Source organism: Streptomyces sp. NPDC053665 (genome assembly GCF_055585285.1).
Map to the genome: position 1 here is coordinate 563130 of NZ_JBVJKK010000005.1, position 111532 is coordinate 674661.

Below are 111532 nucleotides of genomic sequence, written 5' to 3' on the forward strand. Positions count from 1 at the left end.
TCGCCGAGGGCTCGTTCGGCGGCGGGTATCGAGGTGTGGCGTTCGCAGTGGCGATCGTCTTCGGGGTGCGCATCCTCGCGACGTTGCTGTTCGGAGCCGTGCTGCTCGGGCCGCTCACCGCGCTCACCTCGCAGGACGGCCCGCTCGACCGCCGCTGGACCATGGTCGGCGCGGACGGACTGCGCGCGGCGCTGCTCATCGTCGCGCCCCTGTGGATCGACTGGACGCCCGGCAACGCGCCCGCCCTGCTGCTCGTCACCGTGTTCGTCGCGGGTGTCGCCGAGCGGTTCTGGACGGTGTGCCGGGAGAGCGCGGCCCCCGCCCTGCTGCCCGCCCCGCCCCCCGAGGGCGCCACGGTCCGGCCGCTGCCCGACCACATGGACGCCCTGCGCCGCCTGTCGCTGCGCACCGGCTTCGTGGCGATCCCCCTCGGCGCCCTCGTCCTCGTCGTCGCGTCCCTGTTCAACAACGCGCTGGGCGCCGGCATCGACTGGTTCGGCCGGCACCAGGCGGCCCTCGCCTCCTACGTGGCGGCCGGGCTCTTCGCCGCGTCGCTGTCCGTGCTGACCTTCCTGGAGCTGCCCGGCACGCGCACCCCGCGCGCGCGGTCGCCGCTGGAGGGCCTGCGCCGCCCGAGGACCGGCACCGGCGCCGACAAGGGCCGCACCGGCGCGACGCCGCTGCTCGTCGTGGCCTGCGCGGCCGTCGCCGCCGCCGTCTCGGCCGCCGTCGCCGTGGCCGTGCTGCACGCCAGGGACCTGGGTGGCGGCCCGGTGCTGTACGGACTGTTCGTGGGTGTGCTCACCGGCGGTGTCGTCGTCGGCATCCGCACCGCCCCGGCCCTGCTGCCCGCGCTGTCGCGGCGCCGGCTGCTGGCGCTGACCGTCGCCTTCACCGGCGTGGCGCTGCTGGCCGCCGGGCTCGTCCCGGACGTCACCACCGTGCTGCTCATCCTGGCGCTGGCCGGGACGGGGGCGGGCATGTCCGCCAACATCGGGCACACGCTGCTCGACCAGGAGACCGAGGAGTACCGCCGTCCCCGGACGACGGAGCACCTGCACGCGGTCGTCCGGGTGAGCGTGGCGCTCGGCGCCCTCGTCGCCCCGCTCGTGGCGGCGGGGATCGGGCCGCACCGCCTGGAGAGCGGCAAGTTCGTCTTCGCCCACGGAGGCGCGGCCTTCACCCTGATGCTGGCCGGCGCCCTGCTGCTGCCCGTCGCCGCGCTGGTGCTGGCCAAGGTCGACGACCGTTCCGGTGTGCCGCTGCGGCAGGACCTGAAGGACGCCCTGCTCCGCGGTGACGACCCGGACCAGGCGCCCGCCGCCGGGGGCTTCTTCATCGCCCTGGAGGGCGGTGACGGCGCCGGCAAGTCCACGCAGGCCGAGGCCCTCGCCGAGTGGATCCGCGGCAAGGGCCACGAGGTCGTGCTCACCCGCGAGCCGGGGGCGACGCCCGTGGGCAAGCGGCTGCGGTCGATCCTGCTGGACGTGTCGAGCGCGGGCCTGTCCCACCGCGCGGAGGCCCTGCTGTACGCCGCCGACCGGGCCGAACACATCGACACCGTCGTACGGCCCGCCCTGGAGCGCGGTGCGGTCGTCATCTCCGACCGGTACATCGACTCCTCGGTGGCCTACCAGGGCGCGGGCCGTGACCTGTCGCCGACCGAGATCGCCCGCATCAACCGCTGGGCGACGAACGGACTCGTGCCGCATCTGACCGTGCTGCTGGACGTCGCGCCGGAGACCGCCCGCGAGCGGTTCACCGAGGCGCCCGACCGCCTTGAGTCGGAGCCCGCCGAGTTCCACGCGCGCGTGCGCGCCGGTTTCCTCACCCTGGCCGCCGCGGACGCCGGGCGGTACCTGGTCGTCGACGCCGGGCAGGAGCCCGAGGCCGTCACGACCGTCATCCGCCACCGGCTCGACCAGGTGCTGCCGCTGTCCGAGGCCGAGATCAAGGCCCAGGAGGAGGCGCGCAGGAAGGCCGAGGAGGAGGCCCGCCGCAAGGCCGAGGAAGAGGCCGCCCGCAAGGCCGAGGAGGAGCGCCTGGAGCGCGAGCGCCAGGAGCAGCTGGCCAAGCTGCGCGCCGAGGAGGAGGAGCGCAAGCGCCGCGAGCTGGAGGAGGCGCAGCGCCGCGAGGCCGAACGGCAGGCCGAGGAGGCCCGGCGCCGGGCCGAGGAAGCGCGCAGAAAGGCCGAGGAGGAGCGGGCACGCCTGCTCGCGGAGGAGAAGGCCCGCGCCGAGGAGGAGGCCCGCCGCAAGGCCGAGGAGGAGCGCCGCCGCAAGCAGGCCGAGGAAGAGGCACGGCTGCGTGCCGAGGCCGAGGCGCTCCGCCTGGAGAAGCAGCGCAAGGCCGAGCAGGCACTGCTGCGGGCCGAGGAGGCCCGGCGCCTCGCGGAGGCGGCGGCAGCCGCCGCCGAGGCAGGTCCCAGGACCACCGAGCGCGGGCCCGCCGCCGCGGCGGCGGGTCAGGACGCGGCGACCGTGCCGACGCCCGTGGTGACGCCGGGCGGCGGGACGGACGACACGACGGTGCTGCGCCCCGTGCGGGACGAGAGCGCCGCCGACCGCGCTGCGCGCCGGACGCCCGGGGCGTCCGCGTCGGGGACGCCGGCGTCCGGTGCCTCCGGCGCGTCCGAGTCCGAGGTGACGGCCGAGCTGCCGCTGCCGCCCGCTCCGCAGGATGCCGAGGAGACGGCGGTGCTGCCTCCGGTCCGCCCGGGGGACGCGGAGGACACGGCGGTACTGCCGCCGGTCCGGCCGGACGCCGAGGAGACGGCGGTGCTGCCGCCCGTGTCCGGTGACGGACCGGACGACCGGGTGCCGCCCGGGTACTTCCGCGACGAGGCCGCCCGGCCCGACGACCGCGAGGACCGCACGCGCGAGCTGCCGCAGGTCGACGCGGAGGGCGCGCCGCGCCGCCGCCGGTCCGACTGGGCCGAGGAGACACCGCTGGACGACCTGCCGTCGCTGGCGGACGAACTGCTCGGACCGCACGAGGAAGAGCCGGACGAGGGCCGGGGCCGCCGGGGCCGGGGCGGCCGCGGCCGTTGAGGCCTCCGCGGCGGCTGAGGCCTCCGGCGGGTCGGGGTGGCTCGCTGCCGCCGGCGGGCCGGGGGTGGTGCTCGGGCGCGCCGGAGGTGGCGGTCGGTGTGCCGTCGTCGGCCTGGATGTGCAGAGGCTTGGGCCGTGACCGCGCTCGACGTCTCGGGCGTGGCCCTGCCGCTAGGCCGGCTCGCTGCGCTCCCCGCGCGTCCGTTCGGCCGTCCGGCCCGGTGAGGGCCGGGCTCGTGCCGGTGGCGCGGCCGGGCCGGGGCGGCTGATGGATGTGCGACGCGACCCGTAAGCGGTCTCCGACGCGACACCGCCTGGCCCGTGTGCCGGGGCGGGTCCCCGCCCGGCCCTTCCCGCACCGGCGGCGGCACCAGCGGTGCCCCGTCCGCCGCTGTCAGTGGCCGCCCCCACAATGGACCTGGCAACGCGCAACGTGACGGAAGGGCGGCGTGACCCATGACCGTGTGGGACGACCTCGTCGGGCAGGAGAGGGTGAGCGAGCAGCTGGCCGCCGCCGCCCGGGACGCCGACGCCCTGGTCACGGCGGCCGCCACCGACGCCCCGCCGCCGGAGGCGTCGAAGATGACGCACGCCTGGCTGTTCACCGGCCCGCCCGGAGCCGGGCGCAACCAGGCGGCGCGGGCCTTCGCGGCGGCTCTGCAGTGCGTCAGCCCCGACCGTGCGCTCGGCGGCTCCCCGGGCTGCGGATTCTGCGACGGCTGTCACACCGCTCTGATCGGCACGCACGCCGACGTCACCACCGTCGCGGCGGTCGGCACCCAGATCCTCGCCGACGACATGCGCGACACCGTCCGCAAGTCGTTCACCTCGCCGGCCAACGGACGCTGGCAGATCATCCTCGTCGAGGACGCCGAGCGGCTGAACGAGAAGTCGGCCAACGCCGTCCTCAAGGCCGTGGAGGAGCCCGCCCCCCGCACGGTCTGGCTGCTGTGCGCCCCCTCCGTCGAGGACGTCCTGCCGACCATCCGCTCGCGCTGCCGCCACCTGAACCTGAGCACGCCGTCGGTGGACGCCGTCGCCGACATGCTGGTCCGCCGGGAGGGCATCGAACCGCCCGTGGCCGCCGCGGTGGCCCGCGCCACCCAGGGGCACGTCGACCGGGCCCGCCGCCTGGCCACCGACCCGGCCGCCCGGGAGCGGCGCGCCACCGTGCTGCGCCTGCCGCTGCGCGTCGAGGACGTCGGCGGAGCGCTGAAGGCCGCGCAGGAGCTGGTCGACGCGGCCGCCGAGGACGCCAAGCAGCTCGCGGAGGAGACCGACGCCAAGGAGACCGAGGAGCTGAAGGCCGCTCTCGGTGCGGCGCAGGGCGGCCGCATGCCGCGTGGCACGGCGGGGGTGATGAAGGACCTGGAGGACAAGCAGAAGCGCCGCAGGACGCGTACCCAGCGCGACAGCCTCGACCTCGCGCTGACCGACCTCACCTCCTTCTACCGTGACGTGCTGGCGCTCCAGCTCGGCTCGCGCGTGGCCATCGCCAACGCCGACGCCGAGGAGGCCCTGGAGCGGCTCGCCCGCGGCAGCACCGCCGAGTCCACGCTCCGGCGGATCGAGGCCATCGGAGCATGCCGGGACGCCCTCGACCGGAATGTGGCGCCCCTGCTCGCGGTCGAGGCGATGACCATGGCACTCAGAGCGGGCTGACGGCGGTAGGAAGGCTGTAGGGCGGAGGACTCCGGAGGCCACCGGAGGGCCCGGCGGGTTGACGACGTCACTCGTCCGAGGCGACGCCCCGCACGCAGGGCATCTGGAGCGTCGCGCAGAGTTACGCTCGCGGAATGTACACATGGCGCCCCCCACGCACCGCCACCGCCGCCCGCTCCCGTGGCGGCCACCGCAGGATCCGGAGCCGGGCCAGGACGGCGGCGGGCCTGCTCGCCACGGCCGCGCTGCTGGTCTCCGCCTGCTCCTCCGGCAGCTCGACGTCCACCGCGTCGGCAGCGGGGGGCACCGCCGCCCTGGCCGCCCTGCCGCAGGCCATCCCGGCGGCGCTCGCGTCGTACTACCGGCAGAAGCCCGCCTGGCGCGGCTGCGGCGTCCCCGGCTTCGAGTGCGCCACGGTCAAGGCGCCTCTCGACTACGCCGAGCCGTCCGGGGGCGACGTGAAGCTCGCCGTCGCCCGCAAGAAGGCCACGGGGCCGGGCACACGGCTGGGCTCCCTGCTCGTCAACCCCGGCGGGCCGGGCGGCTCGGCGATCGGCTACGTGCAGCAGTACGCCGGCATCGGCTACCCGGCCGAGGTGCGGGCCCGCTACGACCTGGTCGCGGTCGACCCGCGCGGCGTGGCCCGCAGCGAACCCGTCACCTGCCTGGACGGGCCGGCCATGGACAGGTACACGCAGACGGACTCCACGCCGGACGACGTCAAGGAGACGGACGGGCTGGTCGCGGCCTACCGGACGTTCGCCGAGGGGTGCGGGGCGGACGCGCCGCGGCTGCTGCGCCATGTGTCCACCGTCGAGGCGGCCCGGGACATGGACATCGTCCGGGCGGCACTCGGCGACCGGAAGCTGAACTTCGTCGGGGCCTCCTACGGCACCTTCCTCGGAGCGACGTACGCCGGGCTCTTCCCGAAGCGGGCGGGGCGGCTGGTGCTGGACGGCGCGATGGACCCGTCGCTGCCGGCGCGGCGGCTGAACCTGGAGCAGACGGCGGGCTTCGACACGGCGTTCCGCTCCTTCGCCCGGGACTGCGTCCGGCGGTCGGACTGCCCGCTGGGCGGCGCGGGCACCAAGCCCGAGGAGGTCGGCAGGAACCTGAAGGCCTTCTTCACCAAGCTGGACCGGCGGCCTGCCCCCACCGGTGACGCCGACGGACGCCGGCTCACCGAGTCGCTCGCCACCACCGGCGTCATCGCGGCGATGTACGACGAGGGGGCCTGGGAGCAACTGCGCGAGGTGCTGACCTCGGCGATGAAGGAGAACGACGGCTCGGGGCTCCTCGCCCTCTCCGACAGCTACTACGAGCGGGACGCCGACGGCGCCTACAGCAACCTGATGTTCGCCAACGCCGCGGTGAACTGCCTGGACCTGCCGGCCGCCTTCGACACCCCCGACCAGGTGCGCAGGGCGCTGCCCGGGTTCGAGAAGGCGTCGCCCGTGTTCGGCGAGGGCCTGGCGTGGGCCTCCCTGAACTGCGCGTACTGGCCGGTCGGCGCCACGGGTGAGCCGCACCGCATCGAGGCCAAGGGCGCGGCCCCCATCCTGGTGGTCGGCACCACCCGCGACCCCGCGACGCCCTACCGCTGGGCGCGGTCCCTGGCCGGCCAGCTCTCCTCGGCCCGCCTGCTCACCTACGAGGGCGACGGCCACACGGCCTACGGGCGCGGCAGCTCCTGCATCGACCGGACGATCAACGCCTACCTGCTGCGCGGCACCCCGCCGCCGGACGGAAAGCGCTGCTCATAGCCCTGCTCCCGGCCCCGGAAGCCCGGCCTCCGGGGCTGGTGCGGAGCACCCTCGGAAACTGTGTAGACTTACCGTCGTTGCTGATCGCACCATAGTGCGGACAGCGCGCCGCCTTAGCTCAGATGGCCAGAGCAACGCACTCGTAATGCGTAGGTCTCGGGTTCGAATCCCGAAGGCGGCTCCATCAAACCCCAGGCCGGAAATGCTCCGACCTGGGGTTTTGTCATGGGCTGGGGCGGTCTCGTGATCGCGTCGGAAAAAGTTCCGCGGGCGATGTCGAGAACCCCGCGGCGGCTCCGTCCCCGGGGTGAGCGCGACCACAATGGGTCGCATCCGCATTGAGGAGAGCACCATGGCCAAGTACCTGCTGCTGAAGCACTACCGCGGCGCCCCGGCGGCGGTGAACGACGTGCCGATGGACCAGTGGACGCCGGAGGAGATCTCCGCGCACATGCAGTACATGCAGGACTTCGCGGACCGGCTGGAGAAGACCGGGGAGTTCGTCGACGGTCAGGCGCTCGCCCCCGAGGGGGCGTGGGTCCGCTACGACGGGGAGGGGCGTCCGCCGGTCACCGACGGCCCGTTCGCGGAGACCAAGGACCTCATCGCGGGCTGGATGGTGATCGACGTCGACACCTACGAGCGGGCCGTCGAACTGGCCGGGGAACTGTCGGCCGCCCCCGGCAAGGACGGGAAGCCGATCCACGAGTGGCTGGAGGTGCGTCCGTTCTACGGCGTCCAACCCACCATCACGGAGTGACCGCACCGATGGACGAGGTCCTGCTGCGCAGCCTCACACCGGGCGTGCTCGCCGTCCTCGTCCGCCGCGGAGCCGACTTCGCGGCGGCCGAGGACGCCGTCCAGGAGGCGCTGATCGAGGCGGTCCGCGTCTGGCCGGACGACCCTCCGCGGGACGCGAAGGGCTGGCTGGTCACGGTGGCCTGGCGCAAGTTCCTCGACGCGACCCGGGCGGACGCCGCCCGGCGCCGGCGGGAGGACCTCGTCGACGACGAACCGCCGGCCGGGCCCGCGCCCGCGGTGGACGACACGCTCCAGCTGTACTTCCTGTGCGCCCACCCGTCGCTGACCCCCTCGTCCGCGGTCGCCCTCACGCTGCGCGCCGTCGGCGGCCTGACCACCCGCCAGATCGCCCGCGCCTACCTCGTGCCCGAGGCCACCATGGCGCAGCGCATCAGCCGGGCCAAGCGCACGGTCTCGGGGGTGCGGTTCGACCGGCCCGGCGACGTCGCCACCGTGCTGCGCGTGCTGTACCTCGTCTTCAACGAGGGCTACTCCGGGGACGTCGACCTCGCGGCCGAGGCCATTCGGCTCACCCGGCAGCTCTCGGCCGGGTACGACCACCCGGAGGTGCGGGGGCTGCTCGCCCTCATGCTGCTGCACCACGCCCGGCGCGCCGCCCGGACCGCACCCGACGGCGGCCTCGTGCCGCTCGCCGAGCAGGACCGCGGACGCTGGGACACCCGGCTCATCGCCGAGGGCGTCGGGATCCTGCAGGCGGCACTCGCCCGCGACCGGCTGGGGGAGTACCAGGCGCAGGCCGCGATCGCCGCCCTCCACGCGGACGCGCGGACGGCCGAGGAGACCGACTGGGTGCAGATCGTCGAGTGGTACGACGAGCTCGTACGACTGAACGACAACCCGGTCGTCCGGCTCAACCGGGCGGTCGCCGTGGGGGAGGCCGACGGGCCGCGGGCCGGTCTGGCGGCGCTCGACGGCCTCGACAGCGGGCTGCCCCGGTACAGCGCGGTGGCCGCCTACCTGCACGAGCGGGACGGCGACCGGGCGACGGCGGCCCGGCTGTACGTGGAGGCGGCGCGGAAAGCTCCGAACCTCGCCGAGCGGGACCACCTCACCCGCCGGGCGGCCCGGCTCAACACCGACCGGAGCCCGTGACGGTCCCCGGCGACCCGCGTCGGAAAGAGAGTGGGCCCCGGCCGATCACCTCCGCCGGCCAGGGCCCGGATCCGGCCGCGGCGGCGGCACTCCCCCGAGTTGCGCGTCCATACGCGCGCGCCCCCGGGCCGGATCCGATGAGGTGATCACATCAAACCTTGCCAACCGATCGCTAACATGTGGCCAACGGTTCGCCGTAGCGTCGTTCGTCGATTGGCCGGAAGTCGCCGAACCAAGATCGAGAACGGCCCGGACAAGGGGCCGTGCCGGGGTGACCGCACCGACGGACGTGGCGGAAAGCCGCGGTCCGGGAACAGGATCGCGTCAGGGGTACGGGCACGGGGGAGGCAAAGCGGTGATGCGGTTCGGGCTGCTCGGGCCACCGGCGCTGTTCGACGGCACTCGTGGCGGTGAGCCGGGAGCGGCCCGTGACGGTGTGCCGGAGGGTGCCCGTGGTGCCCGTGGCGGTGTGCCGGGGGGTGCCCGTGGTGGTGAGCCGGGGAGTGCCCGGGAAGGTGGCCCGGGAGAAGCCCGGGTCGTCCGGAGCCCCAAGTCGCGTGCCCTGCTGGCCGCGTTGCTCCTGGACGCCGGCCGGGTCGTCTCCGTCGACGCGCTCAAGGACGCGCTCTGGGGCGGCGCCCCGCCCGTCTCCGCCCACGCCTCGCTGCACAACCACGTGGCCCGGCTGCGGCGGCTGCTCGACGATCCGGCGCGGCTGCGGACGGTGCCGTCCGGTTACGTCCTGCGGGTCGGCGAGGGCGAGCTGGACGTCGACGTGTTCGACACCCATGTGGCGGCCGCCCGGGCCGCGCACCTGTGCCACGAGCGGGTGCGCGTGGTGCGGGAGGTCGAGGCCGCGCTCGCCCTGTGGCGTGGCGCGCCGCTCGCCGGGCTGCCGCCCGAGGTCGGCGGATACGCCCTGACGCACCGGCTGCGTGAGGCCCGGCTGCTGCTCCTGGAGTGGCGCTACGACGCCGAACTGGCGCTGGGCGGCCCACGCCTCGACGAACTGGTCCCGGAACTCGCGGTGCTGGCGGACGAGTATCCGCTGCGCGAGGCGTACCACCGGCAGTTGATGCTCGCCCTGCACCGCACCGGCCGCCGCGCCGAGGCCCTGGCCGTCCACTCCGAGCTGCGCACCCGCCTGGTCGACCGGCTCGGCATCGAGCCCGGGCCGGGGGTGCGGGCGGCGCACGTGGAGGTGCTGCGGGGCGCCGCCGACCCGAGCGGCCATGCCCCCGTGCCGCCGCACGCGCCCGCTCCTGTCACCGGCGGTGCTGCCTTGCCGTCGCACGTGCCCGCCCCCGTCACCGGCCATGGTCCCCTGCCGCCGCACGCGCCCGCTCCCGTCACCGGCGGTGCTGCCTTGCCGTCGGACCCGCCCGCCCCTGCCACCGGCGGTGCTGCTCTGCCGTCGCACCCGCCCGCCCCTGCCACCGGCGGTGCTGTCCTGCCGCCCCACTCGCCCACCCCCGTCACCGGTCGTACCCCCGTGCCGTCGCACCCGCCCGCCCCTGCCACCGGCGATGCTGCCCTACCGCCCCACTCGCCCGCCCCCGTCACCGGCCGTGCTGCCACCCCGCCGTCCGCGTCCACCGGCCCCGGCGACCGCCCTGCCGTGTCCCCCTCCGCGTCTCCATCCGCCCCCCTCCCGGACCCGGCGGCCGACAGGCCCTCGCCACCGCCGTCCGCCGGCCCCGGCACCAGCCCCGGCCCCGGCGACCGCCCCGCCGCGCCCGCACCACCTGCTGCCGTCCCGCCCCGCCCCTCACCCCGGCCCGCGCAACTGCCTCCCGCCCCACTCCATTTCACCGGCCGCCTCTCCGTGCGCGACGCCCTCCGCCGCACTCTCGCCGACGCCGGGCCCTGCCCCACCGTGGTGGTCAGCGGGATGGCCGGGGTCGGCAAGAGCGCACTCGCGCTGGTGGTGGCGCATGCTCTGGCGAAACGTTTCCCCGACGGCCAGCTTCATCTCGACCTGCACGGCGCCACCCCGGGCAGAACGCCGCTCAGCACCGGCCAGGCCCTTACCGTGCTGCTGCGTGACCTCGGTGTCGAGCCCTGCCGCGTCCCCGCGTGCCCCGATGCCGCGTCCGCCCTGCTGCGCTCCCTGCTCGCCTCCACCCGCACGCTCCTGGTGCTGGACGGCGCCGCGAGTGCCGCGCAGGTACGGCCCCTGCTGCCGGGCGGCGCCGGATGCGCCGTGCTCGTCACGAGCCGGTCGCCGCTGACCGCCCTCGACGGAGCGGCCCGTTTCCCGCTGGCGCCCCTGTCGGAGGAGGAGAGCGCCGAACTGCTGCGTGTCGCCTCGGGGCGCGAGGACCTGGGCACCTCGCGAGCGGCCCGGCTCCTCGTCGCACGCACCGGCCGCCTCCCCCTGGCTCTGCGCATCGTCGCCGCCCGGCTCGCCGCACGCCCGGCCCTCACGCCGGAGCGCCTGGCCGGCCAACTGGCCGACGGGAGGGAGCGTCTGCGGCACCTGGAGTACGACGACCTGAGCGTGCGGCGCTCCCTGGCGGTGACGTACGACGCGCTCACCGCCTCCGAGCGCACGGCCGACCGGGACGCGGCCCTCGTCCTGCGCCGCATCGGCGCGCTCGGCCTGCCCGCCTGCAGCGCCGGGCAGCTCGCCCCTCTCACCGGTCTCGACGCGCGTCGCACCGAGGCCGCGCTGGACCGCCTGTGCGACGTGGCGCTCCTGGAGGAGACGGCGTACGGCCGCTACACGCCGCACGACCTGGTGCGGGACTTCGCCCGGGAGCCGGGCGGGTGAGGCGGGACGGAGCGGAACATCGCGACGAGTCGCCGGTCTGGCCCGCTCCGGCGTCCCGCCGTCGCTGCGGCGCGACGCCCGCCCCTCACTTGGCGTCCGCGTAGCACTGGACCACGGCCGTCGTGAACGGGAACCGCACCGGGGTCTCGCCGAAGGTCAGCCGTCCGGCGAGGGCCGACGCCTCGCGGATCGCCTCGACGACCGCGCCGGTCTCCTCCTCGGGGCAGTGCACGATCACCTCGTCGTGCTGGAAGAAGACCAGCTCGGCGGCCAGGCCCGCGCACGTCCTGCGCAGCGCGGCGAGCAGCAGCAGCGCCCAGTCGGCCGCGCTGCCCTGGACGACGAAGTTCCGGGCGAAGCGGCCGCGGGCGCGGGCGTCGGTGGAGGCGTACCCGGGCAGCCACTGCGTGGACCCGGGCTGTTCCTCGTCGGCCGCCGGGATGCCCGCCTCCTCGGTGCCGTCCTCCGTGCCCCGGGCCGCGGGCGGGCAGGTCCGGCCGAGCCAGGTCCGCACGAGGCGACCCTCCTCCCCGGCCCGGGCGGCGTCGTCGACGAAGGCCACGGCGCGGGGGAAGCGGCGGCGCAGGGCCGCGAGGTTCTTCAGGCCGTCCCCGGAGGTCTGCCCGTACACCGCGCCGAGCACGGCGATCTTGGCCTGGTCGCGGTCGCCGGAGAAGGCCCGGTCGGAGACGGACTGGTACAGGTCGCTCTCCCGCCCGGCCACCTCCATCAGGCCGGGGTCGCGGGAGATGGCGGCGAGGACGCGCGGTTCCATCTGGTCGGCGTCGGCGACGACGAGCCGCCAGCCGGGGTCGGCGACCACGGCCCGCCGGATGACCTTGGGGATCTGCAGGCCGCCCCCGCCGTTGGTGACCCAGCGCCCGGTCACCGTGCCGCCCGCGAGGAACTCGGGCCGGAACCGGCCGTCGCGCACCCAGTCCTGGAGCCAGGACCAGCCGTGGGCGACCCAGATGCGGTACAGCTTCTTGTACTCGATGAGGGGTTTCACGGCCGGGTGGTCGACCGACTGGAGCTCCCAGCGGCGGGTCGAGCCGACCTTGATGCCGGCCTGAGCGAAGGCCTTGACCACGTCGGCCGGCAGGTCGGGGCGGACGCGGCGGCCGAACGCCGTGGACACCTCGTCGGCCAGTTCGGCCAGACGGCGCGGTTCGCCGCCGCCCGCGTACCGCTCGCCGAGCAGGTCGTGCAGCACGGCCCGGTGCACCTCGGCGCTCCAGGGCAGCCCTGCCCGGTTCATCTCGGCGGCCACCAGCATGCCCGCCGACTCGGCCGCCGTCAGCAGTCGCATCCGGTCCGGGTGCTCGGCGCGTCCGTGCCGGCGCTGCTGCTCGGCGTAGACCGCGAGGAGGTCCGCCAGGGGGAGGGGCACGCCCTGGGGTTCGAACAGGGAGGACTGGGCGCCCGGGGCGGCGGACCGCTGCGGCGGATCGGGCGGCACGGGCAGGCCGCGCAGCCGGGCCAGGGCGGCCGCGGCCGAACGGGGCTCCCCGTACCGCCCCTCGTGGCCGAGGAGGAGGGTCTCGGCGGCCTCGAGGTCGTAGCACCGCTCGACCCGCACCCCCGCGGCGAGCAGGCGCGGGTAGACCTCGGCGGTGGACCGCCACACCCACCGCGTGACCCCGGGACGGCTCCGCACGGCCGCGGCGGGATCCGCCTCCCGCAGCACCGGCCCGGCGGGCAGCCCGTCCGGACCGAGGGGGGCGACCTCGACGCCGCCGTCCTCGGCCGGGGCGAGCGCCCACCGGTCGGTCATGCGGCGAGTCTGCCAGGGGGGTCTGACAATCCCCCCGCCGCCGCCCGGCAGGTCAGGACTCGTCCAGCACGTTCTCCTGCGCTCGCGCGATCTTCTCCAGCACCCTGGCGACGTACTGCTCCGTCCGCTCCTTGCCGATGCCCAGGCCGCTGAGGACGCCCTGGCCGTTCTCGTGCTCCAGGAGGGCGAGCAGGATGTGCTCGGTGCCGATGTAGTTGTGGCCGAGGCGCAGGGCCTCGCGGAAGGTGAGTTCCAGGACCTTCTTGGCGGCCGGGCCGTACGGCACGAGCTCCGGGACGTCGTCGGCGGCCGGCGGGAGCGCCGCCGTGGCCGCCGCGCGGACCTCGTCGAGGGAGACGCCCTGTTCGACGACGGCCTTCGCGGCGAGGGCCTCGGGCTCGGCCAGCAGGCCGAGGACGAGGTGCTCCGGCAGGCCCTCGGTGTTGCGGGCGGCCTTGGACGCGTGGTGCGCCGCCATCACCGCGCTGCGGGCGCGGGGCGTGTAGCGGTTGAAGCCCTGGCCGGGGTCGAGGTCGGCCGACTCCTTGGGCACGAAGCGCTTCTGCGCGGCCTGCCGGGTGACGCCCATGCTCTTGCCGATGTCGGTCCAGGAGGCACCGGAGCGCCGGGCCTGGTCGACGAAGTGGCCGATCAGATGGTCGGCCACGTCGCCCAGGTGGTCCGCGGCGATGACGGCGTCCTGCAACTGGTCCAGCGGTTCGTGGTGGACCTTCTTGATGGCGGCGATGAGGTCGTCGAGACGGACGGACGACGTGGGATCGGGGTTCGTCATGTGTCAACCGTAGGTTGCGCCCCCGCGGGTGTCAACCGAAGGTTGACAGCAGGTCGCGTGGCACCATCGGCCGGGTGAGCACGCCCAGCACCGTCGACCGCGCCTTCGCCGCCGCCCTGTACGAGACCGGCGAGACGGCCCTCGACACCGGCGCGTCCCTGCTGGCCGCCGACAGCGCGGCCGACCCCGAACTCGCCCGGCGAGGGCAGGAGTTCGTGGCGGCCGCCTGGCGCCGGGGCTGGCAGCCCGCCGACGTCGTGCGCGTCGTCCGGCGCGAGCTGGACGAGGTGCACGTACGCCTCGCGGCGGAGCTGATCCGGGCCCAGCGGGGTGCGGACCGGCCGCGCGGGCGGCGCTGGAGCGCCCAGCTCGCCGCACTGCCGGCCGACCCGCCGCCCCGGACGGACCGCTTCTCCCACGCCACGGCCGTCCTGGAGCTGTACCGGCTGCTGCTGCGCCTGCCCCCGCTGGAGGTGCTGGACGAGCAGCCCGGGGGCGCGCGCACCGAGTCCCGGATGCTCACCCGCATCCGTGCCCTGCTCGCCAAGGCGGAGGCCACCGGCTTCCCCGAGGAGGCGGAGGCGCTCAGCGCCAAGGCGCAGGAGCTGACGGCCCGGTACAGCGTCGACGAGGCGCTGCTCGCCGCGCGGGCACCGTCACCCGAGACGCCCGGCGCGTGCCGGATCGGGGTGGAGCCGCCCTACGAGGAGGCCAAGGCGGTGCTGCTGGACGCCGTCGCCACGGCCAATCACTGCCGGGCGGTGTGGAACGAGGCGCTGGGCTTCTCGACGGTCGTCGGGTTCGAGACCGACCTGGAGGTGGTCGAGCTCCTGTACACCTCCCTGCTGGTGCAGGCCACGACCGCGATGACCACGGCGGAGGCGGCCCAGAGGGCGGGTGGCCGCAAGCGCACCAAGACCTTCCGCCAGTCCTTCCTCGCGGCCTACGCCCACCGCGTCGGCGTCCGCCTGGCCGCGGCGGCCGAGACGCAGGTGACCGACGACCTGCTGCCGGTCCTGGCCTCCCGCGAGGTCGCCGTCACCGGGCGGCTGGACCGGATGTTCCCGGAGACGACCACGACCCGGCTGCGCTCGGTACGTGACGCGGCGGGCTGGACGGAGGGCGCCCTGGCGGCGGACCGGGCCCAGGTCCGCCACCGGCCACGACTGGACTGACACGCGGACGGCGTCCGCGGCGGCCGGGGCGTCGACATCCGCCACCTCCTGCGGCCCCTGCCCGCCTCGGCCACCGGCGGTCCCGCCGTCCGCTCGGTGCGACCGCCCTCAGTCCCCGGAGGTCTCGAACCCGCTCACCGTGGCGTCCGCGAGGCCGCCGTCCTCCGCGTGGGCCACCGGGCCGTAGGACCACTTCAGTTCGTGCGCGTCCTTCGGCACGCCGGGCAGCGTGAAGGACGCCGCGTGCACGATGAGGCTCTTCGCCGGGTCGGCCTCGCCCCGGACGTAGGTGATCGTGAAGGACGTCGTGGCGCCCTTGCCGAGCGTGAGCGGCCGGGCCTGGGCGCCCTCCTCGGGGAGCACGTTCGTCGTGCTGCTCTCGGCCAGCAGGTCCACGGCGGGGAAGCCCTTCAGGGTGCACGGGGCGCCCTGGTTGGTGAGGGTGACCGTGACGTTGCCGGTGTCGCCGGCCGCCGGGGCGGCGCCGGCCCCGACCTCGACGTCCATGGCGCTCAGCGCGCAGGCCGCCGGGCCGTTCGACGGGTCCGTGTTCTTCGTGTCGTCGGCGCCGTCGTCGCCGCCGCCGCAGGCGGTCAGCAGGAGGGTCGCGGAGAGGGCGGCGGCCAGGGTGACGGGCAAGGTGCGCATGAGGTCCTCTGGGCGTGATGAGCAGGAGGGGCTTCGGTTCCCCCGATCCGGGAGGAGCGTGGGCTCCCCCGGATCGAGGGCGTCGACTCCCCGGTTCAGGAGGGGCGTCGGCTCCCCGGATCGGGAGGGGCGTCGGCTCCCCGGATCGGGAGGGGCGTCGGCTCCCCGGATCGGGAGGGGCGTCGGCTCCCCGGATCGGGAGGGGCGTCTGCTCCCCGGATCGGGAGGGGCGTCGGCTCCCCGGATCAGGAAGGGCTTCGGCTCCCTGGATCATCACGCACCGGGCTGCCGCACGGGCACGCGCCCCCGCCGAATCCCCCGAACGCCGGACGGGCCGCGGCGCCCTGAGGCGTACCGCGGCCCGTCGTCGCGCTGCCGGATCGCTACTGCGCGTCGAGGCTCGCCGTCGGGAGACCCGTGGGCAGCTTGCCGCCCTCGGCCTTGGTGTAGGTCTCGGTGCCCACGCCGTTCTCCCAGGTGACCTTCATGCTGGTCCCGGTGACCGAGTCGACCGTGCCGCTGGCCCGGCCCTTGGAACCGTCCGCGCACTTCAGGCGGATCGTCCTCGTCCCGGACTCCTCGCCCGCGGTGCCGCTGCACACGCCGCCGCCGGTGGCGAACAGCGCGGCCTGCTTGCCGGTGATCACCAGGGCCACGGCCTTGCCGTCGGTCGTCGCGAGCCAGCTGCCGGCCAGTTCGCCGCCGGCCTCGTCGCCCGAGCCGGAGTCCGACCCGGACGACCCGGAGTCGCCGCCCGTGCCCGCCGACGCCGAGGCGGACGCGGCCGGGCTCGACGCCGGGTCGTCCCCGGAGTCGCCGTCGCCGCTGCACGCGGTCAGCGCGAGCGCCCCCACCAGCCCCGCGGCGGCCGCCGCGACGCGCACGGCGCCGGAGCGACGCGAGAAGATCACCGAAGTCACTGCAAGCCCCCAAGCTGTAGCCGGTCGGCGGGCCGGTCCGGGAGGACCGGTCGGCCGGCCCCGTGGCCGGAACGATCGCAGCAAGCTACCAGGGCCCGTCAAGGGGTCCGCGGAACGCCCGTCACCAGGACGACTTGCGCACACCGGGCAGGTACCCGGCGTGCGCCTGCTCCCGCAGTCCGACCCGGGACAGCCCGAACGCCCGGAAGTAGCCGCGCGGCCGCCCGTCCACCTGGTCCCGGTTGCGTACGCGCGTGGCGCTCGCGTCCCGCGGCTGCCTGCGCAACTCCGCCTGCGCCGCGGCCCGTTCGGCCGCCGTGGACGACGGCCGCCGGATGATCTCCGTCAGCTCGGCGCGCCGGGCGGCGTAGCGCGCGACGGTCTCCTTGCGCCGCTCGTTCTTCGCGATCTTGCTTTTCTTCGCCATCAGACCCTCACTCCCCGGGCCCGGATCCGGGCGACGGCCGCCTCGACGCCGATCGCGTCGACGGTCCTGATCCCCCTGGCGCTCAGCCGGAGCCGCACGTGGCGGCCCTCGCTCGGCAGCCAGTAGCGCATGGACTGGATGTTCGGGTCGAACCGGCGGGACGTGCGCCGATGGGAGTGCGAGATGCGGTTGCCGAACCCGGGGCGGGCCCCGGTCAGCATGCAGTGCGCGGACATGGTGGGTGACGTACCTCTCGTCTCAGCTGATGTAAATGGAATTCATTTTCAGTAGCATAGCGGCATGGCTCGCAACGAACTCCGGCCGGTCATCAAGCTCCGGTCCACCGCCGGGACCGGCTACACCTACGTGACCCGCAAGAACCGCCGCAACGACCCGGACCGACTGACCCTGCGCAAGTTCGACCCGGTCGCCGGCCGCCACGTCGACTTCCGAGAGGAGCGCTGACCATGCGCGAGGGCATCCACCCGGAGTACGGCCCGGTCGTCTTCCGCGACCGCGCCGCGGACTACGTCTTCCTCACCCGCTCCACCATGACCAGCGAGAAGACGATCGAGTGGGAGGACGGCAACACCTACCCCGTCGTCGACGTCGAGATCTCCGACGTCAGCCACCCCTTCTACACGGGCACCGCCCGCGTCCTGGACACCGCGGGCCGCGTCGAGCGCTTCGAGCGCCGGTACGGGAAGAAGGGCTGACGCCGTGTCCGAGCTCTCCGAGCCCGAGCTTGCCGTCGTGATCGTCGGCGGGCTGCACGCCGACGCCCGCAGGGCGGCCGTCGCACGGCTGCTCGCCGACGTGCCCGGCAGCGTCGTCCTCCACCACGACCTGTCGGCGGCCGCCGCGGGCACGGTCGTACGGACCGTCCGGGACGCCGCCGGGCTCCTCGACACGGGCGAGACCCCGCTCGTGAACGACTGCGCCTGCTGTGCCCTGCGCGAGGACCTGGTCCCCGAACTCGAGCGGCTCCGGGACGCCGGCGGCACCCGGCTGGCCGTCGTCGAGTTGTGGGACTCCGTCGAGCCCAAGGCCATGGCCGAGGTCGTCGCGGCCGGCGGGCTGACCGTCACCGGTGTGATCACCGCCGTCGACCCGGCCCTGGTCCTGCCGTACCTGGGCAATGGCGACGACCTGGCCGAAGGGGGCCTGGCCGCGGCCGCCACCGATCAGCGCACGGTCGCCGACACGTTCGCGCGTCAGCTGGAGTACGCCCCCGTCCTCGCGGTCGCCGACTCCCCGGAGGCCGACGACGAGGACCGCGCACTGCTCGGCCAACTGCACCCCACCGCCCGGCAGGTGCCCCTCGCGCCGCAGGACTTGGACCCGGGACCGGACCCGCACCCGCTGTCACCGCTGGCCCGGGCCGCCCTGGCCGGTTTCGACATCGAGGCGGCCGCCGCCGCCCAGCACCCCGCCAGCGCGCTGCTGCCCGCCGAAGCCGACGCGCACGGCGTCTCGACCCTGGTGTGGAGCAGCCGCCGCCCCTTCCACCCGGAGCGGCTCTACGCCGCGCTGGAGGACCTGACCTGCGCGGCCGCCCGCAGCCGGGGACGGTTCTGGCTCGCCGACAAGCCCGACACCCTGTTCCACTGGGACGCCGCGGGCGGGGCCCTGTGCGTGGAGAGCGCCGGGCCGTGGCTGGCCGCGCTGCCGGACGCGGCCTGGGAGCTGGTGCCGCCGGTACGCCGGGCCGCCGCCGCGCTGGACTGGCACCCCGAGCACGGGGACCGCTGCCAGCGCCTGGCCTTCACCTCGCCCGGCCTCGACCGGGACGGCCTGACGCGCCTGCTCCGGTCCTGCCTGCTCACCGACGCCGAGTACGCGGCCGGCCGCGAGGCCTGGCAGCGCCTGCCGCACTCCTTCGACACCCTCCTGGAGGTCTGAACCGACATGCCCCGCAAGCCCGAACGCACGCCCGCCCGGAACCGGCCCAACCCCCTGGACCAGGCAGGCGTCACGTACGTCGACTACAAGGACACCGATCTGCTGCGGAAGTTCCTCTCCGACCGCGGCAAGATCCGCAGCCGCCGGGTCACCCGCGTCTCGGCGCAGCAGCAGCGGCAGATCGCCGCGGCGGTCAAGAACGCGCGGGAGATGGCGCTGCTGCCCTACGCCGCTCGCTGAGCACGTCCCGGATCGGGGTGAGGTTCCCCACGCTTGACGCGTGGGGGACCTCTTGTCCGTTCCGGGGCGGGTGCGGCGGCCTGCGCGGCGGTGCCGCCGGGAAGGGCCGGGCGGCTGGTCGACCGGCCTGGGCGGGCCGTCCGGCGGACGGCGGGGAAAGCGCTTCGAGCGGCCGGCCCGGTACCGTGCGCCCGGTGGGAAGCGGACGCCGGTGCGAGCCGGGCCGGGCACGGGCGGATGACGGCCGGGTCGTCCGTGCGGCGCATTCGTGCCTGGTCAAGCGGGTGCCCGGCGCTTCCGGATACGGCCTCGGCGCTCTGTTCGGCCGCCGCACAGCCGCCCGCCGGCACGGCGAGCGGATGCTCCGGATCCCCCGATGCCGTCCGGCCCGCCGGTTTTCGCCCCGGGCCGGGGGAACGCGGCAGGCGTCAGCGGCGTCAGACAAGCAAGAGCTTTCGGTAAAGCGGTCGCCAAAGCTGTAACCGCCGGACCACCCCGCGTGCACGTGCATCTGCCTCTGCATCTGCACATGAACAGAGCTATGATCCGGGTCAGTTGACCGCTGCATCAATGGCCACACCAGCCAGTGCACCACCGGGGAGCGACCTGTGGACCACGACGCGTACAACGGGATGGCGGCCACCAGGCTGAGCGGTGTGGCCTGGCAGAAGAGCAGGCACAGCAACTCGCAAGGGTCCTGTGTGGAGTTCGCCCGGCTGCCGGGCGGTGACGTGGCGGTGCGCAACTCCCGCTTCCCCGACGGTCCCGCGCTGGTCTACACCCGAGCGGAGATCGAGGCGATGCTGCTCGGCGTGAAGGACGGGGAGTTCGACCATCTGGTCGGATGACAGCGATGTCGGCCCCTGCGGGCCGCCCGGCGCACCGACGGCTGTGACGCGCGTAGAACCGCGACGCGAGAAGGCGCCGCGGTTCCTCATCCGCAGGCCGGACCGGATCCGGTGTGCGGGAGGCGGAACAGCGCCCACACCACCTTGCCGTCGAGGGCGCCCGCGAGCGGGTGCCAGCCCCAGCTGTCGCTGAAGGAGTCGACGAGGAACAGTCCGCGCCCCGACTCGGCCGAGAAGTCGTCGGTCTCCCGGGCGACGGGGCTGTCGTGGCTGGGGTCGCGCACCGCGCACACCAGCCGCTCGGTCCACCGCATCAGGTGCAGCCGCACCGGGGGTTCCCGGCGGGTGGCGCACAGGGTGCTCGCCGGCAGCCCGTGCCGCAGGGCGTTGGTGACGAGTTCCGAGACCACCAGGCAGACGTCGTCGAAGCGGTCGCCGAGGTCCCATTGGTCGAGGGTTCTGCGGGTGAACCGGCGTGCCTCGCCCACCGCTTCGAAGCGGGCCGGCAGTGAGCAGGAGGCGGCGTGGGACACGGCCGCGGGGTCCAGCGGCGGAAGGCCCTGCCGTAACGGCTCGAGCATGGTCGATCCATTCGTCCCCATGCGAGGCACTCCCGGGTGTTCGCGGTCGGTGCGATGCAGCGGTGGTGCGGGACCATGGTTTCGGATGCGTACAGCAGATGCAAGGGCAGATGCACGTGCAGGTGACCGGAATGCGTTGTCCCGTACCGCTTGTTGGTCAATTTTTCCGTCATCTTGACGTCGCACTTCGGCCGTTCACATGCCTCTTTCTTCCGGCCGCGCGCGTGCGCCGACTGTCTCGATTCCGTTTCCGTAACCGGACGAGTACTGCTCGAAGTGTTTTAGTGGCAGACTTCGGCCCCTGAAACCGTTGGGGAGGCTGGCGAACGTGAGCGCGGGAGAGCCGGGATCGGTGGTGCGGCGCATGCTGCTCGGATCACAACTCAGGCGACTGCGTGAGGCGCGGGGCATCACGCGCGAGGCGGCGGGCTACTCGATCCGCGCCTCCGAGTCGAAGATCAGCCGGATGGAGCTGGGCCGGGTGAGCTTCAAGACCAGGGACGTCGAGGACCTGCTGACGCTGTACGGCATCACCGACGAGCAGGAGCGCTCCTCGCTGCTGTCGCTCGCCAAGGAGGCCAACGTCGCAGGCTGGTGGCACAGTTACTCCGACGTGCTGCCGAGCTGGTTCCCGACCTACGTCGGCCTGGAGGGCGCCGCCTCGCTGATCCGGGCGTACGAGGTGCAGTTCGTGCACGGCCTGCTCCAGACGGAGGCGTACGCGCACGCGGTGGTCCGCCGGGGCATGCAGGGTGCGAGCGCGGCCGACGTCGAGCGGCGCGTGGCGCTGCGCCTGGAGCGGCAGAAGCATCTCGTCGCCGAGTCGGCCCCCGACTTCCACATCATCCTGGACGAGGCCGCGCTGCGCCGCCCCTACGGCGACCGCGAGGTGATGCGCGGCCAGCTCCAGCACCTCATCGACATCTCGGAGCGGCCCAACGTGCGCCTCCAGGTGGTGCCGTTCAGCCTCGGCGGGCACTCCGGGGAGAGCGGCGCGTTCACGATCCTCAGCTTCCCCGAGTCGGACCTGTCGGACGTGGTGTACCTGGAGCAGCTCACCAGCGCGCTGTACCTGGACAAGGCCGAGGACGTCGCCCAGTACGAGCGGGCGCTCAAGGAGCTCCAGCGCGACAGCCCCGGCCCCGCCGAGAGCCGGGACCTTCTGCGGGGTCTCCTCCAACTCTCCTGAAACATCAGTACGATGACGCGTGATCAGATCGCGGGGAAGCGATCGAAGGTCTCAGGGATCGAGGGATCACATGTCGTCGTCCTGCTTCACCGAGCTCGCACAGCAGTACATCGACGGTGAGTGGCGCCCGGGCAGCGGCTCCTGGGACATCATCGACTTCAACCCCTACGACGACGAGAAGCTGGCGTCGATCACGATCGCCACGGCCGACGAGGTCGACGAGGCGTACCGGGCCGCCGCCCGCGCCCAGCGGCAGTGGGCGGCGACCAACCCCTACGCCCGCCGCGCGGTCTTCGAGAAGGCCCTGCGGCTCGTCGAGGAGCGCGAGGCCGAGATATCCGAGGCCATCGTCGCCGAGCTCGGCGGCACGCGTCTGAAGGCCGCCTTCGAGCTGCACCTGGCCAAGGAGTTCCTGCGCGAGGCGGTCCACCTGGCGCTCGCCCCCGCGGGGCGCATCGTCCCTTCCCCCGTGGACGGCAAGGAGAACCGCGTCTACCGGGTGCCGGTCGGCGTGGTGGGCGTGATCAGCCCGTTCAACTTCCCCTTCCTGCTGTCGATCAAGTCCGTCGCCCCGGCCCTGGCCCTCGGCAACGCCGTGGTCCTCAAGCCGCACCAGAACACGCCGATCGTCGGCGGCTCCCTGGTCGCGAAGCTCTTCGAGGACGCGGGACTGCCCGGCGGCCTGCTCAACGTCGTCATCACCGACATCGCCGAGATCGGGGACGCCTTCATCGAGCACCCGGTCCCGAAGGTCATCTCCTTCACCGGCTCCGACCAGGTCGGCCGGCACGTCGCCACCGTGTGCGCCCGGCAGTTCAAGCGGTCCGTGCTCGAACTGGGCGGCAACAGCGCGCTGGTGGTCCTGGACGACGCCGACCTGGACTACGCCGTGGACGCCGCGGTCTTCAGCCGGTACGTCCACCAGGGCCAGGTCTGCATGGCCGCCAACCGCGTCCTGGTCGACCGCTCGGTGGCCGAGGAGTTCACCGAGAAGTTCGTCGCCAAGGTGAAGGGCCTCAAGACGGGCGACCCGCGCGACCCGGAGACCGTCATCGGCCCGGTCATCAACTCCTCGCAGGCCGAGGCGCTCGCGGGCGTGGTCGAGCAGGCGCTGGCCGAGGGCGCCACCGCCCTGGTGCGCGGCGGGCGGACGAACAACCTCGTCGAGCCGTCCGTGCTGACCGACGTGCCCGCCGGCTCCGCCCTGCTGCGGCAGGAGGTCTTCGGGCCGGTCGTCTTCCTGGTGCCGTTCGACGGCGAGGAGGAGGCCGTGCGTCTGGTCAACGACAGTCCGTACGGCCTGAGCGGCGCCGTGCACACCGGGAACGTCGAGCGCGGCGTGCGGTTCGCCCAGCGGATCGACACCGGCATGTTCCACGTGAACGACGGCACGGTGCACGACGAGCCGATCGTCCCCTTCGGCGGCGAGAAGGCCTCGGGCGTCGGGCGCCTCAACGGCGAGACGATGCTGGACGCCTTCACGACCACCAAGTGGATCTCGGTGCAGCACGGGCGCAGCGGCTTCCCGTTCTGATCCGCCGCGGCCCTGCGGCCGTTGCGGACAGCACCTGACCGCAAGGGTGCGTAGCGTCGTCGGTGTGAGGGGGAGAGGCCCCCGGTCACGACGGAAGGCGGCGGTCATGGTCACTCACGTTCCCGCGGAGGCACCCGGCGACGAGCGCGGAGCGCTGCTGTCGTTCATCGCCGAGCAGCGCGGCGGCATCCGCCGGGCGCTGCTGGGTCTGACGCCGGAGCAGGCGGCGTCCCGCCCCAGTGCGAGCGAGCTGTCCCTGGCCGGTCTGCTCAAGCACGTGGCGGAGGTCGAGCAGGGCTGGATCGCCCGGGCCAAGGGGGAGCCGCCCGCCGTCCACCGGGACGAGTCGAACTGGGACGAGTGCTTCCGGCTGGTCGGCGACGAGACCGTGGAGCAGCAGCTCGCGTACTACGAGAAGGTGGCCGCCGACACCGAGGCGTTCATCCGCGAGGTGCCCTCCCTCGACGACACGTTCCTGCTGCCGGCGACGTCTTGGAACCCCAAGGACGAACGGCTCTCCATGCGCTGGCTCTGCCTGCACCTGATCCGCGAGACGGCCCGGCACGCCGGTCACGCGGACATCGTCCGGGAGTCGCTGGACGGCGCGACGGCCTTCGAGCTGGTGGCGAGGGAGCAGGGCAGCGCCCGGGGCTGACCCCGCCCGTCCTACGCTGGCCCCATGTCAGCGATCCGTCTCCTCGTGCTCGGCGCGGTCCGCATGCACGGGCGGGCCCACGGCTACCAGGTGCGCAACGACCTGGAGTACTGGGGCGCCCACGAGTGGTCCAGCGCCAAGCCCGGCTCGATCTACCACGCGCTGAAGCAGATGGCCAAGCAGGGCCTGCTGCACGCGCATGAGGTAGCCCCGTCCACGGCCGGCGGCCCGCCGCGCACGGAGTACGAGCTCACCGGGCAGGGCACCGAGGAGTACTTCCGGCTGCTGCGTGAGTCGCTGGTCACCTACGACCAGCGCGGGGACGTGAAGACGGCGGCCGTCGGCTTCGTGGTGGACCTGCCCCGGGCCGAGGCGGTGGCCCTGCTGAAGGAGCGGACGATGCGCATCGAGCAGTGGCGGGCCGCCGTCCTGGAGCACTACGCGCCCGAGGAGGGGCCCCAGCAGCTCGGCCACATCGGGGAGATCATGAACATGTGGGTCCACACGGCCGACTCCGAGGCCGAGTGGACCCGCGGGCTGATCGAGCGCATCGAGAGCGGCGCCTATACCTTCGCCGACGAGGGCGACCCGTTCGTGGGCGTGCTGGCCGAGGACGAGGAGAACCCGTACGCGACGGGGGAGCGCCATCCCGGGGATTCCCACTAATCAAGTTTGACGAATGGCGGGCGCGGGGATACCTTCGAGCACGTAGTCAAGTTTGACTAGCGAGGGAGGCTCAGTGGCCGACGCGGCGATCACCGTGGAAGGCGTGCACAAGAGGTACGGCGACAAGAAGGCGCTGGACGGGCTCGGCCTCACGGTCGCGCGCGGCACGGTGCACGGGGTGCTCGGGCCGAACGGCGCGGGCAAAACCACGCTGGTCCGGGTCCTGTCCACGCTGCTGCGGCCGGACGCGGGCCGGGTCGTGGTGGCCGGCCACGACGCGGTCCGCGAGGCGTACGCCGTCCGGCTGCGCATCGGCCTGCTCGGGCAGAACGCCGCGCTCGACGAGGAGCTCGGCGGCCGGCAGAACCTGGAGCTGTTCGGCCGGCTGCACCACCTGGGCGCCCGGGGGGCCCGCGCGCGGGCCGGTGAACTGCTGGAGCGCTTCGGCCTGGCCGGCACCGGCCGCAAGCCGGTGCGCCAGTACAGCGGGGGCATGCGGCGCCGGCTCGACCTGGCCGCGTCCCTGATCACCGAACCGGAGGTGCTGTTCCTGGACGAGCCGACCACCGGGCTCGACCCGCGCGGGCGGGCCGAGGTGTGGGAGTCCGTCCGCGCCCTGGTCGGCGGCGGGACGACGGTGCTGCTCACCACCCAGTACCTGGAGGAGGCCGATCAGCTCGCCGACCGGATCAGCGTGGTCGCCGGCGGACGGGTCATCGCCGAGGGCACGGCCGACGAGCTGAAGGCCGAGACCGGCGGCGACCGCATCGACGTGGTGCTCCGGGACGCGGGCCAACTGGGCGCTGCCGTCACCCTGCTGCCCCTCGCCGACGTGTCCGTCGACCCCGACCGCCGTCTGCTGAGCGCCCCGGTCGCCGACCGCATGGAGGCCCTGGCCGGCGTCGTCCGGGCCCTGCGGGAGGCCGGGATCGAGGCGGAGGACGTCGCCCTGCGCCGCCCGACGCTGGACGAGGTGTTCCTGCACTTGACCGGGGACGACCACCGAGTGAAGGAGGCCGCGTGACCGCGCACGCCCTGACCGACTCCTGGACCATGACCCGCCGGGAGCTCGCCCGCTGGCAGCGGCAGCCCGTCCAGCTGGCCGTCAACCTGGTCTTCCCGGTGATGCTCCTGCTCATGTTCGGCTACCTGGTCGGTGGCGGGCGGGGCGTGAGCGGCGAGTACCGCGACTACCTGATCCCCGGCATGCTCGCGCTCACCATGGCCTTCGGCCTGGAGGGCACGATGCTCGCCGTCACGCAGGACCTGAACAAGGGCGTGATCGACCGGTTCCGGTCGATGCCGATGGCCGACGGCGCGGTGCTGGTGGGCCGGTCGGCCGCCGACATGCTCCAGTCGGCGCTGGCCCTGCTGGTGCTGATCGGCGTGGGCGTGGCCCTCGGCTGGCGGTCCGGCGGCGGTCCGACGGCCCTCCTCGCCGCCCTGGGCCTGCTGCTGCTGTTCCGCTTCGCCATGCTGTGGATCGGCATCCACCTCGCCCTGGTGGCCGGCCGGCCGGAGATGGTGCAGGCCGTGCAGATCCTGGTCTGGCCGGTCGGCTTCCTGTCCAACGCCCTGGCCGCGCCCGGCTCCATGCCCGGCTGGCTGGGCACGGTCGTCGAGTGGAACCCGATGTCCCACACGGCCACGGCCGTACGGGACCTCTTCGGCGTCCCCGGCACGGAGTCCGGGCACGTCTGGGCGGCGGTCGCCTGGCCCCTGGCCCTGCTGGCGGTGTTCTTCCCGCTGGCGGTGCGCAGGTTCGCACGGCTGAGCCGGTGAGCACCGGCGTCCGGGACGCTCCGGACGCCGGGCCCTAGTGGTGGAAGCTGGTCGCCGCGCCCCTGTCCCGGGTCAGGGGGTGCGGCTGCCGGCGCAGGTCCGGCAGCAGCCGCTCCAGGTCCTGCGCGAGCAGGTCGGCGAGGTCGGCGGAGAACCCGTTGCGGCACACCACCCGCAGCACGGACAGGTCCTGACGGTTCTCCGGGAAGGTGTAGGCGGGCACCAGCCAGCCGTGCTCGCGCAACCGCCGCGACACGTCGAACACGTCGTACGCCGTCACGTCCGGCGCGGTCGTGAAGGCGAACACGGGCAACTGGTCGCCCCGGGTCAGCAGCCGGAAGTCGCCGAGTGCCTCGATCCGGGCGGCCAGCGCGGTGGCCACGTCCCGCGCGGCCTGCTGCACGGCCCGGTAGCCGTCCCGGCCCAGCCGCAGGAACGTGTAGTACTGCGCCACGACCTGGGCGCCCGGCCGCGAGAAGTTCAGCGCGAACGTCGGCATGTCACCGCCCAGGTAGTTCACCCGGAACACCAGCTCCTCCGGCAGCGCCTCGGCGTCCCGCCACAGCGCCCAGCCGACGCCCGGGTAGACCAGGCCGTACTTGTGCCCCGAGGTGTTGATCGACGCCACCCGCGGCAGCCGGAAGTCCCACACCAGGTCCTCGTCGAGGAAGGGCGCGACCATCGCGCCGGACGCCCCGTCGACGTGCACGGGGACGTCGAGCCCGGTGCGCTCCTGAAGGGCGTCCAGCGCGGCGCACAGGTCGGCGACCGGCTCGTAGGACCCGTCGAAGGTGGAGCCGAGGATGCCCACGACCCCGATGGTGTTCTCGTCGCACAGCTCGGCCGCCGCCTGCGGATCCAGGTGGTAGCGCTCGCCCTCCATGGGGACCAGCCGCGCCTCCACCTCCCAGAAGTTGCAGAACTTCTCCCAGCAGACCTGCACGTTCACGCCCATCACCAGATTGGGCCGGGCCCCCGGGTAGCGGTCGGCGTTGCGCTGGGCCCAGCGCCGCTTCAGGGCCATGCCGGCGAGCATGCAGGCCTCGCTCGACCCGGTCGTGGAGCAGCCCACCGCGGCGGCCGGGTCGGGCGCGTTCCACAGGTCGGCGAGCATCGCCACGCAGCGCCGCTCCAGCTCGGCCGTGCGCGGGTACTCGTCCTTGTCGATCATGTTCTTGTCCCGGCACTCCGCCATCAGCAGCCCGGCCTCCGGCTCCATCCAGGTGGTGACGAAGGTGGCGAGGTTCAGCCGCGCGTTGCCGTCGAGCATCAGCTCGTCGCGCACCAGCTGGTGGGCGGTCGCCGGGGCCATCGGCTGGTCCGGGAGCCGGTGCGTGGGCGGCGCCTCGGCCATGTCGCCGACCGGGTTGGCGGGGCCGTAGAACGGGTTCACGGACATGCGGTGCTCGCCGGAGCGGCGGGGACCTTCGTGGAGCGGCACGGGTGCCTCCAAGGGCTGGGTGGCGACGGGGATGGGGGTGTCGGGAGCTTCAGCGGACCGGGGAGCCGTCCTCGCGCAGCTGCATCTGCGGCCGGCCCGTGACCAGCAGCCAGGCCGGCAGGGAGGCGATGCACAGCAGGGGGAGGATCGACGGGGAGGCGACCAGCACCGCGGCGACGAAGAGGCTGACCCAGCCCTGCCGGGTGATCGCCAGCAGCACGCCGAGCACCGCGGCGGACACCCCGACCGAGGGGTGCACCCCGTCGACGAGGGCGTGGGCGCCCAGGCCGAGGGCGGTGCCGACGAACACGGCCGGGAAGATGCGCCCGCCGCGGAAGCCGCAGGAGGCGGCGACGAGCAGCGCGGCCAGCTTCACGACCGTCAGGACGGCGTACTCCCCGGCACCGCGGGCTCCGGGGTCCCGCGCCAGCACGGCGATCTCGTCGAGCCCCTTGAACAGCGTCAGATGGCCGCCGAGCGCCGCCAGGGCGCCGAGCACGGCCCCGCCCGCCGGGAGCATGAGCATCGGGTGCCGCAGCCGGCGGAAGGCCACGTGGACGTGGGGGAACGCGTAAACGGCGCAGAGGGTGAGCAGCGCGCCGGCCGAGGCGACCACGACAGCCGCCGCCAGATCGGCCCAGCCGGGGCGCCCGAGGGGCGGCAGGCCGAGATCGAAGCTCGGGCGGTCGATGAGGGAGACGGTCAGGGAGCCGGCCGCGGCGGCGGTCAGCGGCGCGAACAGGTTGTCCCAGAGCAGGCCGCGCGTCTTCTGCCCGGCCAGCACCTCGGAGATCACCAGGGCGGCGGCCACGGGCGTGCCGAACAGCGCGCCGATGGTCGCCGCCTCGGCCAGCGCCGGCCAGATCCGGCCCGGCGCCCGCGGCACGGCCCGGCCGCCCAGCCACACCGCCAGGCCCACGTTGACGGCGATGATCGGGTTCTCCGGGCCGAGGCTCGGCCCGCCGGCCAGCATCAGCGCGGTCGCCAGCACCAGTCCCGGCAGCACCACGGGCGGCAGGACCGGGGCGTCCAGCCCCACGGTGGCCGGGTCGGGGCCCGCGTGCCCGGGCATCCGCCACACCACGAGCCCGACCGCGACCCCCGTCGCGACGAGCATCACGAACATCCACGCGACCGAGTACCGGCCGATGCCGAGCGCGTCCGGCAAGGGCCCCCAGAGCACGTCCTCGAGGTGCTCGGCGGCGACCTCCACCCCCACGAGCACCAGGCTGGACAGGACACCGACGGCCACGGCGGGCACGATCGACGGCAGCAGGGCGCGAGCGGGGGTCGCCGGGGTGACGGAGGGCGCCTGCGGCTCGGTGTCCTGGACCACGGGCACACGATAAACGGATCAACCCGGACAAACATGAAACACGCTTGCACCTCACGTCGCGTGAGGCCCGACCGTGGAGCACGGAAGAAGAAGGGAGCGGAAGTGAGCTACTCCGTGGGACAGGTCGCGGGCTTCGCCGGCGTCACGGTGCGCACGCTGCACCACTACGACGACATCGGCCTGCTCGTCCCGAGCGAACGCAGCCACGCGGGTCACCGGCGCTACGGCGACGCCGACCTCGACCGGCTGCAGCAGATCCTGTTCTACCGGGAGCTCGGCTTCCCGCTCGACGAGGTCGCCGCCCTGCTCGACGATCAGGCCACCGGAAAAGCAGACCCGCGCGCACACCTGCGCCGGCAGCACGACCTGCTGACCGCCCGGATCGAGAAGCTGCGCAAGATGGCGGCGGCCGTGGAGCACGCCATGGAGGCACGCACGATGGGAATCGACCTCACGCCCGAGGAGAAGTTCGAGGTCTTCGGGGACCACGACCCCGAGCAGTACGACGAGGAGGTGCGCCGGCGCTGGGGCGGCACGACGGAGTACGCCGAGTCGCAGCGCCGCGTCGCCCGCTACACCAAGGACGACTGGACGCGCATCCAGGCCGACGCCGCCGACTGGGGCGAACGCTACGCCGCCCTGGTCGCGGCCGGCGGGGCCCCCACCGGTGAGGCGGCCATGGACCTCGCCGAGGAGCACCGGCAGCACATCTGCACGTGGTTCTACGCGTGCTCCCACGAGCTGCACCGCTGCCTGGGCGAGATGTACGTCGCCGACGAGCGCTTCACCGCGTTCTACGACGCGATCCGCCCCGGCCTCGCCGCGCACCTCAAGGAGGCCATCGCCGCGAACGCGGACCGGCACACCGGCTGATCCCCGGCCCGGGGGTGGCTCACTCCCGGGCCAGGACCACCGCCGTGCCGTAGGCGCAGACCTCCGTGCCGACGTCCGCCGCCTCGGTCACGTCGAAGCGGAACGCGAGCACGCCGTTGGCCCCACGCGCGCGTGCCTGCTCCACGAGCCGTTCCATGGCCTGGTTGCGGGTCTGCACGAGCGTCTTGGTCAGGCCGCGCAGCTCGCCGCCGACCATCGACTTCAGCCCGGCGCCGATCTGGCTGCCGATGTGCCGGGAGCGCACGGTGAGGCCGAAGACCTCCCCGAGCACCTCCTGCACGCGGTAGCCGGGTACGTCGTTCGTGGTGACGACGAGGACGTCGGGCTGGGGGCCCTGTCCACCGCCGTATTCGTCGATGCCCATGTCCACAGCTTTGCCCGGGACGGGCCACAGTGCATCCTGATAACCCCCATGGAACCTGGGTCGTGACGGCTGCGTTGATACGTTGAGGCAGTCAGCCCCAGCCCGTACCCCACAGCAGCAGGAGCCACATCCCCGTGACCACGCTTGCGCTCGGCCCCGAGTGGCTCAGCCCGGAGCACCTGATCTCCACGTTCAGCCTGCCCGGCATCCTGCTCATCGTCTTCGCGGAGTCCGGCCTCTTCGCGTTCCTGCCGGGCGACTCCCTGCTGTTCACGGCGGGTCTCTTCGTCGCCGAGGGCACGTACATCAGCCAGCCGCTGTGGCTGGTCTGCACCCTGATCGTGCTCGCCGCCGTCCTCGGCGACCAAGTGGGCTACATGATCGGCAAGTTCCTCGGGCCGAAGCTGTTCAGCCGGCCCAACTCCAAGCTCTTCAAGCAGGAGAACCTGGACAAGGCCCACGAGTTCATGGAGAAGTTCGGGCCCAAGGCGATCGTCCTGGCCCGCTTCGTGCCCATCGTGCGCACGTTCGCGCCCATCGTCGCCGGCGCCGGCCGCATGAAGTACCGCACGTTCCTGACGTACAACGTCGTCGGCGGCATCGCCTGGGGCACCGGCGTGACCCTCGCGGGGTTCTGGCTGGGCCAGATCGGCTTCATCAAGAAGAACGTCGAGTCGATCCTCGTCCTGATCGTGCTGCTCTCCCTCGTCCCGATCATCATCGAGTACCTGCGCGAGCGCTCGAAGAAGAAGCGCGCCGCGGCGCAGGCCCCCCAGGAGCGGCACCAGCAGCCCCCGGCCATGGACGACGCGACGACCCAGCTGCGCCGCATCACGCCCGACGACCGGCCGCCCCACCGCCACCCGCAGCAGCAGCCCCCCCACGGCGACCGGAACGGCCATCAGGACCAGCAGTACCAGGGCCAGTACCCGCAGGCCCCGAACCCGGGCTACGGCGCCCAGCAGCCGTACGGGACCCAGCAGCCCTACGGCACGCAGCAGCCCTACGGAACCCAGCAGCCGTACGGCACCCAGCAGCCGTACGGCAGCCGGCAGGGCGGCGGGCAGCAGGACCCGTACGGCAACGGCTACTGAGCGGCCGCGGGACTCCGGCGGCCGCCGGAGTCCCGGCCGGGAGCCGGTGGGCGCCCGGAGCTAGAACCCCCTGGTGCGCTTGGCCGCGCGCCGCTTCTCCGCCGACCCGATCCGCAGGAACATCCGCGAGATCTCGGACCCCAGATTGACGCCGATGGCGATGGCCATGGCCAGGGCCACCGCCTTCGACAGCGACACCAGCCCCGCGTCCACCTCGCTCTGCGCGATCGCCAGCAGCCCGAAGTACGTGGCGGAACCGGGCAGCAGCGGCCCGATCGCGGCAGTCGTGTACGGCAGGGCCGACGCGAACCGGTAGCGGGACAGCAACTGCCCGAACAGCCCCACCAGCCCCGCGGCCGCGGCCGTGGACGCCACCGGTGAGATGTCCCCGACGTAGTGCATCGCGCCGTACACGACCCAGGCGACACCCCCGTTCAGCGTCACCCAGACCACGGTGGAGCGCTCCTGCTGGAGCAGCACCGCGAACGCCAGCGACAGCAGCATCGACGCGGCGATCATCATGACCGGGTCGTCGGAGGCGCCGAGCGCCTGGTCCGGGTTGAGCCGCGCCCCGAGCTGCACGCCGAAGTACAGCACCAGCAGCACCCCGGCGACGATGCCCACGAAGAAGTACAGGACCTCCAGCAGACGGGCGGAGGCCGTGATGTAGAAACCGGTCAGGCCGTCCTGCACACCCGCCACCAGGGCCCGCCCGGGCAGCAGCGCGAACAGCCCACCGGTGATCACCGCCGAGGCCTTCACGTCGACATGACCGAGCGTCAGCGCGACCCCGATCGCGGCCGGCGGCATCGCCGCGACCGTGAACTGGTAGAACTCCGGCAGCCCGCGCCCCGCGCACAGCCACGCCAGCCGGTCGCCCAGCATCGCGCCCAGCGCCGCCGCGACGAACACGATCACGTCACCGCCCACCAGGACGGAGGCCGCGCCCGCCAGCAGACCGCTCGCCCCGGTCAGGGCCCAGCCGGGATACGGGTGCCGGTTGCGGCGGATCTCCGCGAGCCGCCGGTAGGCCTCCTCCAGCGAGACCGCCGTCTCGTCGTCGCTGAGGTCGTCCACCAGCTGGTACACGGCCGCCAGCCGGGTGTAGTCGGTGCCCCGGCGGCGCACGGTCCGCGACGCCGTGACCGGGTCGTCGACCAGGGACGGCTGGTAGGAGATCGCCAGCAGCGTGAACGTCACGTTGGGCTCGCAGCGGTCCAGCCCGTAGGACCGGCAGACGGCGAACATCGCCGCCTCCACGTCCTCGGCGCCCTCACCGCCCGCCAGCAGCAACTCGCCGATACGCAGCGTCAGGTCGAGCACGCGCGGCACCGCCGGCCCGCTCTCGTCGCCGCCGCGGTGCGCGGTCTCCGGCGCGGGCCGCTCCGCCACCGGCATGCGCAGCATCGTGCGCATCCGGTCCTGCCACGGCACGTCCTTGGTCAGGCTGACCTGGGGGATGCCGTTGGGCGGGGTGAAGGCCGTGGGCGCGTGCTTGCTGCTGTAGGTGCTCGGCGGGGTGAACGCCGAGCCCTCGTGCTCCGCGGGGTGCGCCGGCTGCACGTCCAGCCCGTCCGGCACGGAGAACTCGGAGGTGGTCTCGGACTCCGAGACCGTCGCTCTGGGAACGGCCAGCCCGTCGGGGATCGCGAACTCCGACGTCGTCGACATGTCCCCGTCGACGACCGTCTGGGCAGGAGGCTGGAAGGCACTCCTCGCCTCGTCCGACGTCGGCTTGCGGTCCTCCGCGTCCGTCACTGCCTGGCGCTCCCTGTACGACACGTCAGCCTCAGTACCCCCTGGCCTCAGTATGCGCACATACAGGCCGACGGGCCGCACGCGCAGGCGTGCGGCCCGTGGGCATCAGCGGGAGGTTCAGTGACCGCCCGACTCCTTGAAGCGCTTGTAGGACCGCTCGATCTCCGCCTCGGCGTCCGTACGGCCCACCCAGTTGGCGCCCTCGACCGACTTGCCCGGCTCCAGGTCCTTGTAGACCTCGAAGAAGTGCTGGATCTCCAGGCGGTCGAACTCCGACACGTGGTGGATGTCCCGCAGGTGCTCCACACGCGGGTCGTGCGCCGGGACGCACAGCAGCTTGTCGTCGCCGCCGGCCTCGTCGGTCATGCGGAACATGCCGATCGCGCGGCACTGGATGAGGCAGCCGGGGAACGTCGGCTCGTCCAGGATGACCAGCGCGTCCAGCGGGTCGCCGTCCTCGCCGAGCGTGTTCTCGACGAAGCCGTAGTCGGCCGGGTAGCTGGTCGAGGTGAAGAGGCGGCGGTCCAGGCGGATACGACCGGTCTCGTGGTCCACCTCGTACTTGTTCCGCGAACCCTTCGGAATCTCGATCGTGACGTCGAACTCCACCGGTGGCTCCTCCATGATCAACACATAGTTCTGGTGATTAAGTGTCCCTCACGCAGGTGTGTGATCGCGAAAGGGGCTGGTGGTCGTGCCAGAGCTGAGGCCTTGGCGGGCCGCGGGACCGCACGTGGTGCGGATCGCGGCCGCCGTACGACCACGCCTGGCCCGGGCCGCTGCGACCGTGCGACCACGGCTCGCCCGGCTCCGCGGAGCCGGAGAACCGCAGGTCGTGCGGCCGAAGACCTGGGGCTACACCGCGGGGGCCGCGACCGCCGGGCTCGCCCTGGCAGCCGGGGTGGTGACCGCCGCAGGTCCCTGGGACTCCTCGGGTCAGCGTACGGCGGAGCGGCACCGGGCCGTGGCCCTGCACCGCCCGGGTGGCGCAGATCACGGCAGCGCCGCCGGCGCGCCCGGCCGCCCCCGCCCCGCTCCCAGCGCCGGTCCGGTGCTGACCGGTCTCGGCGGCGTGAGCACCGTACGGTCCGGCCCGGACGGCAAGGCCCTCGCCGACGCCCTCACACCCCTCCTCGCGGACCCGGCGCTCGGCCCCCGGCCCGCCGCGGCCGTCGTCGACGTCACCACCGGCAGGCGCCTGTTCGGCAAGAACCCCGACGCCGCGTCCACCCCCGCCTCCACGACGAAGATCGCCACGGCCGTCGCCGCGCTGTCCGCCATGGGCCCCGACCACCGGCTCACCACCCGCGCCGCGCTGGAACCCGACACGAAAGAAGTAGTCCTCGTCGGCGGCGGCGACCCCACCCTCACCGCCCGCGAGAAGGCCCAGGGCCAGGCCAGCCTGCGCGACCTCGCCCAGAACGCCGCCGCGGCCCTCGCCGACCGCGGCATCCGCGAGGTCACCCTCTCCTACGACACCACCCTCTACACCGGCACCGACCGGCACCCGATCGGCAAGAACGACAACCTCGCCCGGGTCACCCCGCTGATGGCCGACGAGGGCCGCCCCGACGACTCGACGAGCGGCCCGATCGAGCGGGTGCCGGACCCGGCCGCCGACGCGGCCCGCCGGTTCGGCGACTTCCTGAAGTCCTACGGCGTCAAGACCACCGCCCCCGGCCTCTCCAAGGCCACCACCCGCGCCAAGACGCTCGCCAAGGTCTCCTCGCCGCCGCTGTCGGCCCTCGTCGAGCGCATGCTCACCCACAGCGACAACGACCTCGCCGAGGCCCTGGCCCGCCAGACCGCGATCGCCACCGGCCACCCGGCCGACTTCGCCGGCGCCGACAAGGCGATCAGCGCCCGGCTGCGCGCACTCGGCCTGCCCGTGAAGGGCGCGGCCTTCAAGGACGGCAGCGGCCTCGACCGCGCCGACCGCCTCACGCCCGGCCTGCTCACCGCGCTGCTCGCCAAGGCGGCCGACCCGTCCCACCCCGAACTCCGCCCCGCCCTCACCGGCCTGCCCGTCGCCGGCTTCACCGGCACCCTGACCTCCCGCTACAGGGACGGGGCGTCCGGCGTGGTCCGCGCCAAGACGGGCACCCTGAGCGGCGTCAACGCCCTCGCGGGCACCCTGGTCGACGAGGAGGGCCGCCTGCTGGCCTTCGCCTTCATGACCACGGGCACGGAGGGCATCGAGCCGGCGGTGACCCAGAAGGCCCTCGACCGGGTGGCCAGCGCCCTCGCGGACTGCGGCTGCGGGTGACGGGACGGGCCCCGGGCGGGCGGGTGACGCCGCCTCCCGGGAGCGGCCGCCCCTCGCCGCCCTGCCCCACCGGGCGGCGCTCACGTACGGTTGACGCATGACGAGCATCGGTGGTGCTTCAACCGGCATGGTCGACTGGAATCTCGCGGTGGCGACCGCGACCCGGCTCGTACGGCCGGGCCCCGAGGTGAGCCGCGACGAGGCGAGGGCCGTCGTCGCGGAGCTGCGCCGGCACGCCAAGGCCTCGGAGGAACACGTCCGCGGCTTCACCCGGCTCGGCACCGAGGAGGGGCACGACACCCCCGTCCTCGTCGTCGACCGGCCGGGCTGGGTGCGCGCGAACGTCGCCGGCTTCCGGGAGATCCTCAGGCCCCTGCTGGACAAGATGCAGGAGCGGCGCGGCAGCAGCACGGGCAGCGCGGTCATGGGCGCCGTCGGCGGCAAGGTCACCGGCGTCGAACTCGGCATGCTGCTGTCCTTCCTGGCCTCCCGCGTCCTCGGCCAGTACGAGACCTTCGCCCCCGCGTCCCGCGAACTCCCCGGCGGCAGCGGCGGCGGCCGGCTCCTGCTCGTCGCCCCGAACATCGTCCACGTCGAGCGCGAACTCGACGTCGACCCGCACGACTTCCGGCTCTGGGTGTGCCTGCACGAGGAGACCCACCGCACGCAGTTCACCGCCGTGCCCTGGCTGCGCGACCACCTCGAGGGCGAGGTCCAGGCGTTCCTCGCGGAGACCGACGTCGACCCCATGACCGTCCTGGAACGGGTCCGCGAGGCCGCGCAGAGCCTCGCCGGGGGCCGCCCCGAGGCCGAGGAGGACGACGGCGGCCGCTCCCTGGTGGAGATCGTGCAGACCCCCGCCCAGCGCGAGATCCTCGGCCGCCTCACGGCCGTGATGTCCCTGCTGGAGGGGCACGCGGACTTCGTGATGGACGGCGTCGGCCCGTCCGTGGTCCCCTCCGTCGGCGAGATCCGGGAGAAGTTCCAGCAGCGCCGCGCCAAGGGCGCCTCCCGCCTCGACCTCGCCCTGCGCAAGCTGCTCGGCCTGGACGCCAAGCTCCGCCAGTACCGCGACGGCGAGCGGTTCGTGCGGGCCGTCGTCGACGAGGTCGGCATGGACGGCTTCAACCGCGTGTGGACCTCGCCCAACACCCTCCCCACCAAGGCGGAGATCGCCAAACCGGCGGACTGGGTCACGCGGGTGCACCGCAAGGCCGAGTAGTGAACGGGACGTCCAGGTCGTGAAGGAGAGCCCGCCGACGGCAGGCGAACGCCCCACCAATCACCCGTCCGAGGGACCGTGAGCCAGGGGTAGGCGTGCAATGCTCGGGGAACGGCCCGCTTCTGTCACCATCTACACACTCTGCGTGACCGACACGCGGGCTCACCCCCCGAAAACTTCATGAAGGGAACCGGACATGGGTCCCCATCCTGCGGTCGCGGCGATACGCCTGGCGGTCCGCCGCGTCCTCCACGACCTCCTCACCGAAGTGCACCGCGCCCCTGCCGCGGTCCCGCACGCCTCCCCGCACGACCGGCCGCCCCGGCCGCTCGTGCTCGTGGCGTGCTCCGGCGGCGCCGACTCCATGGCCCTCGCCTCCGCCCTCGCCTTCGAGTCCCCCAAGCTCGGCATCAGGGCCGGCGGCATCACCGTCGACCACGGCCTCCAGACCGGCTCCGACGTGCGCGCCGCGGAGGTCGTCCAGCGCCTGCGCGAACTCGGCCTCGACCCCGTCGACTCCGTCGCCGTCAGCGTCGGCCGCGCCGGCGGGCCCGAGGCCGCCGCCCGCGACGCCCGCTACGCCGCCCTCGACACCGCGGCCGAACGCCACGGCGCCGCCGCCGTCCTGCTCGGGCACACCCGCGACGACCAGGCCGAGACCGTCCTGCTCGGCCTCGCCCGCGGCTCCGGCACCCGCTCCCTGTCCGGAATGGCCGCGGTCTCGGGGGCCGGCGGCCGTTACCGGCGCCCCTTCCTGGAGCTCGACCGGCAGACCGCCCGCAAGGCGTGCATGGTCCAGTCCCTGCCCGTCTGGGACGACCCCCACAACGCCGACCCGGCCTACACCCGCTCCCGGCTGCGCCACGAAGGCCTGCCGGCCCTGGAGAAGGCCCTCGGCAAGGGCGTCGTCGAGGCACTCGCCCGGACGGCCCAGCTCTCCCGTGACGACGCCGACGCCCTGGACTCCTGGGCCTCCCAGGTCGAGTCCACCGTGCGCGACGCCACGGGGCAGCTGGAGTGCGCCAAGCTCTACGCCCTGCCGCCCGCCGTGCGCCGCCGCGTCCTGCGCCGGGCCGCCGTCGCGGCCGGGGCACCGGCCGGATCGCTGTTCGCCCGCCACATCGAGGAAGTCGACCGGCTGATCACCGGCTGGCGGGGTCAGGGAGCCATCAACCTCCCCGGCAAGGTCGTGGCCCGGCGGCAGGGTGGCAGACTGGTGATTCGGCAAGGCTGAAGCACCGCTCCTCCGCACTCGCGGAGGAGAGGACCGCTCAGCCGGTGGGACGACCGAAAGTGATGCGGGTGGACGCGAAAGACATGGGTGCCGACCTCGAGAAGGTGCTCATCACCAAGGAACAGATCGACGCCAAGCTGGCCGAGCTGGCCGAGAAGATCGACGCGGAGTACGAGGGCAAGGACCTGCTGATCGTCGGCGTCCTCAAGGGCGCGGTGATGGTCATGGCCGACCTCGCGCGGGCGCTGTCCACCCCCGTCACCATGGACTGGATGGCCGTATCCTCGTACGGGGCGGGCACCCAGTCCTCCGGTGTGGTGCGGATCCTCAAGGACCTCGACACCGACATCAAGGGCAAGCACGTCCTGATCGTCGAGGACATCATCGACTCCGGTCTGACCCTGTCGTGGCTGCTCTCCAACCTCGGCTCGCGCGAGCCCGCCTCCCTCAAGGTGTGCACGCTGCTGCGCAAGCCCGAGGCGGCGAAGGTGGCCATCGACGTGGAATGGGTCGGCTTCGACATCCCCAACGAGTTCGTCGTGGGCTACGGCCTCGACTACGCCGAGAAGTACCGCAACCTCCCGTTCGTCGGTACGCTCGCGCCCCACGTGTACGGCGGCTGAACACCCGGCCGGGGTGCCGTGACGGTGATCGGGAACCCCGGCGGGCTTCCCGCCGTTGGAGCAGGCGTGGACGGATCGCCAGCCGCACCGCGCAGCTTCAGGTGACAATGCTGGGGTACCGTCCGAAGAACAGTCTTTTATCAAACTCACTATGGCAGGAGGGACGGGGCGGCACCGCTCCGTATGGATGGACGTGAAGCGATACTTCCGTGGGCCGGTCATGTGGATCGTGCTGGCCGTCCTCGCCGTGGTCGTGTTGATGCAGGTCGTCGGCTCGTCCGGCGGCTACAAGACGGTGGACACCGGCGAGGTCGTCCAGGCGATCAATCAGAACAAGGTGGAGTCGGCCAAGCTGACCACCGGTGACGAGCAGATCATCAAGGTCTCGCTCAAGGACGGCGTGAAGGTCGACGGCAGCTCGAAGATCCAGGCGAGCTACATCGGCGACCAGGGCGTGGGCATCGCCAACACGCTGCAGAACAAGTACCAGGACAAGCAGATCCCCGACGGCTACACGGTCTCGCCGTCCAAGCAGAACCCGATCGTCGGGATCCTGCTCTCGCTCCTGCCCTTCGTCCTCATCGTCGTCGTCTTCCTGTTCCTGATGAACCAGATGCAGGGCGGCGGCTCCCGGGTCATGAACTTCGGGAAGTCCAAGGCGAAGCTCATCACCAAGGACACGCCGAAGACGACCTTCTCCGACGTCGCCGGGTCCGACGAGGCCGTCGAGGAGCTCCACGAGATCAAGGAGTTCCTCCAGGAGCCGGCCAAGTTCCAGGCCGTCGGCGCCAAGATCCCCAAGGGCGTCCTGCTCTACGGGCCTCCCGGCACCGGCAAGACCCTGCTCGCGCGTGCCGTCGCGGGCGAGGCCGGCGTTCCGTTCTACTCGATCTCCGGTTCCGACTTCGTCGAGATGTTCGTCGGTGTCGGTGCCTCCCGGGTGCGCGACCTGTTCGAGCAGGCCAAGGCGAACGCCCCGGCGATCGTCTTCGTCGACGAGATCGACGCGGTCGGCCGCCACCGCGGCGCCGGCCTCGGCGGCGGTCACGACGAGCGCGAGCAGACCCTGAACCAGCTCCTCGTCGAGATGGACGGCTTCGACGTCAAGGGCGGCGTGATCCTCATCGCCGCGACGAACCGGCCCGACATCCTCGACCCGGCGCTGCTGCGCCCCGGCCGCTTCGACCGGCAGATCGCCGTCGACCGCCCGGACATGCAGGGCCGTCTGGAGATCCTCAAGGTCCACCAGAAGGGCAAGCCGGTCGCGCCGGACGTCGACCTGTCGGCCGTCGCCCGCCGCACGCCCGGCATGACGGGTGCCGATCTGGCCAACGTGCTGAACGAGGCCGCCCTGCTGACGGCCCGCAGCGACCAGAAGCTGATCGACAACCACATGCTCGACGAGGCGATCGACCGCGTGGTCGCGGGCCCGCAGAAGCGGACCCGGATCATGTCGGACAAGGAGAAGAAGATCACCGCGTACCACGAGGGCGGACACGCCCTGGTCGCGGCGGCCTCCCCGAACTCCGACCCGGTCCACAAGATCACGATCCTGTCCCGCGGCCGGGCCCTCGGCTACACGATGGTGCTGCCGGACGAGGACAAGTACTCGACCACGCGCAACGAGATGCTCGACCAGCTCGCCTACATGCTGGGCGGCCGCGCGGCCGAGGAGCTCGTCTTCCACGACCCGACCACGGGTGCCGCCAACGACATCGAGAAGGCCACCGGTCTGGCCCGCGCGATGGTCACGCAGTACGGCATGACCGAGCGCCTCGGTGCGATCAAGTTCGGCGGTGACAACACCGAGCCGTTCCTCGGCCGTGAGATGTCCCACCAGCGCGACTACTCGGAAGAGGTCGCCGCGCTCGTGGACGAAGAGGTCAAGAAGCTCATCGAGACGGCGCACAACGAGGCCTGGGAGATCCTGGTCGAGAACCGCGACGTCCTCGACAACCTCGTCCTGCAGCTGCTGGAGAAGGAGACGCTGGGCAAGGAGGAGATCGCCGAGATCTTCGCCCCCATCGTCAAGCGCCCGCCCCGGCCCGCCTGGACCGGCTCCTCCCGCCGCACGCCGTCGACCCGTCCGCCGGTCCTCTCCCCCAAGGAGCTGGCCCTGACGAACGGCGCGAACGGCGCGACGCCGGCGATCAGCACCGCCAAGAGCACCACGGCGGAGCCCGCCCCGGCGCCCGAGCGGACCCCGGAGGTCCGCCCCGAGAGCTGACCGCAGCCCTCCCGGCGCCCACCGGCCCCGGAATGAAAGCCGCGCCCCCCAGGTTTTAGCCTGGGGGGCGCGGCTTTCCGCCATTGGGACACAGGAACGAGGCACCAGATGACCGACCCCGTGACGCTGGACGGCGACGGCCGGATCGGCGAGTTCGACGAGAAGCGCGCCGAGAACGCCGTACGGGAACTGCTGATCGCGGTCGGCGAGGACCCGGACCGCGAGGGCCTGAGGGAGACGCCGGCGCGGGTGGCGCGGGCGTACCGTGAGCTGCTGGCCGGCCTTCGGCAGGAGCCCGAGGATGTGCTGACGACGACGTTCGACCTCGGCCACGACGAGATGGTGCTGGTCAAGGACATCGAGATCGTGAGCCTCTGTGAGCACCATCTGCTGCCGTTCCACGGCGTGGCCCACGTCGGGTACATCCCGGCGGAGACCGGCAAGATCACCGGTCTGTCGAAGCTGGCGCGTCTGGTCGAGGTGTTCGCCCGGCGCCCGCAGGTGCAGGAACGACTCACCACGCAGATCGCCGACTCACTGATGAAGATCCTCGAGGCACGGGGCGCCATCGTCGTGATCGAGGCCGAGCACATGTGCATGTCCGTGCGCGGTATCCGCAAGCCGGGCGCCAAGACCACGACGTCGGCGGTCCGCGGGCAGCTGCGGGACTCCACCACCCGCGCCGAGGCGATGAGCCTGATACTGGCGCGCTGACCCGCTTGTCAGAGGGTTCCGATACGGTCCTGGTCAGCGTGGTGGACCGCTGACCAGGGGGGATCGCGGTGCCGTCTGGACTGCCGAGCAAGCAGGTGGTGAACGCTGTCGGCGGTCGGGTGCAGGCGAGGAGTGTCCGGGCGGGTGGCCGGCTGTGGTCTCTGGACGGGGACCGCACCGTCCCGACGACAGTCCGGCAGGTGACGAGCGTCCGCACCCGCGAGGTCGTGGAGGTGGTGACCGATCACCTGACGTTCACGGTGGCTCCGGATCAGTTGCTGGGCACGCCGGACGGGTGGGTCCACGCCCGGGACGCCGGGGGAACGGTTCTGGCCTGGACGCCTGCGCGAAAGCTGTGCAGGGTGCGGCTTGCCATCGAGCCGGGGCGGGATCTCGGCTACTTCGTGGGGGCCACCTGCTCCGACGGGACGGTCGGCCGTAACTATGTGTCCCTGGTCGTGAACGACGAGGACTTTGCCGCGCGGTACGCAGCCTCTCTGACGGCGGCCACCGGGTTGCCGGCGCGACTCGAAGCCGTGACACGGCCCTCCGGCTACCTCCGGCGGGACGTTCCCGGCTTCCGGGTGCGGGTCGTCTCCTCGTATCTGGCGGACCTTCTCCGGCAGTACGTCGGCGGCGACGCCCATCACCTGCGCCAGAACTTCCCTCGGGTCGTGCTCCGGGACATGGAGACCTTCGAAGGCTTCCTCGACGGCTACACCGACGGCGACGGCTACCGGTCGGCGTCCTTGTCCGGTCGCCTGCTGGTCAGCGCTAACGTGCCGTTCCTCACCGAGCTGGCCCAGGTGGTCGGTGCGAGGTTCACGCCCCGCCCCGGCAGGCCTTCCGCACAGCTGGTCGTGGCCGACAGCTGGGCCTCCCGAGGGACGTTCAAGCCCGAGCACCACCCGCTGCAACTCCGCGAGACCACATGGACCCAGGTGCACGAGGTACGGCGGCGGGTGACGACGAACAAGCCGTACACCCTCTACGACTACCGCCTGCACCCGTACCCGGGGTTCCTGGTCAACGGGCATCTCGTCCGTCAGGCGTGGTGAGCCTCGGGCCGCGTCAGATCGTCGGGGCCGGGCCTGTGTTCTCGGTGTCCTCGTCGTCCGGGAGTTTGCAGACGCGCTCCAGGAAGATCGCGGCCGCTATGACGCCGATGCCTGCGAGGACCGAGAGGCCCGCGTAGATGGCCTGGTCGCGGCGGGCCGGGATGTCCAGGGACTCCAGGAGGAAGACGCCCGTGCCGCCGTACATGCCGGCGACCAGGGCGGCGACCAGGGCGCTGGCGTGGCCGAAGACGACCGCGCGGGCGGCCATCATGGGGTCGACGCCCTTGGCGTCGGGCCGCCGCTCGCGCTGGGCCTTCAGCCGGGCGCGCAGCGAGAGCGCCGTGGCCAGCAGGACCACGGCGATCAGGGCCAGGACGATGGGGGCGGCCAGGGGGACGCTGGGGAGCGTGCCGATCGAGTTCCACAGGCGGGCGCCCGCCCAGGACAGGACTCCGGCCACGACGAACACGCCGGCCAGCAACCTGATGCGCAGCTCTTTCACGGTGTCCCTTCGCATTCCCCCGGTTCGGCCCGGTTCCCGGCCGTCTTGACCTTAACGGCTACTCGGGCAGCCGGAGTTCCAGGTCCTCGCGCGGTGTCACGCCCTCCCGGGTGACGGCGTCCAGCAGTCCGGCGACGGGCCCGTGGCCGGGGAGCTGCGCGTCGGGGTCGAGGTCGTGCCAGGGGGCCAGCACGAAGGCGCGTTCGTGGGCCCGGGGGTGGGGGAGGGTGAGCCGCGGGTCGTCGGAGACGACGTCGGCGTAGGAGACGATGTCGACGTCGAGGGTGCGCGGGCCCCAGCGCTCGTCGCGGACGCGGTGGAAGGCCTCCTCGACGGCCTGCGCGCGCTCCAGCAGGGAGGAGGGCGGCAGGGTCGTCTTGAGGACCACGACGGCGTTGAAGTAAGCGGGCTGGCTGCCGGGGTCCACGCCCCAGGGCTCGGTCTCGTAGACGGGGGAGACGCCCTTGACGCGGATGCCGGGGGTGTCCTCCAGGGCGTCGACGGCCCCCTGGAGGGTCTCCAGGCGGTTGCCGAGGTTGGAGCCGAGGGCGACCACAGCCCGTTTGGGGTTGGACAGGGTCGTGTCGGCGGCGTCGACCCGGTCGACGACGGAGGCGGGTACCGGCTGGACGGTCGGGTCGCTGGGACCCTTGATGAAGGGCGCGGTCATGCTCGGCTCCGGGTGATGGTGACGGTCACGTCGTCGAAGGGGACCGTGATCGGGGCGTCCGGCTTGTGGACGCAGACCTCGACCTGCTGGACCGCCTCGTGCCGCAGGCAGACCTGGGCGATGCGCTCGGCGAGCGTCTCGACGAGGTCGACGGGCTCGCCCTGGACGACGGCCACGACCTCCTCGGCCACGATGCCGTAGTGCACGGTCTTGGTCAGGTCGTCGTCGGCCGCGGCCGGCCGGGTGTCCAGGCCGAGGACGAGGTCCACGACGAAGGTCTGGCCCTCCCTGCGTTCCTCGGGGAACACACCGTGGTGCCCGCGGGCCCTCAAGCCGCGCAGCGCGACACGATCCACGCGAATCACTCCTGCAGTCGTCGGTGCCGGCCGGTCGGTGCCGTGTGCGGGCGGCACACCGGCCTCGGTCGAATCTACCTGCGCGCCCGGGCGGGCCCGGGCCGCGGGGGCGCGGGCCGGGGCGCGTCCCGGGGGGAGCCACCCGGTGTCCTGCCTGGGCAGCCCGGTGGCTCGCGGGCCGGCGGGGGTCCGCGTCCGCCGGGCGGTGATTCCCACCACGTCCGGGCAGGTACCCGCTCAGGCGGGGGTGTCGTCCTCTTCCTCGTCGTCGTTCTCGGCGAGGACGGGGGAAGCGTGGTGCGCCCAGAGCTTCCACCCCTGGGGCGTGCGCCGGTACACGTTGGTGGCGACCACGAGCTGTCCGACGAGCGGGCCCAGCTCCTCGTCGCCCTCGGGGGCGGGGCCGCCGCTGAGGATGTTCTCGGTGCAGGTGACCAGGGCGGTGTCGCCGGTGACCGAGACGTGCACGTCGGTGAGGAAGAACTGGATGTAGTCGGTGTTCGCCATGATCAGGGCGTAGGAGCGCAGGACCTCGCCGCGGCCGGTGAGCACGGGCCAGCCGGGGTGCACGCAGGAGACCACGCCGGCGTCGGCGGGGTCGTGGTAGGTCTCGTCGACGCCCAGGTCGGCAGGGGTGAGCCAGAGCGAGGCGAGCTCCTCGAAGTCGCCGCGCTCCAGTGCCTCGTAGAAGGCCGTGTTGGCGGCCTCGACCTGCTCGACATCGGTGTGCGGGGCGCTCACCGGTCGCCTGCCGCGCCGGTGCGGGCTCCCTCGATGGCGCGGGCGACCCGTACGGCGTCCGCGGTGGCGCGCACCTCGTGCACGCGGACGGCCCAGGCGCCGGCCTGCGCGGCGAGGGCGGAGACGGCGGCGGTGGCGGCGTCGCGTTCGCGGGCGGGCGGGGGCGCCGCGTCGGGGCCGGCCAGGACGCGGCCGAGGAAGCGTTTGCGGCTGGCGGCGACGAGGACGGGGTGGCCGAGGCCGAGGACCCGGTCGAGGCGGGCGAGGAGGGCGAGGTCGTGCTCGGCGTCCTTGGAGAAGCCGAGGCCCGGGTCGACGATGACGCGGTCGGCTCCGATGCCGCCGGCCAGGACGGCCTCCACGCGCGCGTGCAGCTCGTCGACGACCTCGGTGACGACGTCGGCGTAGGTGCCGCGGACGTTGCCGCCCTCCAGGAAGCCGCGCCAGTGCATGACGACGAAGGGGGCGCCGGCGTCGGCGACGGCGGGGATCATGCGCGGGTCGGCCAGGCCGCCGCTGACGTCGTTGACGAGGGCGGCGCCGGCGGCGAGGGCGCGGGCGGCGACGGAGGCGCGCATGGTGTCGACGGATACGGTGACGCCTTCGGAGGCCAGCCCGCGGACCACGGGGACCACCCGGCGCAGTTCCTCGTCCTCGTCCACGCGGGTCGCGCCGGGGCGGGTGGACTCGCCGCCGACGTCGACCAGGTCGGCGCCCTCGGCGACCAGTTCCAGGCCGTGTTTGACGGCGGCCGTGGTGTCGAAGAAGCGGCCGCCGTCGGAGAAGGAGTCGGGCGTGACGTTCACGACTCCCATGACCGCGCAGCGGTCCCGATCCGGTAGGCCCGCCACGCGCCCGCGTCCGCTCTGGTTGCTCATATGTTCAGCGTAGGCCCAGGCGGGGGCGGCCCGGTGCCGCGGCCCGGGCGGGGCGGGCGCCCGGCCGGGCCGCGGTGCGCCGGGAGCAGGCCGGGGTGTGCCGGGACCGGGCCGGCCGGGGTGTGCCGGGGGCGGGTCGCGGTGTCAGGCCGCCCGGACGTGGTGGTCCGTCCTCGTGCCGTGGGCGCAGGGGCGGCGGACGACCGGGCGCCGGCGGCGCAGGAAGCGCGGCAGGGGCAGGGCGAGGCTGACGAAGCCCTCGGCCTGCAGGGCGGCGAGGCCGATGCGGGGCAGGTCGGCGGAGGCCCGGTAGACGACGAAGCGGGGTTCCCAGCGCGGCTGGAACTTGGCGTTGAACTTGTACAGGGACTCGATCTGGAACCAGCGGGAGAGGAAGACGAGCAGGCCGCGCCAGACGCGCAGGACCGGCCCGGCGCCGATCTTCTCGCCGCGGGCGAGCGCGGAGCGGAACATGGCGAAGTTGAGGGAGACCCGCGCGATGCCCAGGCGGGGCGCGGCCTGGAGGGCGGCCACGATGAGCAGTTCGTTCATGCCGGGGTCGGCGGAGCGGTCGCGGCGCATGAGGTCCAGGGAGGCGCCGTCGGCGCCCCAGGGCACGAAGTGCAGGACCGCCTTCAGGTCGCCGTGGGGGCCGGGCCGGTCGTCGGCCTTGTGGGCGGTGGCGATCAGGCAGTCGCCGTCGGCGGGGTCACCGACACGGCCGAGGGCCATGGAGAAGCCCCGCTCGGTGTCGGTGCCGCGCCAGTCGTCGGCGGCGCGGCGGATGCGGTCCAGCTCGGCTTCGCCGAGGTCACGGACACGTCGTACCCGGGTCTCGTAACCGGCGCGCTCGATGCGTTTGACCATCTGCCGCACGTTGCGCATCGCGCGGCCGGCCAGGGAGAAATCCATGACGTCCACCACCGCCTCGTCGCCGAGTTCGAGGGCGTCGAGCCCGGTCTCGCGGGTCCACACCTCACCGCCCGTCTCGGAACAGCCCATGACGGCCGGTGTCCAGGAGTGGGCCCTGGCCTCGTCCATGAAGCGTTCGATGGCGCCCGGCCAGGCCTCGACGTCCCCGATGGGGTCGCCACTGGCGAGCATCACGCCGGAGACCACGCGGTAGGTGACGGCCGCCTTGCCGCTGGGGGAGAACACCACGGCCTTGTCGCGGCGGAGCGCGAAGTGGCCGAGGGAGTCGCGGCGGCCGTGGCGTTCCAGCAGGGCGCGCAGGCGTGCCTCGTCCTGCTCGGTGAGCTGCGCGGCCGGGTGCTCGGGGCGGAAGGCCAGGTAGATGGTGGTGACGGCGGTGATCAGGCCGAGCGCGCCGAGGGAGAAGGCGACGGTCCAGGAGGTGTCGCCCCGGTAGTCGACGGGTCCCTCGAAGCCGACGAGGCCGTAGAGGACGTGGGTGATGCGGTCGGCCAGGCTCGGGTCGCCGAGCATGCGCCCGGGGTGGACGCTGACGACGAGCAGGCCCAGCAGCAGCGAACCGGCGCCCATCAGGACGAAGTTGGCCAGGGCGCGCCAGCGGCTGCGGGGGTCGGGCAGGGCGTCGAACTGGTCGCGGTGGCGCAGCAGCGGCGCCAGCAGGGCGAGGGAGAGGAGGACGCCGAGGACGGAGTGCCGGTAGGCGAACTGGGCGACCGCGCCGGCCGGGAGGAGCACCACGGCCGCTCGCCAGGCCCGGCGCTTGCCGCGCTTGAGCCCGTGGGCGAGCAGGAGCAGCAGGACGCCGGTGCTGAGGGACAGGGCGGCCGCGAACGGGCCGAGTGCGCCGGGCAGGACCTCGGCGAGGGCGTGCATCCGGCTGTGCCGGAAGCGGGGGAAGACGCCCGCGGCGATGTCCAGCAGGCCCACGAGGGCGCAGGCTCTGCCGACGAGGACGGGGACGGCCTCGGGGCGTGGGCCGCGCAGCGCCCGGCCGATCCGGCCGGTGCGTGCGGGGGCGGCCCGGCCACCCGGAACCCCACCCGACATTTCGTCATCTGTCCTGACAGACATCGCATCCCGTAGTTCTGCGAGAGACCTTGGATCCGGGCCCGATTCGGGCATCCGGCGACATTGCGCCCTCTAGGACGGTGTCTCGGAGGGAGAGGTTCACTCCCCACGTCAAAGCCGTTCCCAAGGCCGAGGAAAGCCCGGGACAACCTCTCGCGAAGGTCTGTTCGCGGGCGGTGCCGGGCGGAGAGCGCGAGCAGGTGACCGACTCATGGGTCTGACGAGTGACGCGGTGCTGGCGGCGGCGGTGCTGGCGGCGGTGCTGCTGTTCGCCGGGACGCTCGTGCTGTGGCCGCGGCTGGCCCGGCGCGGCTGGGGCGCGATGACCGGGCGGGCCGGACTGCTGCTGGCCACGCAGCTGGTGCTGTTCACGGCGGTGGGGCTGGCCGCCAACCGGGCGTTCGGCTTCTACGCGAGCTGGGCGGACCTGTTCGGGCAGGAGAAGGAGCAGGGCGTGGTCGTCGACCACACGCCGGGGCGGGACCCGTTGCGGGTGGTGGGCTCGCAGCGCGTCCCGGGTGCGGCGGGGGGTCCGGCCGCCGCGGGCCGGATCCAGCGGGTGGAGATCGCGGGCCGGACGAGCCGCATCGCCTCGCCCGCGTACGTCTATCTGCCGCCGGAGTACTTCCAGCCGCGCCACCGCACCCGGGTGTTCCCCGCCGCCGTGGTGCTCACCGGCTATCCGGGCACGGCGTCGGCGCTGGTGGACAAGCTCCACTATCCGCGCACGGCACGGGAATTGGCCCGGGCGGACCGGATGCCGCCGATGATCCTGGTGATGCTGCGGCCGACGGTGGCGCCGCCCCGCGACACCAAGTGCGTGGACGTCCCCGGCGGGCCGCGGGCGGAGTCGTTCTTCGCCGTCGATCTGCCCGGCGCGCTGCGCGGCCACTACCGGGTCGCCGGGAATCCGGGCGGACTGGGCATCGTCGGCAACTCCACCGGCGGATACTGCGCGTTGAAGATCGCCCTGCACCATCCCGGCGTGTACGGCGCGGGGGCCGGTCTCTCGGCCTACTACGAGGCGCCGCTGGACGCCACGACGGGCGATCTCTTCCGGGGCGACGAGGCGCTGCGCCGTCGCGCCGATCTGTGGTGGTACCTCGCCCACGCGCCCGCTCCCGACACCTCTCTGCTGGTCACCACCAGCAGGAAGGGCGAATCCAACTACCGGGACACCCTGCGGTTCATAGAGCGCGTGAAGGGCACCGGACGGACCCGGATCTCCTCGATCGTCCTGGAAAGCGGCGGCCACAACTTCAACACCTGGCGGCGTGAGATCCCCGCGACGCTGGAGTGGTTGGGGAAGCGCCTGGACGACACCCGGAAATGATCTTCGTAAAGGGGTGAACAGCCGATTCCGCTTCTTTCCGAGTTCTGATGGCGCGTGAGTCTCTCGGTATGGCTTTGTTTTTGCGGGGTGACTCACCACGATTCGCCTACGCGCGGTAAGTTTCTGGCCATGCCACGTGGACGTCATCGCCATTCCCCGCCCTTGCACAGGCTGTTGCCCCCGTCGGCGATCGCAGGCGTCTCCCTCGTCTGCGCCCTGGGGCCCTGGGTGTTCACGGAGCCGGTGGTGCTCCGCGCGCTGGCCGCCGCGGCCGCGGTGACGGCGGTCGTCGGCGCTGTCGTGCTGCGCCGCTGGGACACCCAGGCGGGCAGGCGCGTCGCCGATCTCGTACGCGCGCGTGCGAGCGACGAATGGCGCTTCGAGGAGCGGGTCGCCGAACTGGAGGCCGATCTCGAGGAATCGCGCGAGCTGCGCGGCAAGCTGGAGCAGCGGCTGCGCGCCAAGCGCAGCGAACTGGCCGGCCTGCGCAACGAGCACGCGGCCCTGCTGCGCCGGTACGCCACCGCCGAGAGCGAGCGCGCGAGCGTCCTGGAGGAGCGCCGGGTACTGGAGATCGAGGCGACGGCGCCGGTACGGGCCGCGCTGCCCGCGGGCGCGACGCAGGCCCCCGCCGCGGCGGACGAGGCACCGGACGACGCGCCCACCGCCGAGGAGCAGGCCGCGCCCCCCGCGGCGTTCTCCCCGGAGGGTTCCCGGCTGTTCCTGCGGGCGGCGGCCGCGCTCGCCCGGTTCGACGGCGAGAAGGTCCCCGACCCGGACGGCGGCGGGGACGGTGACGGCGGGCCGAAGGGCCGCGACGCGCAGTCCGCGCCGGAGGACGTGCCGGACGCGCAGGACGCGCAGGACGGCGAGCCGGACGGTGAGCCGGACGGGGCGCAGAAGCGGGAGCAGGAGCAGGAGCGGGAGCAGCCGGCCGCGCAGGACGGGCCGCAGGAGACGACCGGGGCGGCCGACGGGCACCAGCAGGCGACCGCCGCCGGCACCGCGCGGGGTGAGGACGCGCACCTGCCCGAGCGGGCCGGGCGGACGCCCTCCGGGCACTACACCGTGCCGACCGCCGTGGCCGTGGCGCCGCAGCAGCCGGTGCGCCGCCCGGTCGCCGAGGGCGGGTTCGACTTCTTCGGCACGAAGCAGGGCACCTCGCCGGCGGCCCTGGAGGCGGTCCAGAACGAGGACCTGGCCGACGTCGTCGGCCAGGAGGCGCTCGCCCTGCACAAGGCGGAGACCGAGGCCCGGTTCAAGCCCGCCGACGCGGAGTCCCGCGGCATCGGCCAGGTCATCGACCTGACGGCGCACGACGAGACGGAGCAGATCGACTTGAAGGGGCTGCGCAGCGCGGTCTCCTGAACCCTGGCGCCCCTCGATGTGCGCGAAGGCCCCCGGCTGCGGCCGGGGGCCTTCGCGCGTTCGGGCCTTCGGGCCTTCGCGCGTTTGCCCTACCCGGCGGGGTCAGGCCGGGTCCGTCATCCAGCGGTCCGGGCGGGCGTCGCGGCGTCCCGTGCGCGAGCGTTCGGCCTGCGCGGCCAGCAGCGCGCGGGCCTCGGCCGCGTCGCGCAGCCGGGCCGTCACCGTCTTGCCGGCGCCCGTGTCCACGTGCACGTCCGCCACGCCCCTGGCCCGCTCCCACGGCCCCTGCGACAGCCGTACGCTCTGCACCTTCGCGTGCGGGACCAGGGCGAGGGTGCGCTTCAGCAGGCCGGACCGGGCCGCGAACACCGCGTCCGTGACGGCGAGTCCGTAGCCGCGCCACCACACCGGCGTACACCAGCGGGCGCGGCGCGGGGCGGGCGACAGGGCCGGCGCCTGCGGCACGGTCACACCGGGCAGCACGCGCGTGACGACGTCCTCGGCGATCTCGCGCGGGGCGACCGGCAGCAGCACGGAGTTGGAGGAGCCCGCCACGTCCAGTTCCACGCGCACCCACGCGCGCCGCCGCCACAGCAGCGGTTCGACGATCCGCACGGTCTGCACGCGGCCCGGCGGCACCGTCTCGTGGGCCCGGTCCAGCAGGCCGTGGTCGATGCGCAGCCCGTCCGGGGACTCGCCCACCGTCCAGTCGTACTCGGTGACGAACCGCCCCACGCTGCTCGCCCCGGCCGCCCCCAGCAGCGGCAGGGCGACCGCGAGGACCGTCCACAGGCTGTGGGTGACCAGCCACAGCACCGACGGGACCACGAGCGCGGCGACCAGGGTCCACCAGGTCGCGCCGGTCAGCAGCAGGGACACGGCCAGCACGCCGGGCGGCACCCGCAGCAGCCGCCGGGACGGCGCCTCGCCCACCTCGTGGGCCGTCTCGGGGGCGAACCCGGCGGCCCGGGCGAGCAGTTCGGCGCGCAGCGCGCGTGCCTCGTCGTCGCCCAGGAAGGCCAGTTCGTCCTTCTTGTCGGTGCCTATGACGTCGAGTTTCAGCTTGGCGACGCCCGCGACCCGGGCGAGCAGGGGCTGCGTGACGTCGACGGCCTGGATCCGCTCCAGCCGGATGTGCGCGGTGCGGCGGAAGACGAGGCCGGTGCGGATGCGCAGTTCGGTCTCGGTCACCGCGAAGTGGGTGAACCACCAGGAGCAGAACCCGTAGAGGGCGGCGGCCGGGACGAGGACGGCGAGACCGATGAGCAGGGTGGTGGTCGTCAGCCGGGACAGGTTGCGCTGCGCGCCGTCGGGATCGTGCACGGCCCAGCCGACGAGCACGGCGACCGGCGCCCAGGCGCGGCGCAGAGGCGTGACGGGGTGCAGCCGCCGCTCGACGGCCCCGCCGACGACGGCCCCGCCGGCGACGTCCCCGTCGGCCACGGCTTCGCTCCGGGCCTCGCCGTCGAGCGGGTCCGTGCCGGTCCCGGCGGCCCCCGGCGGCGTCACAGGCCCGCCGATCGGGCCTCGCCCAGCTCGGTGAGCCGGTCGCGCAGGCGTTCCGCCTCGGCCGGGTCCAGGCCGGGGATGGTCGCGTCGGTCGCCGCGGCGGCCGTGTGCAGCTGCACGCTGGCCAGCCCGAAGTGCCGCTCGACGGGCCCGGAGGTGACCTCCACCAGCTGCATGCGCCCGTACGGCACGACCGTCTCCTCGCGCCACAGCACACCGCGGCTGATCAGCAGGTCGTCGGCGCGCTCGGCGTAGCGCCAGGAGCGCCAGTTGCGCTCCAGCATCCCCCAGCCCCACACGGCGAGTGCGAGCGGCGGCAGCGCGCAGGCGGCCCAGGCGGGCCCGGCCAGCAGCCCCGGCACCAGCCCCGCGGCCAGCGTGACCAGCCCGAGCCAGACGACCAGCAGCAGCCGCCGCATCCTGAGCAGTCCGGGCGGCAGGGCGATCCACTCCGGCTCGGCGGCACCGGCTGCCGTCGTTCCGGCCGCCCCGGTGGAGCCGTCCGCCCCCGTCGTGCCCGCCTCGTGCGCACTCCCCGTCTCCATGAGGCCAGCGTACGTACGAGAGACTGTGTCCATGACTCCTACGACGGAGACCACGGTCGGAATCGGCGGCGCCGCGGAGAGCACCGACATGGTGCTCAACATCGGGCCGCAGCACCCCTCCACGCACGGTGTGCTGCGGCTGAAGCTCGTCCTGGACGGCGAGCGCATCATGCACGCGGAGCCGGTCATCGGCTACATGCACCGCGGCGCGGAGAAGCTGTTCGAGGCGCGTGACTACCGTCAGATCATCATGCTCGCCAACCGCCACGACTGGCTGTCGGCGTTCTCCAACGAGCTGGGCGTCGTGCTCGCCGTGGAGCGGATGCTCGGCATGGAGGTCCCGGAGCGGGCCGTGTGGCTGCGCACGCTGCTCGCGGAGCTGAACCGGGTGCTCAACCACCTGATGTTCCTCGGCTCGTACCCCCTGGAGCTGGGCGGGATCACCCCCATCTTCTACGCGTTCCGCGAGCGCGAGGAGCTCCAGCACGTGATGGAGGAGGTCTCCGGCGGGCGCATGCACTACATGTTCAACCGCGTCGGCGGCCTCAAGGAGGACCTGCCGGCCGGCTGGACCGCACGCGCGCGTACCGCCGTCGCCGACGTCCGCTCCCGCATGGACCGCTTCGACGACCTGGTGCTGGGCAACGAGATCTTCCGCGGCCGCACCCGCGGCGTCGGCGTGCTGTCCCCGCAGGCCGTGCACGCCTACGGTGTCAGCGGGCCGATCGGCCGCGCCTCGGGCGTCGACTTCGACCTGCGCCGCGACGAGCCGTACCTCGCCTACGGCGAGCTCCAGGACACCCTGAAGGTGGTCACCCGGCAGGAGGGCGACTGCCTCGCCCGCTTCGAGTGCCTGCTCGAGCAGACGCACAACGCGCTGGACCTCGCCGACGCCTGCCTCGACCGGCTCGCCGGGCTGCCGCCCGGGCCGGTCAACCAGCGGCTGCCGAAGGTCCTCAAGGCACCCGAGGGCCACACCTACGCCTGGACCGAGAACCCCCTCGGCATCAACGGCTACTACCTGGTCAGCAAGGGCGAGAAGACCCCGTACCGGCTGAAGCTGCGCTCGGCGTCGTACAACAACATCCAGGCGCTGACGGAACTGCTGCCGGGGACGCTCGTGGCCGACATGGTGGCGATCCTGGGGTCGATGTTCTTCGTCGTCGGCGACATCGACAAGTAGGGGCTCAGCGCGGCAGCGGGTCCGCGATGCCCACCGGCTGCACCAGCCAGCCGAAGTCGCCCAGTCCGCCCGGTGCCGTCAGCTCGGCGGCCTCCCCGGCGCTCGCGAGGGCGCGTACGTATCCGGCGGGGTCGGTCGAGGCGAGCGTGAGCGGAGGGCGTGCGCCGCTCACGCCGAGGGCGTGCAGTGCCTCGCGCTGGGGGAGCAGCCGTCCGCCGGGCAGCGCGCAGGCGTCCAGGGCGACGTGCGCCGTGAGGTCGCAGGAGCCGTCCGGGACGGGTGTGGTCTCGCGTCCGTCCCGGAAGCCGGTCAGCGTCCCGTAGGGCGGCCGCGCGTCGGCGGTGTGGGCGTAGTCCACGGCGACGGCGAGCCCCCGCCGGAGCGTCCCGGCCGCCGAGGCCCACGCCTCGTCCCGGGGCAGCCCGATCTCGGCGCGCAGCCCGGGCTCGGCGTGCAGCGGCCACCAGCGCTCCAGCCAGCGGGCTTCGGCCCCGCCGACCGGGTCCCCGAGCCGCTCCACGCCGTCCCGCCGGACCAGCACCAACCGGGCCGTGCCCGTGGCGTCCACCTCCGCGACCTCGACGGGGACGTTGTCCAGCCATTCGTTGGCGAAGAGCAGCCCGGTGACCTCCCCGGGCGGCTCGGCCCGCCACTCGATCCGGTGATCGAGCCCCGGGGGCCGCCCGGCGACCTCGACGGCGCACGCGCGCGTGCGCTCCGCCACCCCGGCGGGCAGCGCGGCCAGGACGCCGGCGGCCAGTTCGCCCCGCCCGGCGGCCATGTCGACGAAGTCCAGCACCCGGGGCCGGCCCAGCGCCTCGTCGACCCGGCACAGCAGCCGCGCCACGGCCCCGGCGAACAGCGCCGAGGCGTGCACCGAGGTGCGGAAGTGCCCGGCCGGGCCCGCACCGGCCCGCCGGTAGAAGCCCCCCGGCGCGTACAGGGCTTCGTGCGCCGCCGCGCGCCACCCGCGCCACTCGTTGCCGGTTCCCGTCGTCACCGGGTCAGGCTATGCGCACACAACGCACGCAACTCCACCTTGCGGAGTACGCGCGCCCGGTCCGGATCGGCCCTCCGGTTGACCCCTGCACCTATTCCGCTTCCCTACGCTGGGTTACGTGCAGCGCCTCTATGACTTCCTCCGCAGGCACCCGACGTGGGTCGACGGCTTCTGGGCCGTGGCCCTCCTCGGGATCTCCGTGGTCGGAGGGGCGACGGGCGTCTTCGGGCCCCCCGCCGCCGCCGTCCCGCTCACGGTGCTGCTGTGCCTGGTGGTCGCGCTGCGCCGCCGCATGCCGGAGAAGATGCTGCTGCTCGCCGCCGCGGTCGGGGTGGCGCAGCTGATCACCGACGTGGAGATGACCCCCGCCGACTTCGCCATGCTGGTGATCGTCTACACCGTGGCGGCGGAGGGCGCGCGCTGGGCCTCGCGCTTCGCGCTGGCCGCCGGACTGTGCGCCGCCCCGGTGGCCCACCTGCGCTGGCCGAACGAGCAGAACGGCGTCGCGGCCAACATCGCCGCGGCCGTCTTCATGACGGTGCCCTTCGCGCTGGCCTGGGTGCTCGGCGACTCCATCCGCACCCGCCGCGCCTACTTCGCGCAGCTGGAGGAGCGGGCCGCCCGGCTGGAGAAGGAGCGCGAGGCGCAGTCCAAGGTCGCGGTCGCCGCGGAACGGGCCCGCATCGCCCGCGAGTTGCACGACGTCGTCGCGCACAACGTCTCGGTGATGGTGGTCCAGGCCGACGGCGCCGCCTACGTCCTCGACGCCGCCCCCGACCAGGCGAAGAAGGCCCTGGAGACCATCTCCTCCACCGGCCGCCAGGCCCTCGCCGAGATGCGCCGCCTGCTCGGCGTGCTGCGCACCGGGGAGCACCAGGAGGCCGGCGAGTACGTGCCGCAGCCGGACGTGCAGCAGATCGAGGACCTCGTCGAGCAGTGCCGCGGGTCGGGCCTGCCGGTCGACTTCAAGGTGGAGGGCACGCCCCGGCCGCTGCCCAGCGGCGTCGAGCTCACCGCCTACCGCATCGTGCAGGAGGCGCTCACCAACACCCGCAAGCACGGCGGCCCCAACGCGGGCGCCAGCGTGCGCCTGGTGTACTTCGACGACGGCCTCGGCCTGCTCGTCGAGGACGACGGCAAGGGCGCCCCGCACGAGCTGTACGAGGAGGGCGGGTTCGACGGCCAGGGCCACGGCCTGATCGGCATGCGCGAGCGGGTCGGCATGGTCGGCGGCACCCTGGACGCGGGCCCGCGCCCCGGCGGAGGATTCCGCATCAGTGCCCTGCTCCCGCTCAAAGCCGCGCACTGACGCCGCCGCACGCCCTCGCTGACACCTGTCACGCCCGGGGACCCGCCCCGGAACGCCCCCCACCGCACCCCCAGTGAACTGCCCTGACGACATGGAAGAGGCCCCGATGACGATCCGCGTGATGCTCGTCGACGACCAGGTGCTGCTGCGCACCGGATTCCGGATGGTGCTCGCCGCCCAGCCGGACATGGAGGTCGTCGCGGAGGCGGGCGACGGCGTCGAGGCCTTGCAGGCGCTGCGCGCCACCCAGGTCGACGTGGTGCTGATGGACGTGCGCATGCCGAAGCTGGACGGCGTGGAGACCACGCGCCGCATCTGCGCGGACCCCGACCCGCCGAAGGTCCTCATCCTGACCACCTTCGACCTCGACGAGTACGCCTTCTCCGGACTGAAGGCGGGCGCCTCGGGCTTCATGCTCAAGGACGTGCCCCCGGGCGAACTGCTCACCGCGATCCGGTCCGTGCACAGCGGTGACGCGGTCGTCGCCCCCTCCACCACCCGGCGGCTGCTGGACCGCTTCGCGCCGATGCTGCCGAGCACCGCGCAGCAGCCCCGGCACAAGGAGCTGGAGCGGCTCACCGACCGTGAGCGCGAGGTCATGGTGCTGGTCGCGCAGGGCCTGTCCAACGGCGAGATCGCGGCCCGCCTGGTGCTCTCCGAGGCGACCGTGAAGACGCACGTCGGCCGCATCCTGACCAAGCTGGGCCTCAGGGACCGCGTGCAGGTCGTCGTGCTGGCCTACGAGACGGGACTGGTCCGGGCGGGCGGGCACGGCTGAGCGTGCCGCGGGCAGCCGGAGCGCCCGCTACCTGAGGATCCCCTCCAGGAACTCGCTGCCGAGCCGGGCCACCACCGTGACGTCCAGCTGGTGCAGCACGTAGCGCCCGCGGCGGCGGGTGGTCAGCAGGCCCGCCTTCTTCAGCAGGGCCAGGTGCCGGGATATCTCCGGGGCCGTCATGCCCAGCACCTGCGCCAGCTCGCCCGTGGTGTAGGCGCTGCGGGCCAGGAAGCGGCAGATGCGCATGCGCACGGGGTGGGACAGGGCGGTCATGCGCAGCGCCAGCTGCTCGAGGCTGGGCGGGGCGGCGAGCTCGGGGGAGCCCACCGGGTAGTGCAGCACCGGCTGCCAGCCGTGGCGGTGCAGGACCATCAGGTGCGGCCAGCCCAGGCTGGTCGGCACCAGCAGCAGCCCGCCGTCGCCGGTGGTCGTGACGTCGTCCCCGCCGAGCTTGTCGACGGTGAGGCGGGTGCCCGCCGCGTCGAGCGTGATCGCCCGGGACACCGCGGCCAGCATGCCGGGCAGGCCCTTGTGCCGCAGCAGGTCCGTCTTGTGCCGGGCGTCGGCGGCCAGCTGGTGGCGCAGCCGGCCCCACGCCTCCGCGAAGAACGCCTCCTCGCAGTCCCGCAGGAACTGCCGCAGCCAGGCCCGGATCGCGGGCGGGTCGCCCAGCAGCCGCTCGGTGAAGCGCAGTTGCTGGGGTCCGCGGGCGGCGGCCAGCTCCAGCGCCCGGCGGCGCACCCCCGGGTCGGACAGCGGGGTGGGCCCGCACGTGCCGTAGCCGACGGCGCAGGTGAACTCCAGCGCCGCGTCGACGAACTGCTCATCGGACAGCTTGTCGAGCTGGTCCAGCTCCTCGGCGAGGGTGCCGCCCGGGAGCGTCCCGCTCTCCGGCAGACCCGCCCACGGCATGAACAGGTCCGAGAACGTCGACCGCCACAGGAAGTCGGCCTCGCACATCCGGTCGGCCAGATGCGGATCGAGCCGCGCGCTCACGCCCGTCACCCAGCCCTGGAGGCCCGGGTGGTGCGCGGGCTCGGACAGCGCGTGCAGCGCCATGCCCAGCTCGGCCAGGGGCGAGGGGACGACGGCGACCCTCTCCGGCCGCAGCCCGGCGATGTCGATGTGCACGCTCATGCCCTCATGGTGCACCCCGCCACCGACAACGCTCCCGACGATTGACGGCCGCCGTCAATCGACGCGACGGCGCCCCGGACGCAGGCGCACGGTGGAGGCACCGGGGCAGCCGCGGAGCCTTCGGACCTCCATCACCCCGTCCCGCAGAGGCGATCCGTCATGAGCATCACGCAGCAGTACCTCCTCGACACCTACCGCGCCCGCTCCCTGGGCGACACCGCCCCGCCCGTACCGGGCACGCACGACTGGCAGGTCGTGAAGGAGTGGCGCGACGAACGGCAGTTCCGGGCGGTCCTGGCCGGACGTCCGGTGCGCCACCGCCTCCGGGACGCCCTGGCCCGGTGGCGCAGGCACCCCGCCCGGCCCGCCTGAGCCGCTCACCGGCGCTGCGGCCGCCCCGGCAGCCGCGCCGCGAACGCGGCCACCGCCGCCCGCACGTCCTGCCCGGTCCACTCCAGCCCGGCGGCCCGCACGTGCACCTCGGTGTACGACAGCCCCGGGCCGCCCCGGGTCCAGCCGGCGCCGAACAGCTCCACGCCCGTCTCCTCGGCCGTGCGCACCGCCGCCTCGCCCGCGACGTCCGCCTCGTAGGGCAGCCACACCTGGAAGTCGTGGGTGTGCGGCACCTCCGGATGCACCCGCGCCCACGGCAGCCCGGCGGCGGCGAAGCCCTCCCGCAGGGCGGCGGCCACCACGCGCGCGTGGGCGACGTACTCCGGCAGCCGGGGCAGCTCGCGCTCCAGCCCGGCGAGCACCGACAGGACGGTCGGGAACTGCTGGAAGACCTGGCCGCCGTAGCGGTGCCGCCACACCTTGGCCTCGTCCACGAGCTGCTCCGGCCCGGCCAGGGCGGCGCCGCCGAACGCCTCCAGCGACTTGTAGAACGACACGTAGACGCTGTCGGCCAGGCCCGCGATCTCCGCCAGGGGCCGGCCGAAGTGCACGGTGGACTCCCACAGCCGGGCCCCGTCGAAGTGCACCACCGCGTCCCGCTCCCGGGCGGCCTCGACGACCTCGGTGAGCTCCTCCCAGGACGGCAGCACGAAACCGGCGTCCCGCAGCGGCAGTTCCAGCATCAGGGCGCCGAAGGGCTCCTCGAAGCCGCGCACCTCGGCGGCGGTCGGCAGCCGCGGCTCGCTCGTCACCCGCACCGGGCGCAACCCGCCGACCTCGCGCAGCGCGTTGCGCTCGTGCACCTCGGGGTGGCTGAGCCCGTGCACGGCGACCGTCCGGTCACCGGTGCGCCCCGCCCAGCAGCGCAGGGCCACCTGCTGCGCCATCGTGCCCGTCGGGAAGAACGCGGCGGCCTCCGTGCCGAGCAGTCCGGCGACCTTCCGCTCCAGGGCCTCCACGACGCCGCCGCCGTAGACGTCGGACGGCTCGTCCAGGTCGTGGAGGTCCCCCGCGTCCGCCAGCAGCGCCAGGCGCTCGCGGAGCGTGCGGTGGAAACCGAAGCGGGCGAGCACCCGCCGTGCGCCGCGGTGGGCGGCCAGCCGCCGCTCCCGCAGCCCCGGCCCCCGCGCGTCCTCGTCCCGCTCCCGGTCCGCCGCCCGTCCGTCGTGCTCCGCCGTGTCAGTCATGCCCCGGATCCTCTCCCGCGCGCGTGCGGCCGGGCACCCGGGTTTTCCGCAGCCGTTCACCGCGTCCGGGGGCGAGGCCCCGGACGGTGTGCACAGCCTGTGGACGGCCGGACACCCCGCCGACCGATAGCGTTAACATGACGAGAAATCGTCCGGTACCCGGAGCGGACTGGAACGGGAAGGCCGCCGTCGAGTGAACACAACCCCACAGCCAGACCCCAAGGACCGCCCCGCACGGCTCACCGTCGGCGTCATCGGCGCCGGGCGCGTCGGACCCGCTCTGGCGGCGTCCCTCCAGCTCGCCGGGCACCGGCCGGTCGCCGTCTCCGCGGTCTCCGAGCGCTCCCGCCGCCGCGCCGCCGAGCTGCTGCCCGACGTGCCGGTGCTGCCGCCCGCCGAGGTCCTGGAGCGCTCCGACCTCGTGCTGCTGACGGTCCCCGACGACGCCCTGCCCGGCCTGGTCTCCGGCCTCGCCGACACCGGCTCCGTCCGGCCGGGCCAGCTGCTCGTCCACACCTCCGGGCGGTACGGGGCGCGCGTCCTCGACCCGGCCCTGCGCGCCGGTGCCCTGCCGCTCGCCCTGCACCCCGCGATGACCTTCACCGGCACACCCGTGGACGTCCAGCGCCTGGCCGGCTGCTCCTTCGGCGTCACCGCCCCCGAGGAGCTGCGCCTGGCCGCCGAGGCCCTGGTCATCGAGATGGGCGGCGAGCCGGAGTGGATCGCCGAGGAGAACCGCCCGCTCTACCACGCGGCCCTCGCCCTGGGCGCCAACCACCTGGTCACCCTGGTCGCCCAGTCCATGGAGCTGCTGCGCACCGCCGGGGTCTCCGCCCCCGACCGGATGCTCGGGCCGCTGCTCGGCGCGGCCCTGGACAACGCCCTGCGCTCCGGCGACGCGGCCCTGACCGGCCCCGTCGCGCGCGGGGACGCGGGCACGGTCGCCGCGCACGTCACCGAGCTGCGCCGGCACGCCCCGCAGACCGTCGCCGGCTACCTGGCGATGGCCCGCGCCACCGCCGACCGGGCCCTGGCGCACGGAATGCTGAAGCCGGAACTCGCCGAGGACCTCCTCGGGGTACTCGCCCACGGCACCGACGGGACCGACGGCACCGAAGGGGACACCCGATGACCACCACCCTGCTGCGCACCGCCGGTGAACTGCACGCACGCGTGCGCAAGGGCCGCCGCGCCGTGGTGATGACCATGGGCGCCCTGCACGAGGGCCACGCCACGCTCGTGCGCACCGCACGCGAGCTGGCCGGGCCGGACGGCGAGGTCGTCGTCACCGTGTTCGTCAACCCGCTGCAGTTCGGCGCGGGCGAGGACCTCGACCGCTACCCGCGCACCCTGGACGCCGACCTCGCGCTGGCCGGGCGGTCCGGCGCGGACGTCGTGTTCGCCCCGGCCGTCGAGGAGGTCTACCCGGGCGGCGAGCCCCAGGTCCGCATCAGCGCGGGACCGATGGGCGAGCGCCTGGAGGGCTCCTCCCGGCCGGGCCACTTCGACGGCATGCTCACCGTCGTCGCCAAGCTGCTGCACCTCACCCGCCCGGACATCGCCCTGTACGGCCAGAAGGACGCCCAGCAGCTCGCCCTGATCCGCCGCATGGTGCGCGACCTGAACTTCGGCGTGGAGATCGCCGGCGTCCCCACCGTCCGCGAGGAGGACGGACTGGCCCTGTCCAGCCGCAACCGCTACCTGTCGGCCCCCGAGCGGCGCACGGCCCTGGCCCTGTCCCGGGCCCTGTTCGCGGGCCGGGACCGGCACGCCGCGCAGGAGGCGCTGCGCGCCCGGGCCCGGGAGGTGCCCGCCACGCGCGCGCGTGCCGAGGCGCTCAGCGCCCTCGGCGAGTCCCGCGCGGCGGCCGACACGCACGCGGTCGCCACGGCCGCCCCGGGCCGCCCCGCGGCCGTCCGCGCGGCGGCCCGCCAGGTCCTGGACGAGGCCGCCCGGCTGGACCCGCCGCTGAAGCTGGACTACCTCGCCCTGGTCGACCCGTCCGACTTCACCGAGATCGGCGAGGACTTCGCCGGTGAGGCGGTCCTCGCCGTCGCCGCCCGGGTCGGCACCACCCGGCTGATCGACAACATCCCGCTCACCTTCGGAACCCTCGGAGCCGCCTCGTGACCACCACAGGCATACGACTGCACGCCCCCGCCCCCGGGTGGTCCCTCACCGCGGACGTGGTCGTCGTCGGTTCCGGGGTCGCGGGCCTGACCGCCGCCCTGCGCTGCGAGGCCGCGGGGCTGCGCACCGTGGTGGTGACCAAGGCCCGGCTCGACGACGGCTCCACCCGCTGGGCCCAGGGCGGCATCGCCGCGGCCCTGGGCGAGGGCGACACCCCCGAGCAGCACCTGGAGGACACCCTGGTCGCCGGGGCGGGCCTGTGCGACGAGGAGGCGGTCCGCATCCTCGTCACCGAGGGCCCCGACGCGGTGCGCCGCCTCATCGGGACCGGCGCCCGGTTCGACGCGTCCCCCGCGGGCGAACTGGAACTGACCCGCGAGGGCGGTCACCACCGCCGCCGCATCGCCCACGCCGGCGGCGACGCCACCGGCGCCGAGATCTCCCGCGCCCTGGTCGAGGCGGTCCGCGCGCGCGGCATGCGCACCGTGGAGAACGCCCTCGTCCTGGACCTCCTCACCGACGCCGAGGGACGCACGGCGGGCGTGACCCTGCACGTCATGGGGGAGGGCCAGCACGACGGGGTCGGCGCCGTGCACGCCCCCGCGGTGGTGCTGGCCACCGGCGGCATGGGCCAGGTGTTCTCCGCCACCACCAACCCCTCGGTCTCCACCGGCGACGGCGTGGCCCTGGCCCTGCGCGCGGGCGCCGAGGTCAGCGACCTGGAGTTCGTCCAGTTCCACCCCACGGTCCTCTTCCTCGGCCCGGACGCCGAGGGCCAGCAGCCGTTGGTCTCCGAGGCGGTGCGCGGCGAGGGCGCCCACCTGGTCGACGCCGACGGCGTGCGCTTCATGGTCGGGCAGCACGAACTGGCCGAGCTCGCCCCCCGCGACATCGTCGCCAAGGGCATCACGCGCCGTATGCAGGAGCGCGGCGCCGAGCACATGTACCTCGACGCCCGGCACTTCGGCGCCGAGATGTGGGAGCGCCGCTTCCCGACGATCCTCGCCGCCTGCCGCGCCCACGGCATCGACCCGGTCACCGAGCCCGTCCCGGTCGCCCCGGCCGCCCACTACGCCTCCGGCGGCGTGCGCACCGACTCCCACGGCCGTACGACCGTGCCCGGCCTGTACGCGTGCGGCGAGGTGGCCTGCACCGGCGTGCACGGCGCCAACCGCCTCGCCTCCAACAGCCTCCTCGAAGGCCTGGTCTACGCCGAGCGCATCGCCGCCGACATCGCCGCGGCCGGCCCGCACGCGCGCGTGCCGCACCCCCTGCCGCACCCCGAGATCCCCGAGCACCCCCTGCAGAGCCCCGAGGCCCGCCTCACGATCCAGCGGATCATGACGAACGGCGCGGGCGTCCTGCGCTCCGCCGACTCCCTCACCCGCGCCGCCGACCAGCTGGAGCGGCTGCACGCGGACGCCCGCGAGGCCCTCACCGAGCACGGCAAGACGGCCGAGCCCGGCACCGACACCTGGGAGGCCACGAACCTGCTGTGCGTGGCCCGCGTCCTGGTCGCCGCCGCCCGGCTGCGCGAGGAGACCCGGGGCTGCCACTGGCGCGAGGACCGCCCCGAGCGCGACGACACGGCCTGGCGCCGCCACATCGTCGTACGCCTCAACCCCGACCGCACGCTGGCCGTGCACACCACGGACACCACACACTTCCCTACGACTTGCCCGCCCCAGGCCCCCCAGGAGCAGTGACCGACGTGAGCACCCACGACCTTCCCCTCGCCCCCTCCGGAGGCTGCGGCGACGGCTGCGCCTGCGGCGCGGACGACGAGGCGTACCTGGAGTGCGGGCTGGACCCCGCGCTCGCCCAGCTCCTGGCCGACGCCGGCCTCGACCCCGTCGAGGTCGAGGACATCGCCAACGTGGCCCTCCAGGAGGACCTGGCGCACGGCGTGGACGTGACCACGGTCGCGACCATCCCCGAGGACGCGGTGGCCACCGCCGACTTCACCGCCCGCGAGGCGGGCGTCGTGGCCGGACTGCGCGTCGCCGAGGCGGTCGTGTCGGTCGTCTGCGAGGAGGAGCTGGAGATCGAGCGGCACGCGGAGGACGGCGACCGCGTGGAGGCGGGCCAGAAGCTGCTGTCGGTCACCACCCGCACCCGCGACCTGCTCACGGCCGAGCGCAGCGCGCTGAACATCCTGTGCCGCCTGTCGGGCGTCGCCACGGCCACGCGCGCGTGGGCGGACGCCCTGGACGGCACGAAGGCCAAGGTCCGCGACACCCGCAAGACCACCCCGGGCCTGCGCAGCCTGGAGAAGTACGCGGTCCGCTGCGGCGGCGGCGTCAACCACCGGATGTCGCTGTCGGACGCGGCCCTGGTCAAGGACAACCACGTGGTCGCCGCGGGCGGCGTCGCCGAGGCCTTCCAGGCGGTGCGCGAACGCTTCCCCGAGGTCCCCATCGAGGTCGAGGTCGACACCCTGCACCAGCTCCGCGAGGTGCTGGACGCCGGCGCCGACCTGATCCTGCTGGACAACTTCACGCCCGCCGAGTGCGAGGAGGCCGTCGCGATCGTCCAGGGCCGCGCCGCCCTGGAGGCCTCCGGCCGGCTCACCCTCGGCAACGCCCGGGCGTACGCGGACACCGGCGTCGACTACCTCGCCGTCGGAGCCCTCACCCACTCCTCGCCGATCCTGGACATCGGCCTGGACCTGCGGCCGGCGGAGTAGGGGAGCGGGTAGGGCCATGCTGCTGACGATCGACGTAGGAAACACCCACACCGTCCTGGGCCTGTTCGACGGCGACGAGATCGTCGAACACTGGCGCATCTCCACGGACGCGCGCCGCACCGCCGACGAACTCGCGGTCCTCCTCCAGGGCCTGATGGGCATGCATCCGCTCCTGGGCGACGAACTCGGCGACGGCATCGACGGCATCGCCATCTGCGCGACCGTCCCCTCGGTCCTGCACGAACTGCGCGAGGTGACCCGCCGCTACTACGGCGACGTGCCGGCGGTGCTGGTCGAGCCCGGCGTGAAGACCGGCGTCCCGATCCTCATGGACAACCCCAAGGAGGTCGGCGCGGACCGCATCATCAACGCGGTCGCGGCGGTCGAGCTCTACGGCGGCCCCGCGATCGTCGTCGACTTCGGCACGGCGACGACGTTCGACGCGGTCAGCGCGCGCGGCGAGTACGTCGGCGGCGTCATCGCCCCCGGCATCGAGATCTCCGTCGAGGCCCTGGGCGTCCGCGGCGCCCAGCTCCGCAAGATCGAGGTGGCCCGGCCGCGCAGCGTCATCGGCAAGAACACGGTCGAGGCGATGCAGTCGGGCATCGTCTACGGGTTCGCCGGCCAGGTGGACGGCGTCGTCAATCGCGTGGCCCGCGAACTGGCGGAGGACCCCGACGACGTCACCGTCATCGCGACGGGCGGCCTGGCCCCGATGGTCCTGGGCGAGTCCTCGGTCATCGACGAGCACGAGCCGTGGCTGACCCTCGTCGGCCTGCGCCTGGTGTACGAGCGCAACGTCTCCCGCCTGTGACCGTCCGACACGCCGCGCCCCGATAACGCCCCCCGGGCCCCCGACCGCCGCGGCCCCGCCCCCAGCCGGGCGTGGCCCGCGGCGGTCCCCGCTCCCGACACGCCCTGGGCCCCGGCCGGTGGTCTGGTTCACGCATGCCAAGGGCCGGGCGCCGGAACGGCCCGCCGCCGCTGCGCCGGGGTGCGGTCCCCTGCCCGGCCAGGCGGGTGGTTGCCCCCGCCACACCCGCCCGCTATGCGCGATTTGTCTGATTAGCGCGTATCGTCGCCGCATGCCCACGCCCTACGGATCCCGCGGCGGCATGGCGTTCGGCCCGGAGGAGCTGTGTGTGCTCCGCCGCGCTCTCGCCCTCGCCCTCCATCCCGCCCCCGCCACGCCCGACGACGTCCGCGACTGTCTCCGCCTCGCGGAGTCGCTGGACGAGGCCCAGCGGGAGGGAGCCAGGCTGCGCGCCTTCCTCGTGGCCGACCTGGGCCGGTACCGCGCGGCCCTCCCCGGCACCGCGGCCGGCTACCTCGCCCTGCTGGACGAGGCCCTGGCCGCCGGCCACCGCCCCGGCCCCGACGACCTGGCCGCCCTGCGCGCCCTGCGCGGCAACCCCGCGGCGGCGGCCCTCCTGGACCGCTGTGCGACCACCCCGGCCCCCCGGACCGCCCCGGCCGCGGCCCTCACGGCCACCGTCCCGGCCTCCCGCACGCGCGGCCGCGCCCGCACCGCCGGTCCCGCCCGCCTCCTTGCCCTGCCCGGCGGGGTCGGCCGGCAGCCCGAGAAGAGGCCCGCGCGCAAGCCGGACCCGGCCAAGCCCGCTCCCGCGCCCTCCCCGGCCCCCGGTCCCGGCACGCCGAAGCCCTCCCGTCCGATCCCCACCCCGGGCGAGGTCTTCCCGCGCCGCAAGCCCGCCCCGCCGCCCCCGCCGAGCCCCCAGCAGCTCGCCGCGGGCTGACGGCTACCCTGGATCCATGGACTACGTCTCCGCGCTCCTGCCCCCGGTCGTCATGGCCGCGTTCTTCATCGGCGTGATCCGGGTGATCGTGAAGACCCAGGGCGGCGCCAACAAGACCAAGGAGGACGCGGCCGTGGACGCCGCCCTCGCGCGCGTGGACGGCGCCCGCCCGTCCTCCGCGACGCCCCCCGGCGCCGAGGCCTGACCGCACCCCTCCCACCTCACGGCGTACGACTCCACGAGCCCGCTCGGCCGAGTCGTACGCCCTTTTTGTTCCCGTTCGCCGCTGAAGCGCACGTCCGCCACGCCATTACCGAGTTCTCCCACTATTGTGCTGAGGGTGCCTCGCCCATTGGGAGAACTCGAAGACGCGGTCATGTCGCGGGTGTGGAAGTGGAACCGCCCGGTGACCGTTCGAGAAGTCCTGGAAGATCTCCAGAAGGAGCGGTCCATCGCCTACACCACGGTGATGACCGTTTTGGACAATCTCCATCAGAAGGGCTGGGTGCGCCGCGAGGCGGAAGGCCGTGCCTATCGATATGAGGCCGTCTCCACCCGGGCCGCCTACGCCGCCGCCCTCATGAACGACGCCTGGTCGCAGAGCGACAACCCCGCCGCCGCTCTCGTCGCGTTCTTCGGGATGATGAGCCAGGAACAGCGCCAGGCGCTCACCGATGCCGTACGCATCGTGCAGGGCCCGGAAACCCGGGAACCCGCCGCGCCGCCGGAATCCCCCGCACCGGCACAACCCGCACCACCCCCGGAAGACCTCCCGCAGAACCCCGCCTCCCCTTCGGACCCCCGCGGGCGATAGCGTCCCGGCATGTCCGCGAAGAGCCCCGAACCCACCGCAAAAGCCATCACCGTCCGGCGGGCCCGCACGAGCGATGTCCCGGCGGTGCGCCGCCTCCTCGACGCCTACGTCCGCGGCGGCATCCTGCTCGACAAAGCGACGGTCACGCTTTACGAGGACATCCAGGAGTTCTGGGTCGCCGAACGGGACGACAACGCCGAGGTCGTCGGCTGCGGCGCACTGCACGTGATGTGGGAAGACCTCGCCGAAGTGCGCACTCTCGCGGTCAAGCCCGGCCTCAAGGGCTCGGGCGTCGGGCACCGGGTGCTGGAGAAGTTGCTCCAGACCGCGCGACGGCTCGGTGTTCGACGCGTTTTCTGCCTGACCTTCGAAGTCGACTTCTTCGCCAAGCACGGCTTCGTGGAGATCGGCGAGACGCCCGTGGACACCGATGTCTACGCGGAGCTGCTGCGTTCCTATGACGAGGGTGTCGCGGAGTTCCTCGGTCTCGAACGAGTGAAACCGAACACCTTGGGCAACAGCCGGATGCTTCTGCATCTGTGATCGCCGGGATCGACGGCACACCCCGCGAAGGCGGTCCCGGCCCGGTTCGTCAAGACATATTCCGCGGGGCCACCCTGCCCCGGTCGCCTATGTCCGAAACGCGCACGTTTCCGGACGGAGTCGGGGCCACCGGTCTCTGCCGGGGGTTTGTGTTTTTCCGGCAAAAGCGGTTTGCTTTCCGACGTACTGCAGTACTGCATATAACAGGGGACGGCGATACGGCGGATGCCGGCACTCCCCCGGCCCTTGAAGATATCGATGAAAGGAAATCCGGTGGCACAGAAGGTTCAGGTCCTTCTTGTCGACGACCTCGACGGCGGCGAGGCGGACGAGACCGTGACGTTCGCGCTGGACGGCAAGACGTACGAGATCGATCTCACCACCGCCAATGCGGACAAGCTCCGTGACCTTCTCGAGCCTTACGTGAAGGGCGGTCGTCGTACCGGAGGCCGTGCCTCGGGCGGGCGCGGCAAGCCGCGCGCGGCCTCGGGCGGCAGCCAGGACACCGCGGCCATCCGCGCGTGGGCGAAGGAGAACGGTTACGAGGTCAACGACCGCGGCCGGGTCCCCGCGACCATCCGCGAGGCGTACGAGAAGGCCAACGGCTGAACAGCGGCACTACCGGCCCTGCGCGGGCAAGGCCGGTGGCCGGGCGCCCGCGCGCCGCAGCCGGATCCGGTGGCAGCACGTGGCCACCGTGTCCACGAGCCGTACGAGATCGGGGGCATCCCCACCGCCCCCCAGCGCCGACAGCGTCGGCAGCGAGGCCTCGACCTCGCATCCCGGCTCGGGGGGCCGCAGCCACACGGCGGCCCCCTGGGAACCGACCCGCCCGCCGGACCGGGGACGCCTCGTGACCACCCCGGGGCCCTCCGACCCGTGGCACGCCCCCGTGCCCGGCCCGTCCGGCCGCGGCGCCTCCATGAGGCCCCCCGTGCCGACCGCCGTCAGGTCCAGCGGCAGCGTCCCCCAGTCCAGCCACTCCAACAGCCCCGGCAGCTCCTCCGCGCTGCCCGGCGCCACCAGCAGCCGGGCGCGGGGACCCTGGACGGCCACGGGGGAGCCGGGCGCCAGATGCCGCAGGGCGGCCCGGCCCGCCTCGACCGGCACGTCCAGGACGTCGAAGCGCACGCCCACCACCAGCCGCAGCGGTTCCCCGGGCGCCGTCGGCCAGCCCAGCCCGTCCTCGTACCACCGCCGGACCCGGTCGCCCGGCTGTGGGCCCGTCCCGCCGGGGGCGGCCGGATCGAGCGGCCGGCGGGGGAGCGGAAGGAGCCGGGACGCGGCGGGGGCGACAGCGTGCGGGGTGCCGGACATGCCGAGTGCAACAGCCGCGAGGCCCTCCGGGTTACGCTGGGTCGCGCCGTGCGCGCACAGAGTGCCCGAACGGGGGCGTCCGGGGGGCTCGGGGAGGCGCAAGGTTGTTCGCCCGTAGCGGAGGGGAAGGGTGCGCCCGGCATGGACTCGAGGTCCGCGCGGGTAAGACATGCCTAGTGGGAGGGGGCGACACGCAGGAAAGGACGTCTCACGTTCGCCATCGGCGTACTGGCGAGTGGGGTATCTGCCTGGCCTGCGGGAACATCGTCTCGCACCATCGGGTTGGAGGAGATGTCGGCGTTCGGGGTCAGGAGGCAGTGTTGGTTCTCGGTCCGGTGTCGGCAGTTGGAATGAGCGGTCCCCGCTTGCGGGACTAAGCTGCGGAAGGACAGGGAGGGGAAGTTCCCCCCACTGCCTGACCGCTCTGAGGAGCGATTAACGATGTTCGAGAGGTTCACCGACCGCGCGCGGCGGGTTGTCGTCCTGGCTCAGGAAGAAGCCCGGATGCTCAACCACAACTACATCGGCACTGAGCACATCCTCCTGGGCCTGATCCACGAGGGTGAAGGTGTCGCCGCCAAGGCCCTTGAGAGCCTCGGGATTTCGCTCGAGGCGGTCCGCCAGCAGGTGGAGGAGATCATCGGCCAGGGCCAGCAGGCCCCGTCCGGCCACATCCCCTTCACCCCCCGTGCCAAGAAGGTCCTGGAGCTGTCGCTCCGCGAGGCCCTTCAGCTGGGCCACAACTACATCGGCACGGAGCACATCCTGCTCGGCCTGATCCGGGAGGGCGAGGGTGTCGCCGCCCAGGTCCTCGTGAAGCTGGGCGCCGACCTGAACCGTGTGCGGCAGCAGGTCATCCAGCTGCTCTCCGGTTACCAGGGCAAGGAGACCGCCACCGCCGGCGGTCCTGCCGAGGGCACGCCCTCCACGTCCCTGGTCCTCGACCAGTTCGGCCGGAACCTCACCCAGGCCGCTCGTGAGTCCAAGCTCGACCCGGTCATCGGGCGCGAGAAGGAGATCGAGCGGGTCATGCAGGTGCTGTCCCGCCGTACGAAGAACAACCCGGTGCTGATCGGTGAGCCCGGCGTCGGCAAGACCGCCGTCGTCGAGGGCCTCGCCCAGGCCATCGTCAAGGGCGAGGTGCCCGAGACCCTCAAGGACAAGCACCTCTACACCCTGGACCTCGGCGCCCTGGTCGCCGGCTCCCGCTACCGCGGTGACTTCGAGGAGCGCCTGAAGAAGGTGCTCAAGGAGATCCGCACCCGCGGCGACATCATCCTGTTCATCGACGAGCTGCACACGCTGGTCGGTGCGGGTGCCGCCGAGGGCGCCATCGACGCGGCCTCCATCCTCAAGCCGATGCTGGCCCGCGGTGAGCTCCAGACCATCGGTGCGACCACGCTGGACGAGTACCGCAAGCACCTGGAGAAGGACGCGGCCCTGGAGCGCCGCTTCCAGCCCATCCAGGTCGCGGAGCCGTCCCTGCCGCACACCATCGAGATCCTCAAGGGTCTGCGCGACCGGTACGAGGCCCACCACCGCGTCTCCATCACGGACGAGGCGCTGGTCCAGGCCGCCACGCTGGCCGACCGGTACATCTCGGACCGCTTCCTGCCGGACAAGGCGATCGACCTGATCGACGAGGCCGGTTCCCGGATGCGCATCCGCCGGATGACCGCGCCGCCGGACCTGCGCGAGTTCGACGAGAAGATCGCCGGTGTCCGCCGCGACAAGGAGTCCGCGATCGACTCGCAGGACTTCGAGAAGGCCGCCTCCCTGCGCGACAAGGAGAAGCAGCTCCTCGCCGCGAAGGCCAAGCGGGAGAAGGAGTGGAAGGCCGGCGACATGGACGTCGTCGCCGAGGTCGACGGCGAGCTGATCGCCGAGGTCCTCGCGACCGCCACCGGCATCCCGGTCTTCAAGCTCACCGAGGAGGAGTCCTCCCGCCTGCTGCGCATGGAGGAGGAGCTCCACAAGCGGGTCATCGGCCAGAACGACGCCGTCAAGGCGCTGTCGAAGGCGATCCGCCGTACGCGTGCCGGTCTGAAGGACCCCAAGCGCCCCGGTGGCTCGTTCATCTTCGCCGGCCCGTCCGGTGTCGGTAAGACCGAGCTGTCCAAGGCGCTCGCCGAGTTCCTCTTCGGCGACGAGGACGCGCTGATCTCCCTCGACATGTCGGAGTTCAGCGAGAAGCACACGGTCTCCCGTCTCTTCGGTTCGCCCCCCGGATACGTGGGCTACGAGGAGGGCGGCCAGCTGACGGAGAAGGTGCGCCGCAAGCCGTTCTCGGTCGTCCTCTTCGACGAGGTCGAGAAGGCCCACCCGGACATCTTCAACTCGCTGCTGCAGATCCTGGAGGACGGTCGCCTGACCGACTCCCAGGGCCGGGTCGTGGACTTCAAGAACACGGTCATCATCATGACGACCAACCTCGGCACCCGGGACATCTCCAAGGGCTTCAACCTGGGCTTCGCGGCCTCGGGTGACACGAAGACCAACTACGAGCGCATGAAGAACAAGGTCCAGGACGAGCTCAAGCAGCACTTCCGGCCCGAGTTCCTCAACCGCGTCGACGACGTGGTCGTCTTCCCGCAGCTCAGCCAGGACGACATCCTCAAGATCGTCGACCTGATGATCGGCAAGGTGGACGAGCGCCTGAAGGACCGGGACATGGGCATCGAGCTCTCCCAGTCCGCCAAGGAGCTGCTGTCCAAGAAGGGCTACGACCCCGTGCTGGGTGCGCGTCCGCTGCGCCGCACCATCCAGCGCGAGATCGAGGACTCGCTGTCGGAGAAGATCCTCTTCGGCGAGCTGCGTCCCGGTCACATCGTGGTCGTGGACACGGAGGGCGAGGGCGAGACCAAGACCTTCACCTTCCGCGGCGAGGAGAAGTCGGCCCTGCCGGACGTCCCGCCGATCGAGCAGGCGGCCGGTGGCACCGGTCCGAACCTGAGCAAGGACGCGTAAGCGTCACGGTCCGACGAGAAGGGGCCGGTGCCGAAAGGCACCGGCCCCTTCCGCGTGTCCGGGCCCCTACGACAGCTGCCCGCCGTAGTCCGGCAGCTTGAACGCCTTCTCGGCGTGGCCGCCGGACAGGTCTGTGGCGCTGTTGCCGATGTTCGCGATGATCGTGTAGCCCTTCTTCTCGATCGAGACGCGCTGGGCCGTCTTGTAGTCCGCGACGTTCTTGAACAGGTCGATGAAGTTGCGCACGTACAGGCCGGAGACGCGGTAGCCGGCCTGCTTGAGGTTGTAGTCGGTGAAGGCGTAGACGATGTCCGGGCGCGCGGTGACGAAGAACAGGGCCACTCCGCGCTCCTGGGCGTATCTGGCGGCCTCCAGGACCGGCCTGTTGGCCGGCTGCGGGTAGCTGAAGCCGAAGTCGGTCTCCAGCGTCGTGTTGTCGATGTCGAAGACGATGGCCTGCTTCTCGCCCGGCTTCGTCGCCGCGATCCGCTGCTGGAGATAGGGCAGCGCCTGGTCCATCACGGCCTGGCAGTCCTTCTGCCAGGTGCCGTAGTCGACGTCCGCCGCGGTGGCCGCGGTGGCGGTCACGGCGGCGGTGGAGGCCCGGTCGGCGGTCGTGGCGTCGGCCGGTGCGGCCATCGCCACGAGGGCGGCCGCCGAGACGGCGGTCACTGATGCGCGGCGCAACCAGGGGCGTCGGATCTGCATGTCGTGGGGGTCCTCTCACGTCCGTGACGCTGCCAACATGTCGTGTGCATGCTTGTGCGCGAGGGTGGCGCGAGGGGAACCGTAGGGTTACCGGACGGTAGGTGCCTAGAGGCGTGCGCCACATTTCCCGAATGGCCGAAGTGGGCCACCGGTGACATGCCGCACAGGCGATATGTCCGGTACTAGCCGGAATAGTGGCGAACGGGCCGCAAGGAAGGGAAATCGCCCCCGGGGGAGGGTGACGAAGAGCTGGCCAATGCCGGTATTTGTCCCGAATGAGCACTGTGTCAAGAGACGTGGAACACGGTGCCAACGTACTAACTTCGGCCGTAGATCACGCTTTTGGGCGTTTGTCGGACTTCGGGTTACCAAGGGATGGCCACACGGCGAGCGACAGTGCGCCGGGTGGTTTTCTCCGTCCCCTTCCATACGAGGTTTCGATGTCCCAGCGCGTCACGTCCCGTTCTTCCCGTACGTCCCAGCTCCGCACCCGTGCGACCGTGCTGGCCGCCGGCCTCGGTGTCTCGGTCGCACTGGGGGCCGGGGTCGCGTCCGCCGCCGACACCACGGCCGCGTCCGGCGCGGCCACCGCCGTCCAGGCGCAGGCCGCCGCCCAGGCCAAGGCCGCCAAGGCCGAGGCCCTAAAGGCCGAGAAGGCCGCCAAGGCCGCCGCCGTGAAGGCGGCCGCCGAGAAGGCCGCCGCGAAGAAGGCCGCGCCCTCCTGGGTCGACCCGGTGAAGAAGTACAAGCTCTCCGCGAGCTTCGCCCAGAACGGCGGCATGTGGGCGCACAAGCACAGCGGTCAGGACTTCGCGGTGCCGAGCGGCACCCAGGTCTTCGCCACCCACGGCGGAACCGTGGTCAAGGCCGGCGGCAACGGCGCCGGTGACGGCCCCGCCTACGGAAACGCCATCGTCATCAAGCACGGCAACGGCACGTACTCCCAGTACGCCCACCTGTCGAAGGTCAAGGTGCACATCGGCCAGATCGTCAAGACCGGCCAGGAGATCGCGCGGTCCGGCAACACCGGCAACTCCAGCGGTCCGCACCTGCACTTCGAGATCCGCACGACCCCGAACTACGGCTCGGCGGTCGACCCGGTCAAGTTCCTGCGCGCCAAGGGCGTGACGGTCTGACCTGACCCCCCGGCCCTAGGATCCCGCCGCTCCGCGGTGGGCCTGGGCCACCAGGTCCGTGGCGACCTCGAGGACGGCTCTGCTCTTCTCCTCGGGGTCGTTTCCCATGTCCTGGAGCAGGAACATCCCGGCATGCAGCGTGAAGATCGCGCTGGCGCAGCGGACCTGGTCGACCAGGTCCGCGTCCGGGTCGACGATGATGTCGCGCAGGCTGCGGATGCGCTCCTTGAAGGACTCGCCGATGCGCAGCTCGCGCACCGTGGCCTGGTTCTCGTGCATGAAGCGGAACAGCGGGGCCGCCTGGGCCAGCGTGTCGGCGTAGCGGCGGACGATCTCCTGCTTGGTCTCCAGGGTGTGCGGCTGCCGGCGGCCCCAGTCGATCAGGTCCTCGATGGGCTGCGTGAGGTCCTCGAAGATGCTGACGAGGATCTCTTCCTTCGTCTTGAAGTGGTAGTACAGGGCCGCCTTGGTGACGTCCAGGTGCTCGGCGATCTCCCGCAGGGATGTCTTCTCGTAGCCCTGCTCCGCGAAGAGTTCGAGGGCCACGTCCTGGATGCGCCGGCGGGTGTCCCCGCGGCGCCGCTGCCTGGTGCCGTCCATGGTGCCGCCCATCCTCCTACGCCGCCCGCTTTCCAGAAAACTTACTTGACGACCGGCTAGTGCGCCGCTAGCTTCCGAGTGTAGTCACTAGCCGGTCGGCAAGTAAGTAGCAGTTGCTGGGGGAGTGGGAAGCGATGGCGGACACAACGGACACATCGGCGGCGATCGCCGCCGACAGCGGGGGGAAGCAACCGAGAAGCGTGCGGGTCGTCCTGCTCGCGCTCATGATCGCGATGATGCTCGCGATGCTCGACAACATGATCATCGGTACGGCGATGCCGACGATCGTGGGCGAGCTGGGCGGTCTGGAGCACCTCTCCTGGGTGGTCACCTCCTACACGCTCGCCACCGCGGCCTCCACCCCGCTGTGGGGCAAGCTCGGCGACATGTACGGCCGCAAGGGCACGTTCCTGTCGTCCATCGTCATCTTCCTGATCGGCTCGATGCTCAGCGGCATGGCCCAGGACATGGGCCAGCTGATCGGCTTCCGCGCCGTCCAGGGTCTGGGCGCCGGCGGTCTGATGGTCGGCGTCATGGCGATCATCGGTGACCTGATCCCGCCCCGGGAGCGCGGCAAGTACCAGGGGATGATGGCCGGCGTCATGGCGCTGGCGATGATCGGCGGCCCCCTGGTCGGCGGCACGATCACCGACAACTGGGGCTGGCGCTGGGCGTTCTACATCAACCTGCCGCTCGGCGTGGTCGCCCTGGTCGCCGTGAGCGCGGTGCTGCACCTGCCGAAGAAGCGGGCGCAGGCCCGGATCGACTACCTGGGTGCCGCGCTGCTGACCGTCGGCATCACCGCGATCGTGCTCGTCACCACGTGGGGCGGCACGGAGTACGCCTGGGACTCCGCACGGATCATGGAGCTCATCGGCATCGGCGTCGCCGCGCTGGTCGGGTTCGTCTTCTGGCAGACCAAGGCGGCGGAGCCGGTGGTGCCGCTGCACATCTTCCGCAGCCGCAACTTCACGCTGATGTCGCTCATCGGCTTCATCACGGGCTTCGTGATGTTCGGTGCGACGCTGTTCCTGCCCTTCTACCAGCAGGCCGTGCAGGGAGCCACCGCGACGAACTCCGGTCTGCTGCTGCTGCCGATGCTCGGCGCGATGCTGGTGACCTCGATGGTCGCCGGGCGGGTGACCACGAACACCGGCAGGTACAAGGTGTTCCCGGTGCTCGGCAGCGTGCTGATGATCGTCGGCCTCTACCTGCTGTCCACGATGGACACCGGTACGTCGCGGGTGACCTCCGGCGTCTTCATGGCCGTGGTCGGCCTCGGCATGGGCTGCCTGATGCAGATCACCATGCTGGTGGCGCAGAACAGCGTGGAGATGAAGGACATGGGGGTCGCGTCCTCGTCCACGACGCTGTTCCGGACGCTGGGTTCCTCCTTCGGTGTCGCGATCATGGGCGCGCTGTTCAACCACCGTGTCCAGGACGTCATGGCCGAGCGGGCCGGGGCGCTGGGCTCCAAGGTGACCGAGCAGTCGGCGCAGCTGGACCAGGCGAGCCTGGCGAAGCTGCCGGAGGCGGCACGGGAGGCGTACCAGCACGCGGTGTCCGCCGGCACGCACTCCGCGTTCCTGCTCGGGGCCGTGATCGCGGTGCTCGCGCTGGCGGCGGCGGTGTTCGTCAAGGAGGTGCCGCTGCGAGGCGCGGGCCCGAAGGCCCCGGAGGACGGCACGCCGGGCGCCCCCGCGACCCAGGCACCGCTGGCGGAGGCGCTCTGACCGAGGCGTCGCCGACGGACCCGGCGGACCCGGCCGACCCGACGGACCTGACGGACGCGGACCGTGACCGCCGGACCGGGCGAGGACCGACACGTCGGCCGGCCGGCTGACCGATCCCCCACGAAGGCCCCGGGCGGCTGCGCTGCCCGGGGCCTTCGCCGTGCCTCGCGGGGGCCCTCCGGGACGCCTGGCGGGTGCCCGTACCGGCCCAGCCTGTGCGCGAGGAGCCACGCGGCCGCCACCGCTTCCACCACCTCGAACCGGCACGGCCGGCCGGGGTGAGCGCGTGGCTGCACCCCTTCGAGCACCACGGGAAGCAGCGTCTGGACGGGTCCTGGCCGGCCTCGAACCCGTTCTGGGGGGGGGGCCGCCCAGGCGCGTCCCGTGCGACGTGCCGGGCGGCGCTGAGGTCCGGGCCCGCCGCTGCGCCAGGGGCCGCTGTCAGACCCCCGTGCCACCATCGGTCGCATGGACAGGACGCGGCAGGTGCGGCTCGCCAAGGACGCCATGGACCGGGACTGGGCCGACCCCGGCCTCGACCTGGACACCGTCGCCGCGCACGCCGGGTACTCGCGGTACCACTTCCTCCGGGCCTTCAAGGAGGCCTACGGCGAGACCCCCGGCCAGTACCTCACCCACCGCCGTATAGAACGGGCCGAGGACCTGCTGCGCACCGCCGACCTCTCCGTCACGGAGATCTGCCACCTGGTCGGCTTCAGCAGCGTCGGCACCTTCTCGGCGCGCTTCAAGGCCTGGACCGGGCTGACCCCGAGTGAGTACCGCACCCGGCACGTCGGCCGAGGAGCCGCCCTCGTCCCCGGCTGCTACGCGATGCTCTGGGCGGGCGGATTCCGCTCCGGCCCCGGCGCCGGGCCCGCTCCCCGCAAGGAGAGCAATTCCGGAGAAGCGGGCTGACGGACCCGCTGCCTACCGTGGCAGGGCAAGCAGCGACCGCCGCGGAGCAGCAGGAGCACGCCATGATCAAGGGTCTCGCCATCTCGACCGTCTGGGTCCTCGACCAGGACCGGGCCAGGGAGTTCTACACGGAGAAGCTGGGTCTGGAGGTCCGTACGGACATGACCATGGGGGAGGGCGGCATGCGCTGGCTCACGGTCGGCGCGCCGAACCAGCCCGACGTGGAGCTCACCCTGATGGTGCCGAGCGGGCCCGCGATGGACCCGGAGTCCGCCGAGATGCTCAAGAAGCTGGTCACCAAGGGAGTGCTCGGCGCGGGCGTGCTGACCACCGACGACATCCACGGCGACTACCGGAAGCTCAAGGACCGGGGCGTGGAGTTCCTCCAGGAGCCGCAGGAGCGCCCCTACGGCACGGAGGCGCTGTTCCGCGACGACTCGGGCAACTGGTTCTCCTTCACCCAGCCCCGCGAGGGCGGCCTCGACCCGGACCAGGACTGGTCCTGCTGACCGCGCACCGGTACCCGTCCTACGAGGCCGGCAGCACCGGGTAGCTGCCGGTGTTCGTCGGCGCATGCTCCGGCAGCCACAGCACCGCCACCGCCCCCTCGGCCCGCACGTCCTGGGCCGCGCCCGGGGTGCGGACGTTGCGGAAGGTCAGCCGGGCGCCCAGCACCCGGGCCTGGCCGGCAGCGATGGTCAGGCCCAGGCCGTGCCCGTGCCCGGCCCGGTCCGCGCTGCCGGTGCGGAAGCGGCTCGGCCCCTCGGCGAGCAGGTCCTCCGGGAAGCCCGGCCCGTGGTCGCGCACCCGGATGACCCGGCCCTCGACGGTGACCTCGATGGGCGGTTTGCCGTGCCGCGCCGCGTTGGCCAGCAGGTTGAACAGCACGCGCTCCAGCCGCCGGGGGTCGGTGGTGACCTCCGACTCGTGCACGATCCGCACCTGGATGCCGGGGTCCTTGGCCGCCACCCGCCGGGCGACGAACTCGCCCAGCATCAGGTCCTGGAGTTCCGCCCGCTCCGAGGCGCCGTCCAGCCGGGCCACCTCCAGCACGTCCTCGACGAGGGTGCGCATGGCCTTGGCCCGGTCCAGCACCAGCTCGGTCGGGCGGCCGGGCGGCAGCAGTTCGGCGGCTGTCAGCAGCCCGGTCACGGGGGTGCGCAGCTCGTGCGCGATGTCCGCGGTGACCCGCCGCTCGGCCTCGATGCGCTGGCGCAGGGCGTCGGCCATGGCGTCCACGGCGCTCGCCAGGTCGTCGGTCTCGTCCCGCACGACCCCGCCCATGGCGTCCCGCACCCGGACGTCCGTCTCGCCGCCCGCGAGCTGGTTCGCCGCGACGGCCGCCTTGCGCAGCCGCCGGGACAGGTGCCCGCCGATCAGCACACCGAGCGCGCTGCCGCCGAGGACGACCGCGATGGATCCGATGATCAGCGCCTGGTCCAGGTCCTGCAGGATGTCGGAGCTGCGGTCGGTGAAGCCCGAGTGCAGCGACATCACCTGCCCGTTCTTCAGCGGCACGGCGGCCCATATGTCGGGCACGTCGCCGGGCCGGTCGGCCACGTAGGTCGCCCGCTGGCCCGCTTCGACCCGCTCGCGCAGCTCCGGCGGCAGAGCCGGGTCGTTGATCTTCGTGTTGGGGAAGTTCATCCGCCCCGACAGCTCGAAGTTGCGCTGGGCGATCATGATGCGCTCGTCGGCGAGGTCGCGGGCGTTGTCCAGCATCGACACCCGGGCGGCGTTGTGCACCACGAGGCTCAGCGCGACGGCCACCAGCGCCCCGACCAGCGCGATGGCCGCGCTCAGCTTCCATCTCAGACCCGTGCGGATCCCCGCGCGCTCCAGCCCCGCGGCGACCAGCCGCCGGAAGTGCCCCCTCATACCCCGCTCAGGCCTTCAGCTTGTAACCGAAACCGCGGACGGTCTCGATCCGGTCCTGCCCGATCTTCTGCCGCAGCCGCTGCACATGGACGTCGACCACGCGGGTGTCCCCGCCCCAGCCGTAGTCCCACACCCGCTCCAGCAGCTTGTCGCGGGAGAGCACGGTGCCGGGCGCGGAGGAGAACTCCAGCAGCAGCCGCATCTCGGTCGGGGTCAGCGCCACCGGCCGGCCCGCCCGGCGCACCTCCATGCCCTCGGTGTCCACCTCCAGGTCCCCGAAGGTCAGCGCCCCGCCGCCGCCCGGGCCGGCCGGGTCCGCGGACCGGTCGCCGCCTGCGTGCCCGAAGCGGCGCAGCACCGCGCGGATCCGGGCGACCAGCACGGCCCCGTCGAACGGCTTGGTCACGTAGTCGTCGGCACCCGCCTCCAGGCCCAGGACGACGTCGATGGAGTCGGCGCGGGCCGACAGCATGATGACGGGCACGGTCGACTCGTCCCGGATGCGGCGGCACAGGCTGACCCCGTCGAGCCCGGGCACCATGACGTCCAGCAGGGCGATGTCGGGGCGGTCCGCCCGGAACGCCTCCAGGCCCGACAGGCCGTCGGGCATGGCGGTGACCGCGAAGCCGTCCCGTTCCAGGGCGAGCTGCGTGGCCTCGCGGATGACGTCGTCGTCCTCGACGAACAGGACGTGGGTCTGCTCTGCCATCCCGGTGCTCTCAGTCCTTCGTGGTCCGTGGGGTGCTTGTCTTCACTGGGACGCACGGGCCGTGCGCCGCGTTCACCGGCCCGGCCGTCACCGACCGGATCCGCCGGCCGTCCCGCGTCAGCTCGCGGGGACCGGCGTCGCGCTGTCGCCGGCGACCTTCCCGTAGTCGTTGTGCGTGCGGTACTTCTCGGTGAAGCGGCCGGACGCCCACCGGTACGTGATCACGTGCTCGCCGGAGGGGCTCGACACCGGGTCGCCCCGCTCGTAGACCTGCTTGGTCACCACCAGGTCGCCGCGGTCGATCTCCGCGTAGACGGGCGGCTCCTCGGCCTTGAACACGTTCTTGTACGAGCCGTCGTGCTCGCGGTACACGTAGCTGCCCACACCCACCGCGTCACCGCAGGTCAGCACGTTCACCACGATGTCGTCGGCCGACCCGCCGGTGAGGTTGCCGTAGGAGACGTCGACCGGGTACTCGTCGGCGACGCACGGCTTGAGGTCGCGCTTCACCTCGGGGGCGACCTTCGGGTCGTCCTTGAGGAGCGCGACCGCGTTCACGTTCTCGGGCGTCTTCGACGGTGCGGCGGACGGCGTGGCGGCGGCGGCGCCGGCCACCGAGTCGGCGTGCGCCGGGCCCTCGTCGCGGGCGCCGGTGCCGCCCGCACCGCACCCCGACACCAAAAGGGCGAGGGCGGTGGGCACGGCCAGTGCCGTGCCCACCGCCTGAACGCCACTGCGGGTCCGTGCGGACCCCCCGCCGGTCAGGCCGCGCACCGCTCCCGCTCCTCACGCTCCAGCGCGCGTGCGTCCAGATCGCGGGACTCCAGCTCCTCGCGGAGCCGGGCGAGCGCCCGGTGCAGCGTGCTCTTGACCGTTCCGGCCGACATGCCGAGGGCGGCGGCCGTCTCCTCCGTGGACATCTGCTCCCAGTGTCGCAGCACCACGACACTGCGCTGCTTGGGGGCGAGCACCCGCAGGATGTCCATCAGCAGGGCGCGGTCCGCGTGCTGCTCGGTGGCGTCGTCGACCGAGGCGTCCGGGAGCTGCTCCGTCGGGACCTCCTCCAGCTTCCGCGCCCGCCACCACTCGGTCCGGGTGTTGATCATCACCCGGCGCAGGTAGGCGTCCGCCAGCCGCTTGTCCTCGATCGTCTCCCAGCGCCCGTACGTCCGCACCAGCGCCGTCTGGAGCAGGTCCTGCGCGTCGGTGGGGTCCGGGACCAGGCGGCGGGCGCTGCGCAGCAGCGCGTCCTGCCGGGTGCGCACGTACTCCTCGAACTCGAGCACCTCGCCCTGCGCCATGGTGAACCGCCTCCCGTTTCCCCGTCCGGGCCGGCTCCCCGCCGCCCGTGCACTGCCTGTGGTCCTCAGTCGTCCCGGGTTGGCCGGGAACGTTTTCGAAGGTACGGAGGCCGTGTCACGGCACTGTCCGAGGCAGCCTGCGGCCAGCACTCGGCTGTCCGTCGGTTGTGTAACGGAAGTCGGAACAGGGTAAAGACGCGGGGGAGTTGGAAGGCGTTTGGGGTGATTTGTCCCGGCGAACGCCGTGACGTATGCGGTGGTGAGGAGCCGCCTTCGTGGTCCGTCCGTGGGTCTCAGGTCAGCGGCAGCCGGTAGGACCCGCCGGGCATCGGCTCCACCAGACCGTCGGCGACGAGCCCGTCCAGGGCGCGGGCCCGCTGCACCGGCTCGTGCCACACCCGGTCCAGGGCCGTCTGCGGCACCGGCCCGGGTGCCTCGCGCAGCACGGCGAGCAATCGCCCGCGCACCTGCCGGTCGGTGCCCGCGTACGTCTGGCCCCGGCGCGGCGGCCCGTCGTGCGCCGGCTTGCCCGCCAGCCGCCACGCGCAGCTCGCGGCGATCGGGCAGCGGTGGCAGGACTCGTTCTTCGCCGTGCACACCAGCGCGCCCAGCTCCATGGAAGCGGCGGCCCAGCGCGCGGCGGTCGGTTCGTCCTCCGGCAGCAGGGCGCGGGCCAGCTTGCGCTCGGCGGCGGTGGTGGCGTTCGGCGGGTACTGCGTCCCGGTGACCGCGCGGGCGAAGACCCGGCGCACATTGGTGTCCAGCACCGGGTGGCGCTGCCCGTAGGCGAAGGAGGCGACGGCGGCGGCCGTGTACTCGCCGATGCCGGGCAGGGCCAGCAGCTGCGCGTGATCGGCCGGTACGTCCCCGCCGTGCCGTTCCGTTATGGCGACGGCGGCGCCGTGCAGCCGCAGGGCCCGGCGCGGGTAGCCGAGCCGGCCCCAGGCGCGGACGGCCTCGCCGGGGGCCTCCTTGGCCAGGTCGGCGGGGCGCGGCCAGCGGGTCAGCCACTGCTCGTAGACGGGCAGCACACGGCTCACCGGCGTCTGCTGGAGCATGAACTCACTGACCATCACGCCCCAGGCCCCGGCCTCGGGGCGCCGCCACGGCAGGTCGCGGGCGTTCTCGTCGAACCAGTCGATGACGGGGGAGTGCAGGTCGGCACCGAGGGGCGTGCCGGGGGTGGCCGGGCCGGCGGGGGAGGGGACGGGGTGCGAGGGCTTCGTGGGAGCAGTCATGGCCTTCCGATGGTGCCACGCGGGGCTGCCGATCCGGGCACACCGCCACCCGCGGGGCCACGCCGGACCGGTGATCGCCACCGGTCCGGCCCCGCCGCCCCGCGCGGGCGCCCCGCCGGGCGCCGGCACCGCTCCGCCCGGCGCGCTGCCGCTCCGCCCGGCGCGCTGCCGCTCCGCCCGGCGCGCTGCCGCTCCGCCCGGCGTGCTGCCCCTCTGCCCGGCGTGCTGCCACTCCGCCCGGCGTGCCGGGGGCGTCGCGCGCCCGGGGCGCCCCGGGCGCGTCGCCCTCCGCCGCGAGCGGGCTCGCCGCACCGCGCGGCCCGTCGCACCGCGCGAGCAACTCGCGCCTCACACCGCCCAGTCGGGGGCGGTCGCGCGCCCGGGACCGCGGACGCCTGCGCACGGAACCGGACTTGGGCGCCCCGCCACTCCCGGCCGCCCCTGCCATGGCCAGAGGTGCAAGGCATGCGATCGCGAAGTGGGCGTCCCCGAATCCGGTGATCACGCTCGGTAGGCGGCGAGTCGATCTCGTCACCGTGCGCGATCACCGCGCCCCGCATCCCGCGAACGACGGGGGTGGCCACGGCACTTCCGGAATGATGATCCGGAAAAGTTGAGGTCCGAACGGCGGGTGAAACGGGTGAACGCGCCGAACTCTCGTAAGGTTTGCGGCGTGGGATCTCTGCGCAATCCGGTCGGTCCGCTTCCCTCCTCCATCTACTGGCGCAGGAGGGTCGTACTCGTGTCCGTGGTCGCCGTGTTGGCGCTGCTGATCGCCTGGATCGTGTCCATGGGCGGTGGCGGCGGCGACGGTGACGGCAACGGCGCCGACGGCAAGAATCCCGCGCCCTCCATCACGCCCGGCCCGTCCGGTTCCGGCCCGGCGATCAGCCAAGCCCCCGGCGGCCGCGACGAGTCGGAGGACCCGGGCACGGGCGGCTCGTCTGCCGGGTCCGGCGGCGGCTCCGGCGGGGGCTCGGGCGGCGGTTCCGGCGCGGGTTCCGGCGGCGGTACGGGCTCCGGCGGCTCCCAGGGCGCGGGCGGCACCGGCGGCTCCGGCGGCGGCACCGGGACGGGCGTCGGCGCGGGCGACACCCTGCCGGCCGGGTCCACCCTGCCCAACTGCACGCCCAGCGCGGTGAAGTTCAGCCTCCGCAGCCGCCACAACACCTACGACCCCGACCAGACGCCCACGTTCCTGCTGACCGCGCGGAACGTCTCGGACAACGACTGCAAGGTCGATCTCGGGCCGGAGAGTGCGGTGTTCACCATCTCCCAGGCCGACAGCGACGACGACTACTGGTCCTCCGAGGACTGCCCCAAGGCCGCCGCGCACCAGTTGTTCCGGGTCCCCTCGGACAGCGGCATCACCTACACCGTGAAGTGGAACCGCAAGCCGAGCGCCGCCGAGTGCGCCACCCCGCCGGCCGGCTCGGCGAAGCCGGGCACGTACCTGGTCGAGGCCAAGGCACCGGGCTTCGCCAAGGTGCAGACGTCCTTCGTCCTGTCGGCCGACTAGGGGCGGCCGGCCAGGGGCCGTCCTCCCGGCCGGCCCCGTCCTGCCGGACCTCGCCGCCGCGTGCGGGGCGAAGACCGAAGGCCCGCCCCGGACCCGCCCCGGGGGACGGGCGGGTGCGGGGCGGGTGGGAGGGTGGCTTCAGGCGTCGCGGCGCCGCGTGACCAGGTATCCGGCGGTCACGGCGGCCGCGGCCCAGGCGGCGAGCACGCCCAGGCCGGTCCAGGCGTTCAGGACGGTGTCGTCCGGCTGGTCCCGGTAGAGGATGAGCCCGCCGGCCACGTCGGGCAGGAACTGGGCCACGTCCCGGACCCCCGGGATGCTGTTCAGGATCGTCGAGATCATGAAGAACAGCGGCACCAGGATGCCCATGGTCAGCGCCGAACTGCGCAGGACGCTCGCCAGTCCCATGGCGAAGACGCAGAGCAGCGTGGTGTACAGCACCGCTCCCACCAGGCAGCGCGGCACCCCGTCGTCGAGGACCGAGACGTTCCGCGCGTCGCCCATCACCAGCTGGGTGGCGAGGAAGCCGGCCGACACGACGAGGGTGGAGACCACCAGGGCGGTCGCCGCGCCGGTGAGGATCTTCGCGCCGTAGAAGACGCCGCGCCGGGGCACCGCGGCGAGGGACGTGCGGATCGTCCCCGACGCGTACTCCTGCGTCACGACGAGCACGCCGAAGACCACGAGCGCGATCAGTCCGAGGCGCAGCCCGCTGAAGCCGGCGGCCACCGGGTCGAAGTTCTTGAGCGCTTCGGCGTCCTGGGCGGAGCCGCGCAGGTAGGAGCCGGTGAGGACGGCGACCGCCACCGTCGCCAGGAAGTACGTCACGAGGCACCACACCGTCGCCCGGACCGTGCGGATCTTCACCCACTCGAAGGCCATCGCACTGCTGATCGCGGTCATCACCGGCTCGCCCCCTGTCCGGCCCGGTACTCGACGGTGCCACCGGTGAGCTGCATGAACGCCTGCTCCAGTGAGGCCGTCTGCGGGCTGATCTCGTACACCGTCACGCGCTCCTCGGCCACCAGGGCGCCGATCCTCTCCTGGGTCGTCCCGGTCGCCTCGATCGCCCCGTCGGCACCGGCGGCGGCGGAGATGCCCGCGGCGTCCAGCACGTCGAGCAGGCGCTCCGGCTGCGGTGTGCGGATCCGGATGCCGGAGCGGGAGTGGCGGGCGACGAACTCGGTCGTGGAGGTGTCGGCCAGCAGCCGTCCGCGGCCGATCACGATCAGGTGGTCGGCGGTCAGCGCCATCTCGCTCATCAGGTGGCTGGAGACGAGGACCGTACGGCCGTCGGCGGCCAGCTTCTTCATCAGCTCACGTATCCACAGGACCCCTTCGGGGTCGAGTCCGTTGACCGGCTCGTCGAGCAGCAGCACGTCCGGGTCGCCGAGCAGCGCGGCGGCGATGCCGAGCCGTTGCGCCATGCCCAGCGAGAGCCCTTTGGCCCGCTTGCCGGCCACCGCGGACAGGCCGACGGTCTCGAGGACCTCGTCGACGCGCCGGTCGGGGATCCGGTTGCTGCGGGCGAGTCCCAGCAGATGGCCGCGGGCGGTGCGGCCGCCGTGCAGGGCCTTGGCGTCGAGCAGCGCGCCGACCGTGCACAGCGGGCGCGGCAGGTCCGCGTACCGTCTGCCGTCGATGAGCGCCTGTCCGGCGGTGGGCCGGTCGAGGCCGATCAGTGTGCGCATGGTCGTCGACTTGCCGGCTCCGTTGGGACCGAGGAAACCGGTCACCCGCCCGGGTTCGACGCGGAAGGAGAGCCCGTCGACGGCGAGGGTGTCTCCGTAGCGTTTGGTCAGGTCCTTCACTTCGATCATGGCTGTCCCCCTGCTGCTGTCGTGGTCCACGCGGCGACCGTGCGGGCCTCGCGGCCCGGGCCGGCGGTGGGCCGGTCTACTCGTCGGTCACGGGTTCCGCCGCCGTGCGGGCCACCGCGGCGATGCGTTCCAGGGCGGCCGCATGCCGGCGGAACGCCTCCCGCCCCTGCCCGGTCAGCCGCAGGTGGGTACGGCGGGGACGCCCCTGGCTCTTGCGCACCTCGACGTACTCCTCGGCCGCCAGCGCGGAGACCTGCTTGGACAACGCCGAGTCGCTGGTGCCGATCGCATCGCGCAGGAAGCCGAACTCCACCCAGGAAGCGGGCGCCAGCAGCGCGACGATCGACAGCCGCGCGGGCACGTGCAGGAACTCGTCGAAGTCCGGGTCCATCAGCCTCGCCGGCCTTCCTTGCGTACAAGTGCCTCGAACAGGGAACGCGTCCACTGCGCACCCGGCACGCTGGCGAGCGCGAGCACCACGCCGGCGAGGGTGTGCGGGGCCGGCGCACCGGCGGCGGAGGCGGCGGCCGAGAGGCCCACGAAGGTTCCGATGAGGATTGCTGTCACGGCCAATGCGAACACCTGCTCTACGGCGCTCGGCCGCCGGCGCACCGCCGAACTCCGCCGGTGCAGCACCCACTGCGCGGCGGCCAGCAGGGCGAGCGGCACGATCATCGCCCCGTTCCACGGCGTGGGCAGATCGAACGAGAGGCAGACCAGGAAGATCATCGACGCCGCGATCAGCACCACCGGTCTGGAGAAGCCCTGACGGGCATATGCGTGCCGGGTCTGGTCCTGGCGGCGGCGGATGTCGTCGAGTGCGGCCTGCGCGTCGTCGGAGGTCATGCGTGCCCCTCGCTCGTGCTTACTTTCCTGTCAGGAAAGTACCACCTACTTTCCTGACAGGAAAGTACTTCGGTGTGAGGTGGCTCACAGCAACCTTGTTCGGGCTTGCACGTGCGATCTCTCTGATCGAGGGTTGGGGCGTTCCGGTTGACCTACGGGGCACGCGTCCTGTCAGAAGGGGCACACACACCCTGAGTGCCTCGTCGCTGAACACAATTCACATACGGGGGACTACTTCATGCGCATGATCGTGCGTTGTACCGCTGCGCCCAGACGGAGAATCGGCGGCCCCGCGAAAGGCCGACACCCCCTCGCATCGTGACGGGGGGCGGGGAGATGCTCTTCAGGATTCTCGGTCCGCTCCGCGTCCGGGGGGACTTCGAGCAGTGCTCGCCCGTCCGGCGCGCGATCCTCACCGCCCTGCTGCTGCGGGCGGGCCAGCCGATGGGCATCGCGCAGCTGGCCGAACTGCTGTGGGACGAGCCGCCGGTGTCGGCGGTGGCGAACATCCGCAGCCACATCACCGGCCTGCGCCGCGACCTGGAGCGCGCGGCGACGGGGCTCAGCGGCAGGATCCGCACCCATCGCGGCAACCAGAGCGGCTACATGCTCGACGCCGCCCCCGAGGAGGTCGATCTGCCGACCTTCCTCTCGTACTCACGGCAGGGCCGCAAGCTGCTGGCGCAGGGCGAGGCGGACCGTGCCATCGAGACGCTGGAGGAGGCCGTGACGCTCTGGCGCGGTCCGTTCGGCCAGGACCTGCCGCCGACCCGGTGGTTCGACGCCCACACCGCCGGCCTCAACAAGGCGCGACTGGACACCTACCAGGACCTGTTCACGGCCCGCATCCTCGCCGGCCGCACCGAGATGCTGTCGTACCAGATCGAGAGCCTCATCGCCGAGGCCGCCTACCAGCAGCGCCTGTGGGAGCTCCTGGCCGCGGTGCACTGCATCGAGGGCAACGCGGCCGACGCGCTGGCGGTCATCAAACGCTGCCAGAAGGTGTTCGTCGAGGACCTGGGCCTCAACCTCCCGCCGGACGTCGAGGCGATGCGGGCCGCCGCACTCGGCTGGGACCGCCAGCACGCGTTACGGCTGATCGCCGCCCGCACCCGGATGCTCAGTTTCAGCCCCGGCTGAGGCGGGGCCCGGCAGCGCCTCCAGGATCCGCAGGAGATCCCGGGCGGCCGCCTGCGGGCCGTGCACCAGGCCGACCCCGGTGGCGTTGAGGACCACCTCGTCGACACCGGCGGCCCGGTACGCGTCGAGCCGCTCGTGGATCTCCCGGGCGCTGCCGTACAGGAACACGCCGCCGTCGATCAGCCGCGCCCCGTCCTCCGGCTCGCCGCGCACCTCGATGCCCGCCCGGCGCAAGGTCGCCTGGTAGTGCGGGAGTTGGGCGTGCGAGCCGCAGGCCGCGGCCGCCAGGTCGACGGCCTTGCGGTCGGGGCCCGACAGGGCGACGGGAACGATGGCCGTGACCTTCAGCGGCTCGGGCAGGGTGCGCCGGACCGCGCGCGCGGCCGGGATCAGGGTCTCGCCCAGGTACCGCGCCGACCCCATCCAGGTGATGGCGGTGTCGGCGACCTCGCCGGCCAGGGCGGCCATGCGTTCCCGCAGGACGCCGAGGCCCACGGACACCGGCGGCGCCGGCGTCCGGAAGAGACTCGCCGAGACGGAGTGGTACTCGCCGGCCAGGGCGACGTGCGTCCCGGCGAGCAGGCCGCGCACGATCGACACGTACTCCCGCGAAGCCCGCAACGGGCTCGCGTACGGCTTGCCCAGCAGGCTCTCCTGGAGCGACGCCGCGCCCGGCCCGAAGCCCGCGACCACCGGGTGCCCGGTGGTCAGGGCGACCGAACGGGCCTCCACGGCGGCGTGGAAGGGGGACCGGAAGGGCATCAGCGAGACCCCGAACCCCATCGGGACCCGGATGCCGATGCCCGAGAGCCAGCTCGCCAGGTGGTGGGACTCCAGGACCAGGCCCTGTCCCTGCCACAGGCGTTCCGCCGCCGTCCAGCGCACCAGATTGGCGAACGGCACCACCTGCTCGGGCCGGTTGGGCCCGAACGGCAGGAGGATCGAGTACCGCACTAGTTGCCCCGTTCCCGGCCGGACCGGACGTACAGGAGGCCGGAGGCGATCGCCCCCGCCGCGACCGCGAACACGGCCCCTCCGTAGTTGTCCTGGGTGATGGCGACGGCGGCGATGACGACACCGATGACCAGCGCGAAGCCCGCGCCCGTCTTGTTCTTCCTCATGACGGTTCTCCTGTCGCTGTCCCCGGGGGGACCTGGTGGGGGGTGGTGGTGCGGGTGGCCGCGCCCGTCAGCGCGACCGGGACGGCGGGGCCGTCCGTGCCCGAAGCGGCGGCGTGCAGCATCAGTTCGGTGTCGCCCACGCCGGCCCAGCCGAACATGTAGCCGAGCAGGGAGGTTCTGCCCACGGCGGAGGTGTGGAATCCCCTCGTCCGGGCCGCCGCCATGACCCGTTCCTGATGGTCGAACGCCCGGTCGAGGAGTGCGTCGTCGCCGAGCAGCCGGGCCGTCGCGATCAGGGACTGGACCACACCGCTGCTCCCGTGACACACCGACAGGTCCAGCGGCCCGTCCTCCGGAAGCCGGGTCGCCCGGTCCGCCAGGCGGGCCGCCAGGCCGTCCGAGAGCATCTCCCGCCGCCCGGCCGAGACCAGGATCTCGGCGGACGTCAGCAGCAGTCCGGCGGCGCCGTTGCACCAGCCCGGCACCGGTGGCTCGTCGCCGTCGGCCAGCCGTGCGGTCAGCCAGTCGGCCGACCCCCGGGCCGGCTTGTCGTCGCCCGTCACCCGGCCGACGCGGGCGGCGGCCCAGCGCAGCCCGAGGTCGCCGTGCGCCACGTCGTACCAGTGGAAGTTCGCGCGCGGGCGTTCGGCGTGGTCGAGGACGAGTGCGCGCAGCCGCGCCAGCCGGTCCGCGTCGACGAGCGGGGCCTCGCCCGACTCCAGCCGCGACAGCAGCAGCATGAGCAGACCGGCCGGCCCGTTGGCCAGGTCGGTGTCCAGGCCGCCCGCCCGGGCCCGCGCTTCGATGGCGTCCAGCACCCGTGCGAGCCGGCCGCGGTCCACCGCGTCGGGCCGGGTCAGCAGGAGCGAGGCCGCCCCGGTGAAGACGCCCTCCGGAACCTGGAGCAGCAGGTCGCCGTACCGTTCGAGCAGCGCGTCCAGCCCGCGGTCGGCGGCACGGTGGACCTCCCGCAGGCCCGGCTCGTGGCGGGCGGCGTTCGCCAGGAAGGCGACGATGCCGCCGTTGTCGTGGAAGGACACGAAGTTGCCCGGGGTGACGGTGGGGGCGTTCCGGTCCGGCCCGATCCCGCACACCCAGCCGGTCTGCGGACCGTCCGGGCCGTCGTACGTCACTCCCACCGAGGCGATGACCCCGGCGATCCGCGACCACCGCTGCGACGGCGTGCCCGCGGCCGGGACACCGGCGAACACCCCCTGCCCGCACAGGCTTCCCGGCGCCTTCCCGCCGGCCAGTTCGCCGAAGCACTCCTCCAGCAGGAACCGGTGGAACGCGTCACCGCGCCGCGCGTTGAGGGCGAGCCCGCGGCGCGCGAAGTCCAGCGCGGAGTGCTTGTAGACGCCCGGGAACCGGCTCCCGGGCGTGGCCAGTTCCGTGGAACCGCCGGGGGCGACGAAGTACGGCACGTTCCCCGTGTGCAGATCGGCCTGCTCCCGCTCCCCGACGTACGCCGCGGCCTCGGGCGTGAGGTAGTCGGGGTAGGTGCCCAGCAGCCGGAAGATCCGCGCGGCCTCCTCGGGCCGCCTCAGGTAGTCCGGGTGGGTCGCCGCGTCCAGGAACCGGCTGTAGACCATCGTCGACCGGATCAGCACCCGCACCGGCATGTCCGGGTAGCCGTCGAGGACCTTCGCCAGCCGTTCGTCCCGCACGGCCGCCAGCGCGTCCGTGCAGCCCGCCAGGATGTCGGCGAAGTGGTCCAGGGGCGACAGCGCGTCGGCGCCGAGGCGCGGGACGTTGTTCTTGTGCCGGTAGGTGACGTTCTCCCACTCCACGCGGATGCCGTCGGTGCCGGAGTCCCGGATCACCGGCCGGCGCATCTTCGAGGCCTGCTCGCCCTCGACGCCGACGCCCGCCATGTTCAGGTCGATGGGCGAGTCGGGGCTGGACATCGGCACGAGCATCGTCGAGGCCACGGAGAGCTTCAGCTGGTTGATCAGCACGTGCGGCAGCGAGTCGTCGTCCACGCCGGCGTTGGGCCGGACCATGGTCTCCGTGTCGATCACGCACGGGTGCTCACCGGCCGCCAGGAGGTTCTCCTCGTGCAGGTCGGACGCGCCGATCGAGCCGAACAGCGTGCACAGGGCCCCGAACCGGTAGAAGTAGCGGGCCGGTTGGGCGGGATCGTGCATCGGGCCGGGCTCGACGAACCGCTGCCAGCCGTGCGAGCCGATGGTGAGCGAGTCCGGCACACAGCCACGCAGGGGGTGCTCGAGGTGGTGGTCCGCCACCGCGTACAGGTCGCGCACGAAGTCGTCGGAGACCAGCGGGCGCGGCTTGAACATGATCCTGGTGCCGTCCACCAGGCGCACGCCGACGACCTGCCGGTTGTCGTTGTGCAGGTCCGCGCCGGTGGCGAACAGCCCGGCCATGGCGGCCTCGCGGGACGGCAGCAGGCCCGCGGCGGCCAGCGCGGCACGGTCCTCGGCGAAGGCGGTGAACAGGTCGGCGTAGGCGTCGAGCGAGTTGCCGAGCACGGTCTCCAGCCTGTCCCGCAGCACCGGGTGGGCGTCGAGGAGCCGGCGGCTGACGGCCGGGTCCGACAGGTGGTCCCGGAACCGGCACAGGGCCCGGTCGCCCTCGGTGGTCAGGGGGAGCCCGCACTCCTCGCGGAAGGTGTGGAACGCGCCGATCAGCATGCGGAAGGCGTGCCCCTCGACGCTGCCGGCGAGGTCCTCCCACACCTGGTCCAGGAGCGGTTCGACGTGCTCCGGCGCGGCGGCCGCGGCGACGAGGCCGCGCAGCCGCCCGAGGACGCGGGCGCGGGGGATCAGCTGCGTGTAGAAGGGCAGGAACGCGGGGATCGCGACGTCCGGTGCGGTCATGCTCGCTCGCCTCCGACGAGTGCGTCCACGGGTTCCCCCGCGGTCTGTTCCGGCGTGGCCTCCGCGTACAGGTCCGCGTAGACCGCCCGCGCGGCCAGCAGTTCCTCGTGGGTGCCCTGCTCGACGACCCGGCCGCCGTCGAACACGTAGATGCGGTCCGCCGACCTGATGGTGGCCAGCCGGTGGGCGATGATCACCTGCGTGGCGCCGATGTCCCGGATGATCTCCGTGACCCGCCGCTCGTTCACGGTGTCGAGGGAGGCCGTCGCCTCGTCCATCACGAGGATCCGGGGCCGTTGCAGCAGGGCCCGCACGATCGCCAGGCGCTGGCGCTGCCCGCCGGAGAAGTTGGCCCCCATCTCCGACACCAGGGTCTTCAGCCCCATGGGCAGTTCCTCCAGGAAGTCGAGGATGCCGACGCTGTCGCAGTAGTCGCGGACCTGCTCCAGCGAGATGTCCTGGCCGAGCGTGAGGTTCTCGAGGATGGTGCGGTTGTGCAGGTGCACCTCCTGCGGGATGTACCCGATGGCCCGCCGCAGCGCGTCGCGGTCGTACTCGGCCATGGGCCGGCCGCCGAACCGGACGCTGCCGGTGGTGGGTTCGTAGAGGCCGCAGATGATCCGGCCGAGTGTGCTCTTGCCCGAGCCCGAGCGGCCGACCAGGGCCACGCGGGCGCCCGGGGCGATGTCCAGCGAGACGTCGTGCAGGACCGGATCGCTGTGCTTGGTGTACCGGAAGCCGACCCCCTCCACCCGGATCGACGTCGAGTCGAGCTCGGTGCGGCTGCCTCCGGCCGGCTCGGACGGGGCGTCGGTGATGTCGTGCAGCCGCGCCAGGTACCGCGACGCCTCGTTGAACTCGGTGTACGTCTGGAACACCGACGTCGCCAGCGCGAAGTAGGTCGCGGACACCGCCTGCACGGCGATCGCGGCACCCAGCGAGATCTGGCCGCGGTTGACGAAGTACAGGCTGGCCAGCAGCAGCACCACGGGACCGAACATCTGCGTGGTCGTCGTCAGTCCGGCGATACGGCCCTGCTGCAACCGCATGCGCGCCTTCATCGCGTCGAGCGACTGGTGGTAGGTGGTGCTCCAGCTGTCGACGAACTGGTCCGCGTAGCCGCCCATCTTGATGGTGGGGATCGACACGATCGCGTCCAGTTGCGTGGACTGGCTCTTCGACAGGTGCGCGATCTCGGCGTCCACGGCCTCCAGCACCCGCACCCGGGTGAGCGCCAGATAGGCGGCGTTCAGCAGGAACAGCCCGGACGCGACGAGTCCCAGCCGCCACTCGGTGACGAAGAGGTACACGCTGACGCAGACCAGCGTCCCGACGTCCAGGATGCCCTGGGCGACGCGGGAGGACAGCAGGTCGCGGATCGAGTTCACGCTGTTGAGGCGGAACAGCAGTTCACCGGGTTGCCGGGTGGTGAAGAACCGGTACGGCAGGGACAGCAGCTTGCGGAACGTGTGGGTCATCAGGTGCCGGCCGAGCAGGGCGACCAGCGAGGACAGCACGGTGACCCGCACCAGGTGCAGCGCGAACCAGCCGACGGCCACCGCCAGCACCATCCCGACGACCTGGGACAGGTCGGCCAGCCCCGACCAGCGGGCGGTGCGGTCCACGGCCCACTCGGTGAGCATCGGGATGCCGAGCACGGCCCCGTATCCGCTGAGCGACAGCAGCGCGACCAGGGCGATCCGCTGCCGGGACCCCTCGGCGAACAGCGGCATGCCGCGCCACTCGGACAGGGGCCTGCCGCGGGTGCGCTCGAAGTCCGGCCCCGGTTCCGCGGCCAGTGCGATGTGGCTGAAGCCCGCCTCCAGCTCGTCGCGCTTGATCCGGCGGCGGCCCACGGCCGGGTCCATGACGACGGCCGTCTCGCCGTCGAACGTCTCCAGGACGACGAAGTGGTAGTCCTCCCAGTAGAGGATCACCGGGGCGGTGAACTTCTCCAGCGCGGAGACGTCCTTGATCCGGTACGCCTTGACGTCCATGCCCCGGGAGGCGAGGAACCGGCCGAGCTGCTGGGCGGACAGGCCGTCGCGGCCGGCGTCCATCGCCTCACGCGCGCTGGACAGTTCCTCGGCACGGCCGTGGTAGCGCAGCAGGGCGACGCAGGAGCACAGGCCGCACTCGGTCTGCGTGACCTGGGTGACGGTGGGTACGTGGCGTGCCATGCTCATCGTTCCCGGGCGGTGAGGGTGACGGGGCAGACGCGGACGGCCGGGTCGAGCCGGTTGACCAGGTGCAGCACGATCCCGGAGGTGCCGACCATCAGGCTGTTGGTGTGGGCGTAGCGGCTGCGGGAGTCGTCCGTCTTGCGCAGGAACACGTCCGGTTGCAGCCATCTCCGCTCGATCGCCTCCAGCTCGGCGCGCAGCCCGGTGTCCCCCGCGTCCCGGGCCAGTGCGGCCAGGGCGCCGTGGTTGCCCAGGTCGCCGTGGCACCAGGTGAGGTTGCGGCCGAAGCCGTGGCGCAGGGTGCCGGCCACGGCCCGGTCCCGCAGGGCCGCGCTCGTCTCGTCGCCGGAGACGCCGTGGTACGCGGTCAGGGCGAGGGCGATGCCGGTGGCGCCGTGGCACCAGCCGGTGGAGAAGGACCTCGGCCCGGTGGTGCTGGAGAACCAGTTGCCCTCGTCCGCGTCGTAGAAGTCCCCCAGTCGCGCGACCAGTTGCTCCAGGACCGGTTCGACCTCGCGGCGCCGGTCGGGGGACAGCCGCGGCAGGGCCCGGCACAGGGCGTGCAGGACCCCGCTGACGCCGTGGGCGAAGCCCGACTGGGACAGCACGCCCCGGGCTCCGGGGCCGTCGGTGCGCAGCCCGTCCACCAGCAGGGAGGCGAGCAGGTCGGTGGCCGAGGCGGTGTGCGGCCCGCCGACCGCCGTGACGCAGGACAGCACACCGGCGAGTCCGCCGATGACGTCCAACGGCAGTTCGGCGGGCGGCTGTTCGCGGATCTGCTCCAGGAGCAGCGGGACGGCGCCGCCGGCGGCCCGGGTCCAGTCGTCCTGGCCGAGCACCCGGCCGGCCGCGGACAGCCCGAACAGGATGCCGGCCAGCCCCGTGTAGCCGCCGTAGCCGGCCTGCCGCACGCTGCGGGTCTCGTAGCGGTGACCGGCCAGGATGTCGGCGGTCGTGGAGAAGATCTGCGCGGCCAGGTCCCGGTAGGCGGCGACGTCCAGCACCCGTCCGGCCGCCGCGAGGGCGAGGGCCGGCCCGGTCCGGCCGGTGTACAGGTCGTAGCCGAGGACCCCGGGAGGCCAGGGCCGGTCCGTCTGCGCGGACGCCAGCGGGCCGATCCAGGTGCGCGGGAGGTGGGCGAAGCGGTCGGGGCGGGAGGTGGCCACCAGCCGGTCGCACAGGTCGACGGCGAGTCCGGCGAGAGCGGCGGGTCCGGTGAGCGCGGCGGGTCCGGCCGCCCCGTCCGCGGGCGGGCCGGAGGAGCCGGCGGCCGGCGCCGCGGCGACCGTGCCCCGGGACGGTGTCAGATGGTTGTCGGGGAAGCGCGAGGCGAACGCGGAGTGCAGCAGCCGCAGTTGCTCGCCGAGTTCGAACTCGGTCAGCCGTGCGCTCTTCATCAGGGCCTGGTCCAGCGGCGACCGGGCGAAACGGGCACCGACCTCGGTCCCCGCGCCGTCGGTCAGGGCGGTGCCGGTGGCGGCGACCGTGAAGTACGGGACGTCCCGCTCGGCCAGTTGCCGCAGTTCGGAGCGGACGATGTGCCGGTCGGAGGTCTTGCTGGCGATCGCGATGCGCTTCAGCAGCGCCAGGAACGGACCGGTCGAGTCCAGCGCGTGCGGGCCGGACACCATCCGCAGCGTCTGGGAGTAGAGCACCGTCGGGTTGTGGACGTAGCGGACCCGGATCCCGGCGGCCGCCTTGCGCAGCAGGGACGTCCAGCCGTCCGGGTCCGCCATCACGGCCCGGAAGACCCGGCTGAAGCCGTCGGCCATGCGCCGGCCGAGCTCGTGCGTCTCGTCCTCGGTGAGGGACCCCACCACGGTGTGCCGCTCCTCGACCGGCGCCGACCGGAAGGCGAGCCGCACCCGGTCCGTGAAGGGCTCGTCGAACTGCATCGACTTGAAGGGGGAGGCCCCGCGCCCCTTGTCCCCGAGGAACCCCAGGTCGACGTGGCCGCCGTCCCCGCCCTTGCCCGCCATGACCAGCGGGAGGATGCCGATGCCGTAGACGGACTGCCCGATGACGGCGTACGCGTTGCCCGGCGCCTCGGGAGTGGGGCCGGTGTGGACCCGCTCCGGGTGCAGGATCGTCTCGAGGTCGATCGGGAGCGGACCGCGCCGGGTGGGCAGGATGTTCTCGAAGTGCATGTCACGCGCGTTCAGCAGGTACAGCACGGCGGCGAGCTCCCCGCTGTCCTCCATGAACCGCGCCGACATGTCGGAGACGTCCTCGGCGTCGATGAACTCCACATAGCCGTAACCGTCGCGCTCCAGGACGTCCGCCCAGACGAGCCGGGTGCCCAGCCGGTCGTTGAGTTCCTGCGCGATCGTCGTGTACGCGGCCTCGCAGGAGACGTCGCGGGGCTTGTAGACCAGGCGCCTGCCGGACCCGAAGGTCAGCACGGACACGGACCGGCCGTGATGGTGGGTGTCGCCCTCCGACGCTCCGAACGACACCAGAGGGTCGGCCGCGTCGATGCCGAACGCCCCGGCCAGGGCAGCCCGGTCCTGCGTGAGGCGCGTGCACAGTTCGGCGATGGCGGCGGCCTCGTTGCGCAGCACGACACGGACGACGTCCCGCAGCACGGGGAACGACAGGCCGCTCACGTCCTCGAAGGACGTCCGGCACGCCTCGCGGACGAAGTACCGGTAACGCTCCTGGGGCGTGTCACCGCGTAGAACGCCCTGTTCCCGGGCGTGGTTGACGGCCGCCACCAGGGGGCGGGTCAGGACGTGGCGCAGCCGGACCTCGGCCCGGTCGAGCAACTGCAACAGCAGGGCGTCGGGGGCGCCGGGGTTCACGGCGAGCAGCGCCGGGAGGCCGGTGTCCGCCACGGGCAGGGCGACGGATCGGACGACGTGCTGGAACGGGTAGCGCTCGGGGTCGTTCAGCCACTGCGCCACGGAAGGCCGGTCGCCGGCACCGGACGGAGAGGGCGCGCGGTGTCCCGGCCCGTCGCGCAGGACGGCGAGTATCTCGTCGTCGTATTGCGCCAGGGGTGCGATGGTCTCCTCGACTTCGGCGCTGTCGAACTCTGGATAGTAAGGGGCTGGAGTTGTCATGTTTCGCCGCTCCATCTGTGCGCGTCGTCGAGGAAGGCAACACGGTGAGGGCGGAATGAGAATCGGAGGACCGACGCCCATTCCGCCTCGGCGTGCTAAGCGCTCACCGGCAGGGGTGAGGCGGAATTCAGCACTTGCTGGTGCACTTGGTCGTCGGGCAGAGCGCCGCCGACGCCAGCGTCACGGTGGCTATGCACCAGGGACCGGTACCGCCGTGGGTGTCCGCCTCACCGAGCTCGATGAGCTCGGCCTCGTCGTGACCACCGAGGAGGTCGGTCTTCTTGTCCTGCATCGTGTCTCCTTCTGGAAGCTCTGATCAGCCGCGAAATCAGTTGCAGTTGGGCTGGCATTCCTTGGTGAGGGTGCACCAGCCGCCGTGGTTGCCGAGGGCGTCGGACAGCGAGAAGGTGTTCGTGGTGCACGCGCCGTAGGCGACACCGTCGAAGTCCTGCTCCGCGATCTCCTCGAGCAGAGAGATGTCTCCCTGGTACATGAGGTCCTCCTTGATAGGGATGTCGGCCCGGCGCCCTTTTCCCGGCCGGCGAGCCGTGACTCACATCCTGGGCCGTCGGCATTCGCCGGGAATGGCGGAGTGATTCCTTCACGATGTCCGGACGGCATGCGGGAGATGGCAGCGGGATTCCGGCCGGATGGGCCGGCCGCGCGCCTTGCGCGCGCGCTTCGCACAGCGCGCGCATACGCCCGGCACACACGAAACGGCTGAGGGCGGCACCCTCTCGGGGTGCCGCCCTCAGCCGTTCAGGACGGGTTGGTCAAGCGCGGGGAAGGCAGGGACGTCTCAGACGTACCGCTCCAGGATCGACGACTCCGCCAGCCGGGACAGGCCCTCGCGGACGCTGCGGGCCCGGGCCTCGCCCACGCCGTCGACCGTCTGGAGGTCGTCGACGCTCGCCGCGAGCAGCTTCTGGAGGCCGCCGAAGTGCTCCACCAGGCGGTCGATGATCGCGCCGGGCAGGCGCGGCACCTTGGCCAGCAGGCGGAAGCCGCGCGGGGACACCGCCGAGTCCAGCGTCTCGGGTGAACCCGTGTACCCCAGCGCCCGCGCCACCGTGGGCAGTTCGAGCAGCTCGGCGTGGGTCAGCGCGTCCAGCTCGGACAGCGCCTCGTCGACCGTGCGGGACCGCTTGGCCGTGGGCTCGGGGACGTAGTCGCGCACGACCAGCTCGCGCTCGGGCTCCACACCGGCGATCAGCTCGTCCAGCTGGAGCGCCAGCAGCCGGCCGTCCGTGCCCAGCTCCACCACGTACTCGGCGATCTCCGTGGCGATGCGGCGGACCATCTCCAGGCGCTGCGCCACCGCCGAGACGTCCCGGACGGTGACCAGGTCCTCGATCTCCAGCGCGGACAGCGTGCCCGCGACCTCGTCGAGGCGGAGCTTGTAGCGCTCCAGCGTGGCCAGGGCCTGGTTGGCGCGGGACAGGATCGCCGCGGAGTCCTCCAGGACGCGGCGCTGGCCGTCGACGTACAGGGCGATCAGCCGCATCGACTGGGACACCGAGACGACCGGGAAGCCCACCTGCTTGCTGACGCGGTCCGCGGTGCGGTGCCGGGTGCCCGTCTCCTCGGTGGGGATGGTCGGGTCGGGGACCAGCTGCACGCCCGCGCGCAGGATCTTCGACAGGTCCGAGGACAGCACGATGCCGCCGTCGAGCTTGCACAGCTCGCGCAGGCGGGTCGCGGTGAACTCGACGTCCAGCACGAAGCCGCCGGAGCACAGCGCCTCGACGGTCTTGTCGGAGCCCAGCACGATGAGACCGCCGGTGTTGCCCCGGAGCACCCGCTCCAGGCCGTCACGCAGGGCGGTGCCCGGTGCCACGGCGCTCAGAGAGGCGCGCATGAGGCCATCTGTACCGGCACTCCCACCGGACTTTCCGGGAGCTGCTGCCCGGTCGTTGGCTGCCACTGCACTCCTCCGGTCGCAGGTTCTGGGGCGCCCCCGTGTCGCACGCTTGGTTCGCACGGACGGGCGAGACCAGGGCAAAGTCTACCGGCGACCCTCCTCGTCCCGTGGGGCCTCTCGGCGACGGGACCGGGGAAGGACCCGCAGGGCGTCCCCTATGTCCGCGACTTCCAGAACCTTCATGCCCGCCGGGACCTTGCCCGGATCGGCCGGGACCAGGGCGTGCGTGAAGCCCAGGCGGTGGGCTTCCGCCAGTCTGCGCTGCACTCCTGTGACTCTGCGCACCTCTCCGGCCAGGCCCACCTCGCCGATCGCGACGAGGTTCTTGGGGAGAGGTGTGTCACTTGCCGCGCTCGCCAGCGCGAGCGCCACCGCCAGGTCCGCCGCGGGCTCCGAGAGCTTCACCCCGCCGACCGTCGCGGAGTAGATGTCCCTTTTGCCCAAGGCGCTGATCCGGCCGCGCTGTTCCAGCACCGCGAGCATCATCGAGACGCGGGAGGTCTCCAGGCCGGAGGTGGTGCGGCGCGGGGAGGGGATCTGCGAGTCGACCGTGAGCGCCTGCACTTCGGCGACCAGGGGGCGGCGGCCCTCCAGGGTGACGGTCAGGCAGGTGCCCGGGACCGGTTCGGCCCGGCGTGTCAGGAAAAGTCCGCTCGGGTCGGCGAGGCCCGTGATGCCCTCGTCGTGCAGTTCGAAGCAGCCCACCTCGTCGGTGGTGCCGTAGCGGTTCTTGACGCCCCGCACCAGCCGCAGGCGCGCGTGCCGGTCGCCCTCGAAGTGCAGGACGACGTCCACCAGGTGTTCCAGCAGGCGGGGGCCGGCGATCGCGCCGTCCTTCGTGACGTGGCCCACCAGCAGCGTGGACATGCCGCGTTCCTTGGAGGCGCGGATCAGGGCGCCGGCGACCTCGCGCACCTGGGCCATGCCGCCCGGGGCGCCGTCGATCTCCGGGGAGGCGACGGTCTGGACCGAGTCCAGGATCAGCAGCGAGGGCTTGACCGCGTCCAAGTGGCCCAGCACGGCCGCGAGGTCCGTCTCCGCCGCCAGGTAGAGGTGGTCGTCGATCGCGCCGATGCGGTCGGCGCGCAGCCGGACCTGGCTGGCCGACTCCTCGCCCGTGACGTACAGCGTGCGGTGCTCGTCGCTCGCCGACTTGGCCGCCACGTCCAGCAGCAGCGTCGACTTGCCCACGCCGGGTTCGCCCGCCACCAGCACCACCGCGCCCGGCACCAGTCCGCCGCCCAACACGCGGTCCAGCTCGGGCACGCCGGTCGTGCGGGCGGTGGCCCGGCGGCCGTCGACCTGGCCGATGGGCAGGGCGGAGGTGGTGACCCGCCCGGGCGTCGTCGTACGGACCGCGGGCGTGCCGTACTCCTCGACCGTCCCCCAGGCCTGGCACTCGGGGCAGCGGCCGAGCCACTTCGCCGTCTGCCAGCCGCACTCGGTGCAGCGGTAGGACGGGCGGTCCTTGGTGGATTTCGTACGGGCAGCCATGGACGGAACCGTAGCCGCCGCCACTGACATCGCGGGACCGGCCGGCCCCGCCCGCCCGCGCGCCAGGGCTCCGCCACCCCTCGCCGACGGCGGAACGAACCGTTCCTGTCCCCGATTGAGGGATCGTTTCACCCGTACGGATTAAATGTGCTCAAGCCACCGGAAGGTGCCACGTCCGGCCCCCTACGGTCGCCGAATGATGAGCAGTACTCCGGAGATCTCGACCCGCTCGGCCCGCAGCACCGGCGCCCACAGGGCGCACCGGGAAGCGCGCGACCGCGGGGCGGCGCGCACGCTGGCGCAGCGGCCGCCCGCGCGCTACGAGCCCTACCTGGACGGCCTGTTCACCTACTGCCTGTCCGTGCTGTGCGACCACGACGCCGCGACCGCCGCCCTGGGCGACGTCCTCGCCCTGGCCGAGCGCCGCGGCCGGCACGTGCCCGAGGCGCCCGCCGAGCGCCGGGCCTGGCTGTACGCGCTGGCCCGCTGGGCCTGTCTGCGCAAGCTGGCCGAGGCCAAGCAGAAACGTCAGAGCAGCCACGCGGCGGGCCGTTCCGGCCGGCAGCACGCCGAGCGCCCGGCCGCACCCGCCCCCTCGGAGGAGGTGCAGGAGCACCGCCGCCGCGAACTGGCCCAGCTGGCCTGGCCGGAGGCCGCCGGCACCACCCCCGAGCAGCGCGAGGCGCTCGAACTGGCCGTGCGCCACCACCTCTCCGCCCACGAGGTCGCCGCCGTGCTCGGCCGGGACGTCGCGGCCACGCGCGATCTGCTCGCCTCGGCCGCCTGCGAGGTGGAACGCACGCGTGCGGCCCTCGCCGTGGTCGAGACGGGGACCTGCCCCAGCGTCGCCCACCTCGTCGGCGACGACCGGCTGGTCCTCGGCACGACCCTGCGCCGCGAACTCGTCCGGCACGTCGACGACTGCCCGCGCTGCCGCCGCACCGCCGAGCGCGCCATCCCCGGCCGCTGGCCCGGCACCAGCGTCACGCCCGCCGAGCTGCCCGTCCTCGCGGCACCCCGCGCGGCCCTGCACGTCGCCATGGCCCACCCCCCGCGCGCGCGGGCCGACGCGCCCCGCTTCGACCGCCGCGGCTTCCCGATGGACCCCAAGGACCACGCCGCCCGGCGGGACCGCCTGCGCGCGCGTGCCGTCACCACGACCGTCGTCGCCACCGTCGTGGCCGCCCCGGTGCTCGCCCTGTGGGCCGCCTACCGCGGCACCCCGGTCGGGGAGGGGCAGGACGGCCGCTCCGCCTCGGCCAGCGAGGCCGACGACCCGTACGGCATGGACGGCGAGATCGCGGGCGGCGGCTACGAGAACGCCGGCAACGCGAGCACCCGCCCCGGCCCCCGCTTCGGCGAGGACGGCAAGGCCGACGTGTCCGTCGAGGTCGTCGGTGTCGCCGGGGCGGGCCGCGAGGGCGCCCTGGCCGTGACGGCCGACAACCGCGGCGACACCACCCTGATCACCCTGACCGCCACCGGCCCGGCCACCGTCACCTGGTCCGCCTCCACCGGGGCCGACTGGCTCTACCTCAGCCGCTCCTCGGGCACCCTCCGCCCCGGCCGGACGGTGACGATCCAGGTCTACGTCGACCACCTGCGCGAACCCGCCGGCGCCTGGCAGGCGCGGGTGGCGATCGCCCCGGCCGGCGCGGTCGTGCACATCGAGGGGTACGGCACCGCGCCCACCCCGTCCGGCCCCGGCACCCACCCCGGCGGACCGGGCGGTCAGCCCTCGACCCGGCCCGACCCGACCCCCACGACCTCCGCCCCGGACCCGGACCCGACGCCGACGACCCCGCCGCCGTCCTCCGACCCGGACCCCACCCCGACCCCGACCCCCACGGACACGGCACCCACCGAACCGGCGGGCTCCACGCCCCCGCCGTCCGGCAGCGGCGACCCGAGCCCGGAGACGTCGTAGGGCCGGGTGGGCAGGACCCGCCGAGGGGTGCGGAAGGACCCCGTCAGGCCACCGGTCCGGCCGGAGGCGCCGGGGGTGCCGGATCCGCCGGGTGGGGCGCCAGCAGCGGCAGCTGCGAGGCCAGCCGCTGCTCGCACAGCTCCACCAGACGGTCGTAGCCGGCCTTGCCCATCAGCTCGATCAGCTCGGGCCGGTAGGAGACGTAGACCGGATCGCCCGCGCCGTGCGCCGAGGTCGCCGAGGTGCACCACCAGTGCAGGTCGTGACCGCCCGGGCCCCAGCCGCGCCGGTCGTACTCACCGATCGACACCTGCAGTACGCGCGTGTCGTCGGGCCGGTCGATCCACTCGTACGTCCGGCGCACCGGCAGCTGCCAGCACACGTCCGGCTTGGTCTCCAGCGGCTCGCGGCCCTCCTTGAGGGCGAGGATGTGCAGCGAGCAGCCCATCCCGCCGGGGAAGCCCGGCCGGTTCTGGAAGATGCAGGACCCCTGGAAGGGCCGGGTCTGTCGGTCGCCGTCCTCGTCCTCGGACACCCAGCCGTTCCGCGTGCCCTCGGCGTGGTGCTGCCAGATGTCCGGAGTGAGCCTGGCCACATGCTCGGCGACGCGCTTCTCGTCGTCCTCGTCCGAGAAGTGGGCACCCAGCGTGCAGCACCCGTCGTCCGCGCGGCCCGCCTGGATGCCCTGGCAGCCGCTGCCGAAGATGCAGTTCCAGCGAGAGGTCAGCCATGTCAGATCGCAGCGGAACACCTGCTCGTCGTCCGCCGGATCGGGAAACTCCACCCACGCGCGGGCGAAGTCGAGGCCCTGCTCGTCGGGAACCGCGACGCCAGGTGATTTGTCGCGCTTGGCCTTTTTCGTCTTTGGCACGCCTCCAGGGTACGGGCCGGGTGCCCGCACCGAGGACGGCGGAGGGCCCGGCGGGCAGTAGCGTGCCCTACATGAGACTCGGTGTCCTCGACGTGGGTTCGAACACGGTGCATCTGCTGGTGGTGGACGCCCACCCCGGCGCGTGCCCGCTGCCCGCGCACTCGCACAAGGAGGAGCTGCGCCTGGCCCAGCTCGTCGAAGAGGACGGGGCCATCGGCCCCCAGGGCGTCGACCGGCTGATCGCGGTCGTCCACGGGGCGCTCCAGGCCGCCGAGGACAAGGGCGTCGAGGAGATGCTCCCGTTCGCCACCTCCGCCGTGCGCGAGGCACGCAACGCCGACGACGTCCTCGCGCGCGTGCGCAGCGAGACCGGCGTCGAGCTCCAGGTCCTCACCGGTGAGGAGGAGGCCCGGCTCACCTTCCTCGCCGCGCGCCGCTGGTTCGGCTGGTCGTCCGGGAAGCTGCTCGTCCTGGACATCGGCGGCGGCTCCCTGGAGATCGCCTACGGCATGGACGAGGAGCCCGACGCGGCCGCCTCCCTGCCCCTGGGCGCCGGGCGCCTCACGGCCGGCTGGCTGCCCGGCGACCCGCCCGGCCCCGACGACGTGCGGGCGCTGCGCCGCCACGTGCGCACCGAGATCGCCCGCACGGTCGGCGAGTTCAGCCGCCTCGGCGCCCCCGACCACGTGGTCGCCACCTCCAAGACGTTCAAGCAGCTGGCCCGCATCGCCGGCGCCGCCCGCTCCGCCGAGGGCCTCTACGTCCAGCGCGAGCTGAAGCGGGAGTCCCTGGAGGGCTGGGTGCCGAGGCTGGCTGGGATGACCGAGCGCGAGCGCGCGGAGCTGCCCGGGGTGTCCGAGGGACGGGCCGGCCAGTTGCTGGCGGGGGCCCTGGTCGCGGAGGCCGCCCTCGACCTGTTCGGCGTGGAGCGCGTGGAGATATGCCCCTGGGCCCTGAGGGAGGGCGTGATCCTGCGCAGGCTGGATCACATGGACAACGCGTAGCGGCCGCTGCGGGGCCCGAGCGCGAGGGAGGGAACGGGCCGCGCCGGCACGTGGCAATCACCACAACGGCCAGGAGACCCCCCACGTCCCGACCATCCCACCCCGTAACCTGTGCTGCATGGCAGAGCCAGCCGTAAAGATCCCGGACGCGAAGGTCGCCCTCTCGACGGCCTCGGTCTACCCGGAGTCGACGGCCACGGCCTTCGAGATCGCCGCGCGTCTCGGCTACGACGGGGTCGAGGTCATGGTCTGGACCGACCCGGTCAGCCAGGACATCGAAGCCCTGCGCAGACTCAGCGACTACCACCGCATCCCGATCCTCGCCGTGCACGCCCCCTGCCTGCTCATCACGCAGCGCGTCTGGTCCACCGACCCCTGGACCAAGCTCCAGCGGGCCCGCGCGGCGGCCGAGAAGCTCGGCGCCGGCACGGTCGTGGTCCACCCCCCGTTCCGCTGGCAGCGCCAGTACGCGCGCGACTTCGTCAGAGGCGTCTGGCGCATGGCCGACGAGACGGACGTACGGTTCGCCGTCGAGAACATGTACCCCTGGCGCTACCGCGACCGGGAGATGCTCGCCTACGCCCCCGACTGGGACGTCACCAAGGACGACTACCGCCACTTCACGATCGATCTGAGCCACACCGCGACGGCCCGCTCCGACGCGCTGGCCATGGTCGACCGCATGGGCGACCGCCTCGGCCACGTCCACCTCGCCGACGGCCGCGGCTCCGCCAAGGACGAGCACCTCGTGCCCGGCCGAGGCACCCAGCCCTGCGCCGAGGTGCTGGAGCGGCTGGCCGTGACCGGCTTCGACGGCCACGTCGTCATCGAGGTCAACACCCGGCGCGCCATGTCCGCCGCGGAACGCGAGGCCGACCTCGCCGAGGCGCTGGCCTTCACCCGCCTCCACCTGGCCGCCGCGGCCAAGGTCCCGCGCCCGTGACCGACCGGCCCGCGTCCGGCGGCCCCGGTGCCCCCGCGCGCCGCCGCGGCCGCCCGCCGCGCACCGAGTCGGCCGGCACCCGCGAGCGCATCCTGACCGCCGCCCGCGACGAGTTCTCCGAGCGCGGCTACGAGAAGACGTCCGTGCGCGGCATCGCCAAGGCGGCCGGCGTCGACTCCGCCCTGGTGCACCACTACTTCGGCACCAAGGAGCAGGTGTTCGAGGCGGCGATCACCCAGTCCTTCGGCCCGGCCCTGCAGGCCCCGGCGGCCATCGAGGAGGGCCCGCTCGACGGCGTGGGGGAGCGGCTGGCCCGCTTCTTCTTCGGCGTCTGGGAGAACCCGGCGACCCGCGCGCCCCTGCTGGCCATCGTCCGCTCCGCCCTCACCAACGAGACCGCGGCCGCCGTCTTCCGCCGGATCGTCGCCACCCAGGTGCTGCGCCGCATCGCCGTACGGCTGGAGCTGCCGGACGCCGAACTGCGCGCCGAGCTCGCCGCCGCCCAGCTCGTGGGCACCGCGATCCTGCGGTACGTCATCAGGATCGAGCCGCTGGCCTCGGCGGACCCGGAGCAGATCATCGAGCGGCTGGCCCCGGTCGTCCAGGGACATCTGACCGATCCGTGAGCCGCCCGGGGGACGCACACGAGACGGCCGTCCCGCATTTCGGACACTCTGTCCCGCCCTCTGGATGACCGGCGTACGCTCGACAGCAGTCAGAAATCTCCGCAATCCTCTGACGCAGTCTCTGAAGGAGCGAGCGACGATGCCCGAGCTGAGGTCCCGCACAGTCACCCACGGCCGCAACATGGCGGGCGCCCGCGCCCTGATGCGCGCCTCCGGTGTACCGGGCGGCGACATCGGCCGCAAGCCGATCATCGCGGTCGCCAACAGCTTCACCGAGTTCGTCCCCGGCCACACGCACCTGGCCCCGGTCGGCCGGATCGTCAGCGAGGCGGTCGTCGCGGCCGGCGGCATCCCGCGCGAGTTCAACACCATCGCCGTCGACGACGGCATCGCCATGGGCCACGGCGGCATGCTCTACTCCCTGCCCTCCCGCGACCTCATCGCGGACAGCGTGGAGTACATGGTCGAGGCCCACTGCGCCGACGCCCTGATCTGCATCTCCAACTGCGACAAGATCACCCCGGGCATGCTCAACGCGGCCCTGCGGCTGAACATCCCCACGGTGTTCGTCTCCGGCGGGCCCATGGAGTCCGGCCGCGCCACGCTCGTCGACGGCACGGTCCGCACCCTCGACCTGGTCGACGCGATCTCCGACGCCGTGAACGACAAGATCTCCGACGAGGACATCCTCCGCATCGAGGAGAACGCCTGCCCGACCTGCGGCTCCTGTTCCGGCATGTTCACCGCCAACTCGATGAACTGCCTGACCGAGGCCATCGGCCTGTCCCTCCCGGGCAACGGCTCGGTCCTCGCCACCCACACGGCCCGCAAGGCGCTGTACGTGAACGCGGCCCACACCGTCATGGACATCACCCGCCGCTACTACGAGCAGGACGACGAGACGGTCCTGCCGCGCAGCGTGGCGTCCTTCGCGGCCTTCGAGAACGCCATGGCCCTCGACATCGCCATGGGCGGCTCCACCAACACGATCCTGCACCTGCTGGCCGCCGCCCAGGAGGCGGGCGTCCCCTTCGGCCTGGACGAGATCAACGCCGTCTCCCGCCGCGTGCCCTGCCTGGCCAAGGTCGCCCCGAACGTCGCCAAGGACCGCACGTACTACATGGAGGACGTGCACCGCGCCGGCGGCATCCCCGCCCTGCTCGGCGAGCTGCACCGCGCCGGGCTGCTCAACGAGGACGTGCACTCCGTGCACAGCCCCTCCCTCGCCGACTGGCTTAAGACCTGGGACGTGCGCGGCGGCTCCCCGTCCGCCGAGGCGGTCGAGCTGTGGCACGCGGCACCCGGCTGCGTCCGCTCCGCCGAGGCCTTCTCCCAGTCCGAGCGCTGGGAGGCCCTGGACGAGGACGCCGAGGGCGGCTGCATCCGCTCCGCCGAGCACGCCTACTCCAAGGACGGCGGCCTCGCGGTCCTCAAGGGCAACCTCGCCGTGGACGGCTGCGTCGTGAAGACCGCCGGCGTCGACGAGTCCATCTGGACCTTCGAGGGCCCGGCGGTGGTCTGCGAGTCGCAGGAAGAGGCCGTCCAGAAGATCCTCACCCAGCAGGTCAAGGACGGCGACGTCGTCGTCATCCGCTACGAGGGCCCCAAGGGCGGCCCCGGCATGCAGGAGATGCTCTACCCGACCTCGTACCTGAAGGGCCGCGGCCTCGGGAAGACCTGCGCGCTGGTCACGGACGGCCGGTTCTCCGGCGGCACCTCCGGCCTGTCCATCGGCCACGCCTCGCCCGAGGCGGCCGCGGGCGGCACCATCGCCCTGGTCGAGGACGGCGACCGCATCCGCATCGACATCCCGGGCCGCTCGATCGACCTCCTGGTCGACGACGCCGAACTGGCCCGCCGCGAGCAGGCCCTGAACGGCCGGTACGCCCCGAGGAACCGCGAGCGCAAGGTCTCCGCCGCGCTGCGCGCCTACGCGGCGATGGCGACCAGCGCCGACAAGGGCGCGGTGCGGGACGTGTCGAAGCTGGGCTGACCCCCGCCGAGCCGCCGAGGGCCGCCTCCCGTCATGGGGGGCGGTCCTCGCCGTATCCGCTCACCAGGCCGCGGGATCGCGCCCGTCGACCGCGAACACCGTGCCGTCCGGCGCGCTGCCGGTGCGCCCCGAGGAACCGCGACCGCAAGGTCTCCGCCGCGCTGCGCGCCTATGCGGCGATGGCGACGAGCGCCGACAAGGGCGCGGTCCGGGACGTGTCGAAGCTGGGCTGACCCCCGCCGAACCGCCGAGGGCCGCCTCCCGTCACCGGGGGGTGGCCCTCGCCGTATCCGCTCACCAGGCGGCGGGATCGCGCCCGTCGACCGCGAACACCGTGCCGTCCGGCGCGCTGCCGTACACCCGGTCGCCCACCACCACCGGCTCCGGCAGCGAGGCCGGCACCCGGTCGGAGCGCTCACCCAGCCGGACCGGCGTCTGCCCGGCGAGCCTGCCCCGCCGGGCGTCGACGGCGAGCAGCCGCCCGTCCGGCGCGCTCACGTACACATGCCGTCCGTCCGAAGCGGGCCGGGAGGCCCGCACGACACCCGTCTCCAGGGTCCACAACTGCTCGCGCGCCCCGAGGTCGACGGCCGTCAACGCCCCGCCGGCCGCCATGAGATGGACGACGTCCCCCCGCACACCGCCCTGGGCCTGCGCCAGGGGGACGCGCAGCGGCACCCGCACGGTGGTGCGGCTGCGAGGGTCGTAGCGCACGACGGACCGCGCCTCGCCGCGCACGGCGTCGACGGCCAGCGCCACCAGCGATCCGTCCGCCGTGCCGACGGCCTCGAGATTGCCGTCCAGCCCGGCCTGCCACCGCACCGCACCGATCCGCGGATCCACCGCCGTGACGCGCGTCCGGCTCCCGTCATCGGACACGCCCACCGCATACGCCAGCCGGTCGCCGGGGAACGACACGAAGTACGGCACGTCCTGCCCCGGCACCCGGTGGCTCCACCGCACGCGGCCCGAGGCGGCCTCCACCCCGCTGACCGTGCCGTCGGAGCCGGTGAGCAGCACCATGCCCCCCACGGCCCGCAAGCCGCCGTACGCCGGCAGCTCCCGCCGGGACACCTCGCCCGAGGCCAGCTCGACGGACGTCAGCCTCCGCCCCTGACCGAGCCCGCCCAGCACCCTGCCGTCCGCGACGACCGGAGCCCCGGCGGGCGGCCCGCTCGCGGCGGCGCCCTTCAGCGCCCGCCGCCACAGCAGCCGCCCGTCCATGGCGTCGCGCGCGAACACCAGCCCTTCCTGCGCGCACACCACGGCGTCCGCCGCGTACGAGCACTGCGGGGCGCTGCGGCCGTCCAGCGGCTCCGCCTCCCACCCGGAGAACGCGGCGGCCCTGGTCCGCGGCGAGGCGGCCTCCCGCGCCGGATCCGCGCTCCCGGGCAGACCCGTCACCGCCAGCACCCCCGCGGTGGCCAGCGCGAGAGCCCCGGCCACCACGGCCCCCCGCTTCAGCAGCCGGCCGGACCCCCCACGCGCGGGCGCGTCGGCGACCGGCGCCTCGGGGGCGGGCGCCGCCGCTTCCTCCTCGGCGGGCTCCGCCGGTTCCTCCTCGGCGCGCTGCGCGGGTATGAAGGCCTGCGTGTCGTACGAGGCCGACACCGAGCGCAGTTCCCGCATCAACTCGTCCGGCGACGGCCGGTCCTCGGGCTCCTTGGCCAGGCACCGCAGCACCAGAGGGGCCAACTCGGCGGGTACGCCGGTCAGTTCCGGCTCGTCGTGCACGACCTGGTAGGCGACGACGTACGGACTGTCCGAGTCGAACGGCCCCCGCCCGGTCGCCGCGTGGACCATCACCGACCCGAGCGCGAACACGTCGGCGGCGGGCCCGACCTCCCTCGGTCGCCGGAACTGCTCGGGCGCCATGAACGGCGGCGTCCCGATGAGTTTCCCCGTCTCGGTGCGCAACTCGCTGTCCTTCGGCCGGGAGATGCCGAAGTCGATGACCTTCGGCCCGTCCTCGGCGAGCAGCACGTTGCTCGGCTTCAGATCCCGGTGCACGACCCCGACCCGGTGGATGTCCCGCAGCGCCTCGGCGAGCCCGGCCATCAGCCGCCGCAACCGGGCGGGCGCCAGGGGCCCGTTCCGCTTCACCTCCTGGGCGAGCGTGGGGCCCGGAATGTACAGGGTCGCCATCCAGGGCCGCCCGGCCTCGGGATCGGCATCCACGACCGGTGCGGTGAAGGCTCCGCTGACCCGCCGGGCGGCCGCCACCTCCTGCCGGAAACGCCCCCGGAACTCGGGGTCCTTGGCGAACTCGGCGTGCACGACCTTCACGGCCAGCTTCATCCCGGAGGTGCTGCGCGCCAGGTGCACGACCCCCATCCCGCCGGAACCCAGGCAGGACTCGAGACGGTAGTGACCGGCGTATTCGGGAAGTTCCGCTTCCGGGCCCGCTCCGGCGTTCCGTTGTGGCGCCATGGGACCACCCCCGTGCTGTTCGTCCGCGCGCGCGACGGACGGAGCCTAGTCGATGACTCGTACGGGACAGCGGCGGCTTGCCGCCCCCCAACGGCGAGTCACGCACATGTGTTTGAGAGCGTGATTCCAGGGAATCAACGGGACCCCACGGCAGACGTGGGGCTCAACGGGGGAGGAACACATGTCAGTCGAGCCTGCCGAGATCGAGCGCGCCGCACAGCCCGAGGACACCGCGGGCGCCGCCGTCCCGGTCGTCACCACCCTGGCCGCGGCGGCCACGACGTACCCGATCGCACCGGGCACCAGCGTCAACGTCCGCAGCGGCCCCGGCACCGGCTACCCGGTCGTCAAGGTCCTGCCCGCCGGGTCCCGGGTCTCCATCAACTGCCAGTCGCCGGGCACCTGGATCACCGGCCCCTACGGCACCACCAACATCTGGGACAACATCGCGAGCGGCCAGTACATCTCGGACGCCTACGTCCAGACGGGCAGCGACGGCTACATCCGCCCCCGCTGCTCCTGACCGCCCGCCCCGGGCCGGTGTGGCCCACCCCCACTGCGGGCCACACCGCCCCGGGCGCCGCACCGCGCGCATAATCGACGGGTGAGCGCAGAGACAGGCACCCCGTCCCCCGGCACCGCCCCCCACCCGGAGCCGCTCCGGTTCTTCGGCACCAGCTGGGTCGACCACGGCGACCACTACACCGCCCGCCGCGTCGCCGTGGCCGCCGGTTCGCTCGTCGCCGCCGCCGCGTCCTGCCTCGTCCTGCGCCTCGCCTACCAGGGGCTCCAGATCGCCGCGATCGGCGGCTTCGTCACGCTCCTGACGACCGCCATGTTCGCGATCTGCAGCGCGATGGCCTTCCGCCACACCTGGGAGGGCTTCACCCGACGCCCGGACCCCGACCGTCAGGCGTCCCTGCGCGGCCTCCTCGCCATCGGCTTCGTCGGCTCGCTCCTCGCCTACTTCCTCCGCTCCCTCACCGAGGCCCCCGGCGAGAAGCTCCACCGCGCCGAGTACGAGGAGGCCCGCCGCCGCCACGAGAAGCGCAGCACCCGCCGCTCCGGCAACCCGTCCAAACAACGCCGCCACACCTGACCGCCCCCACGCTGCTCAGAGTCGCCGGGCTCGTCCTTCACGGCCCGCTTTCCGTCCCGCCCTCGCCACATCGAGTCGCGCGCGGACCGCCCCCCTGGGGCCCGCCCTCCGCGCCCAAGCGCTTCTCACCGGCATCGCACCGCGTCCCGGCCCGTCTCCCGGCCACCATGGCGTCACGACCCGACCTCATGCCCCCCCTCCCACCAGGGCCGAAGCCACCCCCTGACGCTCCCCGTCCCGCCGCGCCTGACCCGCCGGGCCCGTTGTCCACGGACCGCTTGCCGGCCCGCCCCCACCAGCTCCCGTCGCTCGCGGGTCGGCCCTCTGAGGCCCGCCCTTCGCGCCCGACCGCCTCTCACCGCGTCCAGCCCCGGCTCCCGGCGACCATGGGGCATGACCCGACCTCATGCCCACCACCCCACCGGAGCCGAAGCCACTCCCGACCATCCCCGCCCCGCCCCGCCGCCGCACACGACCCGCGCGCACTCCTTCAACGCCGCCGCGGCCCAGTACGCGGCCCACCGGCCCGCCTACCCCCCGGCCCTCTTCGACGCGGTCGAAGCCCTCACCGGCCGCCCACTCGCCGGCGCCCGCGTCGCGGACGTCGGCGCCGGGACCGGGATCGCCACCGCGCTCCTGCATGCGAGGGGCGCGGACGTCGTCGCCGTGGAACCCGGCGCGGGCATGGCCGCCCAGTTCCGCCGCAGCCACCCGGACATCCCGCTCGTCCGCGGCACGGGCGATGAGCTCCCCCTCGCCGACGGCTGTCTGGACCTCCTCACCTACGCCCAGGCCTGGCACTGGACCGACCCCGCCCGCTCCGCCCCCGAAGCCCTGCGCGTCC

At 73.2% G+C, this 111532-nt stretch carries 104 protein-coding genes and 1 tRNA gene (2 of these 105 only partly in view); 59 read left to right on the forward strand and 46 right to left on the reverse strand.

Going from position 1 to position 111532, the window contains the following annotated elements:
- The 7 genes from tmk to ACZ6ZN_RS22680 form a co-directional block, all read left to right on the forward strand.
- Window positions 1-3050, forward strand: the 3' portion of a protein-coding gene (gene tmk / locus ACZ6ZN_RS22650) for a dTMP kinase (protein WP_469648792.1). The gene continues 196 nt to the left of window position 1, outside the view; only the last 3050 of its 3246 coding nucleotides appear in the window; its start codon lies off the left edge, out of view; the stop codon is at window positions 3048-3050.
- Between the two features lie 456 nt (window positions 3051-3506).
- The gene (locus ACZ6ZN_RS22655; RefSeq protein WP_469648794.1) at window positions 3507-4712 is read left to right on the forward strand and encodes a DNA polymerase III subunit delta'; all 1206 of its coding nucleotides are present in this window, start codon (window positions 3507-3509) and stop codon (window positions 4710-4712) included.
- Between the two features lie 134 nt (window positions 4713-4846).
- Window positions 4847-6475 carry an alpha/beta hydrolase gene (locus ACZ6ZN_RS22660; protein WP_469648795.1) on the forward strand — a complete coding sequence of 543 codons (1629 nt, stop codon included), beginning with the start codon at window positions 4847-4849 and terminating at the stop codon, window positions 6473-6475.
- A 107-nt stretch (window positions 6476-6582) separates the two neighbouring features.
- Window positions 6583-6659, forward strand: a tRNA-Thr gene (locus tag ACZ6ZN_RS22665).
- A gap of 168 nt (window positions 6660-6827) precedes the next feature.
- Window positions 6828-7235 (forward strand): YciI family protein, encoded by a 408-nt coding sequence (locus ACZ6ZN_RS22670; protein WP_398109341.1) that lies wholly within the window; start codon window positions 6828-6830, stop codon window positions 7233-7235.
- A gap of 8 nt (window positions 7236-7243) precedes the next feature.
- Window positions 7244-8389, forward strand: a complete 1146-nt coding sequence (locus ACZ6ZN_RS22675; RefSeq protein ID WP_469648955.1) for an RNA polymerase sigma factor — start codon at window positions 7244-7246, stop codon at window positions 8387-8389.
- A gap of 358 nt (window positions 8390-8747) precedes the next feature.
- Complete coding sequence (locus tag ACZ6ZN_RS22680) at window positions 8748-11162, forward strand: AfsR/SARP family transcriptional regulator (protein WP_469648958.1); 2415 nt, start codon at window positions 8748-8750, stop codon at window positions 11160-11162.
- 85 nt (window positions 11163-11247) lie between these two features.
- On the opposite strand, the gene ACZ6ZN_RS22685 is transcribed toward ACZ6ZN_RS22680, so the two are convergent.
- Window positions 11248-12936, reverse strand: coding sequence for a bifunctional 3'-5' exonuclease/DNA polymerase (locus ACZ6ZN_RS22685; RefSeq protein ID WP_469648798.1), 1689 nt, complete (start codon window positions 12934-12936; stop codon window positions 11248-11250).
- A gap of 52 nt (window positions 12937-12988) precedes the next feature.
- Complete coding sequence (locus tag ACZ6ZN_RS22690) at window positions 12989-13729, reverse strand: Clp protease N-terminal domain-containing protein (RefSeq protein WP_451876255.1); 741 nt, start codon at window positions 13727-13729, stop codon at window positions 12989-12991.
- Window positions 13730-13803: 74 nt separating this feature from the next.
- Here ACZ6ZN_RS22690 and ACZ6ZN_RS22695 point away from each other — a divergent pair, with 74 nt between their 5' ends.
- Complete coding sequence (locus ACZ6ZN_RS22695; RefSeq protein ID WP_469648801.1) at window positions 13804-14904, forward strand: DUF2786 domain-containing protein; 1101 nt, start codon at window positions 13804-13806, stop codon at window positions 14902-14904.
- A gap of 108 nt (window positions 14905-15012) precedes the next feature.
- Here ACZ6ZN_RS22695 and ACZ6ZN_RS22700 read toward each other — a convergent pair whose 3' ends face one another.
- The 4 genes from ACZ6ZN_RS22700 to rpmB all read right to left on the reverse strand — a co-directional run bounded on the left by ACZ6ZN_RS22700 (window position 15013) and on the right by rpmB (window position 17135).
- Window positions 15013-15552, reverse strand: coding sequence for a DUF4232 domain-containing protein (locus tag ACZ6ZN_RS22700; RefSeq protein ID WP_469648803.1), 540 nt, complete (start codon window positions 15550-15552; stop codon window positions 15013-15015).
- A gap of 383 nt (window positions 15553-15935) precedes the next feature.
- The gene (locus ACZ6ZN_RS22705; RefSeq protein ID WP_451876258.1) at window positions 15936-16463 is read right to left on the reverse strand and encodes a hypothetical protein; all 528 of its coding nucleotides are present in this window, start codon (window positions 16461-16463) and stop codon (window positions 15936-15938) included.
- Between the two features lie 130 nt (window positions 16464-16593).
- Window positions 16594-16899: a 30S ribosomal protein S14 gene (rpsN, locus tag ACZ6ZN_RS22710; RefSeq protein WP_451876259.1), complete on the reverse strand. Its 306-nt coding sequence runs from the start codon at window positions 16897-16899 to the stop codon at window positions 16594-16596.
- Window positions 16899-17135 (reverse strand): 50S ribosomal protein L28, encoded by a 237-nt coding sequence (gene rpmB, locus ACZ6ZN_RS22715; RefSeq protein ID WP_469648806.1) that lies wholly within the window; start codon window positions 17133-17135, stop codon window positions 16899-16901. The genes rpsN and rpmB overlap by 1 nt, the downstream gene beginning before the upstream one ends.
- A 64-nt stretch (window positions 17136-17199) precedes the next feature.
- On the opposite strand from rpmB, the gene rpmG reads away from it, so the two are divergent.
- The 5 genes from rpmG to ACZ6ZN_RS22740 all read left to right on the forward strand — a co-directional run bounded on the left by rpmG (window position 17200) and on the right by ACZ6ZN_RS22740 (window position 19889).
- Window positions 17200-17364: a 50S ribosomal protein L33 gene (gene rpmG, locus ACZ6ZN_RS22720; RefSeq protein WP_333932256.1), complete on the forward strand. Its 165-nt coding sequence runs from the start codon at window positions 17200-17202 to the stop codon at window positions 17362-17364.
- A 2-nt stretch (window positions 17365-17366) separates the two neighbouring features.
- On the forward strand, window positions 17367-17615 hold the full coding sequence (locus tag ACZ6ZN_RS22725; protein ID WP_469648809.1) for a type B 50S ribosomal protein L31: 249 nt from the start codon (window positions 17367-17369) through the stop codon (window positions 17613-17615).
- A 4-nt stretch (window positions 17616-17619) separates the two neighbouring features.
- Complete coding sequence (locus tag ACZ6ZN_RS22730) at window positions 17620-18801, forward strand: CobW family GTP-binding protein (protein ID WP_469648811.1); 1182 nt, start codon at window positions 17620-17622, stop codon at window positions 18799-18801.
- Between the two features lie 6 nt (window positions 18802-18807).
- Complete coding sequence (gene rpsR / locus ACZ6ZN_RS22735; RefSeq protein WP_398108807.1) at window positions 18808-19041, forward strand: 30S ribosomal protein S18; 234 nt, start codon at window positions 18808-18810, stop codon at window positions 19039-19041.
- 632 nt (window positions 19042-19673) lie between these two features.
- Window positions 19674-19889 (forward strand): DUF397 domain-containing protein, encoded by a 216-nt coding sequence (locus tag ACZ6ZN_RS22740; protein WP_398109339.1) that lies wholly within the window; start codon window positions 19674-19676, stop codon window positions 19887-19889.
- An 86-nt stretch (window positions 19890-19975) separates the two neighbouring features.
- Here ACZ6ZN_RS22740 and ACZ6ZN_RS22745 read toward each other — a convergent pair whose 3' ends face one another.
- The gene (locus ACZ6ZN_RS22745; protein ID WP_469648814.1) at window positions 19976-20491 is read right to left on the reverse strand and encodes an ATP-binding protein; all 516 of its coding nucleotides are present in this window, start codon (window positions 20489-20491) and stop codon (window positions 19976-19978) included.
- 343 nt (window positions 20492-20834) lie between these two features.
- Here ACZ6ZN_RS22745 and ACZ6ZN_RS22750 point away from each other — a divergent pair, with 343 nt between their 5' ends.
- The 6 genes from ACZ6ZN_RS22750 (at window position 20835) to ACZ6ZN_RS22775 (ending at window position 26296) form a co-directional block, all read left to right on the forward strand.
- Entirely contained in the window at window positions 20835-21659 is an 825-nt protein-coding gene (locus ACZ6ZN_RS22750) for a helix-turn-helix domain-containing protein (RefSeq protein WP_398109338.1), read from the forward strand.
- Between the two features lie 70 nt (window positions 21660-21729).
- Window positions 21730-23193, forward strand: coding sequence for an aldehyde dehydrogenase family protein (locus tag ACZ6ZN_RS22755; protein ID WP_451876262.1), 1464 nt, complete (start codon window positions 21730-21732; stop codon window positions 23191-23193).
- Between the two features lie 106 nt (window positions 23194-23299).
- A complete protein-coding gene (locus ACZ6ZN_RS22760) occupies window positions 23300-23848 on the forward strand; it encodes a DinB family protein (protein WP_398108804.1) in 549 nt (182 codons plus the stop codon).
- Between the two features lie 24 nt (window positions 23849-23872).
- Complete coding sequence (locus ACZ6ZN_RS22765; protein ID WP_469648816.1) at window positions 23873-24514, forward strand: PadR family transcriptional regulator; 642 nt, start codon at window positions 23873-23875, stop codon at window positions 24512-24514.
- Window positions 24515-24617: 103 nt separating this feature from the next.
- Window positions 24618-25538 (forward strand): ATP-binding cassette domain-containing protein, encoded by a 921-nt coding sequence (locus ACZ6ZN_RS22770; protein WP_469648963.1) that lies wholly within the window; start codon window positions 24618-24620, stop codon window positions 25536-25538.
- Window positions 25535-26296 (forward strand): ABC transporter permease, encoded by a 762-nt coding sequence (locus ACZ6ZN_RS22775; protein ID WP_451876264.1) that lies wholly within the window; start codon window positions 25535-25537, stop codon window positions 26294-26296. The genes ACZ6ZN_RS22770 and ACZ6ZN_RS22775 overlap by 4 nt, the downstream gene beginning before the upstream one ends.
- Window positions 26297-26330: 34 nt before the next feature.
- Here the strand turns inward: ACZ6ZN_RS22775 and ACZ6ZN_RS22780 are convergent, their stop codons facing one another.
- Together ACZ6ZN_RS22780 and ACZ6ZN_RS22785 are read right to left on the reverse strand one after the other, a co-directional pair.
- Entirely contained in the window at window positions 26331-27737 is a 1407-nt protein-coding gene (locus tag ACZ6ZN_RS22780; protein ID WP_451876265.1) for a glutamate decarboxylase, read from the reverse strand.
- A gap of 49 nt (window positions 27738-27786) precedes the next feature.
- Window positions 27787-29073 carry an ion channel protein gene (locus ACZ6ZN_RS22785; RefSeq protein ID WP_469648818.1) on the reverse strand — a complete coding sequence of 429 codons (1287 nt, stop codon included), beginning with the start codon at window positions 29071-29073 and terminating at the stop codon, window positions 27787-27789.
- Window positions 29074-29175: 102 nt separating this feature from the next.
- Between ACZ6ZN_RS22785 and ACZ6ZN_RS22790 the strand changes: the two genes are divergently transcribed.
- Window positions 29176-29946 carry a MerR family transcriptional regulator gene (locus ACZ6ZN_RS22790; protein ID WP_451876267.1) on the forward strand — a complete coding sequence of 257 codons (771 nt, stop codon included), beginning with the start codon at window positions 29176-29178 and terminating at the stop codon, window positions 29944-29946.
- A 19-nt stretch (window positions 29947-29965) separates the two neighbouring features.
- Here ACZ6ZN_RS22790 and ACZ6ZN_RS22795 read toward each other — a convergent pair whose 3' ends face one another.
- Window positions 29966-30331: a YbjQ family protein gene (locus tag ACZ6ZN_RS22795; RefSeq protein ID WP_383503299.1), complete on the reverse strand. Its 366-nt coding sequence runs from the start codon at window positions 30329-30331 to the stop codon at window positions 29966-29968.
- Between the two features lie 134 nt (window positions 30332-30465).
- Between ACZ6ZN_RS22795 and ACZ6ZN_RS22800 the strand changes: the two genes are divergently transcribed.
- Window positions 30466-31425 carry a DedA family protein gene (locus tag ACZ6ZN_RS22800; RefSeq protein WP_469648820.1) on the forward strand — a complete coding sequence of 320 codons (960 nt, stop codon included), beginning with the start codon at window positions 30466-30468 and terminating at the stop codon, window positions 31423-31425.
- A 60-nt stretch (window positions 31426-31485) separates the two neighbouring features.
- Here the strand turns inward: ACZ6ZN_RS22800 and ACZ6ZN_RS22805 are convergent, their stop codons facing one another.
- Both ACZ6ZN_RS22805 and ACZ6ZN_RS22810 read right to left on the reverse strand, forming a co-directional pair.
- Window positions 31486-33183 (reverse strand): threonine/serine exporter family protein, encoded by a 1698-nt coding sequence (locus tag ACZ6ZN_RS22805; protein WP_398109337.1) that lies wholly within the window; start codon window positions 33181-33183, stop codon window positions 31486-31488.
- Between the two features lie 117 nt (window positions 33184-33300).
- Window positions 33301-33792, reverse strand: a complete 492-nt coding sequence (locus ACZ6ZN_RS22810) for an inorganic diphosphatase (RefSeq protein ID WP_369198837.1) — start codon at window positions 33790-33792, stop codon at window positions 33301-33303.
- A gap of 79 nt (window positions 33793-33871) precedes the next feature.
- Here ACZ6ZN_RS22810 and dacB point away from each other — a divergent pair, with 79 nt between their 5' ends.
- From dacB to ACZ6ZN_RS22845, 7 genes are all read left to right on the forward strand, one after another.
- Window positions 33872-35449, forward strand: a complete 1578-nt coding sequence (gene dacB / locus ACZ6ZN_RS22815) for a D-alanyl-D-alanine carboxypeptidase/D-alanyl-D-alanine endopeptidase (protein WP_469648822.1) — start codon at window positions 33872-33874, stop codon at window positions 35447-35449.
- Between the two features lie 97 nt (window positions 35450-35546).
- Window positions 35547-36671 (forward strand): zinc-dependent metalloprotease, encoded by a 1125-nt coding sequence (locus ACZ6ZN_RS22820; protein ID WP_398108796.1) that lies wholly within the window; start codon window positions 35547-35549, stop codon window positions 36669-36671.
- 196 nt (window positions 36672-36867) lie between these two features.
- Window positions 36868-37905, forward strand: coding sequence for a tRNA lysidine(34) synthetase TilS (gene tilS / locus ACZ6ZN_RS22825; RefSeq protein WP_398108795.1), 1038 nt, complete (start codon window positions 36868-36870; stop codon window positions 37903-37905).
- Window positions 37906-37967: 62 nt separating this feature from the next.
- On the forward strand, window positions 37968-38528 hold the full coding sequence (gene hpt / locus ACZ6ZN_RS22830) for a hypoxanthine phosphoribosyltransferase (protein WP_469648966.1): 561 nt from the start codon (window positions 37968-37970) through the stop codon (window positions 38526-38528).
- Window positions 38529-38715: 187 nt separating this feature from the next.
- A complete protein-coding gene (gene ftsH / locus ACZ6ZN_RS22835) occupies window positions 38716-40755 on the forward strand; it encodes an ATP-dependent zinc metalloprotease FtsH (RefSeq protein WP_469648824.1) in 2040 nt (679 codons plus the stop codon).
- 108 nt (window positions 40756-40863) lie between these two features.
- Entirely contained in the window at window positions 40864-41469 is a 606-nt protein-coding gene (gene folE, locus ACZ6ZN_RS22840; RefSeq protein WP_383507666.1) for a GTP cyclohydrolase I FolE, read from the forward strand.
- Between the two features lie 200 nt (window positions 41470-41669).
- Complete coding sequence (locus tag ACZ6ZN_RS22845; protein WP_469648828.1) at window positions 41670-42527, forward strand: hypothetical protein; 858 nt, start codon at window positions 41670-41672, stop codon at window positions 42525-42527.
- 13 nt (window positions 42528-42540) lie between these two features.
- On the opposite strand, the gene ACZ6ZN_RS22850 is transcribed toward ACZ6ZN_RS22845, so the two are convergent.
- The 6 genes from ACZ6ZN_RS22850 to ACZ6ZN_RS22875 all read right to left on the reverse strand — a co-directional run bounded on the left by ACZ6ZN_RS22850 (window position 42541) and on the right by ACZ6ZN_RS22875 (window position 47654).
- Window positions 42541-43029 carry a DUF3180 domain-containing protein gene (locus tag ACZ6ZN_RS22850; protein WP_398108792.1) on the reverse strand — a complete coding sequence of 163 codons (489 nt, stop codon included), beginning with the start codon at window positions 43027-43029 and terminating at the stop codon, window positions 42541-42543.
- 58 nt (window positions 43030-43087) lie between these two features.
- Complete coding sequence (gene folK, locus ACZ6ZN_RS22855) at window positions 43088-43699, reverse strand: 2-amino-4-hydroxy-6-hydroxymethyldihydropteridine diphosphokinase (RefSeq protein WP_451876271.1); 612 nt, start codon at window positions 43697-43699, stop codon at window positions 43088-43090.
- Complete coding sequence (folB, locus tag ACZ6ZN_RS22860) at window positions 43696-44055, reverse strand: dihydroneopterin aldolase (protein WP_398108790.1); 360 nt, start codon at window positions 44053-44055, stop codon at window positions 43696-43698. The genes folK and folB overlap by 4 nt, the downstream gene beginning before the upstream one ends.
- 237 nt (window positions 44056-44292) lie before the next feature.
- A complete protein-coding gene (locus tag ACZ6ZN_RS22865) occupies window positions 44293-44796 on the reverse strand; it encodes a nuclear transport factor 2 family protein (RefSeq protein ID WP_398108789.1) in 504 nt (167 codons plus the stop codon).
- A complete protein-coding gene (folP, locus tag ACZ6ZN_RS22870) occupies window positions 44793-45674 on the reverse strand; it encodes a dihydropteroate synthase (RefSeq protein ID WP_451876272.1) in 882 nt (293 codons plus the stop codon). The genes ACZ6ZN_RS22865 and folP overlap by 4 nt, the downstream gene beginning before the upstream one ends.
- A 144-nt stretch (window positions 45675-45818) precedes the next feature.
- Window positions 45819-47654 carry a phosphatidylglycerol lysyltransferase domain-containing protein gene (locus tag ACZ6ZN_RS22875; protein WP_469648831.1) on the reverse strand — a complete coding sequence of 612 codons (1836 nt, stop codon included), beginning with the start codon at window positions 47652-47654 and terminating at the stop codon, window positions 45819-45821.
- Window positions 47655-47886: 232 nt separating this feature from the next.
- Between ACZ6ZN_RS22875 and ACZ6ZN_RS22880 the strand changes: the two genes are divergently transcribed.
- Both ACZ6ZN_RS22880 and ACZ6ZN_RS22885 read left to right on the forward strand, forming a co-directional pair.
- A complete protein-coding gene (locus tag ACZ6ZN_RS22880; RefSeq protein ID WP_469648833.1) occupies window positions 47887-49008 on the forward strand; it encodes an alpha/beta hydrolase in 1122 nt (373 codons plus the stop codon).
- A 162-nt stretch (window positions 49009-49170) separates the two neighbouring features.
- The gene (locus ACZ6ZN_RS22885) at window positions 49171-50376 is read left to right on the forward strand and encodes a hypothetical protein (RefSeq protein ID WP_469648835.1); all 1206 of its coding nucleotides are present in this window, start codon (window positions 49171-49173) and stop codon (window positions 50374-50376) included.
- A gap of 102 nt (window positions 50377-50478) precedes the next feature.
- Here ACZ6ZN_RS22885 and ACZ6ZN_RS22890 read toward each other — a convergent pair whose 3' ends face one another.
- Both ACZ6ZN_RS22890 and ACZ6ZN_RS22895 read right to left on the reverse strand, forming a co-directional pair.
- Window positions 50479-51819 carry a PH domain-containing protein gene (locus ACZ6ZN_RS22890; protein ID WP_469648969.1) on the reverse strand — a complete coding sequence of 447 codons (1341 nt, stop codon included), beginning with the start codon at window positions 51817-51819 and terminating at the stop codon, window positions 50479-50481.
- Between the two features lie 62 nt (window positions 51820-51881).
- Window positions 51882-52430, reverse strand: a complete 549-nt coding sequence (locus ACZ6ZN_RS22895; RefSeq protein ID WP_451876277.1) for a PH domain-containing protein — start codon at window positions 52428-52430, stop codon at window positions 51882-51884.
- 31 nt (window positions 52431-52461) lie between these two features.
- Here ACZ6ZN_RS22895 and ACZ6ZN_RS22900 point away from each other — a divergent pair, with 31 nt between their 5' ends.
- Entirely contained in the window at window positions 52462-53613 is a 1152-nt protein-coding gene (locus tag ACZ6ZN_RS22900; protein WP_398108783.1) for an NADH-quinone oxidoreductase subunit D, read from the forward strand.
- Window positions 53614-53617: 4 nt separating this feature from the next.
- Here the strand turns inward: ACZ6ZN_RS22900 and ACZ6ZN_RS22905 are convergent, their stop codons facing one another.
- Complete coding sequence (locus tag ACZ6ZN_RS22905; RefSeq protein ID WP_469648837.1) at window positions 53618-54613, reverse strand: SAM-dependent methyltransferase; 996 nt, start codon at window positions 54611-54613, stop codon at window positions 53618-53620.
- A 118-nt stretch (window positions 54614-54731) separates the two neighbouring features.
- Here ACZ6ZN_RS22905 and ACZ6ZN_RS22910 point away from each other — a divergent pair, with 118 nt between their 5' ends.
- Together ACZ6ZN_RS22910 and ACZ6ZN_RS22915 are read left to right on the forward strand one after the other, a co-directional pair.
- Window positions 54732-55922 (forward strand): sensor histidine kinase, encoded by a 1191-nt coding sequence (locus tag ACZ6ZN_RS22910; protein WP_398108781.1) that lies wholly within the window; start codon window positions 54732-54734, stop codon window positions 55920-55922.
- A gap of 106 nt (window positions 55923-56028) precedes the next feature.
- Complete coding sequence (locus ACZ6ZN_RS22915; protein ID WP_469648840.1) at window positions 56029-56700, forward strand: response regulator transcription factor; 672 nt, start codon at window positions 56029-56031, stop codon at window positions 56698-56700.
- Window positions 56701-56727: 27 nt separating this feature from the next.
- On the opposite strand, the gene ACZ6ZN_RS22920 is transcribed toward ACZ6ZN_RS22915, so the two are convergent.
- On the reverse strand, window positions 56728-57837 hold the full coding sequence (locus tag ACZ6ZN_RS22920; RefSeq protein WP_398108780.1) for a DUF5937 family protein: 1110 nt from the start codon (window positions 57835-57837) through the stop codon (window positions 56728-56730).
- 159 nt (window positions 57838-57996) lie between these two features.
- Between ACZ6ZN_RS22920 and ACZ6ZN_RS22925 the strand changes: the two genes are divergently transcribed.
- A complete protein-coding gene (locus tag ACZ6ZN_RS22925) occupies window positions 57997-58209 on the forward strand; it encodes a hypothetical protein (protein ID WP_398108779.1) in 213 nt (70 codons plus the stop codon).
- A 5-nt stretch (window positions 58210-58214) separates the two neighbouring features.
- Here ACZ6ZN_RS22925 and ACZ6ZN_RS22930 read toward each other — a convergent pair whose 3' ends face one another.
- Entirely contained in the window at window positions 58215-59417 is a 1203-nt protein-coding gene (locus ACZ6ZN_RS22930) for a threonine aldolase family protein (protein ID WP_469648843.1), read from the reverse strand.
- A 193-nt stretch (window positions 59418-59610) separates the two neighbouring features.
- On the opposite strand from ACZ6ZN_RS22930, the gene ACZ6ZN_RS22935 reads away from it, so the two are divergent.
- The 10 genes from ACZ6ZN_RS22935 (at window position 59611) to ACZ6ZN_RS22980 (ending at window position 67956) form a co-directional block, all read left to right on the forward strand.
- Window positions 59611-60549, forward strand: coding sequence for a Rossmann-like and DUF2520 domain-containing protein (locus ACZ6ZN_RS22935; RefSeq protein WP_398108777.1), 939 nt, complete (start codon window positions 59611-59613; stop codon window positions 60547-60549).
- Window positions 60546-61547: a pantoate--beta-alanine ligase gene (gene panC, locus ACZ6ZN_RS22940; RefSeq protein WP_469648846.1), complete on the forward strand. Its 1002-nt coding sequence runs from the start codon at window positions 60546-60548 to the stop codon at window positions 61545-61547. Before ACZ6ZN_RS22935 ends, panC begins: the two co-directional genes overlap by 4 nt.
- Complete coding sequence (locus ACZ6ZN_RS22945; protein ID WP_451876283.1) at window positions 61544-63253, forward strand: L-aspartate oxidase; 1710 nt, start codon at window positions 61544-61546, stop codon at window positions 63251-63253. Before panC ends, ACZ6ZN_RS22945 begins: the two co-directional genes overlap by 4 nt.
- Window positions 63254-63258: 5 nt before the next feature.
- Window positions 63259-64233 (forward strand): carboxylating nicotinate-nucleotide diphosphorylase, encoded by a 975-nt coding sequence (gene nadC, locus ACZ6ZN_RS22950; RefSeq protein WP_469648849.1) that lies wholly within the window; start codon window positions 63259-63261, stop codon window positions 64231-64233.
- Window positions 64234-64249: 16 nt separating this feature from the next.
- On the forward strand, window positions 64250-65047 hold the full coding sequence (locus tag ACZ6ZN_RS22955; RefSeq protein ID WP_469648850.1) for a type III pantothenate kinase: 798 nt from the start codon (window positions 64250-64252) through the stop codon (window positions 65045-65047).
- 271 nt (window positions 65048-65318) lie between these two features.
- A complete protein-coding gene (locus tag ACZ6ZN_RS22960; RefSeq protein ID WP_469648852.1) occupies window positions 65319-65990 on the forward strand; it encodes a hypothetical protein in 672 nt (223 codons plus the stop codon).
- Between the two features lie 16 nt (window positions 65991-66006).
- The gene (locus ACZ6ZN_RS22965) at window positions 66007-66195 is read left to right on the forward strand and encodes a hypothetical protein (protein ID WP_469648854.1); all 189 of its coding nucleotides are present in this window, start codon (window positions 66007-66009) and stop codon (window positions 66193-66195) included.
- 171 nt (window positions 66196-66366) lie between these two features.
- Window positions 66367-66804: a BlaI/MecI/CopY family transcriptional regulator gene (locus tag ACZ6ZN_RS22970; RefSeq protein ID WP_451876286.1), complete on the forward strand. Its 438-nt coding sequence runs from the start codon at window positions 66367-66369 to the stop codon at window positions 66802-66804.
- Between the two features lie 9 nt (window positions 66805-66813).
- A complete protein-coding gene (locus ACZ6ZN_RS22975; RefSeq protein WP_451876287.1) occupies window positions 66814-67347 on the forward strand; it encodes an amino-acid N-acetyltransferase in 534 nt (177 codons plus the stop codon).
- A 273-nt stretch (window positions 67348-67620) separates the two neighbouring features.
- On the forward strand, window positions 67621-67956 hold the full coding sequence (locus tag ACZ6ZN_RS22980; RefSeq protein WP_398108768.1) for a histone-like nucleoid-structuring protein Lsr2: 336 nt from the start codon (window positions 67621-67623) through the stop codon (window positions 67954-67956).
- A 9-nt stretch (window positions 67957-67965) separates the two neighbouring features.
- Here the strand turns inward: ACZ6ZN_RS22980 and ACZ6ZN_RS22985 are convergent, their stop codons facing one another.
- Window positions 67966-68664, reverse strand: coding sequence for an SCO3374 family protein (locus tag ACZ6ZN_RS22985; protein ID WP_469648857.1), 699 nt, complete (start codon window positions 68662-68664; stop codon window positions 67966-67968).
- A 441-nt stretch (window positions 68665-69105) separates the two neighbouring features.
- Here ACZ6ZN_RS22985 and ACZ6ZN_RS22990 point away from each other — a divergent pair, with 441 nt between their 5' ends.
- Window positions 69106-71631, forward strand: a complete 2526-nt coding sequence (locus ACZ6ZN_RS22990) for an ATP-dependent Clp protease ATP-binding subunit (RefSeq protein WP_469648859.1) — start codon at window positions 69106-69108, stop codon at window positions 71629-71631.
- A gap of 66 nt (window positions 71632-71697) precedes the next feature.
- On the opposite strand, the gene ACZ6ZN_RS22995 is transcribed toward ACZ6ZN_RS22990, so the two are convergent.
- Window positions 71698-72339, reverse strand: a complete 642-nt coding sequence (locus tag ACZ6ZN_RS22995; protein ID WP_398108765.1) for an HAD family acid phosphatase — start codon at window positions 72337-72339, stop codon at window positions 71698-71700.
- A 440-nt stretch (window positions 72340-72779) separates the two neighbouring features.
- Here ACZ6ZN_RS22995 and ACZ6ZN_RS23000 point away from each other — a divergent pair, with 440 nt between their 5' ends.
- The gene (locus ACZ6ZN_RS23000) at window positions 72780-73475 is read left to right on the forward strand and encodes a M23 family metallopeptidase (RefSeq protein WP_398108764.1); all 696 of its coding nucleotides are present in this window, start codon (window positions 72780-72782) and stop codon (window positions 73473-73475) included.
- Window positions 73476-73490: 15 nt separating this feature from the next.
- Here ACZ6ZN_RS23000 and ACZ6ZN_RS23005 read toward each other — a convergent pair whose 3' ends face one another.
- Entirely contained in the window at window positions 73491-74087 is a 597-nt protein-coding gene (locus tag ACZ6ZN_RS23005) for a TetR/AcrR family transcriptional regulator (protein ID WP_398108763.1), read from the reverse strand.
- 122 nt (window positions 74088-74209) lie between these two features.
- Here ACZ6ZN_RS23005 and ACZ6ZN_RS23010 point away from each other — a divergent pair, with 122 nt between their 5' ends.
- From ACZ6ZN_RS23010 to ACZ6ZN_RS23020, 3 genes are all read left to right on the forward strand, one after another.
- A complete protein-coding gene (locus tag ACZ6ZN_RS23010; RefSeq protein WP_451876291.1) occupies window positions 74210-75808 on the forward strand; it encodes an MDR family MFS transporter in 1599 nt (532 codons plus the stop codon).
- Between the two features lie 468 nt (window positions 75809-76276).
- On the forward strand, window positions 76277-76723 hold the full coding sequence (locus ACZ6ZN_RS23015) for a helix-turn-helix transcriptional regulator (RefSeq protein WP_469648862.1): 447 nt from the start codon (window positions 76277-76279) through the stop codon (window positions 76721-76723).
- Window positions 76724-76785: 62 nt separating this feature from the next.
- Complete coding sequence (locus tag ACZ6ZN_RS23020; RefSeq protein WP_469648972.1) at window positions 76786-77232, forward strand: VOC family protein; 447 nt, start codon at window positions 76786-76788, stop codon at window positions 77230-77232.
- Window positions 77233-77251: 19 nt separating this feature from the next.
- On the opposite strand, the gene cseC is transcribed toward ACZ6ZN_RS23020, so the two are convergent.
- The 5 genes from cseC to ACZ6ZN_RS23045 all read right to left on the reverse strand — a co-directional run bounded on the left by cseC (window position 77252) and on the right by ACZ6ZN_RS23045 (window position 81849).
- Window positions 77252-78601 carry a two-component system sensor histidine kinase CseC gene (gene cseC / locus ACZ6ZN_RS23025; RefSeq protein WP_469648864.1) on the reverse strand — a complete coding sequence of 450 codons (1350 nt, stop codon included), beginning with the start codon at window positions 78599-78601 and terminating at the stop codon, window positions 77252-77254.
- A 7-nt stretch (window positions 78602-78608) separates the two neighbouring features.
- On the reverse strand, window positions 78609-79310 hold the full coding sequence (gene cseB, locus ACZ6ZN_RS23030; RefSeq protein ID WP_451876294.1) for a two-component system response regulator CseB: 702 nt from the start codon (window positions 79308-79310) through the stop codon (window positions 78609-78611).
- A 117-nt stretch (window positions 79311-79427) separates the two neighbouring features.
- Window positions 79428-80084 carry a hypothetical protein gene (locus ACZ6ZN_RS23035; RefSeq protein WP_451876295.1) on the reverse strand — a complete coding sequence of 219 codons (657 nt, stop codon included), beginning with the start codon at window positions 80082-80084 and terminating at the stop codon, window positions 79428-79430.
- Window positions 80072-80611: a SigE family RNA polymerase sigma factor gene (locus tag ACZ6ZN_RS23040; RefSeq protein WP_398108755.1), complete on the reverse strand. Its 540-nt coding sequence runs from the start codon at window positions 80609-80611 to the stop codon at window positions 80072-80074. Before ACZ6ZN_RS23040 ends, ACZ6ZN_RS23035 begins: the two co-directional genes overlap by 13 nt.
- A gap of 293 nt (window positions 80612-80904) precedes the next feature.
- A complete protein-coding gene (locus ACZ6ZN_RS23045; RefSeq protein WP_451876296.1) occupies window positions 80905-81849 on the reverse strand; it encodes an HhH-GPD family protein in 945 nt (314 codons plus the stop codon).
- 673 nt (window positions 81850-82522) lie between these two features.
- Between ACZ6ZN_RS23045 and ACZ6ZN_RS23050 the strand changes: the two genes are divergently transcribed.
- Window positions 82523-83368, forward strand: a complete 846-nt coding sequence (locus ACZ6ZN_RS23050; RefSeq protein ID WP_469648869.1) for a hypothetical protein — start codon at window positions 82523-82525, stop codon at window positions 83366-83368.
- A 138-nt stretch (window positions 83369-83506) separates the two neighbouring features.
- Here ACZ6ZN_RS23050 and ACZ6ZN_RS23055 read toward each other — a convergent pair whose 3' ends face one another.
- The 4 genes from ACZ6ZN_RS23055 to ACZ6ZN_RS23070 all read right to left on the reverse strand — a co-directional run bounded on the left by ACZ6ZN_RS23055 (window position 83507) and on the right by ACZ6ZN_RS23070 (window position 86034).
- Complete coding sequence (locus tag ACZ6ZN_RS23055) at window positions 83507-84271, reverse strand: ABC transporter permease (protein ID WP_469648872.1); 765 nt, start codon at window positions 84269-84271, stop codon at window positions 83507-83509.
- Window positions 84271-85188 (reverse strand): ATP-binding cassette domain-containing protein, encoded by a 918-nt coding sequence (locus tag ACZ6ZN_RS23060; RefSeq protein ID WP_469648874.1) that lies wholly within the window; start codon window positions 85186-85188, stop codon window positions 84271-84273. The genes ACZ6ZN_RS23055 and ACZ6ZN_RS23060 overlap by 1 nt, the downstream gene beginning before the upstream one ends.
- Window positions 85189-85264: 76 nt before the next feature.
- Window positions 85265-85579 (reverse strand): transcriptional regulator, encoded by a 315-nt coding sequence (locus tag ACZ6ZN_RS23065; RefSeq protein ID WP_369198773.1) that lies wholly within the window; start codon window positions 85577-85579, stop codon window positions 85265-85267.
- Window positions 85579-86034, reverse strand: a complete 456-nt coding sequence (locus ACZ6ZN_RS23070; protein WP_469648877.1) for a hypothetical protein — start codon at window positions 86032-86034, stop codon at window positions 85579-85581. Before ACZ6ZN_RS23070 ends, ACZ6ZN_RS23065 begins: the two co-directional genes overlap by 1 nt.
- Before the next feature lie 336 nt (window positions 86035-86370).
- Between ACZ6ZN_RS23070 and ACZ6ZN_RS23075 the strand changes: the two genes are divergently transcribed.
- Complete coding sequence (locus ACZ6ZN_RS23075) at window positions 86371-87174, forward strand: AfsR/SARP family transcriptional regulator (RefSeq protein ID WP_398108749.1); 804 nt, start codon at window positions 86371-86373, stop codon at window positions 87172-87174.
- On the opposite strand, the gene ACZ6ZN_RS23080 is transcribed toward ACZ6ZN_RS23075, so the two are convergent.
- From ACZ6ZN_RS23080 to radA, 9 genes are all read right to left on the reverse strand, one after another.
- On the reverse strand, window positions 87124-88128 hold the full coding sequence (locus tag ACZ6ZN_RS23080; protein ID WP_469648879.1) for an LLM class flavin-dependent oxidoreductase: 1005 nt from the start codon (window positions 88126-88128) through the stop codon (window positions 87124-87126). The genes ACZ6ZN_RS23075 and ACZ6ZN_RS23080 overlap by 51 nt on opposite strands.
- The gene (locus ACZ6ZN_RS23085; RefSeq protein WP_398108747.1) at window positions 88128-88295 is read right to left on the reverse strand and encodes a hypothetical protein; all 168 of its coding nucleotides are present in this window, start codon (window positions 88293-88295) and stop codon (window positions 88128-88130) included. The genes ACZ6ZN_RS23080 and ACZ6ZN_RS23085 overlap by 1 nt, the downstream gene beginning before the upstream one ends.
- Window positions 88292-91135 (reverse strand): type 2 lanthipeptide synthetase LanM, encoded by a 2844-nt coding sequence (gene lanM / locus ACZ6ZN_RS23090; RefSeq protein ID WP_469648881.1) that lies wholly within the window; start codon window positions 91133-91135, stop codon window positions 88292-88294. The genes ACZ6ZN_RS23085 and lanM overlap by 4 nt, the downstream gene beginning before the upstream one ends.
- Complete coding sequence (locus ACZ6ZN_RS23095) at window positions 91132-93315, reverse strand: peptidase domain-containing ABC transporter (protein WP_469648884.1); 2184 nt, start codon at window positions 93313-93315, stop codon at window positions 91132-91134. The genes lanM and ACZ6ZN_RS23095 overlap by 4 nt, the downstream gene beginning before the upstream one ends.
- Window positions 93316-93317: 2 nt before the next feature.
- A complete protein-coding gene (locus ACZ6ZN_RS23100) occupies window positions 93318-96380 on the reverse strand; it encodes a type 2 lanthipeptide synthetase LanM family protein (protein ID WP_469648886.1) in 3063 nt (1020 codons plus the stop codon).
- A gap of 127 nt (window positions 96381-96507) precedes the next feature.
- Window positions 96508-96672, reverse strand: a complete 165-nt coding sequence (locus tag ACZ6ZN_RS23105) for a class II lanthipeptide, LchA2/BrtA2 family (protein WP_369198765.1) — start codon at window positions 96670-96672, stop codon at window positions 96508-96510.
- Window positions 96673-96708: 36 nt separating this feature from the next.
- Window positions 96709-96873, reverse strand: coding sequence for a plantaricin C family lantibiotic (locus ACZ6ZN_RS23110; RefSeq protein WP_451876306.1), 165 nt, complete (start codon window positions 96871-96873; stop codon window positions 96709-96711).
- A 306-nt stretch (window positions 96874-97179) separates the two neighbouring features.
- On the reverse strand, window positions 97180-98304 hold the full coding sequence (gene disA, locus ACZ6ZN_RS23115) for a DNA integrity scanning diadenylate cyclase DisA (RefSeq protein ID WP_333937246.1): 1125 nt from the start codon (window positions 98302-98304) through the stop codon (window positions 97180-97182).
- An 81-nt stretch (window positions 98305-98385) separates the two neighbouring features.
- The gene (gene radA / locus ACZ6ZN_RS23120; RefSeq protein ID WP_451876307.1) at window positions 98386-99795 is read right to left on the reverse strand and encodes a DNA repair protein RadA; all 1410 of its coding nucleotides are present in this window, start codon (window positions 99793-99795) and stop codon (window positions 98386-98388) included.
- Between the two features lie 196 nt (window positions 99796-99991).
- Here radA and ACZ6ZN_RS23125 point away from each other — a divergent pair, with 196 nt between their 5' ends.
- Window positions 99992-101722 carry a BACON domain-containing protein gene (locus ACZ6ZN_RS23125; RefSeq protein WP_469648888.1) on the forward strand — a complete coding sequence of 577 codons (1731 nt, stop codon included), beginning with the start codon at window positions 99992-99994 and terminating at the stop codon, window positions 101720-101722.
- 43 nt (window positions 101723-101765) lie between these two features.
- Here ACZ6ZN_RS23125 and ACZ6ZN_RS23130 read toward each other — a convergent pair whose 3' ends face one another.
- A complete protein-coding gene (locus ACZ6ZN_RS23130; RefSeq protein ID WP_398108741.1) occupies window positions 101766-102593 on the reverse strand; it encodes a DUF3109 family protein in 828 nt (275 codons plus the stop codon).
- 71 nt (window positions 102594-102664) lie between these two features.
- Here ACZ6ZN_RS23130 and ACZ6ZN_RS23135 point away from each other — a divergent pair, with 71 nt between their 5' ends.
- From ACZ6ZN_RS23135 to ilvD, 4 genes are all read left to right on the forward strand, one after another.
- Window positions 102665-103597 carry a Ppx/GppA family phosphatase gene (locus ACZ6ZN_RS23135; RefSeq protein ID WP_451876309.1) on the forward strand — a complete coding sequence of 311 codons (933 nt, stop codon included), beginning with the start codon at window positions 102665-102667 and terminating at the stop codon, window positions 103595-103597.
- A 118-nt stretch (window positions 103598-103715) separates the two neighbouring features.
- The gene (locus tag ACZ6ZN_RS23140; protein ID WP_469648889.1) at window positions 103716-104540 is read left to right on the forward strand and encodes a sugar phosphate isomerase/epimerase family protein; all 825 of its coding nucleotides are present in this window, start codon (window positions 103716-103718) and stop codon (window positions 104538-104540) included.
- On the forward strand, window positions 104537-105166 hold the full coding sequence (locus ACZ6ZN_RS23145) for a TetR/AcrR family transcriptional regulator (RefSeq protein ID WP_398108738.1): 630 nt from the start codon (window positions 104537-104539) through the stop codon (window positions 105164-105166). Before ACZ6ZN_RS23140 ends, ACZ6ZN_RS23145 begins: the two co-directional genes overlap by 4 nt.
- 139 nt (window positions 105167-105305) lie before the next feature.
- A complete protein-coding gene (ilvD, locus tag ACZ6ZN_RS23150; RefSeq protein ID WP_469648892.1) occupies window positions 105306-107159 on the forward strand; it encodes a dihydroxy-acid dehydratase in 1854 nt (617 codons plus the stop codon).
- Between the two features lie 294 nt (window positions 107160-107453).
- Here ilvD and ACZ6ZN_RS23155 read toward each other — a convergent pair whose 3' ends face one another.
- Entirely contained in the window at window positions 107454-109589 is a 2136-nt protein-coding gene (locus ACZ6ZN_RS23155; protein WP_469648895.1) for a protein kinase domain-containing protein, read from the reverse strand.
- Window positions 109590-109770: 181 nt separating this feature from the next.
- Here ACZ6ZN_RS23155 and ACZ6ZN_RS23160 point away from each other — a divergent pair, with 181 nt between their 5' ends.
- From ACZ6ZN_RS23160 to ACZ6ZN_RS23170, 3 genes are all read left to right on the forward strand, one after another.
- Complete coding sequence (locus tag ACZ6ZN_RS23160) at window positions 109771-110112, forward strand: SH3 domain-containing protein (protein WP_451876313.1); 342 nt, start codon at window positions 109771-109773, stop codon at window positions 110110-110112.
- Window positions 110113-110193: 81 nt separating this feature from the next.
- The gene (locus ACZ6ZN_RS23165) at window positions 110194-110688 is read left to right on the forward strand and encodes an EamA/RhaT family transporter (RefSeq protein ID WP_469648897.1); all 495 of its coding nucleotides are present in this window, start codon (window positions 110194-110196) and stop codon (window positions 110686-110688) included.
- A gap of 393 nt (window positions 110689-111081) precedes the next feature.
- A protein-coding gene (locus ACZ6ZN_RS23170) for a class I SAM-dependent methyltransferase (RefSeq protein ID WP_469648900.1) crosses the window boundary here: on the forward strand, window positions 111082-111532 show its 5' portion. Its footprint extends 377 nt past the window's final position; only the first 451 of its 828 coding nucleotides appear in the window; its start codon is at window positions 111082-111084; its stop codon lies off the right edge, out of view.

Excerpts from the sequence above, each read along its gene's own strand:
- ACZ6ZN_RS22655 (WP_469648794.1), top strand. The coding sequence starts at position 3,507 with ATGACCGTGTGGGACGACCTCGTCGGGCAGGAGAGGGTGAGCGAGCAG.
- ACZ6ZN_RS22660 (WP_469648795.1), top strand. The coding sequence starts at position 4,847 with ATGTACACATGGCGCCCCCCACGCACCGCCACCGCCGCCCGCTCCCGT.
- ACZ6ZN_RS22670 (WP_398109341.1), top strand. The coding sequence starts at position 6,828 with ATGGCCAAGTACCTGCTGCTGAAGCACTACCGCGGCGCCCCGGCGGCG.
- ACZ6ZN_RS22675 (WP_469648955.1), top strand. The coding sequence starts at position 7,244 with ATGGACGAGGTCCTGCTGCGCAGCCTCACACCGGGCGTGCTCGCCGTC.
- ACZ6ZN_RS22680 (WP_469648958.1), top strand. The coding sequence starts at position 8,748 with ATGCGGTTCGGGCTGCTCGGGCCACCGGCGCTGTTCGACGGCACTCGT.
- ACZ6ZN_RS22685 (WP_469648798.1), bottom strand. The coding sequence starts at position 12,936 with ATGACCGACCGGTGGGCGCTCGCCCCGGCCGAGGACGGCGGCGTCGAG.
- ACZ6ZN_RS22690 (WP_451876255.1), bottom strand. The coding sequence starts at position 13,729 with ATGACGAACCCCGATCCCACGTCGTCCGTCCGTCTCGACGACCTCATC.
- ACZ6ZN_RS22700 (WP_469648803.1), bottom strand. The coding sequence starts at position 15,552 with ATGCGCACCTTGCCCGTCACCCTGGCCGCCGCCCTCTCCGCGACCCTC.
- rpsN (WP_451876259.1), bottom strand. The coding sequence starts at position 16,899 with ATGGCGAAGAAAAGCAAGATCGCGAAGAACGAGCGGCGCAAGGAGACC.
- rpmB (WP_469648806.1), bottom strand. The coding sequence starts at position 17,135 with ATGTCCGCGCACTGCATGCTGACCGGGGCCCGCCCCGGGTTCGGCAAC.
- rpmG (WP_333932256.1), top strand. The coding sequence starts at position 17,200 with ATGGCTCGCAACGAACTCCGGCCGGTCATCAAGCTCCGGTCCACCGCC.
- ACZ6ZN_RS22725 (WP_469648809.1), top strand. The coding sequence starts at position 17,367 with ATGCGCGAGGGCATCCACCCGGAGTACGGCCCGGTCGTCTTCCGCGAC.
- rpsR (WP_398108807.1), top strand. The coding sequence starts at position 18,808 with ATGCCCCGCAAGCCCGAACGCACGCCCGCCCGGAACCGGCCCAACCCC.
- ACZ6ZN_RS22740 (WP_398109339.1), top strand. The coding sequence starts at position 19,674 with ATGGCGGCCACCAGGCTGAGCGGTGTGGCCTGGCAGAAGAGCAGGCAC.
- ACZ6ZN_RS22745 (WP_469648814.1), bottom strand. The coding sequence starts at position 20,491 with ATGGGGACGAATGGATCGACCATGCTCGAGCCGTTACGGCAGGGCCTT.
- ACZ6ZN_RS22750 (WP_398109338.1), top strand. The coding sequence starts at position 20,835 with ATGCTGCTCGGATCACAACTCAGGCGACTGCGTGAGGCGCGGGGCATC.
- ACZ6ZN_RS22755 (WP_451876262.1), top strand. The coding sequence starts at position 21,730 with ATGTCGTCGTCCTGCTTCACCGAGCTCGCACAGCAGTACATCGACGGT.
- ACZ6ZN_RS22760 (WP_398108804.1), top strand. The coding sequence starts at position 23,300 with ATGGTCACTCACGTTCCCGCGGAGGCACCCGGCGACGAGCGCGGAGCG.
- ACZ6ZN_RS22765 (WP_469648816.1), top strand. The coding sequence starts at position 23,873 with ATGTCAGCGATCCGTCTCCTCGTGCTCGGCGCGGTCCGCATGCACGGG.
- ACZ6ZN_RS22795 (WP_383503299.1), bottom strand. The coding sequence starts at position 30,331 with ATGGGCATCGACGAATACGGCGGTGGACAGGGCCCCCAGCCCGACGTC.
- ACZ6ZN_RS22820 (WP_398108796.1), top strand. The coding sequence starts at position 35,547 with ATGACGAGCATCGGTGGTGCTTCAACCGGCATGGTCGACTGGAATCTC.
- tilS (WP_398108795.1), top strand. The coding sequence starts at position 36,868 with ATGGGTCCCCATCCTGCGGTCGCGGCGATACGCCTGGCGGTCCGCCGC.
- hpt (WP_469648966.1), top strand. The coding sequence starts at position 37,968 with ATGCGGGTGGACGCGAAAGACATGGGTGCCGACCTCGAGAAGGTGCTC.
- ftsH (WP_469648824.1), top strand. The coding sequence starts at position 38,716 with ATGGACGTGAAGCGATACTTCCGTGGGCCGGTCATGTGGATCGTGCTG.
- folE (WP_383507666.1), top strand. The coding sequence starts at position 40,864 with ATGACCGACCCCGTGACGCTGGACGGCGACGGCCGGATCGGCGAGTTC.
- folK (WP_451876271.1), bottom strand. The coding sequence starts at position 43,699 with ATGACCGCGCCCTTCATCAAGGGTCCCAGCGACCCGACCGTCCAGCCG.
- folP (WP_451876272.1), bottom strand. The coding sequence starts at position 45,674 with ATGAGCAACCAGAGCGGACGCGGGCGCGTGGCGGGCCTACCGGATCGG.
- ACZ6ZN_RS22875 (WP_469648831.1), bottom strand. The coding sequence starts at position 47,654 with ATGTCGGGTGGGGTTCCGGGTGGCCGGGCCGCCCCCGCACGCACCGGC.
- ACZ6ZN_RS22880 (WP_469648833.1), top strand. The coding sequence starts at position 47,887 with ATGGGTCTGACGAGTGACGCGGTGCTGGCGGCGGCGGTGCTGGCGGCG.
- ACZ6ZN_RS22895 (WP_451876277.1), bottom strand. The coding sequence starts at position 52,430 with ATGGAGACGGGGAGTGCGCACGAGGCGGGCACGACGGGGGCGGACGGC.
- ACZ6ZN_RS22900 (WP_398108783.1), top strand. The coding sequence starts at position 52,462 with ATGACTCCTACGACGGAGACCACGGTCGGAATCGGCGGCGCCGCGGAG.
- ACZ6ZN_RS22915 (WP_469648840.1), top strand. The coding sequence starts at position 56,029 with ATGACGATCCGCGTGATGCTCGTCGACGACCAGGTGCTGCTGCGCACC.
- ACZ6ZN_RS22920 (WP_398108780.1), bottom strand. The coding sequence starts at position 57,837 with ATGAGCGTGCACATCGACATCGCCGGGCTGCGGCCGGAGAGGGTCGCC.
- ACZ6ZN_RS22925 (WP_398108779.1), top strand. The coding sequence starts at position 57,997 with ATGAGCATCACGCAGCAGTACCTCCTCGACACCTACCGCGCCCGCTCC.
- ACZ6ZN_RS22930 (WP_469648843.1), bottom strand. The coding sequence starts at position 59,417 with ATGACTGACACGGCGGAGCACGACGGACGGGCGGCGGACCGGGAGCGG.
- panC (WP_469648846.1), top strand. The coding sequence starts at position 60,546 with ATGACCACCACCCTGCTGCGCACCGCCGGTGAACTGCACGCACGCGTG.
- ACZ6ZN_RS22955 (WP_469648850.1), top strand. The coding sequence starts at position 64,250 with ATGCTGCTGACGATCGACGTAGGAAACACCCACACCGTCCTGGGCCTG.
- ACZ6ZN_RS22960 (WP_469648852.1), top strand. The coding sequence starts at position 65,319 with ATGCCCACGCCCTACGGATCCCGCGGCGGCATGGCGTTCGGCCCGGAG.
- ACZ6ZN_RS22965 (WP_469648854.1), top strand. The coding sequence starts at position 66,007 with ATGGACTACGTCTCCGCGCTCCTGCCCCCGGTCGTCATGGCCGCGTTC.
- ACZ6ZN_RS22970 (WP_451876286.1), top strand. The coding sequence starts at position 66,367 with ATGTCGCGGGTGTGGAAGTGGAACCGCCCGGTGACCGTTCGAGAAGTC.
- ACZ6ZN_RS22975 (WP_451876287.1), top strand. The coding sequence starts at position 66,814 with ATGTCCGCGAAGAGCCCCGAACCCACCGCAAAAGCCATCACCGTCCGG.
- ACZ6ZN_RS22985 (WP_469648857.1), bottom strand. The coding sequence starts at position 68,664 with ATGTCCGGCACCCCGCACGCTGTCGCCCCCGCCGCGTCCCGGCTCCTT.
- ACZ6ZN_RS22990 (WP_469648859.1), top strand. The coding sequence starts at position 69,106 with ATGTTCGAGAGGTTCACCGACCGCGCGCGGCGGGTTGTCGTCCTGGCT.
- ACZ6ZN_RS22995 (WP_398108765.1), bottom strand. The coding sequence starts at position 72,339 with ATGCAGATCCGACGCCCCTGGTTGCGCCGCGCATCAGTGACCGCCGTC.
- ACZ6ZN_RS23000 (WP_398108764.1), top strand. The coding sequence starts at position 72,780 with ATGTCCCAGCGCGTCACGTCCCGTTCTTCCCGTACGTCCCAGCTCCGC.
- ACZ6ZN_RS23005 (WP_398108763.1), bottom strand. The coding sequence starts at position 74,087 with ATGGGCGGCACCATGGACGGCACCAGGCAGCGGCGCCGCGGGGACACC.
- ACZ6ZN_RS23010 (WP_451876291.1), top strand. The coding sequence starts at position 74,210 with ATGGCGGACACAACGGACACATCGGCGGCGATCGCCGCCGACAGCGGG.
- ACZ6ZN_RS23015 (WP_469648862.1), top strand. The coding sequence starts at position 76,277 with ATGGACAGGACGCGGCAGGTGCGGCTCGCCAAGGACGCCATGGACCGG.
- ACZ6ZN_RS23020 (WP_469648972.1), top strand. The coding sequence starts at position 76,786 with ATGATCAAGGGTCTCGCCATCTCGACCGTCTGGGTCCTCGACCAGGAC.
- cseC (WP_469648864.1), bottom strand. The coding sequence starts at position 78,601 with ATGAGGGGGCACTTCCGGCGGCTGGTCGCCGCGGGGCTGGAGCGCGCG.
- cseB (WP_451876294.1), bottom strand. The coding sequence starts at position 79,310 with ATGGCAGAGCAGACCCACGTCCTGTTCGTCGAGGACGACGACGTCATC.
- ACZ6ZN_RS23040 (WP_398108755.1), bottom strand. The coding sequence starts at position 80,611 with ATGGCGCAGGGCGAGGTGCTCGAGTTCGAGGAGTACGTGCGCACCCGG.
- ACZ6ZN_RS23045 (WP_451876296.1), bottom strand. The coding sequence starts at position 81,849 with ATGACTGCTCCCACGAAGCCCTCGCACCCCGTCCCCTCCCCCGCCGGC.
- ACZ6ZN_RS23055 (WP_469648872.1), bottom strand. The coding sequence starts at position 84,271 with ATGACCGCGATCAGCAGTGCGATGGCCTTCGAGTGGGTGAAGATCCGC.
- ACZ6ZN_RS23060 (WP_469648874.1), bottom strand. The coding sequence starts at position 85,188 with ATGATCGAAGTGAAGGACCTGACCAAACGCTACGGAGACACCCTCGCC.
- ACZ6ZN_RS23065 (WP_369198773.1), bottom strand. The coding sequence starts at position 85,579 with ATGGACCCGGACTTCGACGAGTTCCTGCACGTGCCCGCGCGGCTGTCG.
- ACZ6ZN_RS23070 (WP_469648877.1), bottom strand. The coding sequence starts at position 86,034 with ATGACCTCCGACGACGCGCAGGCCGCACTCGACGACATCCGCCGCCGC.
- ACZ6ZN_RS23075 (WP_398108749.1), top strand. The coding sequence starts at position 86,371 with ATGCTCTTCAGGATTCTCGGTCCGCTCCGCGTCCGGGGGGACTTCGAG.
- ACZ6ZN_RS23085 (WP_398108747.1), bottom strand. The coding sequence starts at position 88,295 with ATGAGGAAGAACAAGACGGGCGCGGGCTTCGCGCTGGTCATCGGTGTC.
- lanM (WP_469648881.1), bottom strand. The coding sequence starts at position 91,135 with ATGACCGCACCGGACGTCGCGATCCCCGCGTTCCTGCCCTTCTACACG.
- ACZ6ZN_RS23095 (WP_469648884.1), bottom strand. The coding sequence starts at position 93,315 with ATGGCACGCCACGTACCCACCGTCACCCAGGTCACGCAGACCGAGTGC.
- ACZ6ZN_RS23100 (WP_469648886.1), bottom strand. The coding sequence starts at position 96,380 with ATGACAACTCCAGCCCCTTACTATCCAGAGTTCGACAGCGCCGAAGTC.
- ACZ6ZN_RS23105 (WP_369198765.1), bottom strand. The coding sequence starts at position 96,672 with ATGCAGGACAAGAAGACCGACCTCCTCGGTGGTCACGACGAGGCCGAG.
- ACZ6ZN_RS23110 (WP_451876306.1), bottom strand. The coding sequence starts at position 96,873 with ATGTACCAGGGAGACATCTCTCTGCTCGAGGAGATCGCGGAGCAGGAC.
- radA (WP_451876307.1), bottom strand. The coding sequence starts at position 99,795 with ATGGCTGCCCGTACGAAATCCACCAAGGACCGCCCGTCCTACCGCTGC.
- ACZ6ZN_RS23125 (WP_469648888.1), top strand. The coding sequence starts at position 99,992 with ATGATGAGCAGTACTCCGGAGATCTCGACCCGCTCGGCCCGCAGCACC.
- ACZ6ZN_RS23135 (WP_451876309.1), top strand. The coding sequence starts at position 102,665 with ATGAGACTCGGTGTCCTCGACGTGGGTTCGAACACGGTGCATCTGCTG.
- ACZ6ZN_RS23140 (WP_469648889.1), top strand. The coding sequence starts at position 103,716 with ATGGCAGAGCCAGCCGTAAAGATCCCGGACGCGAAGGTCGCCCTCTCG.
- ilvD (WP_469648892.1), top strand. The coding sequence starts at position 105,306 with ATGCCCGAGCTGAGGTCCCGCACAGTCACCCACGGCCGCAACATGGCG.
- ACZ6ZN_RS23155 (WP_469648895.1), bottom strand. The coding sequence starts at position 109,589 with ATGGCGCCACAACGGAACGCCGGAGCGGGCCCGGAAGCGGAACTTCCC.
- ACZ6ZN_RS23160 (WP_451876313.1), top strand. The coding sequence starts at position 109,771 with ATGTCAGTCGAGCCTGCCGAGATCGAGCGCGCCGCACAGCCCGAGGAC.